The sequence below is a fragment of the bacterium genome, from assembly GCA_017744355.1.
GTDB lineage: Bacteria > Cyanobacteriota > Sericytochromatia > S15B-MN24 > UBA4093 > JAGIBK01.
Genome location: JAGIBK010000001.1, coordinates 1 through 109,409, shown reverse-complemented (window position 1 = coordinate 109,409; position 109,409 = coordinate 1). Strand labels below are relative to the sequence as shown.

Sequence of the window (109,409 nt, the reverse complement as noted above, 5' to 3'; positions counted from 1 at the left end):
AGGCGCGCCACCGACGACGCGAGCCGGGGCTGCAGGCCGAGGTAGATCCCGACGATCAGCACGCAGAGAACGCCCGACACGCCGAGCTTCTCGGCTACCAGAAACGCCGCGTAGGGCGTGAGGATGGAGGCCGTCGTTTCGATCGCGGGATTGTTCAGGTGGGTTCGCAGCCAAGCGGCTGTCCAGCCGAGTACCAAGCCCACGAGGATGCCGCCGGCTGCGACGAAGAGGAAGGCAACACCCGCCTGCCAAAGGGAGAAGGTTCCGGCGACGACCGCCGCGACTGACATGCGGTAGGAGATGATCGCCACCGGATCGTTCAGGAGGCTCTCGCCTTTCAGGATGCTCACCAACCGACGCGGTAGTCGCAGATCCTTCAAGATGTCGACGACCGCCACGGCGTCCGAAGGCGAGACAATCGCCCCGAGCACGAAGGCGAGGGGCCAGGAGAAACCCGGCAGGATGCGATGGGCGACGACCGCGACGCTCACCATCGTCGTCAGCACCAGCGCGCTCGCCAGCAGCGCAATCGGCCGCACATTCTCCCGCAGGTCGCGCCACGGGCTGAAAAACGCCGCATAGTAGATGATGGGCGGCACGAATAGGAAAAAGACGATGCCAGGATCGAGCTCCAGCGTGGGCAAGCCTGGCACGAGGGCGATGATGACGCCCGCCGCCACCAGGATAACCGACAGCGGCACACGCATCCTGGGAGCGAGCAAAGCGACCACTCCCAGGACGACGATGAGCCCAAGAAAGGTCTCGACGAGCGCCATGACGCCTCACCTACTCGGTCTGGTCGGGGCCATCCTAAAAGCCGCCCCCGTTGCCGTCAACGACTGGACGAAACCTGGCCATGGGGATTGGCTTGATGCCGCAGGAGAGGCGAGCGAGCATAGCTTGTAGGGCGTGCTACGATGCGGGCGCTCGCGCTTCTGTGTGGCCTGATTTTTGAGGAGCTTCGTCATGAGAAACCCTCGCATCGCCCTTGTGACGGTGTTGGCGACAACCATCGTGGTCTCGGCCTGCGGAAGGGCCGATGCGACAGAAGGTGCCAATCATTTCAAGATTGGTGCGGCCTCTCAAGAGCTCGACACGGCGACAATCGAGAGATTGAGCGGCGCCAAGGGGACGCTCAACAAACAAGAAAAGGCCTTCAAGGTGAGCGTCCCGCGCTCGGACCTGAAGGTCACCACCGCCGGGGTTCGCATGACGCCCCCCATGGGCCTCACCTCTTGGGCAGCTTTCCAGAAGGTAGGCGCGCCCACGATGGTGATGGGCGATATGGTCGTGACCGAGGACCAGGTCAACCCCGTGATGAGCGTGGCGCTCGAGAACGGCCTTGAAGTCACCGGCTTGCACAACCATTTCTTGTGGGACTCGCCCAGGGTGATGTTCATGCACATCGGGGGGATGGGGGACGAGGCGGCATTGGCCTCTGCCGTCGGCAAGGTTTTCGAAAAGATTCGTGCGACGAGCGGCGGCAAGGGTGTGATTCCCAGCGCCAATCTCGACCCGGCCAAGACCTCACTCGACCCGAAGAAGATCGACGCCGTCGTGGGCGAGAAGGGCGATCTCGCAAACGGCGTCTACAAGATCACCATTGGGCGCACGACCACCATGCATGGCCATCAGGTAGGCAACACGATGGGGGTCAACACCTGGGCCGCTTTTATCGGCAGCGATGAACAGGCCGTCGTAGATGGCGACTTCGTGATGTACGAGGATGAGCTTCAGGGGGTCCTCAAGGCGCTGCGAAGCGCGGGCATCAACATCGTCGCCATCCACAACCACATGACCGGCGAATCGCCCAGGATGATGTTCCTGCACTACTGGGGCGTCGGCTCGACCACGGATCTCGCGAGGGGCCTCAAGGCTGCCATCGCCCAGACGAAATCGAGGCCGTAAGCCAAGATGAGCTAGCAGCTGGGCGATCGCAACAGCCCCAAGGCCTCGCTGGCGAGCTGCCTCGTCAGTTCATCGGCGGGCAGCTCACGCGCCAGATGAAACGCCTGTCCTGCCCAGAGTGAACTGAACTCCGCTGACCCCGATGCCTCGGCACGGGCTCTCAGGGGGGCGAGTACACTGGCAGCGAGCGGAAACTCCGGGACAAGGTCAGAGAGGGGGCCGATCTCCCGGACCAAGCGATTGACGATCGAACGGGCAGGCCGCCCGGTAAAAACATTGGTGAGGGCCGTCTGATCCGCGCCGGCGGTCTGCAGCGCTTGGCGGTGAAGCGCCGTGATGGTCGCTTCAGGACAGCGCAGATAGGCCGTGCCAATCTGCACCGCTGCGGCGCCCAGGGCAAACGCCGCGGCAATCCCGCGCCCATCTGCAATGCCACCCGCTGCGATCACTGGAACCTTCACCGCATCGACCACCTGGGGCACGAGGGCCATCGTCCCAAGCTGGGTGGCGGGATCCCGGGAAAGAAACATGCCCCGGTGTCCGCCCGCTTCAATGCCCTGAGCAATGATGGCATCGCAGCCATGGCGCTCGAGCCAGACGGCCTCTTCCACGGTCGTCGCGCTCGAGAGGACCTTCGCTCCGCTCGCCTTGACGCGGGCCATAAGCTCGCTCGAAGGTAAGCCGAAATGGAAGCTGACGACCTCCGGCCGGCATGCCGCGACAAGCCCGGCCATCGTCGAATCGAACGGCGCTCGCTCGGCTTTCGGAGTCGGGGCGTCGGGATCGAGTCCCAGCTCCCGGTAGTAGTGTTCCAGGCGCCTTTTCCAGGCCTTCTCGCGCTCCGGATCCGGCTCGACTGGCCTGTGGCAGATGAAGTTGAGGTTGATCGGGTGGGGCGTGCGCTGCCGGAAGATGCCCACCTGTTGGCGAAGCTGCTCGGCGGTCAACATGGCGCAGGCGAGGGCCCCCAAGCCACCGGCCCTGGAGACTGCGATCGCCATCTCGGTAGAGGCCGCCCCGGCCATCGGAGCCAGAAGGATCGGCAACTCGATGCCGAGGAGGTCCAGGATACGACGATCAGGCCAAGTCATGACGCATATCCCCCCTTGCAACGCGCCAGCCGGTGGCAAGTCCTAAGGAGCATGCTAGCATCGAACGATATGATTAGCGGAATCAATCACATCACGCTTTCGGTCAGAGATATTGAACGGTCCTTCGACTTCTACGCAGAGGTGCTGGGCCTTAAACCCCTTGTCCGCTGGAACCAAGGGGCCTATTTCCTGGCAGGGGCGACCTGGCTCGCGCTGACGCTCGATGAAGACACCCGCGAGCAGCCACTGCCTGAGTACACGCATCTAGCCTTCACGGTCTCCGAGACGGACTTTCAGGCCATGTGCCAGCGGGTGCTCGCATCGGGAGCTGAAGTTTGGCAACCGAACAGTTCAGAAGGTGCCTCTCTCTACTTCACCGATCCCAACGGACACAAACTGGAGCTTCACGCCTCCGATCTGGAAACCAGGCTACGAACGGCCAAGGATCACCCGTGGGAAGGGGCCATATTCTTCGTCTGAGGCTCCCCACACAATGCCAAGCGATGAGGGCAGCGAGGGAATTATCGCAATGGCTCTTAAGGCTAAAGAACAGCCTATCGCTTATAGAGGCAGCTTCCCAAGAGCCTTATTAGCGCCTCAACCTTAAGCACCGTATTACGCAAGCTGCTAGCGATCATTTCTTTCCTGGCCTGCCTTTGCTATATTCGCCGCGGTTGCATTCCATCGCTCAGTCGTCCTCTGCATCCCGAGCAACCAGGAAAGAGGGGCAAGATGGTCAAGAAGGTATGGGCACGTGTGGCTGTTGGAGGCCTTGCGATCGGAGTTGTCGGTTGCTCCAGTGCGGCTCCTACGGCAACCCAAGCGCCCGCTGATCCGGTGACTCCCGCGCGCGCCATTCAAGCAACCGAGAACACGATGAATCCGGACCAGCTGCGCGCAACGCTCCCCGAGAGCATTCCCGCCTCGGAGGCCAGCAAGCGTCTGGTCACAATCGACCCTAGCAAGATCATCGGCCTGCCGGCGCAAGCGCAGAATAGCAATGAGCGTAGTATCCAGCAGCGTGGCTGGGGCGGTCGTGGCCTAGGTTTTCGTGGCGGCTTTGGCGGGCGTGGCCTGGGCTTCCGCGGCGGCTTGGGCGGCTTTGGCTTGGGCGGCCTCGGCTGGGGTGGCCTCGGCTGGGGCGGCCTTGGCTGGGGTGGCGGTTGGAGTGGCTTCGGTTGGAATAGAGGCTGGGGCGATTTAGGCTACTTCCCGTACGTCTCGATCTACTACCCTGTCGGAAACAACCTCTATCCCTACTATCAGCACGGCGGCAACTACCATCCCTATTACACTTCGGCAGGGGCCTTCTACAGCATGCCGGGGCTGCAAGTCACCCCGATGGGCCTCTACAATACTGCCTCCTATAACTGGTACTAGGGCGAATAGTGAGTGGCCAGCCTGACTTCGTCAGGCTGGCCACGATGCTTCTAGGAGATTCAGACGCGCTTCTCAGAGCGCCAGGTCGATCTGCTGGACGGTGCCAGCAGTGCCGTTCTCCCGAAGAAAGATCCCGGTGCTTCGGACCTGGCCCAGCAGATCGGTTGGGGACGTTTTGTAGTGGTAGGGGGTGGCGATGCTGCCCACGAAAATCGCACCGATGCCCTTTTGGCCCAGCGCGAAGAGCTGATCGCGCCCCTCTTCATCCTTGGTCCAGATGCGCAGGCGGTCGTAGACGGAGTCCGCCTCATCGATCCAGCCGTTGCCATCCTCGTCATAGGCGGCCAGCTCGGCGAACCCGTCACCGGATTTGGGGCCGAAAAGCTCGCGACCGTCGTTGATTTGCCCATCACCGTCGAGATCGAGGGCCAAGAAGCCGCTGCCTGCCGAGACGAACGACACCTGATCAGGCTCGCCGTCCGCATCGAGATCGAAGCGATACTTGGTCTGGGTCAGCTCTGCGGCAGGAGCATCGAAGTTGATCACCAGGGGATCCATGAGCTTGGCATCGCCGGCACGGAATCTGACGTTGGTGCTCTCCATGTAGAACCGGCTCATCTGGAGTTGCACGGAAAAATCGATGGATTTGCCGTCAGCCGTCTGGATCTTGCCAGCCGCCGAAAAGCGGGTGGTCTCGACCTCCGTGTAAGATTCGTGATAGTCGTAAGCGATCCCCCAGCCCACCCTCTCGGATCCACGAGACGGGCCCTGCTGAGCTATCTGGTTGGTGCGAGTGACGGGCTCGGAGCGATCGCCCGCGTCATTGGTCCCCTGCTCAGAGCTATCGCCGGCGTCATCCGCGACAAGCTCCGGTTCGAGCGAGTAAAAACGCATCTCCTGATCCGTCAACAACCCGAGCAGCTTCTTGAGCATGGAAAGCTTGAGCTTGTCTTGGATGCTGGGCTCGAACGAGACATCCTCGGGTTTCGTACGCTCGGTAACCACCTTGGCAGGGCTTGCGGCTGGCGGCTGTTCGGCTTGCGGCTTATCCTGCCAGACTCGAAGCGACTCTCGCTTCTCGGATTTTTCCATCTGAAAATGCTCGCCTTGCATGGCGACCGCCGAATGAGTAATACGCATTGGAACTCCTCCCTGAGTTTCAATCGTCTTCAACGTCATCCAATTGGATCCACTCTCATTATCGACCAAGCGTTCAAGAAACTTGATGGTTTCGCTGCCGGCGCTCTATCATCGCTGTCGCTCCTCGCCAAGAAGTCCCAAGCAGTCGAGATGGACAAGCGGCCCGTTCAGTCACATCATTGGGAATCACTCGCCGTCACGACAAGGTTTCAGCGCGACCATGCGGATGGCCGTCGTGGGACCGAGACCAGCGCTTGGAGGAAGGATGTCTCGCGCCATTTCACGCATCGCCATCACCATGGCCGCGCTCTTGCTCAGCGGGTGCGCCACCGTACAGGTGCAGCATGAGGTGCTTCAGGGCGAAGCGCCGCTGTATCAGCCGACCCGCCTCCCCCTCGGCGTGCTCTCGGTGCGACCGCTATCGCGCTGGCGCCCCGACCAGAAGGAAGTGCCGGCGCGCGAAAAAATCGCGCGCGCAGCCATCGAGGCGGTGTTCCGGAACCTGCCCTCCGGGAGCGTCGCCGAGATTCGCCCCTTCGAGCCCTTTTCCGCCCAGTCCGATCTCAAACTCGCCGAGGCGAGAACGGCCAATATCGACACAGTGGTGACCATCACCGTCGAAGAACTCGGACCTCAGCTCTATCTCTCGATTCCAGTGCTCTGGAGCACGTACAGCGACGTGAGGTTCCAGCTCCAAGCCGTTCGCACCCAGACCGGTGAGACGGTTCTGGACGTCAAGCACAAGCGATTGGTGGGCGGCCCCTTCGAGTTGCGCGGCGTCCAACCGTTGCAAGCGGAGATGGAGACCGCCTTGCGAGAAGTCCTCGGGCAGCATTGAGCGGCACAGGACTTCTCGACGCGCTCCCGACATGAACGGCCAGCCCGCAAAAGCGAGGCTGGCCGTTCGATTTACTCAACGCTTGAGCGCGCCCAGGTCATCGACCCTCAACCGATCAGCGGTCGATTCAACTCCGTGCGCCAGTCGGCCGGATTGGGGCTCGATTCCGGCCCCTTGACGTAGCATTCCCACAGATCGGAGGCGGGGGTGTGGCCCTGAGCTTCGATCCAATCCATGAACTCGCCCCAGGCATCGCCAAGGCCCTCGTAGTTCCCGTGGAAGACCGTCCGCGCCACCTTCGCAGCAGGCAACTGGCCCGCCTGCACACGACCCGCGGGGGCGACCGGCGCCGTGACGGGCACGCAGATCTCGAAATCGAAGATTTCAGGATCCATCCTCAGGTGATGCGTGAACCATGGGCCGGCCGGCGCGATGCCCTGAGCAGCAATAGCAGCCATGACCTCGCCGATGCCCGGGCCCATGACCTCCTGGATCTCTTCGCGCGGAACGGTGAGGTGGATGAAGGCGGTGAGCTGGGCCTCACTCTGCGTAATTTGCGGTGTTTCGATCATCGGGGAGCCTCCTCTACCTGCCGGCATTGCGCATGTCTTCCGCCAAGGCTGCCTTCATTTCCTCTTCCGTGCGGGTCTGAACTTCCTGGTTGAGCTCCCAGAGATGACCATACGGATCGAGGATCTGGCCGTAACGAGCCCCCCAGAACGTGTCGGCCACGGGCATGTGCTCGGCAGCTCCCGCCTTTACGGCGCGCTGATACACTGCATCGGCATCGTCGACATTGAGCGCGATGGCGACCGTGGTGCCCTTCGCTGTGCCAGGAGCGCACATCACGCCGCCTTCCTCGCGGTTGTCGGGGAACTCGTCGACCAAGAAGATCGGATGACCGTCGATGGTCATGACGGCATGAATGAGCCTCTGTCCATCGGGCGTCGGCATCGTGGAGACGATCTCGGCGCCGAACGCTTCCTTGTAGAACTCGAGCGCCTTGGCGGCACCCGCCACGATGAGGTGGGGAATGATGGACTTCACGGTCGGTTTCGACATGAATCGGGAACCTTTCTCTTGCAATGAACCACAGACGGCATTCAGGAGGCTTGGAACTTGGGCGAGCGCGGCGAGGGCGCCGCATCTCCCGCTAGGTCCTTTTACCTCTGCTCGCTTCGATTTATTTGAAGCAAGGCGCATTCAAATCATCTCGTCGTGAGCTTTCGAGCGCCGCTCAGCTTGAGCCGAGCCAGTCGGGTAGAATTATCACAGGATGCCTGGCTGACCACGTCATCGCTTGCTGGACCTTTCCGAAAGGATCCGCCGCCATGTCAAAGCCCGAGTACGTCTACTTTCGAGGCGACTACGTGCCCTTCGACGAGGCCAAGGTCAGCGTCATGACCCACGCCCTCAATTACGGCACGGGGTGCTTCGAGGGGATCCGCGGCTACTGGAACGAAGCGCACCAAGAGCTTTACGTCCTCAAAATGGCGGACCACTTCGAACGGATCCACCAGTCCGCCCGGATCCTCCGCATGCCGCTCCATCACACCGTCGAGGAGCTGTGCGCGATCGCCCTCGGCCTCATCCGCCGCAACGCCTTCAAGCAGGACATCTACTTGCGTCCGCTGGTGTACATGGCCGATGAGCTGATCGGGGCGCGCCTGCACAACCTGACGGCAGACTTCACCATGTTCGCCACCCCCATGAGCGGCGAGCCCGCCACCAGCGGCATCAAGGTGACCGTCTCGAGCTGGCGCCGCATCGACGACAACGCCATGCCCGCCCGCGCCAAGATCACCGGTACCTACGTCAACTCGTCGCTCGCCAAGACCGAGGCGTACCACAACGGCTTCGACGACGCGATCTTCCTGAACACGGACGGCCACGTCTCGGAGGCGAGCGGGATGAACCTGTTCCTCGTCCGCAAGGGCCAGCTGATCACCCCCGGCGTCCAACAGAACATCCTCGAGGGCGTGACGCGCCAGGCGGTCATGACCATCGCCAAGGAAACGCTCGGGATCGAGACGCTCGAACGTCCGGTGGACCGCACGGAGCTCTACGTCTGCGACGAGATGTTCCTGTGCGGCACCGGCGCCCAGATCTTGCCGGTCGCCTCGATCGACCACCGACCGGTGGGGGGAACGGGCGTCGTGGGGCCCATCACCCGAGCGATCATGGACCACTATGCGCAGGCCGTGCGCGGCGAGCACCCGCGCTTCGCCGACTGGGTCACCCCGGCCTACGCCTCCTCGCGCAATTAGTTCCCCCGCTCGGGAAACGACGCCAGGCGTCGGCGGGCACCTTCCACGCACGGAAATCCCGTCCAAGCATCGAAACTGGCCACTTAGCGATAACCTCTGATCGGCACAGGAAGCCAACTTCAGACCCTCATGGGCAGTTTGACCGAAAGCTCGTCCTCATGCTAGAGTTCCTTGCCTTACGCGTGACGGTGGAGGGGGCAAGGGGTCGCTGACCTCGGGCTCCTTTGCTTTCATCCCCGACGTAGAGGAGGCTCCGCATGGTGACGTCCTGCCGTGGCGTACGAGGTGCCACCTCCGCCGACGCAAACACCCCCGAGGCCATCCTTGCCGCCACGCGCGAGTTGCTCGAAACCCTCATCGAGGCCAACGGCATCGCTCCCACGGACGTCGGCAGCATCTTCCTTACGGCCACGCCCGATCTCAATGCCGACTTCCCGGCCCAAGCAGCCCGCCAGATGGGCTGGGCCGATGCCGCGCTCCTCTGCGCCCAGGAGATCGCGGTCCCCGAGGCGACGCCGCGGGTGATCCGCGTGCTGATCCACTGGAACACCCCCAAGAGCGCCGCCGAGATCCGGCACGTCTACCTCAAAGAAGCGCGTGCCCTGCGCCCAGACCGTGCCCTCGCCTGATCTTGCCGTAGGAGGGTCCCCATGATCGTCGTGATGCGCGCGGACAGCACCGCCGAGGATGTCCTTGGCGTCCTCGCCCTGCTCGAACGCCAAGGCCTCAGCACGCACGTCTCGACGGGCGAAGCGCACACCATCGTGGGCGTGCTCGGCTCCCCGATCAACCACGAGGAGCTCGGCCCGGCGCTCGAGGCGCTCTCCGGGGTCGATCGAACGGTCAAGGTCTCGAAATCCTACAAGCTGGCGAGCCGCCAGTTCCAGCCGACGGACACCGTGATCGACGTGCGCGGCGTACGGATCGGGGGGCCCGAGGTCGTGGTGATCGCAGGCCCTTGCTCGGCCGAAAGCGAGGATCAATGCCTGCGCATCGGCGAGGCCGTCGCACGCGCCGGTGCGCGCCTGTTCCGGGCCGGGGCGTACAAGCCGCGCACGAGCCCGTATGCTTTCCGAGGCCACGGCGAGGCGGGCCTCGAAATGCTCGCCAAGGTCCGTGAGACGACCGGGCTGCCCATCGTCACCGAGGTGCTGACGCCGGCCCACGTCGAGCTCGTCGGGCACTACACCGACGTCTTCCAAATTGGCGCCCGCAACATGCAGAATTACCTGCTGCTCGAAGAGGTGGGGCGCACGGACATCCCGGTGCTGCTCAAGCGAGGGCCCTCGGCCACGATCGAGGAGTGGCTGCTTGCGGCCGAATACGTGATGGCGCAGGGCAACCGCAAGGTGATCCTGTGCGAGCGCGGCATCCGGACGTACGAGACGGCCACGCGCAACACCTTCGACGTCAACGCCGTGGCGTACGCCAAGCGCGAGACGCACCTGCCGGTGATCGCCGATCCGAGCCACGGGACCGGCGTGCGCCCCCTGGTCTCGCCGGTGGGGCTCAGCGCGATCGCCGCCGGCGCCGACGGCCTGATCGTCGAGGTGCACCACGACCCTGACAAGAGCTGGTCAGACGCCGCGCAGGCGCTGGGGCACGAAGCCTTCGCGGAGCTGATGGCGACAGGGGAAGCCGTCGCCCGAGCCGTCGGCCGCAAGTGGGCGGGCCTGCCGGTCTGACGCATGCGCGTCGCGTTGCTCGGCCTCGGCTTGATCGGCGGCTCGCTGGGTCTGGCCCTGCGCGCCGAGCGGCCGGAGATCGAGGTCGTGGGCTGGGACCCGGACCCGGCGGCCCTTGCGCTTGCGCGCGAGCGGGGCGCGATCGCCCGCGAGGCAGCCGACCCCGCAGCAGCGGTCGCCGATGCCGACCGGGTGGTGCTGGCGGCTCCGGTGGGGGCCTTCCCTGCGCTGTTTGCTGCGATCGCGCCCTGCCTGCGGCCCGAGGCCGTGGTCACGGACGTCGCGAGCACCAAGGCGGCAGTGACCGCCTGGGCGTCAAATGCCGGCCTCAACTTCGTCGGCGGGCACCCGATGGCAGGGAGCGAGCAGGTGGGGGTGGCCCACGCGCGGGCGGACCTGTTTCGCGGCGCGGCCTGGTGCGTCACACCGCCCCCAAGCGCTGACCCTGCGGCGGTAGCTGCAGTCGAAGCGCTCGCGACTTCGGTGGGGGCCCGGCCTCTTCGTCTCGATCCGAGCACGCACGACGCGTTCGTGGCCGCCGTCAGCCACCTGCCCTTCGCGACGTCGGCCGCGCTGGTTTCGCTCACGACAGCCGATCCGCGCTGGGCACAGATGGCGCCGCTCGCCGCGACGGGCTATCGCGATGCAACCCGGCTGGCCTCGGGGAGCCCCGCAATGTACCGCGACATCTGCCTCACGAACCAGGAAGCGATCGCCCCCTTGCTGCGCCACCTCGCCGCCACGCTGACGACGCTCGCCGACCAGCTCGACGACCCGCAGGCCGTCGAGGCCTTCTTCACGCGCGCGCGCGATGCACGCGATACCTGGCTCGCAGCGCGAGATCACCTCCGGATGCCCCATCCCTCCCGATGAATCTTTCGCGTCGAAAGGGGAAGTGCCGCGATGGCGAGCGAGGCGAAAAAACTGACGCCCCCCAAGCTGATTCTCACGATGGTTTATCTGCTGATCTACCCGCTGGGCCTGTTATGGCTTGCAGGGGATTGGAAATGGGTCGAGGGCTGGCTCTTCAGCCTCTGGTTCGTCGCCTTGTGCGCGGGCACGATCATTTATCTCTACTTCAAAGACCCGGCGCTGCTCGCCGAGCGATACCGCAAGCCCGGGGCGAGCGGCGAAGCCAAATGGGACCAAGTATTCGTCTACGCGATCATGGGCCTGTCCTTTGCCTGGTTTGCGGTGATGCCGCTGGATGCGCAGCGTTTCCACTGGACGGCGGAGTTCCCGCTCTGGCTGAAAACCGTCGGTGCCGTCTTGCTACTGCTCTCGTCCTTCTTCCTCTTCCGCGCGTTTCGCGACAACACCTTCCTCTCGCCATTGGTCAGGATCCAGCGCGAGCGCGAGCAGCAGGTGGTCTCGACGGGGGTATACGGCTTCGTGCGGCATCCGATGTATCTGGGGGCAACGTGCATGTTCATCGGAGCCCCGCTATTCTTGAGCTCGCTCTGGGGGCTCGCCATCGGTCTGCTGATGACCCTGCTGCTGATGGTGCGGATCGTCGGCGAAGAAGCGCTCTTGCTCGACGAGCTCGCAGGTTACGACGCCTATCGGCAGAAGGTGAGGTATCGCCTCCTGCCGTATATCTGGTAACGCCTTTGTCGAGCGGGCCGCTCAGAAGGGTCCCTCCCCGAAGGAAATGCTGACGAACATCAGCACCCCGACGAGCGCCAAGAGGAGGGCAAGCGCGAGCGCCACCCCGGTTCGCCCCTCCGCCAGCCCGGCGCCAAGGCCGCGCATGGCCTGTAGATGCTGGAAGGCGGCGGCAAGCAAGCTCAAGGTCCCCAGCGCGATCAGAGTGAGGCCCAGATTGCGAGGAGCGTGCAGATGTCCCAGGCCCTCGGCCTCGCGCAGGTACTGGAAGAATTTGTAGATGCTGAAGCCGAACCCCATCATGGAGAGAGAGGTCCTCACCCAGGCCAGGTAGGTCCGCTCCGCCGCGAGCACGGTCCGCCGCAGGGCCAGCTGGTTCGCATCCGGCGGGGTTTCGTCCTGCTTCATCGCCATCCCCCTGCTGAATCCGTCGGGCTCGGCCCTCAGCGAGCACATCAACCATAGGCGTCCGCGCCCACTTCCACAACGCTGCGCCGAGCGTCACTGGCGACGCCGTTTCATTCCGGCAGGGCTTATGGTCTCCGAGATCGTGCAAGCAGAGAACGATGGGTTACCATGGCGAAGCGACACGAGAGGAGAAAGCTCGATGACCCTGCGAAATCTCGGACGAACGGCGCTGCGCGTCTCCCCGCTCTGCCTGGGCGGCAACGTCTTCGGCTGGACCGCCGACGAGACGGCCTCCTTTGCCGTGCTGGACGCGTACGTAGCAAGCGGCGGCAACTTCATCGACACGGCGGAGGTCTATTCTCGCTGGGTGCCGGGCCATCACGGCGGTGAGTCGGAAGCGATCCTCGGACGCTGGCTCAAATCCCGCAAGAACCGGGACCAGCTCGTCATCGCCACCAAGGTCGGCGCCCCCATGGGCGATGCGCCCGAGCAGAAGGGCCTCTCGCGCCGGCGGATCCTGGACGCCGTGGAAGGCTCCCTGCGCCGGCTGCAAACGGACGTCATCGACCTCTACCAGGCCCACTTCGACGATCCCGGGACGGCCCTCGACGAGACTCTCGCCACCTTCGACGAGCTGGTCAAGGCGGGCAAGGTGCGTCACATCGGGGCGTCGAACTACACCGCCCCTCGCCTCAATGAAGCGCTCGAAACGGCGCAGCGCCTCGGGCTTCGCCCTTTCGAGACCATGCAGCCCGAATACAACCTGCTCGACCGGGAGCAGTTCGAAGGGGCGCTCCAGGCGCTCTGCCTGGAGCACGGGCTGGGGGTCATCACGTACTATTCGCTCGCAAGCGGCTTCTTGAGCGGCAAGTATCGCAAGGACCAGCCGCTCCCAACCTCCAGCCGCGCGGCCTCGGTCCAGCGGGAGTACATGAACCCGCGCGGATTCCGGGTGATCGAGGCTCTCGACGCCGTGGCAGCCGCGCACCAGGCCACCGTCAGTCAGGTGGCGCTGGCCTGGGTCATGGCGCAGCCGGGGGTCACGTCGGCCATCGCGAGCGCGACCTCGGCCGCTCAGGCCCAGGACCTGCTCGGCGCCCTACGGATCCAGCTCGACGCAGAGGCGCAGCACCGCCTGAGCGAGGCCGGGAAGCTCGCCTGACGCCACGTCCGGCAGCCATTCCAGCAGCCCTGTGAGCACGTCCGGTGCCGTCGCAGTGACGCGGCCCGAGGCTCACATCCCCGGCTTCAGGTAGCTCCAGCCGGCTTCCTGCTTCAGCACGAGCTCCGCCGCCCCAGAGGGGACCACCCGCACGAAGGGCAGCAAGGCGTCTGGGGTGAGCCCTCTGCCTTGCAGCGTATTCTGGCAGGCGACGAAAACGACCTGGCCGCGAGCCAGGGCCTCCATCCGCGCACGATCCGGCGCCCCCTCTTGGAGCATCATCCCGAGACCGGGCCCGTAGGCGACGACTTCGACGAAGGTGTTCGCGGTTCCGAGCTGGCGCTGGAGGTTCTCGACGTTGTTGAGCACCCGTTGCCAGGTGGCGGAATCGCCCGATGAGACATCGATGACCACCCGATGGAGCTGGCTGGGTTTGGCCGAGGCAGCAGCCTGCCATCCGAAGACGAGGCCGAGCCCCACGAGGGGCAGGGCGAATAAGGCTTTTTTCACGGGTCGATCCTCATGCCGAGCTCTACGGTTGACGTCCGTAGAGTTTTCTTGCTAGGCTCTCTACGTACCCTGTCCGTAGGAGAATCTCAATGCCCCCCGCGCACGATTCCGTGATCTGGCCCCATCGCGAGGGCCTCGGCAAGGTCCTGGGCGACCTGGAGCTCTTCGTAATGGAGCTCGTCTGGAAGTGGCCGAGCGCCTACCCTGTGACGGTCAAGGAGGTGCACCAAGCGGCGCAAGAGAGCCGTCCCCTGGCTTACACCAGCGTCCTTTCCACCATGAGCAACCTCGTCAAGAAAGAGGCGCTGCGCGTGGAAAAGGAGCACTTCGCCCATCGCTACTGGCCGACCAGCAGCCGCGAGGAGTTCGAGCAAGAGATGCTCAGCCGCTTGATGGGCTCGCTGGTGAAGGACTTCACGGCTCCGGCCCTCCAGCACTTCGTGGGTTCGCTCGAAACCGTGGATCCCCGATTGCTCGATGCCCTCGACGCTGAGATCCAGCGCCGGCGGCGCCAGGAGGCGCCATGAAGCGCTGGCCCTCGATCGTCACGCTGGCCTGGCCAGCGCTGCTGGTGCTCGTCGGCGACCTCTACGCCGCGACCCACTACCGCGTCTCATGCTTGATTGCCCCCCAGTGGAGCGGCAAGAGCCTCGGGCTCGGCGTCCTGCTCGCGGCAAACTTGCTCTTGCTTGGGAGCCTGGTCTGGCAAGTCGTACGCTTGCGTGCGGTTTCCCGCCGCATCCATCGCCTGCCGCGCCTGGAGCCGAGCGCTTACCAGCGGCTGGCGCTCGATGGGCTCGATGGGGTCGAGGTTCGGGTGCTCGAACACGACGCCCCCGTGCTGTTCACCACCGATGGCTTGCGCCCGACTATCGTGGTCTCGCGCTGGATGCTGCAACGCCTGGATGAACAAGAGCTTCGAGCCGCCTTCGCGCACGAGCTGGCTCACCTTCAGCACCGGGACGGCCTCGTGATGCTGCTGGTGCACGGCCTCTGCCCAGGCGGCTTCGGGCTGGGCTTCTTTCAACAGCGCCTGGAGTGGCTCGCGCGAGAGTTCGAGCTGCGGGCTGATGCGATCGCCGCCCGGCGAATCGGCGATCCCCTCGCGGTCGCGAGCGCCCTCGTCAAGGTGGGCCGCCATGCGCACCCCCAGGCTGCGGCCATGGCGTTCGCCGCTCGCCCGTCGGCATTACAGACCCGCGTCGCGGCCCTGCTCGCGGACGCCCCTCGGCCACGGGATCCCCATTCTTGGGAGACTCCCTGGTTGATGCTGGTCGGGGCAAGCTCCCTTGCCGCATGGCTCGTCTTTGTCGCCCACCTCTGTGTGCGTGGGCTCGGCTAGCAGAAAGGACCTTTGGATGAAAGCTTCTATCCCGTGGATTCTCGCCGCGCTCGTGGTGGTCGGCGGCGGCGTCGCCTACTTCGCCACCAAGGGGGGGCCTGAGGCCATCACGACGAGCAGCACCGGCGCGCCGGGCTTCGAGCTGCCTGCCGCACCCGGTCCCGGTTCAGTCAAGTTGTCCGACTACCAGGGCAAGGTCGTGCTGGTGAACTTCTGGGCGACCTGGTGCCCGCCCTGCCGCGCGGAGATCCCCGATTTCATCCAGGTCCGCGACTCGCTCAACGCCAAAGGCTTCGAGATCATCGGCATCTCGCTGGACGAGGGCGGAGCCAAGGACGTGGTGCCGTTCGCCAAGGAATACGGCATCACCTACCCCCTGGCGCTGGGGAATCAGGACGTGGTGGACCGCTACGGCGGCATTCGCGGCATCCCGACCTCCTTTCTGATCGACCGCACGGGGAAGATCGTCCAGAAATGGCCCGGCATGATCGACCGGAGCACCCTCGAAAAGGCCGTCACCGCGGTGCTCTAGCCCACGGCTCAAGAAGGTACTCATCCAATGAATCAAATCCCTTTTTACACGGCCTTCGGGGCCGGGTTGATTTCGTTCGTCTCGCCCTGCGTCCTGCCCCTGGTGCCCGGTTATCTCTCTTTCCTCTCGGGGGTCTCGCTGGACCAGCTCCAGGAGACCGAGGCACAGGCAGGCATCCGTGGCAGGGTGCTGGCCAACTCCCTGGCCTTCGTCTTCGGCTTCAGCCTGGTCTTCGTGCTCCTGGGGGCCTCGGCCACCTTCGTCGGGAAGCTCCTGCTCGAGCAGCTCCCGCTGCTGAGCAAGCTGGCTGGCGCGCTGATCGTGCTCTTCGGCCTTCACACCATGGGGGTCCTGCGCTTTGGTTGGCTCTACCGGGAGAAGCGGGTCCAGATCCAGCGCAAGCCGGTTGGCCTGCTGGGATCCGCCCTGGTCGGCGTGGCCTTCGCCTTCGGATGGACGCCTTGCATCGGCCCCATCCTGGCAGGCATCTTGACGTACGCGAGCACCCAGGAAACCATGGGGCAAGGGATTGGCTTGTTGGCGCTGTACTCCCTGGGCCTAGGCGTTCCCTTCGTCCTGGCGGGGCTGGGTTTCGAGCGCTTCCTGGCGATCGCCGATCGCTTCAAGCGCAAGATGCGGGCAATCGAGCTGGCCAGCGGCCTGCTGCTCGTCGTCATCGGCCTGATGATCGCCACCAACGGCCTGACCTGGCTCTCGGGGAGGCTGGGCTTCCTCGGTCAGTTCGCACTCTAATCTGAAGTTTGGAGATTCACATGGCTTCGACCCCCACCGCATCCCCCAGCAAGTTCGTCTGGCGTGAGCTCCTCACCCTCGACCCGGAAAGCGCCAAGCGCTTCTACGGCGAGCTCTTCGGCTGGCAGTGGACCGCGATGCCGATGGGCGAAGGTCACGCCCCCTACAACCAGGCAGCGATCGGCGACAAGACCGTGGCGGGAATCCTGCAGCTCGACTGCGAGCTCGACGCGGCCTTCTGGGCCCCATACATCGCCGTGGCGGACGTCGACGGCGCGACCGAAACGGCCGCCTCTCTCGGCGCCTCGGTGGTGGTGCCCCCGACGGATCTGCCCGAGGTCGGTCGCTTCTCCTTCTTGCACGATCCCCAGGGCGCGGCCTTCTACCTGTTCTGTGCCGCGAACGGTGAAAGCACCGACGCCGAGCCCACCCCCGGCGAATTCTGCTGGGAGCACCTCAACACCTCGGATCCCGCGGGCGCGATCGCGTTCTACACCAAGCTCACCGGCTGGGGCACCCAGTCGTTCGGCCCCGTGACCTTCCTCACCCACGGCGCCGAGGCGAAGCCCCTCGGCGTGGTCTCGCAGGCTCCGGCTGGCATGCCGGCCCATTGGCTCTCCTACGTGCTGGTCGACGATCTCGCCGCCACCAACGCCAAGGCCAAGGCGCTGGGCGCCGAGGTCATCGAGGAGCGGATCGAGGTCCCCGGAAAGGGCGCGTTCGCCCTGCTCAAGGACCCGTCCGGCGCGCTGTTCATGCTCTCCGAGCCGGAGACGAAAAAGCAGTAGTCCCTCACGCCGAGCGCTAGAACACCCGCTAGCGGCTCGGCTTGCTCCATGCTATTGGCCTGCTCGTCCATTTCCGTCAGGACGAGCAGGGTACTCGATCTGGAGCGCCACGAAGGCAGCGGTGGCACGGCCATAAGAGGCCTCGATGCCGGCGAGCGCCCAATCCAGCGCCGACACCGCAGGCATCGCGTCGAACGAAGGCAGCATGCGGACAGACGGCTTCGAGGCATCCGAGACCTTGTCCGGCAGCAGGCTCAACCCTCGCCGCGTCCGGATGGCCCCCTGCATCTGGGCGATCGCCAGCGCCTTCGAGCGATAGGTGCGCGAATAAGCATCGGCGACCAAAGCGAGCGCGATTTCATCGGTTCCTGGGCCAACCTGGAGGCCTACCTCCTCGTGTGCCCAGAAGGCCAGCGTGTTGCTCGCTGCCGTGAAGAGGTGCCCTGCGCTCAGTCGAAAGTCGTCACTGCGGTGAGCCGGCGTCCAATCGACCTCGCCCAGCTCCTTGGCAAGCTTGGTCGCCCGCTCTCGGCCGGCGATGGCTTCGACCAACGCCAGCGACGCCGGAATCGAGGCGGTCACGCCCGTGGTCGTCACCACGGTGCCGTCCGCGACATAGCGCAGATTCTTCTGCCAGCGCGTCTCGGAGAACTTTCGTTCGAGATCAGCCCGTGAGAACCAGTGCCCCGTGGCGCGGCGCTCCTTCAGAAGCCGGGCATTCGCGACGACCCACACCCCATCGCAGACACCGATGACCGTCGCTCCCTTGGATGCTTGAGAGGCCACCCAGCCCACCAGGGCCGGATCGTCATTGCGGTGAACGGCCGGCACGATGACGTAATCAGCCCCCTTGGGATAGCGAGCGTCGAACGCAGCGATCGTGTCCTGAGGCTCAATCTTCAGCGCAGGAAGCAGCTGGATCGGCCCCTGCTGCGTGGCCAAGGCGACGACGTCCGCCACCCCCGACTGAGTGAGAACACCATAGGGAACCACGTAATCCGTCACTTCGGTCCCGCTGTTTTCGCCGATGACGGCGACCAGCGGCCGGGTGCGCCCGAACCTCGCCTGGTAAGGCGCGATCGCTTCCGGAGTCGGCGCGATCGCCGGCTTCGAAGCCTCACCCGAAGTCGCGGCAGGCGCCTGGTCGGCACGCGCCGCCAGCGGGGCGTGAATCAAGAGCAGGGCGCACAAGACGGCCAGGCGCTGGGGGAAGGTTCTCATGGGGGGTCTCCTTGCTCAGGAATGGGGGACAGCCCGGAAAAGCAGCGGAACTTTCAAGTACCCATACTCATGAGTATACATATGAAATACGTTTAGGTATACAATATCGAAGGATGTCGGGTCTCTTGGAGGCCCGGTTGCAGGATGGAGAGACATCACCTTGCACATGAAGGAGCGCATCTTGGCGGCTGCGCGTGAATTGGCAGCCACCAAGCCCCTGGATCAAATCAGCCTCGCAGAGGTGGCGCGACAACTCGGGATCAGTTGGCCGACGGTCCGCCGTCACGTGGGTGACGCAAAGCAGCTGAGAGCCCTCTTGGCGGATCAGCAACCGCCAGGGCTCTCGCACGTCGATACCCGAGGGCGGATCCTCCAGGCCGCCGCGACGATCTTTGCCCGCCATGGGTACTCGGAAGCCACGCTCGATCAAGTTGCCGCGGAGGCGGGGTTGACCAAGGGAAGCGTCTACTGGCACTTTGCCAGCAAGAGCGACTTGTTCCTCACCCTGCTCGATGTGCGGATCCAAGCACAGCTCGCTGGCTTCCCGGCGCTCATCCAGACGCTGTCCCAGACACCGGACTTTCAGAGCGGCCTCGCGTCAGTCCTGACCCTCCAGTTCCAATCGTTCCTGGCCGATCCCGATTGGCCTCGGCTTTTCCTGGAGTTCGCGAGCCGCAGCCGAGAGCGAGGGCTTCAGGAGCGCCTGGCCGGATACTATCTCGCCATCCGTGAAGCGCTGTCGACGGAGATCAAGCGGATGCAGGCCGAGGGCCTCATCGCCTCCGACATAGACCCCGTCGCGCTCGCCATCCTCTACACCGCCATGCTGGACGGTCTGATGGAAGCCTGGGTCATCGATCCGGTGCGGATCGATCCGCCCGCCCTGGCCTCAAGCCTGGCGCGGCTCCTCTGGCAAGGCGCACGGCCGAATCCCTCTCTTTGAAATCTGACGACCCTTGCTTAGAGGTAAACTGAAACGATGGACACGACGATCACCTTCAAAGCCCTCGCCGAAACTGATCTCCCGCTGCTGCACGCGTGGCTCTCTCGCCCACACGTGACCGAATGGTGGGAGCCCACGCCCACGCCCGAAGAGGTGCGCGAGGACTACTTGCCGCGCCTGGCGCCGCAGGCGACCCTGCCGCTCGACGCTCCGGCCGGCGTGGTGCAGTACCTGGCGTGCGAGGCGGGCGAACCCTTCGCCTTCGTGCAGGCCTACCGGGTCATGGCCCATCAGGACGAGGGTTGGTGGCTGGACGAGACCGATCCCTGCGCCCTGGGCACCGACCAGTTCATCGGCTTGCCCGATCGCCTGGGCCAGGGACTGGGCACGCGCATGCTGCGCGCTTTCATTGCCTTCCTCTTCGCGGATCCCCGGGTGACCGTCATCCAGACGGATCCCAGTCCCGACAACGCACGCGCGATCGCCTGTTATCGCAAGGTCGGCTTCCGTGAGGTCGGCCCCGTGGAAACCCTCGATGGCCCAGCCCTCTTGATGCGCATCACGCGCCAGGATGCCGCAGCCTGCTAGAGTAGGAAGAGCCCCTGTCTGCTTTTAAGGAAGGAACGACCCATGGCAGTGAGAGATAGCAACGGCAACGTGCTCAACGATGGCGACTCCGTGCACGTCATCAAGGACCTGAAGGTGAAGGGCACGTCCGTGACGCTCAAGCGTGGCACGCTCATCAAGAACATTCGCCTGACCGAGAATGAAGAAGAGATCGAGTGCAACGCGGAAAAGGTCAAGGGCCTCGTCCTGAAGACCTGCTTCCTGAAGAAGGCGTAACGGCCAATCATCCCCTTTCCGCTTCAAGCCCGCCGATCAACTCGGCGGGCTTGCGCCATGAAGGCTTGACAGGCAAGAAGGCCATGGCTTACTTTACCATGTAGTTAATTAACCAAGAGGTTTAACACGATGTCGGCTGATCGCCTGAGCACCACCTTCGCAGCCTTGGCCGATCCCACCCGGCGGGCCATCCTCACCCGGCTGGCTTCGGGCGAGGCCACGGTCACCGAGCTTGCCAAGCCCTTCGATTTGACCCTGCCCGCCGTCTCCAAGCACCTCAAGGTCCTGGAGCGGGCAGGGCTCATCTCGCGGGCCAAAGAGGCCCAATGGCGGCCATGCAAGCTCGAAGTGGGGCCCATCCGGGATGCCGCCGAGTGGATGGAGGCGTATCGCCAATTCTGGGACGAGAGCCTCGACCGCCTTGAGAGCTACCTTCGCGACCTGCAAGAACAGGAGAAGAGAAATGACCCAACCAAGCCATAGCGCCCTCACCCCCTCGCATCCGGCCGAAGCCGGAGCGGACACGCTCGTCATCACGCGCGTCTTCGACGCGCCTCGATCGCTCGTGTTCAAGGTGTGGACGGACCCGAAGCACCTCGCCCAATGGTGGGGCCCGAAGGGCTTCACCCTGCATGTCCAGGCGCTGGATCTTCGCCCGGACGGGGTCTTCCACTACAGCCAGCAATCGCCCGACGGGCAGGTCATGTGGGGCAAGTTCGTGTATCGCGAGATCGCTGCGCCGGAGCGGCTCGTCTTCGTCAGCTCCTTTTCCGATGAAGCGGGCAACACGGTTCGCCACCCCTGGAGCGCCGATTGGCCCCTGGAAATCCTGAACATCGTGACGCTGAGCGAGCACGAGGGCAAGACGACCTCACCATGCACGGCGGCCCGCTGAACGCGACCGAGACGGAGCGCAAGACCTTCGAGGCCGCGCAGCAGATGGTCCAGAAGGGCTTCGGCGGGACCATGGATCAGCTCGCCGCCTACCTGGCCAGCGCCCTGGAGGGAGAGCAAGCATGAGCGCTACGACCCACCTGAGCGAAGGAAACGTCGCCGATCGCGAGATCGTCCTCACGCGCCTGCTCGACGCGCCCCGGGAGCTGGTGTTCAAGGTGTGGACGGATCCGAAGCACATCGAGCAGTGGTGGGGGCCTCACGGCTTCACCGCCACCGTTCACGAAATGGCCGTGAAACCGGGCGGCACCTGGCGCTTCCTGATGCGCTCGGCCGAGCACGGCGACTTCCCGAACAAGGTCGTCTACCGCGAAGTCGTGGCGCCTGAGCGCTTGGTCTTCGACCACGGCGCGGACGGTGACGACGAGGCCGGAACCTTTCTCGTGACGGTGACCTTCGAGGAGGAGGACGGCAAGACGCGCCTCACCCAGCGGATGGTCTTCAAGACGGCCGCCGAGCGGGATGAGACCGTGGCGTTCGGCGCAATCGAGCTGGGCTACCAGACCCTCGATCGCCTCGGCGCGCACCTGGCGACGCTCTAAGCACCTAGCCTGCATGACCGCCCGTCCCGGAAAAGGGGGCGGGCGTGCTCACGGCCTCGCAGTCCTCGCTTGCGGCGATCAAGCTCGTCAAGCAAGGACTGCCGCCCTCGCAACGAGGGGAGCGCCTGGTATCGCCCAACGATAAGCGACCCTAACTTTCAGAAGGATCGTGAATTCGGCAGTTCCGAGCGGTGCGCACCATCTTTATCGTGATGAGCGGCGAGGGCGACCGGGGGCACCAGGGCATCCCGGCTTGTCACGGACCTCGCGCATCAGGAGGTTGGATGCGAATGAAGCGCTTGAGCAGCCTGCTCGTGCTTGGGGCGATCGGGATGTCGGTGGGATGCGCCGAGCAACCTACGGCGGTCGACAACACCAAGCGTCACGAAGGATCGCGGGCGATCGCCCAGCAAGCCATGGCCGAGCAAGTGGATCCCGACCAGATGGTGGGCGCCCTCGAAGAGCCGGCCGAAGAAGACGAGGAAATCACCGCGACGGCGAGCGCTCCTGTCATGATGGCCACGGACCGCCAGATCATGCAGCGGCGGCGGTTCCGGGGCGTCGGTCGCTGGCGGAACGGCGGGTGGTGGCAGAGTCGCTGGTACGGCCGGCGCTTCTGGCAGAACACCTGGTGGGATCCCTACTTCACCGGCACGCGCGTCGTCTACGTGCGCGTCCCCACCGTCGTCGTCATCTAACGCCAAGTCACAGGGCAACGGCCTGAGAGCGACCCGGCTGGTAACGGCCGGGTCGCTCTCGCCGTTGCGCGCCTTGTTTTTAGCATAAAATTAATGCGGAGTTTATCGATTTTCGGTCGAAAGACGGGACAACCATCCTGAAAGGCCCCCTCATCGCTGACTCGCCCAGGAGACGTTCCCCATGCCCAGCTCGATCAACAGCAACCAGGCAAGCACCCGACGCCCTGGCGCCAGCGCGACCCACACGGTCAAGGCCGGTGAGACCCTCTCGACCGTCGCCGCCAAGGTCCTGGGCAGCGCCAAGCGCTGGCCGGAGCTCTACGAGCTCAATAAGGGCATCATCGGGGCCGACCCCAATCGCCTCAGAGCGGGGATGGTGCTGAAGCTGCCGCAGGGCACCGCTCCGGCCCCCTCGGAGGCGCCGAAGGAGCCCCAGAAGCCTTCCGGCAAGACCCTGCCGAGCGATCGCTTCGAGCCCACCCCCCAAAAGCCCCACACCCCGCGCGGCGAAAAGACGCTGATCGAGGCGTACGGCGCCTTCGTCGAGCGTCAAACCGCCGCGCTCATGGCCAAGGGCATCGAGATCGACTGCGCCGACCTCGCAGCCAAGCTGCTGACGGATTTTTGCAAGGAGAACGGGATCCCCAACCCGTTCGGTAGCAAGGCCAACTGGCGCGTCTACCGCCCCGAGGCGCCCGGGGGCCTGCCGAACGTGCACGGGCCCAACTACTTCCTCCCGGAGATCAACGCCGACAATCTCGCCAAGGGCTACGCCAAGCCCGTGAGCGATGCGAACGGCAACGGGGTGGCCGGCTTCAATCGTGCCACCGGCGAAGTGGACGTGGGCGATCTGCGCGCCGGGGACATCCTCTTCTACGACTGGGACCGCAACGGCATCGTCAACCACACCGTCAACGTGCTCGGGGTGGAGCAGGACGGCACCGTCCATCTCGCCTTCGGCACCTACAACAACCTGGGCAACTCTGGCCCCGTCACCTGGGAGAACCTGGACCTGCAAGCCATCCAGCGGCTGGAGCTGAAGCCCGGCACCGACGACTACAAGCAATGGCTCGGGGAGGGCAGCTCGATCCATAGCGTCCGGCGCTTCAAGGTACTGACCGAACCCAACGCCTAAAATCGAAAACACAAGAGTGATCCGGGCTCGATTTTTCGAGCCCGGATCACGCTGTTTGAGCCTTGTCCCCGCCTCGGGGCCCTGCCATGGTCTTCCTGTTCATCCCATCCGGTCATTCGCCCGAAGGCCCCTTCCTCGGGCCGGTGAACAGGAGAGACTCCCATGGCCACAAGCATCCTTCGCGGGATCGTGGGCGCAACGACCTTGGCGCTCATCGCCTCGTGCGCCTTGCCCCCTCAGGCCACGAACCCGCAGCCCCAAGGGGCGCCGCGCGCGGCCTCGACCCTCACCACCTACCGAACCCAGCAGTATAGCGCGCTCTTCTCGCAGGGCTCGCAGTGGGTTTACCACGACAACAGCTGGCGCTACATCTACCCTGGCCAGTACGGTTTCAGCGGTTGGGTCTATACCCGCCTGCCATGGTGGGGATGGGTCTGGGTCTGGTTCCCGTTCAGCTACACCGGCTGGATCTACGTCTGGAGCTTTGGGTGGGCCTACATCGGCAATCTCGGCTGGGGCGGAGGCGGACCCTGGGGCGGCCCATGGGGCGGTCCTTGGGGCGGCGGTCCCGGTGGTGGCTGGGGAGGTGGTCCCGGCGGCGGCTGGGGTGGCGGCCCCGGCGGAGGCTGGGGAGGCGGCGGCCCGATCATTGCCCAGCCCGGCGGCACGGTCAACGTCCCGACGGCTTACTCCGCCCGTGGCGGTGGGGCCGCCGCCACGGCGGCGGGAGCGACCCAGACCCTGCAGGCGCCTCAAAGTACGCCGGGCACTCCGCCCTTCGGCGGGGCGCGCCCGAGCGGCGGCCCCAGCGGGAATCAGGGGCCAAGTGGCGGGCCGAGTGGTGGGCCGCCTGGTGGCCCGACGGGCGGGCCGCCAGGCTTTACCCCCGGTGGCGGTCCAATGGGAGCAGGTCCAGGGAGCGGGCCGCCCGGCCCCCCGCCGGGCTCACCCCCTGGCGGCCCTCCGCGCTGACGTGTCCTGAGGCATCTCGAGGCTCGCGCCTCAGAGGTGCCTCAGAAAGGCTTGCGGATTCTGGAGGAAGTCGCGGGTCAGCCGGACGTGCTCCAGCTCGTCATAGGGGACTTCACGAATCGGCGCCTGATCACAGCTCAGGATGCTCGCCCCGGGAAAGGCCAGGATGATCGGGGAATGGGTCGCGATGATGAACTGGGCCTGCTGATCCACCATGTCCTTGAGCAGCGCCAGAAAGGTCAGCTGCCGCAAGGGGGAGAGGGGCGCCTCGGGTTCGTCCAGCAGGTAGAGCCCACCCGGGACGAAACGCGATTGGAAGAGCTTGAGGAAGCCTTCGCCATGCGAGTTGGCGTGAAGGTCCCCGTAGCTCTTCTCGAGGGCCGCCTTCTGCCCGCGCAGCGAACTGGTGGCAAGGAGTCGCCCGTACCCGCTGTAGCGCGACTCGGCATCTTCGGCGTCGTCCGCGAGGTCCTGTCTCAGGTGGTTGATGCGCTGCGCGAAGTTGAAGAAGTCCTCAGCGCGCATGTAGAAGCCCCGGCGGGTACGGCGGGCCCAGGCGAAGCGGAGGTGCTCCGCCAGGCGGCGCGCCGATCCCAGGGTGGGATCGCGGCTGACGTCGACGCCGCCCACCGTGATGGATCCGACCCCGGCTGCGATCGCTTCCATGAGGGTCGATTTGCCGCTGCCGTTCTCGCCCACGAGGAAGGTGACGGAGCTTCGGAACTCCAGGCCTTCGAGGGCACGAACGAGGGGAACGTCGAACGGATAGCCTTCGGGAAAGGCGGCCTCGGTTCGAGGGGCGATGCTGCGCAGGTAGAGCATGCCCCGAGTATACAACCGGGAGTAGCCCTCGGCCATCTCGCCGGATCCGGCGAGATGGCCGAGGGGCGCCTCATCGCTTGGCGTAGGTCCTAGCCGCCTCGAACTCAAGGGCCACGAAGGGCTCATCTCCGAGGACCCAGGAATCGTGCGGCTCGGTTAATTTCATGACGTCGCCGGGGCCGACCTCCAGGCTCCGACCGTCCTTCGTCTGGAGGTGCAAACGCCCGGACAAGATGTAGTTGAAGTGCGCCTCCTCGCAGTACTCGGTCTTCGCCACGGGCTTGAGCGATGTTGACCAGCGCCAGCCAGGTTGAAGCGTAATCTTCCCGACGGTAGAGCCCGCGAACTCGAAGACCTCTATCTGCCCCTTCTCGAAAGTCCGCGTCTCGTCCGGCTTCAGGAACGAGCGTTTCTCGAAAATCGGCGTCTTGAGTGCCATACCTGCCTCCTTCCAGCCTCTGGGCCCGTCCATGCTGGCTCCGAGGCCGCACCGGGACAAGCCAGGACCGTTCCCTTTCGGCGATGGGGGTGGCGTCGTTGACAAATAGTACTACGTAGAATTATATTGAAATAGTTCGAACTAGAACGACAAGGAGGCTCCAATGGCCAGGCTCCCCGCCCTCTTCGTCTCTCACGGTGCTCCGACCCTTGCGATCGAGCCGATGCCGGCGCGCGCCTTCCTCTCGGGCCTGGGCGAACGGCTCGGCAAGCCGAAGGCGATCCTCGCCGTCTCGGCCCACTGGGAGACGATCGTCCCCACCCTGAGCCTCGCCGTGAAACCCCAGACGATTTACGACTTCGGCCGCTATCCCGAAGAGCTCTTCCGGATGACGTACCCCGCCCCCGGAGCCCCCGCGCTCGCCGAGCGGATCGCCGAGGCGATCGGGGCCGCGGGCCTTCCGAGCGCCCTGCACCCGAGCCGTGGCCTCGATCACGGGGCCTGGATCCCCCTGAAGCTGATGTATCCGGAGGCCGACATCCCGGTCGTGCAGCTCTCGATCCAGCCGCGCCGCAGCCCCCTCGATCACTGGCGCCTGGGCGAAGCGCTCAGGCCCCTGCGCGACGAAGGCATCCTCGTGATCGGCAGCGGGTCCGCGAGCCACAACCTTGGTGAGCTGCGCCAGCACCGCCACGATCCTACCCCGCCGGAGTGGGTCAGCACTTTCGATCGCTGGCTCGCCGAGGCGGTGCGTCAGGGCCAAAAAGACGAACTGCTCGATTACCTGCAAAAGGCTCCCCATGCCCTGCGGAACCACCCCACCCCGGACCACATCCTGCCCCTGTTCGTGGCAGCAGGCGCCGGCGCCCCGCAGAGCGCTGGCGAAGTGATCCACGAGAGCTACGGCTGGGGGATCATCAGCATGGCGGCCTATTCCTTCGCGTGATCGGGTCTCTTCAGATCGAGAAGGCGCGACTCAACCAGGCGATCGCAGCCTCCATCACCGGGGGCGGGATCTCGTGGCCGCCGTCGTGCGCGACCACCTCGGGCTGGATGCCTCGGGCCTGAAGCTGCTGGGCGCTCTGAGCGAGCCAGGCGAAGGGGAAGAGGGCGTCTCGCTGCCCCAGCGTCAGGAAGACCTTGAGGTCGGCACCTTCCGACGATCCTGACGGCAGCGCGTCCAGCACGAGCTGGGGGATGTAGCCGCTGAACGCCATGACGCCCGCCACCTTTTCCGGGTGCCGCAGGGCGTACGAGAGGGACATGATGGCACCTTGGCTGAATCCCGAGAGGACCAGCGGGCGCTCGGCCATGCCGGGAAGCTGGCGCAGCTCGTCGAGCCAAGCATCCAGGATCTCGAGGGCCTGCGCAAAAGAGGCTTCTTCGGGGACGCCGAAGCGGATCAAGCGATACCAGGCATAACCCGGCGGATGGGAAAGGGGGCTGCGGGGGAAAGCGAGCGCGACGCGATCCGCCAGCGGCTGGTAAGCGTTCGGCAAGTCGTCCTCGTTCGAGCCGATCCCGTGCAGCGCGACGACCAGCGGCGCCTTGGGGTCCTGGGCCTCGAAGACATGGGTGGGAAGGCCGTGTACCGTACGTTTCATGACTCTCCTCGATTCGTTGCGCTAGTCGCCTTTTACGGGGGTCGGGGGTGAGAGCGGCTCTCCGGCGACTCCCCAGTTTTCGGGCGGGAGCTCGTGCAAGAGCACCCGGACGCGCCCGGGTTCGACTCCCAGGGTCTCCACCGCGGCCTGCGTGAGGCGACGCATGAGGGCCGCCTTCGCCTCGGCCGAACGGCCTTCGAGCATTTCCACGCGAATGATGGGCATCAGGCCTCCTGGGGTGCGAAGGTGAGCGAGACGTTCCCGAGCGAGCCGAAGCGAGCCTCGAAGGCGTCGCCGGCCGAAACGGCGAGCGGAGCGACCAGCGCGCCACTCAGCACCACCGCCCCGGCGGGCAGGATGCGGCCCTGCGCATGGAGTGCACGGGCCAGCCAAGCGACAGCCTGCGCGGGGCTCCCCATCACGTCCTTGCCCGTCCCCTGCGAGACTCGCCGGCCGTTTTGGTAGAAGGCGACTTCGAGTGCTGCGAGGTCCAGGTCCTGAAAGCTTGCGATCGCAGGCCCCAAGACGAAGGCCGCTCCCGAGGCGTTGTCCGCGATGACGTCCGGCAACTGGAAGCGAAAGGCCTCGTACCGGCTGTCAATCACGTCGAGCGCCGGATGCAGGCTGGCCGTCGCCGCGCGCACGTCCTGCTCCGTCACGGCCGGGCCCGAGAGGTCACGCCCCATCACGAAGGCGACCTCGGGCTCCACCCGGGGATGAATGAAGCGGTCGAGAGGCAGGCTGCCTCCATCCACCCCCTGCATGCCTTCGAGCAGCGTGCCGTAGATAGGCTCGTAAACGCCCATCGCTGCTTGCTTGGCCAGGCTGGTGAAGCCGAGCTTGTAGCCCACGAGCCGCGCGCCCTCAGCCTGGCTGCGCTCCACCAGCGCCTGCTGGATCCCGTAGGCTTCGCGCGGCGTGAGGGCAGGCAGACGCTCGGTGAGCGGCAAGATGAGCTGCCTTTTCGCCTCGGCCTCGTGAAGGAGCCGCGCGAGGGCCTCCGCATCGGTGAAGGGTGGGTCAACGGATGATGCGGCAGGCATCGGAACGGCCCCTTTCGCCAGGTGAGTCAACGACTTTTCGTTCTACATCGAACAATATCCAGACTAGTTCGAACTAGAACCAGTGTCAACTCCGCCGCAAACGCTCGGCTACCGAGCCCGCTGCACGGGGGGCGGCGCCCAGCTCCCCTCCAGGATCGGCGCTTCGGGCCAGTAGAGGCGCTGCATCAGGATGAAGGGACCTATGGGTGCGGGCAGCCAGTTCGACTCCTTTTCCTGTCCGGGCGAGTCGTGCTGGATGTAGAGATCCAGCGAACCATCCGGGTTGTACTTGAGGGGGTCGCGCGGGCTGAGGGTGTAGCGGTGCAAGGGGTTGTCGACGAAGAAGAACTGGTCGTTGTACAGCGTCAGAGACCAGAAAGCCTTGACTGGGGGCATCTGGCCCTTTGCAAAGTGCATGACGTAACGATTGGCCCCGTTCAGGGGGTTGCCGCTCGCATCCCTCGCGGTGAGCGGATACACGGCATCCTGAGGCAGGTTCGCGCCGAGCCCCGCATAGGCCGTGGCCGCCCGAAGGAGGTAGTCGGTGCCGTAGGTGCCCAGGTTCAGGAACACGGTCCAGCCGTTCGTCCGTTTGCCGAGCTTTGGCCCCTCGGCCGCGATGCGCCCGGGGCCGTCCGCAACGGCCCGCACGAGGCCCCGAGCCATTGCCGGGTCGAGCTTGCCCAAGTCGAAGGCCTGGCCCGGCACGATGCCCAGCCGGGCGAGCATTCGCACCATCGGAGCATCCGCAGGGGCCGGGGGATTCTCCTTCATCAGGATCGCCAGACGCTTGAAGTAGGCCCCCGCATCCATCGCGTTGACCTGCTCTCTGACCGGGGTCTTCATATCGACGTTCGGATCCACCGTCACGGCCGAAGGCGGGGTATAGGGCTTGCCGTAGGCGCTGAGCGGCATCAGCTTGTACTGATCCTGGATGGCGTGCACGGCCTGATAGTCGGCGGGGGTGCCGGTACAGTAGGTGCGCCCCAGGATCCAGACCATCGTCGTCGGCGCCTGGATCTTGGTGATGCCCTTCGGCAGGGCCCCCTTCCAGCCGGGCCCAACGATGGCGAAATCCTGCGCCTTGGTCCCCGTCGTACGGCTGCCCGGCGAGGCGAACACGTCCGTCCAGCCGGAGAGCATCGGCATCAGGTAGTAGCGCCCCGCCTCATCGGGCACGTGCAGGACGTAGGGCTCCTTGGCAAGATCGAGCCAAGCGGTCGAGTAGAGCGTGTCAGCGTTGGGCGCCGTGACATCCCGGAAGGTGGCATCCGGGTAGGAGCGCAGGTTGACGAACTGCCCCATGGGCGCGCGCCGCGCTTCGGGGCGCGGCACGTTGGTCATCACCCGCCGGGTGGTGTCCATGGTGACCAGGGGGTAGCCGTACACGTAGGCCTCGCTCCCCAGGTCGTAAGCCTCTTGCTCGCTCAGCGCCGGAGTTTGCTGGGCGTTTCCCGGCAGCGCTCCGAGCGTGATGGCGAGCAATGGTAGCCAACCCAGCCGCTGCAATCGCTTAATCGCCACTTCTTTCGCCTCTTCTTGCTCGCATGCTACGAGCGGGGGGACGATGGTGACTCTAACCATCCGTCAACGCTCGGAGCGCGTCGCGGTTGCCAAGAAGCGTTGTAAGCGCACAAGCCCCGAGGTAAGCTGAAGGGAGCGAGCTTGGAAGGAAAAAGGCCCCATGAACCCTGAGCACCCTGTCAACGCAGTGGTCAGCCGTCGTATCGACGCATCGCCGGATCGCGTCTTCGATGCCTGGCTCTCGCCCGAGATGATTGGCCGCTGGATGTTCGGCCCCGCGCTGCGCGACGAGGAAGTCGTGCGCATCTCGCTCGATGCGCGCGTGGGCGGCGCCTTCTCCTTCGTCGTGCGACGCCAAGGCGCGGAGATCGACCACGTCGGCGAGTACCTGGAGATGAGCCGGCCGCAGCGGCTGGTGTTCACCTGGGGGGTAATGCCTTCAGCGGACCGCTCTCGGGTAACCGTCGAACTCGTGCCGCAAGAGGCCGGGACCACCCTGACGTTGACCCACGAACTGCACCCGGATTGGGCCGAGTACGCAGCGCGCACCGAGGCCTCCTGGGCCTTGATGATCGACGCGCTCGCCGCGGCCCTCGGTAAAGCCGCCCATCGCTGAATTCGAGCCACCGTAAGCCTCTGCCCTGATCGGTTTCGTTCAGGGCGACTGCCCAGGAGAGCATCATGATCGCCTATTTCGTGAACGGCCCCAAGGTCGACACCATCGTCATCCCCGAGGTAAACCTCGCCGTAGAGGTCAACCGGCAAACCCTGATGGCCTTCCTCGGGGACTCGCCCGACTTCGCCAGCTGGTCGGGCCAGGCGCTCGGCGATCGCAAGCCTACGGACTTCGGCCGCATCCTTGCGCAGCGAGAGGGCGAAAACTCGCCCACGATCCTGGATCAAAACGCCTGGAACCAGCGCGTGTTCCAGCACTTGCGCCGCTAAGACAGCTTGCCCCGTGACCTGCGAACATGCAGCGCCTCGATGAAGGGCAATCCCCCCGACCTCACGGAGGTGGCCTTACCCGATAGCTCGGGCGGCAACTGCGGGTAATCGGGATTGACGCGCAGCAAGTGAGCGTCAGGGTGCTGCTGCGCGATTTGCTCCATGGGCCAGCGAATCACGCTGGGGGTATTGAAGCCGGCGCCGATCTCGACGAGGAGCAGCGGCGCCCCCCAGGCGTCATCCAGCCAATCATTGAACTGCTCGCCCAAGGCCTCGTAGGGCTCCTCCACGAACCACGGGCCGCCCCGCACGTTCATGAACACGGGGCCGCCGCAATGGGGGCAGCGCGGGATAACGTCAGGATCCGTCACCTGCTGGGTCGCAGGGTCGATGACGGGCAGGATGCGATCGATGACCGGCTCGATGGGCCAAACCTCGGTCGTGCAGGGCGCGAGGCACTGGAGATAGTCGTAACGGCCCTGACGGGTGAAGATGCGACCCTCCGAAAAGCCCCCCTTGGCGAACTGCGCGTCCACGTTGCTCGTGATGACGAAGTAATCCTTGTCCTTCACCAGCTCGAACAGCTTGGTGTACACCGGCTGGGCAGGCGTCTCGTAGCGCACGGCGTTCACGTGATCCGCAAGGTATCCCCACTGCAGCTCCTCGCTCCAGTCCAGGTCCCCCATGAACTCGTACTGGCACGTGAAGCCGTACTGCAACATGGCAGGGAAGCGCCGCGCGAAGTAGGCCGTATCCAGGTAGTTGATGCCTGCATCCACCGAAAGGCCCGCGCCGGCGCCGATCAACACCCGCTCGGCCCGCGCAAGGCGCGCCAGGGTCTCCTCGATCAGCCGATCATCCGGCAAAGTCACGGGAATGGGCATGGGACGTTCTCCGTATAGAGGGCTCAGACCGCCAAGAGGCTCTCGTAGAGCTCCTGATCGGCCGCCGAAAAGACGTTGAAAATCACCCGGTCGATCACGCCGGGATGGTCCTGGAGCCACCGAGCGACGGTCTGCAGGGCCACTTCGGCCGCCGGGCGCGCCGGAAAGCCGAAGACGCCCGTCGAGATGCTGCAAAACGCCAGGGTCCGGATGGAACCGAGCGCTGCCGCCAGATCGAGGCAGGAACGGTAGCTGGCCGCGAGCGCCTCGCGATCGCGCGCCGAAGGCACCGGCCCTGGGCCGCGGTAGAGGGGGCCCACCGTGTGCAGGACGAAGCGCGAAGGCAAGTGGTAACCACGGGTGACCTTGGCGGTGCCCGTCGGCTCGGGGCCTCCTTGCAAGGTCATGAGGCGATCGCAGTCCTCTCTCAGGCGGGGCCCCGCCGCCGCATGGATCGCGTTGTCGATGCAGGCGTGAAAGGGCTGAAAGCAGCCCATCATGGCATCGTTCGCCGCGTTGACGATCGCATCGACTTCAAGGGTCGTGATGTCTCCTCGCCACAAAGCACACCGCGCAGCCGCCGAGAAGGAGGTCCCGACGAAGCGCTCCGCGAGATTCGGAAGGGTCGCCCCTTGGGTGATGGCCTTCTGGCTCAGTTCGTATTGCAGGAGGCGGTCCAACTGGTCGTGGAATGCCGCGGGCATGGCAGGCCTTGCGGGCAAGACCGTCAGCATCCCCTGCAAGCGCTGCCGCACGGAGAGTTGATCGGCCTGCGCGAGCCGACGGACCAGTGGATCCTCAGGCATCGCCCTGATCAGTTCCGAGAGCAAGGTCTTGATCAGCTCCGGCGCCTCTTGGGCCGAGGCAGGCGCCGGGGCTTGGTAGGGCGCATCCAGCGCCAAGAGCGTACGGTAATCGTCGAGCGAAAGGGTCATGAAGCGATCGCTCCAGTGCAGCGGAAAGGGGGGCTTTTATGTAACCATTACAGCAACACACTAACCCAAAAGTCAAGCCCGGCATCCCAGGCATGAGGGGCGCTCGATTCTTGACGCGATCGCTGCGGCTGAGATAATGCAACGCGGCTGGATAGCGCTCTCTGACTGCGTTTTACGCGCCCCGGCCACGACCATGAGGAGCTTAGAATGAATCCCCCCGGCATCCCGGATGAGCAAGCAGCTATCACGCTGAGCGAGCGGCACTACCGACATATCATGCAAAAGTCGGCCGACATCCTGCACATCCACGACCGGGCCGGCCGGATCATCGAGACCAACGAGCAGACCTGCATTTCGCTGGGCTACTCCCGCGACGAGATGCTGTCGCTGAACGTCTCGGACTTCGAAGAGAGCCTGACCCAGGAGAAGTTGGAGCAAATCTGGCAGCAGATTCGCTACGGCTCGACCTGCACCCTGGAAGGGCTGCATCGCCGCAAGGACGGCAGCTGCTACCCGGTGGAGGTGCGGCTGGGGGTCTTCGAGGCGGAAGAGCGAGAACTCATCATCGCAAGCGCCCGTGATTTGACCATGTGCAAGGAGGCGGCGGCCGAGATCGTGCGCCGCAACCTGGAGCTGGTGAAAGCCCGAGAGCTCGCCCGCCTCAAGGATCACTTCCTCTCCACGCTCTCCCACGAGATGAAGACGCCCCTCTCCTTGATCCTCGGCTACACGGAGCTCTTGCAGGACATGTATCCGGACCAGGAGCTGCTCAATGGGATCGAGGACGGCAGCAGGCGGCTCTCCGAGCACATCAACCACATGCTCGACTACAGCGCGCTACTCAGCGACAGCCTTCCCTTGCATCCGACGGAGGTCGCGCTCGACGAGGTCATCGATCAGGCGATCGCGCTCTCGCGCGAAACGTTCCAAAGCAACGTGCTCAATGTGGTGACCGAGAGCGTCCCCGACTTGCCGCTCGTTCAAGGGGATTTCCGGCGGCTTCTCCAGATGGTGCTCGAATTGCTGGAGAACGCGCGAAAATTCTCACCGCCCGGCGGGAAAATCACCGTGCGCACCCGGGCTTGCAAGTCGCACGTGCGCCTGGAAGTCGAGGACTGCGGCGAGGGGATCCCTCCCGCCTTCCAGGCACACGTCTGGGAGGCCTTCCGGCAGTTCAAGCAGGGGGATTCCCAGCGCGCCGGCGGCCTCGGACTCGGGCTTACGCTCGTCAAGAAGCTCGCGGAACTGCACGGAGGGCGGGTCGAAATGGCGAGCATGCCTGGGCGCGGAAGCCTCTTCGCCATCTTCCTGCCGACTTGCCAGTAGCGATCACCGCGCTTGAATTTAGCCCTCCTCTTCGAGGTGGAACGGAGCGTCCACGACGTTGACCCGGGGCATGAAAAAGAGCGCGAGCTTGAACTTCAAGGCATCCAGGTTGAAGAGCACGTACTGCCACCAGCGCTGCGGTACCAGCTCCGTCAGGACAACGAGGATGGGGCCCGCGGGTGCTTGGGGCCGGCAAGCCCGCAGATAGGCGATGATCGGCGAGACGAGCATGCGATACGGCGACTCCACGATCACGAACGGGAGAGCGGGGAAGTGGCGCTGCCACTCGCTCTGCACGCGATCGCCCTCCTCCGGTCGATCAGTGACGTGGACCAATGTCACCCGCTCGGAGAGAGCTAACGCCAGCCGCACCGTGTTCACGCCGGCCTTGTTGAGGCCCGAAACGGGCACGACGACCCAGCCAGGCTTGAGCGGGCCGAACGCGCGCGCGTCGGGATCGAGCGCCAGCACTCGCTCAATGCACTGGTAGTAAGTGCGAACCCAGGAAAACGCGGCAACCATCAAGGGGATCAAGAGGACGATAATCCAGGCGCCGTGCACGAACTTCGTCACGACGACCACCAGCGAGACGATCCCCGTGGCCAGCGCCCCGACCCCGTTGATCACCAGCCCTCGGGGCCAACCTGGCTCTCGCCGGCTCCACCAGCGCCAGGCCATGCTGGCCTGCGACAAGGTGAAGGCCACGAAGACTCCGACCGCGTAGAGCGGGATCAAGGCGTGCGTATCGGCCCTGAAGAGCGCGACAAGCAAGCCAGACAAAAGGCCGAGCACGATGATGCCCGTCGAATAGGCCAGGCGATCGCCGAAATAGGTGAACTGCTTCGGCAAAAAGCCGTCCTGCGCCATGAAGTTCGCGAGTCGCGGAAAGTCCGCGTAGCTGGTGTTGGCAGCCAAAAGCAGGATGAGGGCCGTCGAGGCCTGGACCGCGTAGTACAGCACGCCGTGACCCGCGATCGCGCGCGTGAGCTGGGATACCACGGTCTCTTCGGGCGCGGGGTGGATCGCGTAGTGCTGCGCCAGGAAGGTGATACCGAGGAAGAAGAGGGCCAGCAAGGCGGCCATCCAGGACAGGGTCGTGGCCGCGTTCCGAGACTGAGGCTCTCGAAAGATGGGAATGCCGTTCGAGATGGCCTCGGTCCCCGTCATGGCCGTGCAGCCCGAAGCGAAAGCCCTCAACACGAGAAAGACCCCGATCGCCTCGCTCGCCGAGCGCGTAGCTTCGGTCGTCGCCTCGACGGGCGGCGCGCCCAGAGCGATCTTCCAGGCCCCGAGGCCGAGCAACACGAACATGCTGCCAATGAAGAAGTAGGTCGGCAACACGAAGATCGTCGCCGACTCGCGCGTGCCCCTCAGGTTTGCGAGCGTCAGGAGCACCACGACCCCCACGGCCAAAGGCGCCTTGTAAGGATGGAGCGCCGGAAACGCCGAGGTCACCGCCGCAACCCCGGAAGAGACGCTGACCGCCACCGTCAGCACGTAATCGACCATGAGCGAGGACCCCGCGACCAGGGCGGGCCTGAGACCCAGGTTGTCCTTGGTCACGGTGTAGGTCCCCCCGCCCTGGGGATAGTGAAAAATCGTCTGACGATAGGAGAAGGCCACGGCCGCGAGCAAAAGGGCGATCGCCCCGGCGATGGGGAGGCTGAGCCCCAGGCTCGCCGTCCCCGCCACGACGAGCACCAAGAGGATCTCTTCCGTCGCATAAGCCACCGACGAGAGGGCATCCGACGAGAGCACCGCCAGCGCCTTCCACTTGGGGATCCGCTCGTGGGGCAACTGAAGGGTGGCCAGAGGTCGCCCGATCAGGAAGTGCTTGAAGCGAAGCAACGTTCGCCCGAAGAAGGGCGCGCCTTCGGACGCACCTTGCGAGAGGGTGAAATGCGCCGGGCCCTTCTCGGCGGGCTCGGCTGAACAGCCCGATGGTAAAGGGGCACCTCGGTCAGAACGATCGGCCGGGCCCGGGGTGGCTTCAGGCGGCAAGTCTTGAGCCATGGCCGAGATCCTCTCTCATGTGAGGGAGGTATAGAAACTCGCCCCCAATCCCGCAACAGGCACGCATGGGATCTGTCCAGTGACTTAACAAAATATCGTATAATTTTACGAAGATAAATTTTGTCGAATTTTGTAGGAGGAAGCACGATGAGCCTCACCCACAGCGCGACGAGCACGAGCCTTCACGAGATCGCAGACAGCATCTATCGCATCAGCACGCCGATCCCCCCGAGCGTCATCCCCGGCGGCTTCACGTTCAACCAGTATCTACTTGTCGATGACGAGCCCCTCTTGTTCCATACCGGCCCGCGCAAGCTGTTCCAAACGACGCGCGAGGCCATCGAGAAGGTCCTGCCGATCTCCAAGCTCCGCCACATCGCCTTCTCCCACGTCGAAGCGGATGAGTGCGGCGCCCTGAACGACCTGCTCGCCGTCGCGCCTCAGGCCAGCCCGCTCTGCGGCTTCATCGCAGGGGTCACGTCCATCAACGACCTGGCGGATCGCCCCGCGCGCTTGCTCCGCGATGGCGAGGTGTTCTCCACCGGCAAGCACATGTTCCAGTGGTTCGACACCCCGCACCTGCCCCATGGCTGGGACTGCGGCTTCCTGATGGAGACGACCACGCGCACCCTCCTCTGCGGTGATCTCTTCACCCAGGGGGGCGCCGACCTCCCGGCGCTGACCGAATCGGACATCCTCGGCCCGAGTGAAGGCTATCGCGCCGCGATGGACTACTTCGCCCACACGCGCGACGCGCGCACCATGCTCGAGCGGCTCGCCGCCGCCATTCCCACGACACTCGCATGCATGCACGGCAGCGCTTGGCGTGGCAATGGCGCGGGCCTCTTGCTCGCGCTCGCCGACGCGCTGGAGAAGTGATTGCCGGACGTTCAATCGCGCCGGCCGCCTGGCTCAACCCTGGGCGGCCGGCGCGGCGGCGTTCGCTTCGGCGAGCAGCGCGTCCAGGCGGTGCTCGCTCAGCCTTCCTTCCGAGGTCTCCACGAACTTGTGGATCAGGGTGTCGGCGATCATGCGCTCGAACATGGTGAGGGCCTCGGGATCGGTCTTGCCCTCCATGCCAAAGACGGGTGCCACCGCCTCGAGAATCGTGCGATAGAGGACCTTGCCGTGCGGATGCGCCCCCACCTGCTTCAGTAACGAATTTCGGGTGAGCGGGGCGAAGGCCCTGCGCGTGGCTTCGACGGTGACGGTCCGAGCGTCGCGCACATCCTGCGACGAGGCCCCGACGAGCACGTCGTAGTCGCCGCTCGCAACGAGCCAGTCCTCGATCGACGGCTCGAAATAGGCGAAGTCCCGAAAGGTGAGCGCGAAGGTGACGGTCTTCGTCTCGCCGGCTTCGAGCGCGACCTTGGCAAAGTGCCGCAGCTCCTTGTCGGGAAAGACTGCCGCCCCCGTCCGGTTGCGCACGTAGAGCTGCACGACCTCCTGGCCGGCACGCGCGCCGACGTTGGCGACGGGCACGCTCACCTGCAAGGTGTCGGTATCCTTGATCGCCTCGGCGCTCAGGGTCGGCGCGCCGTAAGCGAAGCGGGTGTAGCTCAGGCCGTGGCCGAAGGGGAAGAGGGGCGCGACACAGCGGGTGTCGTAGTGGCGGTAGCCGATGAGCAGGCCCTCGCCATAGCGCGCGACCCCGTCCCGGGCGGGGAAGTAAGGATAGGCCGGGGTATCCTCGATCCGACGGGGGAAGGTCTCCGAGAGCTTGCCCGATGGATTGATCCGCCCGGTCAGGATGTCTGCGATCGCCTCGCCGCTCGCTTGACCGCCGAGCCAAGCCTCGAGGATCGCGCCCACCTTCTCGGCCCACGGCATGGCGACCGCCGAGCCGTTCATGAGCACCACCACGGTCCGGGGCTGCGCCTGGGCCACCGCCGCGATCACCCGATCGTGCCCCGCCGGCAAGAAGAGGTGCGTGCGATCGAAGCCTTCCGACTCGCAAACCTCGGGCACCCCCGCAAAGACGATGGCCACGTCCGCGCCCGCCGCGACGGCCACCGCCTCGGACACCAGCGCATCGGTGGTCTCCCCGTCGCTCAGGTAGCCCTCGGCGTAGGCGAGGCGATCGCCCAGGGCCAACGCGAGGGGCTCGAAGGCGTTCGAGAGGCGGGTCGGGTTGACCTGGGAGCTGCCCGAGCCCTGGTAGCGCGGGTGCTTGGCAAAGCCACCGATCACGGCGACCTTCGAGGCCGAGGCGGCCGCCAAAGGCAAGAGGCCCTGGTCGTTCTTGAGCAGGACCATGCTGGCAGCCGCCAGCTCGTGGGCCAGGGCGTGATGGGCGTCGGCGTCGAAGCTCGCCTCGGGCCGATGCGTGGCGTGAACGGCCAGGATGGCCCTGAGCAGCTCGCCGACCATCGCATCGAGGGTGCTTTCTTCCAGGCTCCCGTCACGCACGGCGGCAATCAGGCGCTCCATGTGGTCGTTATCGGTACCGGGCATCTCCAGGTGCATGCCCGCACGCAAGGCAGCCACGGGATCGTCCACCGCTCCCCAGTCCGAGACGACGACGCCCCCGTAGCCCCATTGATCCTTCAGGATGCGCCGCAAGAGCAGCGCGCTCTCGGTCGCGTAGGTGCCGTAGAGCTTGTTGTAGGCCGCCATCAGGGACCAGGGGCGGGCCTCCTTGACGGCCGTCTCGAAGGCCGCGAGGTAGACCTCGTGCAGGGTGCGCGGGTCCGGGTCGGAGCTGGACGTGAAGCGCTCGGTCTCCTGGTTGTTGGCAGCGAAGTGCTTGAGGCAGGCGCCGACGCCCTCGGCCTGCATGCCCGTGATCTGGGCCGCGGCCATCTTGCCTGAAAGGCGCGGGTCCTCGGAGAAGTACTCGAAGTTCCGGCCGCCGAGCGGCGATCGCTTCATGTTGACGCCCGGGCCGAGCACCACGTGGACGCCGCTCGCCTGGGCCTCGCACGCGATCGCCCGACCGCAGCGTTCGAGCAACTCGACGTCCCACGACGAGGCCAAGGCCGAGGCCGTGGGAAAGCAGGTCGCAGGCTGCGCCTGGCCCATCATGCCGCCTCCCGCCTTGCGCAGGCCGTGGGGCCCGTCGGAGAGCCAGATCGAGGGCAGCTGAAGCCGCGCGATGGCACGGGTCGTCCAGAAGTCCTGCCCCGAGCAGAAAGCAGCCTTCTCTTCGAGGGTCATCTGCGCGACGAGGTCGCGTGCCTGCTGATCGAACGACACCGGTGCCTCCTCTCGGCGAGCCCTTGCGAAGGAGCATCATAACGAGTGAGCGAGTCCGTGTCCAAGGCCTGGGAGCGGCACGCGCCAAGTCGCCGAGATGGGGGGCTAGCCCTCTTGTCGTGGGCGACCGCGCTGACCATGATGGTCCCTTCGGGCCGCTATTGGGAGACGGCCCGCTCGGAGCCAACCATGAAACGAATCCTCGCCGCCGGTGCGTTCCTGCTCGCCCTCGATCTCGCCGCCAGCGCCTACCTCTACGATCTCGGCGTCGCGCGCACCTCCAAGGAGTTCCTCAAGCAGGATCCTCGGCTGGCGCAGACGAAGAACGCCCTGGCCTTCAAAGAGGGCCACGCCTGGCTCGACAAGCAGCCGCTCGAAACCATCGAACAGACCTCCTTCGACGGGCTCAAGCTGCGCGCCTACTACCTCGCGGCCGCCACCCCCTCGAACAAGACCGCGATCCTCACCCACGGCTACTCCTCGCAGGGGCGGCGCATGGGGGCCTTCGCCCGCTACTATCACGACAAGCTCGGCTACAACGTGCTCATGCCCGACGCCCGCGGGCACGGATCGAGCGAAGGCCAGTACATCGGCTACGGCTGGCACGATCGGCTCGACCTCTTGCGCTGGATCGACGTGGCCGCCCAGAAGACGGGCAGCGGTGCGACCCTCGTCCTGCACGGGGTCTCCATGGGCGGCGCCACCGTCACCATGGCAAGCGGCGAGAAGCTTCCCGCCGCGGTGAAGGCGATCGTCTCGGACTGCGCCTTCACCTCCGCCGAAGAGGTTCTCACCTACCACCTGGACCGCATGTATCACCTGCCGCCCTTCCCTCTGATGCCGAGCGTCAGCCTCATGACCAAGATCCGGGCGGGCTACAGCTTCGACGAGGCCTCGGCGATCGCACAGGTGCGCAAGGCCGAACGCCCCATGCTCTTCATCCACGGGGCCTCCGACTCCTTCGTGCCCGTCGAGATGGTGCACCGGCTGTACGCGGCCTGCCCGACCGAGAAGGACCTCCTCCTCGTGCCGAACGCCGAGCACGGGACCTCCATCGCGATCGACCCGGTCGCCTACGAGCGAAAGGTCAGCGCCTTCCTCGCCAAGTACGCGCGCTAAAGCCGCAACGCCCAGGTCGGGCAGGCTTTGAAGCCTGCCCGACCTGGGGGACGCCTAAGGGCCTTGCCTGAGCGGGGCCTCGCGCTTAGCCGAACTGGAAGCCCGAGATCGCCTTGCCGAAGATCCGATCGTTGTAGGTGCGATGGCCGCGATCCTCCTCGGCGGCGCCGGCGGCCACCATCAGCGGGATGAGGTGCTCCGAGCGCGGGTGGGAGAAGCGTCCCCCCGGCGCCTGATGCCAGCGGACCAGCTTCTCGTCGCGCGAGGCCCGGTCGGGATCGGTGAGCGCGTCGTTGAGCCATTCGTCGAAAGCCTCGGAGAGACGGTTGGCCTCTGCCTGCTCCCCGAAGAAGGCCCGCAGGTTGTGGTAGCTCATGCCGCTGCCGACGATGAGCACGCCCTCGTCCCGCAAGGGCGCGAGCGCCCGCCCGATGGCGAGGTGATCGGCCGCATCGAGGTTCGCTTGCAGCGAGAGCTGCACCACCGGGATATCCGCCTCGGGGTAGATCAGCAGGAAGGGAACGAACACCCCGTGATCCAGACCGCGCGAGGCATCCTCGCCCGATTCGATCCCGCTTGCGGCGAGCAGCTCGCGCACGCGCGACGCCACCTCGGGCGAGCCCGGGGCCGGGTACTTGAGGCGGTAGGTATGCTCCGGGAAGCCGTAGTAGTCATAGAGCAGCTCCGGCTTGGGGGCCACGTTGACCGTCGGGCGATCGACCTCCCAGTGGCCCGAGATGACGAGCACCGCCTTGGGACGAACGCCGATCTGCGCGGCGATGCCGCGCAGGTAGGCGGCCATCGATTCCCACAGATCAGCCGGCGCGCCGGGCATGGGATCCATGAAGAAGCAGGGGCCGCCGCCGTGCGGGATGTACAGGGTCGGCATGCGGGTCGTGGCGCTAGACATGGTTCGTCTCCTCCGCGTAGGCGGCTGTGAGCTTGTCGAGCAGCTGGGCCAGCTGCGTTTGCTCGTTGGGGGTGAGGCGGTTCAGGACCCCCTGGGCGTGGTCGATGAAGGGCAAGAAGGTCGCTTCGTACTGGGCCTGGCCCTCGGGCGTCAAACGCACGAGGGTCTGGCGGCTGTCCTTCTCGCCCTTGCAGCGAGAAACGAGGCCCTTGGCCTCCATCCGGTTCAAGACGGGGGTGAGGGTCCCGGCCGTCACCATCGAGCGCTGGCTCAGCTCCTTGAAGGTCATCCCCTCGGTGTCCCCCAGGGTGGCCAGCACGTCGAACTGCGAGGGCGTCAGGCCTCGCTGCTCCATGAAGCGCGTCATCACGCGGCTCGATTGCTGGACGCAGGCGAACAGCGCGCGGTGCACCGGCAGCAGCGAGATGTCCTGGTCGACGGGGTAGCGCGGGTCTTTCATTCGAAATAATCCTAAGTAGTCCTATTCCAAAACCCATAATAGTTCTACGTAGTTCAAAAGTCAACCCGCCCTCCGCCCTGCGGCCTTCTTGAAGGGCTGGGACATATTTGCGATACTAGATAGTTCGCATCAGAACCCTTTTCTCCCGAGGAGACCCCGTGCTACCACTCGAGCAGCCCTTCTCCAGCCAAGACGAAGAGAACGCGCAGCTCCGTGCCCAGTTGGCAACCCTCCAGGAGCAAGCCGCCTGGATGGAGGCGCGCTATCGCACCCTGATGGGGGCGACCTCGCAGATTACCTGGCTTGCGGCCCTGGATGGCCGCCTCATCGAGTCTCCCGGCTGGTGCAGGTTCACAGGCCTCTCCCCCGAGGCGATCCAAGGCCGGGGGTGGCTCCAGGCGATCCATCCGGACGACTTCGCCCCGGCCGCCGACGCCTGGGCGCGAGCGGTCGCCGACGAGGATCACTACGTGGCGGAGTACCGGGTGCGGCGGCACGACGGGGTCTATCGCTGGTTCGCCGCCCGAGGCCGCCTCGTCCGGGACGCACAGGGCGTGGCGCGGGAGTGGATCGGCGCGAGCCGCGACATCGAAGATGAGAAGCGCAGCTCCGAGGCCTTGCGGTACCGGACCCTGCGGATCGAGGCCGAGGTGGTCCAGCGCACCAGGGCCCTGCGCAAGAGCGAAGAGATGCTCGCCGAGGCCCAGCGCATCGCGCACATCGGCAGCTGGGAGCTCGACGTGACGACGCGCGAGCTCACATGGTCGGAAGAGCAGTGCCGCCTCTTCGGGATCGACCCGCTCACCCGCCAGATCCCCCGCGCCCAGGCGATCGCGCGGATCGACCCCCACGACCTGCCGCGCCACGAGGAGGTCATGCAGGGGGCGATCGCGCGGGCCGAAGCCTTCTCGATGGAGTACCGGGTCATCCACCCGGACGGCAAGGCGCTCGACCTTCACTCGATCGGGCGGCCCATCCTCGACGACGAGGGGCGGGTCGTCAAGATGATCGGCACCAGCCAGGACGTCACCGAGCGCGCGCGGCTCACCGCCCAGCTCCGCGCGCAGTACGAGCAGCTCATGGCCCTCGACCAGCTCAAGAACAACTTCGTCAACTCGGTCACCCACGAGCTCCGGACGCCCTTGACCTCCATCGTGGGCTACGCCGAATTCCTCGAAGACGAGCTCGGCGGTCCCGTGACCCCCGAGCAACACGAGTTCATCCACCAGATCCAGCGCGGCGCCACGCGCCTCGAGTACCTGCTCAACGACCTGCTCGACTTCGCCCGCATGGAGGCGGGCACCTTCACCCTCAAGATCGAGCCCGCCGAGCTGAGGGACCGGGTGCGCGAGGTGGTCGAGAGCCTGCGTCCCCAGGCCGACGAGAGCCGCACCTCGCTGGTGGCCAGCATGTCCGATTGTCCGCTGGAGCTCGAGATGGATACCCAGCGCATCGGCCAGGTGCTGACCAACCTCATCTCCAACGCCATCAAGTTCACCCCCGCGGGGGGCACGATCCGGGTCATGGCCTGCCGCCTCGACACGACCGTTCGCTGCGAGATCCAGGACGCCGGCCCCGGCATCCAGGCCGAAGACAAGCCCAGGCTGTTCCAACGGTTCTCCCAGCTGGAGGCCGGGGTGCGCATGGGCAAGGGGGCCGGCCTCGGCCTCTCGATCAGCAAGGCCCTCGTCGAGGCCCACGGCGGCACCATCGGGGTCGAGAGCACCCCGGGGGTGGGCAGCACCTTCTGGTTCGAGCTGCCCATCAAGCAGCCCTAAACGGGCAAGAAGCTCAGCTCATGGGAGGCCGCGTCAGGTTCGGCGAAGCGCAGGAGCGCCTCGCCCTCGGCCGCCAGCGCGTCGCGATCGGCCGGGGCGATCGCCTCGAACGGCGAAAGCGCGAGCGTCGCGCGCTTGGCCTTGCGCTCGATGCTCCAGGTCCCCGCGATGCGTCCGTCGACCGTGAAGCTCGCGAGCACCTTGAGGTTCTTGGTCACGAGGCGGGCGCGATGAGCGTCGTCAACCAGGCGCGTGCGGTCGGCGTGCGCGAGCACCAGGTTGTCGTACTCGGGCAAGAAGCGCATGGGCGCGCTCACCTCCTCACCGGGGCGCGGGGCGTCGGGCAGATCGAACAGCTCGCGCCCCTTGGGGTCCTTGAAGGTGACGAGCTCGTCGCGCAGGGCCTCGAAGACGGGCTTGAGGCCCTTGAGGCCGGACCAGGTCTGCGCGTCGGCCACCGTGGCGGGGCCGAAGGCCGCGAGGTAACGCCGCACCAGCTCGTGCGGAGTGTCGACAGGCGCTAGCTCTGCCCCGAGCCAGGTCTCGGCCAGGGTGAAGGCCGCATCCGCCGGATAAGCCCAGGCCGAATCGTCGGGCACCATGACGAGCGGCAGGTGCATCCGGGCGGCGAAGCCCATGACCCGCTCGTCGCCTTCCGGAAAGCGCGCCATGAGCTGGCCCCTCAACTCGGTGAAGGTGCGAGGGCCCTCGGCAAACAGCTCGCGGGCCGCACCGGCCACCCCTTCGAGGTCCAGGCCTTCGGCGCGGCCGCGCAGGGTCGTCGCGATCGCCCCCGAGAGCATCTCGCTCAGCGCGGGGCGCAGGCGGCGGTAGTCCTCGGCGGTCATGTAGTGGATCGTGCCGCGCATCATGGTCGCCCGGACCACCTCCCGGCGATGGACGAGAGAAGCGAGATCCTCGCGCTTGAAGCCCTCGAGCCGCGTCCAGAGGCCGATGAAGGGCGGCTTCGGCACCTGGCCCTGCATGCCGGCGAGGGATGCGATCGCCTGGTGCGGCGAGGCGCCGGCGCGCGCGAGCAAGAGCTGACGGGCGAGCGTTGCGCGATTGAGGGCCTGAAGGGAGAGAGACTGGGCGGCGGTGCGAGGCATCGAGGCTTCCTGAACAAGGGCGAGCACGCGGCGCACGGCACGCACGCGAGGCCCTCCTCAGCTTACCCAAAAAAGGCCGTTGTTGCGTACGAGCCCCCTTCGTCGTAATCGCCGATGACGCAGGCGCCCCGCGCGGCGAAGATGCTCCCGCAAGGGCGAGGAGGGGAAGCAGCGCGTGAGCAAGATTGCCATCCTGGACGACTACGAAGCGTACTCCCAGATGATCGCCGCGCCGCTCAACCAGGCGGGGCACGAAACCCTGATCGCGCTGGTCCCGATCGACTTCGAGCGCGTGCTCGACTTCGGCCCGGACGTCATCGTGGTGGCCCTCTACCGCAAAGAGGAGGCCTTCGAGCGCCCCATCCGGGATCCGGCAGCGGACCTCATCGGCTACGAGGCACTCTGCGAAATGGAGCGATACCCGGCGATCAACCTCCTGCCGATCGTCTTGCTCGGGCACGGGGTCAGCTCCCGCGACGTGCCGACCCACGTCCGCTACGACTGCTTCTTGAGCTTCCCGCACGACATCAACAACTTCCCCTCGGAGATCGAAACGGTGGCCGCCAAGGTCAAAAGCCGGCGCAAGATCTCAGGGTACGTCTGCCCCATCTGCGGCAATCGCTTGACCTTCAGCGAGGAGCCGGTGCGGGATCTCTTCTGTCCCAAGGATGGCACGGCCGTCGCCATCATCAACCCCGAGACGGCTCTGGTGACGGGCCCCGATGGCGCCTCGCGGCACGTCGCGCTCGAGACGCTGATGCCGCCGCCCAAGGACGAGCGCTAGCCTTGGTAGACGGGTAGCTTGGCGGGGTCCTGATCCGCAAGGCGCGGGTGCACCTTGTCCTTGTCAGAGAGCAGCACGTCGGTGAGGGGCCACTCGATGCCCAGCGCCGGATCGTTCCAGGCGATACCCTGCTCGGAAGCCGGGTGATAGTAGTCCGTGACCTGGTAGAGGAAATCGCACTCCTCGGAGAGGACCACGAAGCCGTGGGCGAAGCCCGCCGGCACGAACATCTGACGGTGCGTCACGTCGTCGAGCACCGCCCCGTAGGACTTGCCGAAGGTCGGCGAACCGCGCCGGATGTCCACCGCCACGTCGTAGACCGCCCCGCGCGCCACGCTCACGAGCTTGCCCTGGGGCTGCACCAGCTGGTAGTGAAGGCCGCGCAGCACGCCGCGGCGCGAACGCGAGTGGTTGGCCTGCACGAAGCGCTCGGGGATGCCCGCCTCGCGGTAGCGGCTCTCGGCGTAGGTCTCAAGGAAGAAGCCGCGCGCATCCCCGAAGGCCTTGGGCTCGACCACGATGAGTCCGGGAATCCCTGTATCGATCACGTGCATGGTGTCTCTCTCGTCTACGGCTGTTCTAAGGACAAAAGGCTGCCTCCATTGTAGCGCAGGGGCAAGGCCCTCCGCCCCTCGTTTCACTCCTTGAGGCCGGTGGTCGCCACCCCCTTGATGAAGTGGCGCTGGAAGAGGGCGAAGACCACCAGCACGGGCAGGGTGTTGAACATGGACCCTGCCATGATGAGCGTCCAGCGCGTGACGTAGAGGCCCTTGAAGAAGTTGAGCCCGACCGGCAGGGTGAAGAGCTCGGGCGAGTTCAGCACGATCAGAGGCCAGGCAAAGGCGTTCCAGCTCGCCATGAAGCTCGTGATGGTCACGGTGGCGGCCACCGGGCCGGTCAAGGGCACGATCAGGCGCCAGAACATCCCGTAGCGCGAGAGGCCGTCCAGGGTGGCGGCTTCCTCGATCTCGATCGGCAGGGCCCTGAGGAACTGCGCGACCAGGAAGGTGCCGGTCGAAAGCGTCGCCACCAGCCCCGGCACGAGGCCCCAGTAGGTGTTGACCCAGCCGAGGCGCGACAGGGTCGTGTAGTTAGGGATCCAGAGGACCTGGTTCGGGATCATCATCGAGGCGAGCAGGATCAGGAAAAGGGTCTTGCGGCCGGGAAAGGCGATGCGCGCGAGCGAGAAGCCCCCCATCAGGCTCAAGAGCAGCAAGAGAGCGACCGTGACGACCGCGACGGCGAGGCTGTTGAGCACCCAGCGCAGAAAGAGCGGAGTGGTTCTCAGGACCTCGTGGTAGTTCTCGAAGGTGAGTGCTGCCGGCCACGCCCCGAAGGAGAAGGCCTCGCTCGGAGCCTTGAAGGAGGTGAAGAGGGCGAAGGCGAAGGGGAAGACGGAGGCCAGCGCGCAGGCGACGAGCACCAGGTAGAAGAAGAGGGTCTTGGCGCGCGCCATGGTCAGTCCCCCAAGAGCCGGCGCTGCAGCATGGTGCAGCCGAAGATCAGGGTCGCGAGCACGAAGGCGATCGCGCAGGCGTAGCCCATGTTGAAGTTCATGAACGCCTCCTGGTAGAGCAGATAGGCAATCGTGAGGGTCGACTTGAGCGGCCCGCCGCTCGTCATGATGAAGACCTGGTCGAAGACCTGAAAGCAGCCGATGAGGCCCACCGTCGCCACGTAGAAGGTCGTGGGTTTCAAGAGCGGCAGGGTGACGTGGCGGAACTGGGCCCAGGTGCCCGCCCCGTCGAGGCGCGCGGCCTCGTAGAGGGCCTCAGGGATGTCCTGCAAGCCCGCAAGGAACACGACCATGAAGAAGCCCGCCGTGGACCAGACGTTCTGCGCCATGATCGCCCCGAGGGCGGTGTGGACGTCGCCCAGCCAATCCACTGGCACCGAGAGGCCGAGCCAGGCCAGGAGGCGATCCAGGTGCAGGATGGCGAGCAGCTGGTTGAGGACGCCGTTCTTGAAGAAGATGAACAGGAAGATCAACGAGATCGCCACCGAGCTCGTCACCGACGGCAGGAAGAGCGTCACCCGAAACAGGTCCTTGCCCCGGATCCGGCGGTCCATGAGCACGGCGAGAAAGAGCGCGAGTGCCGTCTGGCACGAGACGACCACCAGGGTGTAGAGGGTGGTGTTGCGCAGGGCGATCCGGAAGTCCGGCTCGTTCAAGAGAAAGCGGTAGTTCTCGATCCCCACCCAGCGCGGCGCCGAGAACAGGTCGTAGGAGTGGAACGAGAGCCAGAGGGCATAGCCGATCGGCCAGCCTACGAAAACCGCCAGCAACACCAGGTAGGGCAGCAAGAAGACGTAGCCCGCGATCGCCTCGCCCCACTGCCTTCCGCCCATCCGCTCCTCCCTGTCCTAGAGCCGGTTTATCCGGTCGATGGCCGCGGCGGCCTCCGCGAGCGCCTGCTGAGGCGACTTCACCCCCAGGAGCACCTCCTGCACCGCGAGGCCGAGGCGATCGTTGACGCGGTTGCCCTGCGGCCCGAAGGCGTAGGGCTCGGCGTAGGCCGCCGCGTCGAGGATCGGGCGGTACTGGGGATGCTTTGAAACGAAGCGCGCGCTGACCGCCTTGCGGCTGGGCAGGGCGAAAGTGATCCGCTCCTGGGCGGATGCGCTCGTCAGGTACTCGATGAGCTTCCAGGAGGCCTCAGGGTGGCGGGCGCTCTGGGGGATGACGTAGGCGACGGTGAAGAGGAAGTTGCTGCGGCCGGCAGGGCCCCGGGGCAACTGGCTGATGCCGTAGCCGAGCCGGGGGAAGGACTCCGCGAGGTAGGGGGTCAGCCAGCTGCCCTCGAAGACCATGGCCGCCTGCTCGCGCCCGAAGGCGTCCCCGGCCCAGCTGCTGCCGACCTCGGACGGGAAGATGGCCGCACCCGAGCCCCTCAGGCTGGCGTAGTACTCCATGGCCTTCACGCCCGCAGGGCTTGCGATCGCGCACGACCCGTCGGGCGCATAGAGGCGCGCACCGAACATGGCGGCGACGGGCAAGAAGCGATCCGCCGTCTCGGGCGTCAGGGCAAAGCCGTGGCGGGGCGCTGGGCCCGTGTTGCGCGTCAGGCGCTCGGCCACGTCTCGAAAGCGAAACAGATCCCACTGGTCGCTCGGGTAGCTCAGCCCCGCCCGGTCGAAGCTTTCGCGGTTGTAGTAGAGCCCGAAGGTGTTGAAGTCCTTGGGGATGCCGTAGACCTTGCCCTTGTCGCTGAAGGCGCCGATCAAAGAAGGGATGAAGTCGCTGGCCTTGGTCGAGGAAGTGGCGAGAAAATCGTCGAGCGGGAGTAAGATCGAGCGCTTGGCGATAAAGGGCTGGAAGTACAGGATGTCCAGGTAGAAGACGTCCGGGGCCGTCCTGCTCGCGAGCATGGTGAGCAGCTTGGGGTAGTACTGGCCCGGCACCGGCTCGTAGCGCGCGGAAATCTGGGCCTGGGAGGCGTTGAAGTCGTCGACCAGCTCGCGCATCAGGTCGGTCTCGGCAGGGTTGCCCGCATAACCTGACAGTCGCAAGGCAATCTTGCCGTCCCGGCGGGCCTCTCGGCACCCCGAAGCGAGCGCCAAGCCGATAACGGCGGCCAAGACGCCGCACGCGCGCACCCAACCAACCATGGCTCCTCGCCTCGCTGCCCTCGATGACCCGCGCATGGTGCGCCGAGGCCAGGGGCGAGCGAAAGCGTCCCCGCGACGATTTTTCTTGGAACTCTTGCGCCGCTGCCCGGGCTCAGGCCTCGCGGGTGAGGATCCAGCGCCTGGCCGTCAGGCAGCAGGCGAGCCAGAAGAAGCCCACCAGGGCTCCGGCCACGATGTCCGAGGGCCAGTGGACGGCGAGGTACAGCCGGCTGAGGCTGATGAGTCCCGCGAGCAGCAGGCAGCAGAGGGCCACCAGCCAGCGCCACGGCTCGCGGGGACCCTGCGCGACCGTCCAGTAGGCCAAAAATCCGAAGAAGCACACGGACATGAGGGCATGGCCGCTGGGGAAGGAATAGCTCGCCTTGTGGACGGGCGAGGCGTACAGGTCCGGCCGCGTCTGGCGGAAGGCCTGCTTGAGGACGTAGGTGAGCCCCCCGCCCCCCGCCAGGACCGCCGCCAGCGTCAGCGCATCGGCGTGGCGTTTGCGGGCGAAGAGAAAGAGACCGAAGACCACGCCGAACAGGACGATGGCCCCCACCGAGCCGACCAGGGTCGTGGCGACGACGAGCGGGGTCCATTCCGGGTCCACGTGCGTCTGGACCCAGGCGAGCACCGCCCGGTCAAAGCGTGCCGTGTCGGTCTCGAGGACCTCGTCGGCGAGTTTCGCGAAGGCGAGCAGGGCAAGCACCGCCGCCCCGAAGGCGAGCGTGTAGAACCACCCGAGGCGACGAATGATCTCCTCTAACCAGCGCGGCATGCGGATCCTCCTCACCGTATGATGCAAGCAATAGGGCGAGAGTTCAAGGCCGTGGCCAAGCAGGACGCCGTGTTCTTCTCGCGATTCTGGGGAAAAATTCTACTGCCCCCTCGTCAGAAAGGCCTGGATGCAAGCCCCTCGTCCCCACCCTCCGGCAATCGAAGCCATCGAGACGGCCATCCCTGGATGGCAGCTCGCCGCGATCCTTGCGTCGTCGCCCGACCTGTTCTTCCTGTTCGGGCCGGATGGCCGCTACCAGTACGCCAACCCCGCGGCTCTCCATGCGCTGGGGCTCGCGCTCTCGCAGGTGCAGGGAAAATCCTGGCAGGAGCTAGGCCTCCCGCCCGAGGTCCTCATTCCCTTCGCACGCAAGGTCCAGGAAGTCGTCGAAACCGGCAAGCCCACCCAGGGCGAGAGCCACTTCCCGACCCGGCAAGGCCTGCGCTTCTACGATTACCACCTGGCTCCGATCCTCGGCTCCGACGGCCAGGTCGAGGGGGTGGCGAACACGATCCGGGACGTCAGCGACCTGGTCATCGCCAACCGCAGGCTCCGCGAGCAGCAGGAACGCTTCAAGGGCGCCTTTCAGTTCTCGGCCCTCGGCATGGCGCTGGTGGGGCTCGACGGCAAGCTCCTGAAGGTCAACCCGGCCCTCTGCCGGATCGTGGGCTACTCCGAAGCGGAGCTTGCGACCATGAGCGTCCAGGACATCACGCACCCGGACGACGTGGAAAGCGATTTTGCCCTCTACGACCAGCTCCAGCGCGGCGAGATCGAGACCTACCAGCTCGAGAAGCGCTACATCCACCGCTCGGGAAACCTGCTGTGGCTCAAGCTCACCGTCTCGCTGGTCCGCGACGAGCAGTGCGCCCCCCTCTATGCCGTGGGGCAGGTCGAGGAGATCACCCGGCAGAAGGAGGCCGAAGCCAAGCTGGAAGAGGCTAACCGACGCCTGCGCCAGGCGGATCGCCTCAAGGACGAGTTCATCAGCGTCGTGGCGCACGAGCTCAAGAACCCGCTGAGCATCCTCAAGGGCTACAGCGTCCTGCTCGAGAACCAGGCGCTGGGTCCTCTTACCCCCGAGCAGCAGCGGGCCATGCAGCAGATCCGCACCGGGACCGAGCTGCTCATCCACCACGTGAACGACCTGCTCGACATGGGCATGATCCAGGCGGGCCACTTCACGCTGAACGTCCAGCAGGTGGCCTTCGATCGCCTGGTGGAGCGCACCCTCGGCCTGCTCGCCCTGAGCGCCGAGCAAAAGACCCTTAGCCTCACCGTCTCGCTCCCGGCGGCTCTGCCCATTCTCGATTGCGACGAGAAACGGATCGGCCAGGTCCTCCACAACCTGCTCTCCAACGCCATCAAGTTCACCCCTGCCGGCGGCCGGATCGCCGTGCGCGCCGAGGCGACAGCCGAGGCTCTGCGCTGCGAGGTGAGCGACACCGGGCCGGGCATCTCGGCCGAGGACGTGCCACGCCTCTTCAAGCGCTTCAGCCAGCTCTCCGGGGTGCCCGGCCTGAGCGGCAGCGGGCTGGGGCTCTCCATCAGCAAGGCCCTGATCGAAGCCCACGGGGGCGCCATGGGGGTCGAGAGCGAAGGACCGGGCAAGGGCAGCACCTTCTGGTTCAGCCTGCCCCTGACGGGTGCGGAACCTTCGCTTGGGGTATGATGACCCTGCATCCCCCGCCTCACGACAAGGATTCCGCCATGATCGTCACCACCACCCCCAGCATCGACGGCCAGCGCATCACCAAGTACCAGGGCCTGGTCAGCGGCGAGGCCATCCTGGGGGCCAACATCTTCAAGGACTTCTTCGCCAGCATCCGCGACATCGTCGGCGGCCGCTCGGCCTCCTACGAGAAGGAGCTGCGCCGGGCCAAGGACATCGCGGTCAAGGAGATGATCGAAGAGGCCCGCAAGCTCGGCGCCAACGCCGTGGTCGGGGTCGATCTCGACTACGAGACGATCGGCGCCGACGGCAGCATGATCATGGTCAGCGCGAGCGGCACCGCCGTCTACGTCGAGTAGTCCGACCCCGCACGCAGGGCGGCCACGGCCTCGACGCGACCGGCGCGCTCCAGCAGCGCGATCGCCTCGTCCCAATGTCTGGCCGCCACGTGCGCATCGAGCGCCGCCCAGTCGATCCGCCGCGCGCGCTCGGCCTGCGCGGCGAAGACCTCCCCGAAGATACGCCAGGCCACCGGCACGAGCTCGCGCCAATCGGCCTCCCACACCCAGGCGAAGTCCTCGGTCATGAGCGCTCGCCAGAACGCGAGCAACTCGTCGGCCGGCTTGGCCTCGGCTGACGCCTCGCGGCTGCAAGCGATCGCAAAGCGCTCGGCTGCGCGCAGGAGCGCCTTCTTGTCGTTCTTGCGCCGGGCCGCGTACATCGCAAGCAGCGGCGCCTCGGCCGTCCGGAAGTGCCCGAGAGCCGCCTCCCAGTCGTGGGCCTCGGCCATGAGCCGGCCGGCAGGCAGCCAGTCTTGCCCCTCGCAGTAAGCCGCGTAGGCGCGATCGCGCTTGCCCGCGCGCTCCCAGTGAACGCCTGCCTGCGCCCAGGCCCCGCAGGCCTCGAAGCGCTGGGCCGCCGTCTCGTTCTGCCCGAGCCGCCCCATGCAACGCGCCACGCCCGCCGCATCCCCCGCCTTTTCATAAGCCTCGGCGGCCTCTTCGTAGACTTCGAGGCGCTCCAGGCACCGGGCCGTCCCGGCCGCATCGCCCAGGGCCCGCAAGCGAGGCAGCGCCTCGCGCCAGGCCCCGAGTTCCAGCAGTCCCTGAGCGGCCCGACGCTTGTCGCCTGCCATGTCCCAGTAGGTGACGGCGTCGCGCCAGAGGCCCCCGCGCTCTGCGCAGGCGGCGGCTTGCTTGAAGCGCTCGGCGTGCTCGTAGCACACGGCCGCATCCGCCCAGCGCGAAAGGAGTTCGTAGCAGGTTGCCGCCTCGCTCCAGGCGCCGATCCGCTCGTAGAGGGCAGCGGCCTGAGCGTGATGGCCCCGCTCTGCGAGCTCCTCGGCCCGCTGCGCGATGAAGGTCGCATCCTCGTCGGCCGCTTCGAGAATGTCCTTCAGCCGCAAGAGGGCCGCCTCCCCCTCGACCAGGGGGCAATCCGCGAGCGGCTCCCAGCCACGGGGCCAAAAGGCGTCCACGATGAAGAGCTGCTCGATGGCCCGGGTGACGGCCACGTTGAAGCGGTTGATCGCATAGCGCAGGCGCGAATCGGCCGGATCCCGGCGCTCCCAGACGGCCCAGTCCGCATCGAGCAGGTTCCAGAGCACCACGTATTCGCGCTCAAGGCCCTTGGCCTCGTGAACGGTGAAAAGGGGGGCCTCGCCGAAGCGATCCCTCAGCTCCTCCTTGGCGGCCTCGCCCGAGACGACGACCATCAGGCGGGCACTGAGGCGCTCAGGAGGCGGCAAGCTTCCGATCTCGCTCGGCCTCAGGCGACAGATAGCGGGCCCCGACTTGAGGGCCGCGACCGGCGCCCCGTCGGGATCCCCGAGGACCTCGCCACGCCAGGCGGCGATCTTGTTGGCGAGGGCCACCACGGGCTCAGGCGAGCGATAGTTGGTGGGCAGTTGCAGGACCGCCTCGCGCCCGAGGCCGATGCGCCAGTGGCGATAGAGCCGCTCGCGGAAGCGCAGCCAGTCGAAGCGGCCCGGGTGGATGGCCTGGTGGGTATCGCCCGCCAAGAAGAAGCCGTCAGGGCGCGCGCAGAGGCGCATGAGGATCCCGAGGTGGAAGGCCGTCAGGTCCTGAGCCTCGTCGATGACAAGCTCGTCGAAAGTACCGAGCGAATTCTCGCCCGCAAGCACCGCGCGGTAAGCCGCCTGGGCGAGATCCAGGTCGTCCCAGCCGTCGAGAGCACGGTAGGCCTCGAAGACGCGGTAGAAGGCGTCCGGGTCATCCGACGTGCGCAAGGGGCTTTCCAGGTAGGCCTCGCGCGTCAGGTAGGCGCGCTCGGGGGCCGCAAGCAGTTGCTCGTCCCCCTTGATGACGGCCTGGATCTCTTCCCAGTACCGTTCGGGATCGCGGCCGATGAAGCGGTTGAGGCGGCCGAAGAGATGGTGCTTGAAGGCCGAAAGGGTCAGCCGCTGCTCGGGGGCAAAAGCGCCGTCGTCCGGCAAGAGGGCGCGGCAGACCTCGTCGAGGGTCATGAAGCGCGGGGGGTTGTCGCGCCGAGGCGAAAGGCAGTGGTAAAGGCGCTCGGCGTGGCGCTTGAGCTGGGGGGTGTAGGTGACGTAGAGCTGACGGCCCTGCCCCTCGCCCATCATGAGGCGGTAGAGGGCCACGGTCGTCTTGCCGCTGCCCGCGCCGCCCTTGAGCAGGACCGGCCCCGGCCGCATGGCGATGGCGCGCTGGGCCTCGTCCAGATCGAGCAGGAGACCTGCCTCGGGGTCGCGCCGGCGGCGCTCGTCCCAGGCGGGATCCCAGACCCGACGAACGGGCCAAGGCCTGTCGGAGACGAGGGGGGCATCGAACTCGATGGCGATGGGCGAAGGCGCCACGTGCAGGGCCTCGGCGATCTCGACCACCGGCGCCACCCGGTGCCAGACCTCGCCCGCGTCGTGCGAGCCGATGTCCCCGAAGTGAAGGGCGAGCCCCTGGGGCCCCTCGGTGAAGAAGAAGGGGATGCGCAGGGCCTCGGTGAGGCGCATCTTGTACAGGCCGTCGCCCAGCCGTCGGATCTGCTTGCCCGGCGCGCACCGCCCGCCCTGGTGGAACTGCCAGGCGATGCGGGTCAGGGCCCCGAAGCGGCTCGCGAGGTCCTTGAGCTCGTGCTTCAAGAGCCCCGCGGTGCGCTCGGAAACCGTGACCTTATGGAAGGCTGGTGTCATGCCGGAGGCCGGCCTCCACCCACTCGTTCCAGAGGACCATCCAGACCGCGAGGATCGCAGGCCCGATGAAGAGACCGACCAGCCCGAAGAGGGCGAGGCCTCCCAGGATGAAGAAGAAGGTCTGGAGGTACGGCAGGCGCGAGGTCCCGCTGATGACGAGCGGGCGCACGAGGTTGTCCACGGTGCTGACCACCAAGACACCCCACGCGACCAGGATCAGGGCCTTGATCGTCGAGCCCGCGAAGAAGAGGCCGAGGGCCGCCGTGCCCCAGATGAGGACCGCCCCGAAGGGGATGAGGGCCAAGAGGCTCGTGGCGACCCCCAGGAGGATGGGGGCGCGCAAACCGACCAGGGCGTAGCCCAGGCCCGCGGCGATGCCCTGGGCGACGGCGGCGAGGATGACCCCCGCGAACACGGCGCGCATAGCCTCCTTGGTGGGGTCGAGCAGCCGGCCGGCACGCTCGCCCAGGAGGTGAGAAAGGACGGCCTTGCCCTGCACGAAGTAGCGCTCACCGTTGCGATACAGGAAGAAGAGGGTGAAGAGGGCAAGACCCGCCTGGCCCAGGTTGGCCCCCACCAAGGCGAGGGCCTGGGTGCCCGGGCGCAAAAGCGGCAGGAGCATCTCCTTGCCGAGGCCCGAGCCGTGGTGCAGGGCCTCGGCCGCATCCAGCCAGGCTTGCTCGGCCGCCGGCACCCGCGAGAGCCAATCCGGCGGAGGCGGCGGGGCGGCGAGCAGGTTCTTGACCATCTCGTAGGCGGGTCCCAGCTCGGCGATCAAGGAGCTTGTGATGAGGGCCAGGGGCACCACCACGACGGCGACAATCCCCAGGCTCATGATGACGGCCGAGAGGGTGTCGCGGCCCTTGAGGGCAGCGTGCAGACGCTTGTAGAGGGGCCAAGAGACCGCCGCCAGGATGAACGACCAGGCGATCGCCTCCCAGAACGGGCGCAAGAGGTTGAAGGTGGTGAAGAGAAGCAGGGCGTAGATGAAGATCCAGCCGAGCGCGCGTGAAGGGAAGGCGTTCATGGTTCGTCCTATGCAGCCGTGACGCTCCATTGTAGCGTGCGGCCTGAAATTGCGGGGCTCAGAGCGAGCGAATCACCCGGCACGGGTTGCCCGCGGCGAAGACGTTCGCCGGGATGTCACGCGTCACCACGCTGCCCGCCCCGATGGTGGTGTTGTCGCCGATTTTGACCCCGGGGCAGATGACGCTGCGGCCCCCGACCCAGACGTTGTCCCCGATCGTGACCGGACGCGCGAGCTCGGGCCCCTCGATCCGTTGCGCGGCCTCCAGCGGGTGGGTCGCGGCGTAGACGTGGACGCCGGGGCCGAACATGACGTTGCGGCCGATGCGCACCTCGGCGCAGTCCAGGATGACGCAGTCGAAGTTCATGTAGAGGCCGTCGCCCGCGTGGATGTTGAAGCCGTAGTCGCACCGGAAGGGCGGCTCGATTTCGAGGCGCGCGCCGACCGAGCCGAAGAATTCCTTCAAGAGGTTGAAGCGGAAGGGGGCCTGGTCCTCGGTCGAGGCGTTGTAGCGGCGCAGCTGGGCGCGCGCATGCTTGCGTGCCTCGACCAGCTCGGGATCAGACGCCAGGTAGAGATCCCCTGCGACCATCTTCTCGCGCTCGCTTCGTTCAGCCATGGCGCTCCCTCCTCGATCGCCCGGCCCACGATCCGCCAGGCCCCTCCATGATAGCGCAGGCATCATCGCCTGCCCATTGAGTGCGGCCCCGAGCGCGCCATACTGGGGGCGTCGCTCGCGCAAAGGAGGCCGCCATGCAAAAGGCTCCCCAGACGAAAGCTCCGACGCTCAGGCACACCTGGCTCTCGCGCTACATCGAAGAGGGAAAGCGCTACCAGGGCCCCGCCTGGCTCCGCTACGGCGTGCTCGGCGCTTGGCTTGTCATGACCCTGCTCAACGTGTTCAGCTTCGCCCTGCTGCCCATGACCGTCCAGCAGGTCAGCCAGCTGAGAACACCCCTCTACCTGGATCCCGCGCCGTACGCCTTCTCGATCTGGGGGCTGCTCTTCGCGGCCCTCGGCGCCTACGCCGTCTACCAGTGGCTGCCCTTCCACCCACGCGGCGCGCTGCTCGCCGAGACCCGCGTCCCCATGCTCGTCTCGTTCGTCTGCGGGATCCTGTGGCCCGTGGCGGTCGGCTTCGTCCAGATGCCGCTCGCCCTCTTGCTCATCGTCGGCATGCTCGCAAGCGCCGCCGTCGCCTACCAGCGCTTCAAGCCCGAGGCCGCGCACGGCATGCCCCAGCGGCTCTGCGTCAGCTGGCCCCTGGGCCTCTACCTCGGCTGGCTCTCGCTTGCGACCGTGGTGAGCCTCGCGGGGGTATTGACCGACGACCTGGGTCTGCGCAGCGTCCTGCTCTCGTCGGTTGCTTGGTCTGCGATCGCCATCCTCGGCCTCGGCGGGCTCGGCGCCGTCCTGGGCTACCGTAAGCGAGACTGGGCCTTCAACGCAGCGCTCGGCTGGGGCCTAATCGCCATCGCCGGCGAGCAGCGCACGCCCCCCATCGGCTGGGCAGTCGTCTTCGCCATCGCCCTGATGGCCTTCGGGCTGATCGCCGGCAGCCGGAGGCGCACGCCGCCTCGTTCCATGCGGGATCGCCTGGCATAAAGCCCCGTCCAAGCTGATGCACTAATTTTTGCATTGCCCCAAATTTTAGTATGATCCTGTTCCATGGACATGCCCACCCTTCACCCCGGCGGGACGATCCTGCTGAGCGCTGGGCCGCGAGCCGGCAAATCGGCGCTCTTGGGCCGCTGGCAGCAAGAAAGCACCCAGCCGACGCTTCTCCTGACCCTGAGCGTCGAGGATCGCGTGCCCGAATTCCTGCGGCACCGACTGCTGCTGGCGTGGCCGGAAGTCCGTGAGCCCTACGAAGCGCTGACCCGCTCGGGCCTCTCTCCCTCGTGGGGGGCACGCCTTGCGATCGCCCTGGCCGAGGCGACACCCACCACCTGCCTGCTCGTCGACGACCTGCACCTGCTCGAAGACTCCGAGGCCCTGCCCGAGCTTCTCGCGCTGCTGCGGCACTTCCCGCGCACCGGGGCCCTCGCCGTGGCCTCGCGCCACCGGCTGCCTTCGCTCCAACGACCGGGCTGCCACAGCCTGGAGGCCGACGCGCCGCACTGGCATGAGGCCCCCCACCCCGACGACCTGATCACCCTGCCGGATCCCCTGCGGGCCGAGGCCCTCGCCCTCACCCTCACCGAGACGGCCCCTCCGTCGCCCGAGGGGCTCGAGCTCGTGCGTCGGAACCTGGCGCACCTGACGCCGGACGATACCGTCCAGCTGCGCCGGCCCTGGCTTTCGCCGGCCCACGTCCTCATCCAGCAAAGCCAGCCAGACGGGCTCTGGCCGCAAGTGGAGCGACGGCTCAGCGCGCACGCCACGCGCCTGTTGCGCACCGCCCGTAAGCCCTCCCTCGCCGACCTCTTGCAGCGGATCCCGACGGCGGTCCGCGCTGCGCAACCCTACCTGCTCCAGCTGGAGGGGGACACCCACTGCGCGACAGGGCAGTACCTGCAGGCGCTCGGCTGTTATCGTCAGGCACTCGCCCTGCGCGAGGCCGCCAAGGGCCCGACGGCGGATCTGCTGATCCGGTTGGCGAAGGTGGCCACCGCCACCGAAGATCTGGACGCGCTCCAGGTGTTGCTCGCACGCCTTGAGGCCCTGCCGGCGCTTGAACCCACGCAGCACGCTCAGACCCTTCACCTGAAGGGGCTTTCGCACTGGTTCGAGGGCCGACAGGATCAGGCCGAAGAGCGCTGGCGTGAAATCCTGGGCGTGCCGGCCGCCGGCGAGCGTGCCGTCTACTACGAGCAGTTCCGGGCGCTGCGCAATCTTCAAAGCCTGAGCGTCAACCAGTACCGGCAAGCCGATGCCCTGCGCTACGCCGACCAGATGCTCAGGCTCGCCACCACCCACGGCTTCCAGGTGGACCTCTTGCGGGCGCACCAGGCCAAGTTCGACGCGCTCGCCCTCGACGAGAATGCCCCCCCGCGCTTCGAGCAGCTCGTCTCGCTGCCCCTCGACGCATTCATCGGTCTATCGACCGAGAACTTCCTGTGCTATCTCTTGGGCCTCTCCGGCAACGCTTACCAGCACCAGGACCACGCACTCGCCGCACGCCTCTGCCGGTACCACCTGGGCCATGCCCAGGCACACGACAACCTGGAGCACATGCACGCGGCCTACCTCGGCCTCATGAACGCGCTCAGCCGTATCGGCCGCTTCGAGGAGGCCGCCGCGACCCGCGACGAGCTGTTGCGCCTTCAGCCGGTGGCCAAGTACGCGGGCAGCCTCGCGCGCCAGTGGGCCCTCGCCCTTCATCGGCAAGGCAGGGACGCCGAGGCCGTCGAACACCTCCAGCGCCACCTCAATACCCCGCTCTCGGAGCACGACACGACCTTCGGCCGCCTCGTCCTCCTCGGGATCGAAGCCAAAGCGGGTGACGCCAACGCCCCGGCGGCGATCGACGCGCTGCTCGCCACCCCCCACGGCCAGCGCCTTCGCAAGAGCGAGTCCCTGGTCCTGGAAGAACTCGGCCTCGCCGAGCCCCGCCCCGTCCTCAGGATCCGGGGCTTCGGGGATCTGGGCGCCTATCGGGGGGCGGCACAAGCTGCTCGCTGGCCCCGCAAGAAGGCCCTCGCCTTGCTCGCGCACCTGGTCCTACATCCGGAAGGCTGCTCGTCGGAGTCGCTGGCCGAGTGGCTGTTCAACGACCCGGAGGCGCTCGAGCCCCTGCACACGACGGTCTACGGCATGCGCCAAAGCCTCAAGGCCATCGGGCTGGGCGACATCCTCGAATCCACCCGGGGCCTCTACCGCCTCAAGCAGGACCAGGTGGCCTTTTGCGACCTGTACGCCTTCGAGGCCCTGTACGAGAACGCCCGCGCCCTCGAGGCGCTGGGCCAGAAGGGCATGGCGGTCGTCTTCGACGAGCTGGCCCTCCAGGTCGGTAACGCCCCGCTCTTCGACAACCTGCCGGACGACTTCGAAGCGGCACGCGAGCGCCACCAGGAGCGCCTGCGCGTATCCCGCAGCGCCGCTCAGGCGCACGCCTCTTTCCGCTGACCCCGTAGACCCAAGGCCTGTCCAGCCGGCTGCCGCTGCGCTATGATGGGCCACGTCCTCGAAAACGAACCACAAGGAAGGCGCCCCGTCCGCATGAACCTCGCCACGCATCCGGCCGCCGTCGGCGCCTCGCCCGTCGCCGAGGGCCTCAGGATCCAGGACCTGCGCAAGGTCTACCCCGCGCGCCTCGGCCGCGCAGCGCACACCGCCGTCCAGGGCGTCAGCTTCCACGTCGATCCGGGCGAGATCCTCGGCTTGCTTGGTCCCAACGGGGCCGGCAAGACCACGACCCTCAAGATGATCGCGGGCCTCTTGCAACCGACCTCGGGTTCGATCAGCCTGGCTGGCATCGACGTGGTGCGCGATCGCAGCCGGGCCGTCCAGCGCCTGGGCGCGGTGCTCGAAGGCAACCGCAACCTCCACTGGAAGCTGACCATCCGGGAGAACCTCGATTACTTCGGCGCCCTCAAGGGAGTCTCCCGCCTCAAAGAGCGCGCGAACGACCTGATTATGCGCCTCGACCTGCAGGAACACCTGCAAAAGCGGGTGGGTGAACTGTCGCGGGGCCTCCAGCAGCGGGTGGCCATCGCGATCGCGCTCATTAACCAGCCGCGGGTGCTCCTCCTGGACGAGCCGACCCTGGGGCTGGACGTGCTCGCGGCCTCGACCTTCAAGGAGACGGTCCGCGCGATCGCCGACGAGGGCTGCGGCATCATCCTGACCACCCACCAGATGGAGGTGGCCCAGGCCCTCTCCGACCGCATCGCCATCATCGCGGGCGGCAAGCTCGCCACCTTGCAATCGCTCGACCAGCTCATGAGCGCCCATCGGACCCCGGGGTACGACGTGCGGGTGCGCGGCGAACTGTCCGCCGCCCTGAAAGCGGCCGTCGGAGCGGCAGGCGGCCAGGACCTCAGCGCCGAGGCGGGAATCTCTCGCTTCACCTTGCCCGAGGGGGATGCCAGCTTGCTGTACCGCGCGCTCGACCCGCTGCGCGAGGCGGGCGTCGAGCTGATCGGCATCCAGCAACACGAAACCAATCTCGAGGATATCTACCGCCGCGTCATCGAAGGGATCGCATGAGCTACTTGAACCTCTTCTGGGCCGAACTCAAGCGCGAGTTCATCCTGCTCACCCGCTACCCGTTCGAGCTCGTCAGCCGACTGGTGTGGAACCTGGGCTTCGCCTTCATGATCTACTTCGGCTTCGGCGCCATGGGCGGGGTGGGCACCTCGTCGCTGCCCGGCTTCGAGGCGGGGCAGATGGAGCGGCTCCTTGGCCTGCTCATCACCTACATCGCCATCAACGGGATCGGCAACGCCACCGAGCTCTTGGCCGACGAGGTCCAGACCGGCACCCTCGAGCAAGCGGCGCTCAGCCCGCCTCCGCTGGTCGTCATCGTCCTGTTGCGCGACCTGGCCTCGTACGTGGAGATGCTCGCGCGCTTCGCCCTGGTGCTTGCGATCGCAACCCTGGTCACCGGCGTGCGCTTCCACCTGAACGTGCCGGGCTTCGCCATCCTGCTCACCCTCATGTACCTGGGCACCGAGGGCATCGGCCTGATGCTCGGCGGGGCCGCCCTGCTCTACAAGAAGGTCGCGACCCTCTCCCAGTTCGCCGTCATGCTGGTCTTCGGCCTCGCGATCCTGCCCCTCAACGCGCTGCCCGGCTGGATGGCGGGCTTCGTGAACAACTTCCCCTTCACCAAGGCCCTTTTGGTCCTCAAGGATCTCGCCGTCACCGGCGTCCCGCTCTCGAAGCTCTTCGCGAGCGGCGCCATCACGAGCCTTGCGATCAACACGGCCATCTTCCTGGGGCTCGGCATCGCCGCCTTCGCCCTGGCCGAGCGCAAGGCCCGGCAGTGGGGGACGCTCAACCAGTACTGATGCTCGCCCCGCCCTAAAGGCGAGGGACGGCAGCACCTTTCAAGCAAGGGGCCTCTTGGGGCCCCTTACTTGCGCCCGCTTGATAACGATGATATAACGGTGTTATAAATCGACCGAAAGCGCCGGCGAGGGGGGAAGGATGAGCAAGGATCACGACGCACTACGCAGCCGCATGCTGGACGGCGCCCGCGCCATCTTCCAGGCCGAGGGGCTAGAAGCCCTCTCGGTGCGCCGCGTAGCCGACGGGGCGGGCACCTCGACCCAGATGGTCTACACGATCTTCGGGGGCAAAGAGGGGCTGCTCGGGGTCCTGTACGAGGAGGCCGCCGAAATGCTGGCTGGCTTCCTCGATGCCGTGCCCTCGGGCGAGCACTACCTCTACCGTCTCGCCTGGGCCTACCGGGCCTGCGCCATCTCGCACCCGGCCCACTACGCCCTGGTGTTCGGCGCCCGCTTTGCCGCCTTTATCCCGGCGACCGCCCTGCGTGGCCGGCAGACCCGCGCCTATCGCCTGCTGCGCGACGGGGTCCAGCGGGCCATGGACGCAAACGAGCTCATGGCGGGCGACGCTGACCGGGTCGCAGACGCCATGTGGACGACCGTTCACGGCGCCGTCAGCCTCGAACTCGCCGGCTACCACGAAAGCCCGGAGCAAGCGGCGGCGTGTTTCCAGCTCGCGGTCTTCGCCATCGGCTCGGCCTTCCGCACCCTCTCGCACTGTCCGCTGCCCCTGCCCCCCTCGGCGCTCCCGGCGCCGACCCGCTAGCAAGGAGAAAGCCCCATGCCCCACCATCAGTCGACCGCTCCTGCGCCGGGCTCGGCAAATCCCCAGGACAGCGGCCCCATCGCCTCGCTCGAAACCGTGACCCTCGGCGATCAGCCCCAGTGGATCCTCATCCGAGGCCAGCGGCGGACCAACCCGGTCCTGCTCTTCATCCACGGCGGGCCGGGTGCGACCGAGATGACCGCCATCCGAGAATATCTCGGCCGCCTTGAAGAGGACTTCGTGGTGGTGAGCTGGGACCAGCGCGGCCAGGGCAAGTCCTTCGCCCCAGGCCTGGCGCCTGAAACCATGACCCACGCCCAGATCCTCTCGGACGCGCACGAGCTGATCCTCCAGCTCAATCAGCGCTTCGGCAGTCGGCAGGTGGTGATCGTCGCCCACTCGTGGGGCACCATCACCGGCACCATGCTCGCCCAGCGCTACCCCGAGCTGGTCGCCGCCTACGTGGGCGTCAGCCAGTGGACGGACGGGATCGAGCGCGAGCGCGCCTCCTACGCGCTCATCCTCGATTGGGCGAAGAAGGCGGGCAAGCGCCGCGCAGTGCGCGAGCTCGAAGCCCTGGGCGCACCGCCCTACGCGAGCCTCCAAGAAGTGGGCAAGCAGAAATCCTGGCTCGTCAAATCGGGCGGCATGCTCTTCGGGCAGCGCGGCATGAGCCTGTTCTTCGGGCCGCTGCTGCGCTCGAAGGAGTACGGCCTGTTCGACAAGCTGAACTTCATGCGCGGCTTCATGGTCGCCATGGAGCGCCTCTGGCCCGAAGCGATGGAGATCGACCTGACCCAGCGGGTCCCGCACCTCGCGGTCCCGGTCTACTTCGTCTCCGGGCGGCACGACTTCAACATGCCCCTACCGCTCGTCGAGGCTTACTTCCAGCAGTTGCAGGCTCCCTACAAGGAGCACGTCGTTTTCGAGCAGTCGGCTCATGCGGCGTGCTTCGAGGAACCCGAGCGCTTCGTTTCGCTGATGCAGCGCATCAAGCAAGCGTGCTGCGCCGCCGCGCGGTAGGCGGGCTCAGCGCGCGGTCTTGCGCCCTCCGCGGATGACGAGCATCACCGAGACGACGATGAGGCCGGCGCCTGCGAGCAGCCAGGCATCGACCGGCTCGGCGGCGAGCAAGGCCCCGAGCATCACGGCCACCACCGGGTTCACGTAAGCGTAGGTCGAGTAGAGACTCGGCTCGGCGTTTCGGACGAGCCAGGCGTATGCCGAGAAGCCGATGCAGGACCCGAAGGTGACGAGATAAGCCAGCGCCAGCCACGCGGAAGTCGGGACGCTCGCCCATGCGAAGCGCGAAGGCTCGCCGAAAGCCAGTGAGAGCACCAGGAAGCCCGCCGACCCGGCGAGCATGGAGATCCCCGAGTGGTAGACCCCGGAGGCGGGCAGGGGCACCCGCCGCGCCAGCACCGAGCCGATGGCCCAGAGCAAAGAGGCGAGGACGACCGCGCCCTGCGCGAGCAGCGACTGGCTCGCGCCGGTGGCGAGCTTGGGCCACATCAGGGTGACGACGCCCCCGAAACCCAAGAGGACCCCGGCCAACCCGAGCGGAGCGGGACGCGCCCCGCCCTTGAGGCTGGCCTCCAGGCCGAGGATCCACAGGGGGACCGTCGCCACCATGAGGGCGGCCATCCCCGACGAGACGTACTGCTCGGCCCAGACGACGAACCCGTTGCCTCCGACCAAGAGGAAGATCCCGATGATCGAGGACCAGACGATCTCGCGGCCGCTCGGGCGCGCGTGGCGGGCGGCGAAGCCGAAGGCGACCATCAGGAGGCCCGCCAAGAAGAAGCGCAGCCCCGCCATCACGAAGGGGGGCAGGCCCTCGACGGCGAAGCGAATGGCCAGGTAGGTCGAGCCCCAGACGACGTAGACGACGCCGAGCGCCAGGATCACCTGAGACGAGATCGAACGAGAGGCACTGGCCGGGGGATGAGAGGTCACGCGGGCTCCTGGAGGTCTGAAAGAGGGGCAGTCTCTCAATCTTACTCCTTTCGTTGGCCTTTCGCTCCGCGCAAAGCGGCCTGGCATCGGTAGTAGCGCCCTTCGGGAGCGCTTATACTCCGCAGCACATTCTCGCGCCCCATGGGGCCGGAAAGAGCGGGTGCCGATGGAAAGGCTGTCCGGAAACCTGCGCGGGCTGAAGCCCAGCGAGCTGCGCGTCCTCGAACGATTGACGTGGCGGCGGGTACCGCCGCGGCAGCTCGTGGGCTACGAGCTGGTGGACCGGGCCGCGGAGCTTGCGCGGCACCTGAACCGGGACCTGGCGTTTCAGATCTCGCGCAAGGGCCACGTCGAACGCGTGGTGGTGGGCGACGGGCGGCTGGATTTGCCGAGCGAGATGGAGCGGCTGGGTGCCGCCAGGCTCTCGGGCGATCGCCTCGTCATCGTGCGCAACAAGGGCGGTGGCATCGGCAGCGCCGAACTGGTCTTGCTGCAACGCCATCGGCTCGACCTGATCGCCGTCGTCGAGCCCGAGCCCACGGACCTGACGCGATCGCTGGTCTGGATGGCCACCCTGTCGCCGCTCGCCGATAGCGAGGGGCACCTCTGGCGGCTCGACGAGCCCCACGGGCTGCGCGAGGTCCTCGAAAGCCTCGACGTGGTCTTCCTGGTGGACGAGATCGAGCGCGAGTTCGCGCGCTACAACCGCGCCATCGCCGTCGAGACCGGCAAGGAGAAAGCCCTCCTGGCCGGCGTCCAGACCGGCGACCAGACCCACGACGCGGCCGAGGCGAGCATGGACGAGCTGGACCAGCTGGCCCAGACCGCCGGGGCCGAGGTGCTGGGGCGGGTGCTCCAGAAGCGCGATCGCCCCGACCCGGCGACGCTCGTCGGCAGCGGCAAGGCCGAAGCTCTCGCCCTCATGTGCCAGGAGCAAGGCGCGACCATGCTCCTTTTGAACGAAGAGCTCTCACCGGGCCAGCAAGCCAACCTCGAGAAAATCGTCGGGGTCAAGGTGGTCGACCGCACGGCGCTCATCCTTGACATCTTCGCCCAGCGGGCCCACACCCGAGAAGGCAAGCTACAGGTGGAGCTCGCGCAGCTCAACTATCGCTTGCCCCGGCTGGCGGGCAGGGGTGAGGCCCTCTCGCGCCTGGGCGGCGGCATCGGCACCCGGGGCCCGGGCGAGACCAAGCTCGAAAGCGATCGCCGCCGGATCCGCGCGCGGATCACCCAGCTCGAGCGAGAGGTCAAGGCGCTGCAGCGGCACCGGGCTCGCCTGCGCCATGGCCGGGTCCCCTTGCCTCAGTTCGCCCTGGTCGGCTACACCAACGCGGGCAAGTCGACCCTCCTGAACACCCTGACCCGGGCCTCGGTGCTTGCCGAGGACCGGCTCTTCGCGACCCTGGACCCGACCACGCGGCGCCTGGTGCTACCCAACCGCGAGGTGGCCCTGGTCTCGGACACGGTCGGCTTCATCCAGCACCTTCCCCACATGCTGGTGGCCGCCTTCCGCGCCACCCTCGAAGAGGTGGTCGAGGCCGACGCCCTGATCCACGTGGTGGACGGCAGCCACCCCGAGGTCGAGGGCCAGGTCCGGACGGTGCTCGAGGTCCTCGACGAGCTGGGGGTCAGCGGCAAGCCGATCCTCACGGTCATCAACAAGCGCGACCTGATCGACGCCCCGCGGCTCATCCGTGCGCTCACCGGCGAGGTGAGCCGCCCCCTCTTGGTCTCCGCCCTGCACGGCACGGGCATCTCGACGCTCCTGGACGAGATCGCGCGCGTCGCGCGCCAACTGCATCCGCACCCCATCCGCCACTGAAAAGGAGGGCCACCATGACTCCCGTCTGCAAGACTCACGAGCGCCACGAGCACCAGCACGGCCAAGACTGCGGCCATCTTCGGGTCCAGTGGGCCGACGAGACAGGCTACCTCCACGACGGCCACCTGCATCGCCAGCACGGCGAGCACTGGGACGAAAGCAGCATCCCCGTCTCCGATCACAACCCCGACACCTGCCAGCAGGTCGCCTGCGCCATGCACGCCGAAGACCAGCCCATGGTCCCGCACGGCGACCACATGGACCGAGTGGTCAACGGACGCCTGCACCACGAGCACGCAGGCCACTGCGACGACCACGGGCCCGTCCAAATCCTGGGGTAAGCTCCCGTGGCCGCCCGTCGGGATCGCGCCGGGCCCCGCCTGAGGGAATGGGGGGCCCACTGGCTGGGGGCTGACAGCTCCGCCGTGGCCGGTAGCAGGCCGCCTTGGCGCGCCTACGGCTGGGCCCTGGTTGCCGTGGCCCTCTGCACCCTCCTGAACCGGCTGCTGTTCGGCAACGTGCCCGAGGCTACCCTCATCATGCTCTACCTGCTCGGGCTCTTGCCGGTCGCCCTGCGCGGCAATCTCGGGGCCGCAAGCTTCGCGGCGGTGCTCGCGGTCCTTGCCTTCAACTTCTTCTTCACCGCGCCCTACTTGACCCTCAGGGTCTACGACCTCAGCTACCTCTTCACCTTCGCCACCATGGGCGTCATCGGCGTGGTGATCAGCAGCCTCACCTCCCGCCTCAGCGGCAAGATCGCCGCGCTCAAGCGCGCCGAAAGCGAGCTGGCTCATCGGGCCGACGAGCTCTTGCACGCCAATCGCGCCCTGCGCGACGCGGACCGCCACAAGGACGAATTCTTGGCGGCGCTCAGCCACGAGTTACGCACGCCCCTCAGCTCGGTGATCGGCTTCGGCACCATGCTCGCCGAAGGCGACGCCGGCCCCATCAACCAGGACCAGCAACTCTACCTGGATCAGGTGCTCGCAGGCGCGCAGCAGATGAACGCCAAGGTCCGGGACCTGCTCGAACTGGGCCGGATCCAGGCAGGCAAGTTTCAGCTCGCATGCTCGGCCACCGAGTACCCGCCGGTCATCCTGGAGGCCCTGCGCGACCTCGAGGAGAAAGCCGCCGAGAAGGGAGTCGCCCTCGAGGTGGGCGTGGACGTGCCCGGCGAGCTCGTACTCGACGGCGAGCGCGTGATCGAAGTCGTCCACAACCTGGTCGACAACGCCGTCAAGTTCACTCCGCGCGGCGGCAAAGTCACGCTGCGCGCCTGGATCGAGGGGGATTCGGTCATCACCGAGGTCCGCGACACGGGCATCGGCATCCCGGAAGAGGTGCTCGCGCGCCTCTTCGTCCGCTTTCAGCAGGCGGATATGGGCACGACGCGCGAGGTGGGCGGCCTCGGGATAGGGCTCGCCATCTGCAAGGCGATCGTCGAGGCCCACGGGGGCCGCCTCAACGTGGCAAGCGAGCTCGGGAAAGGTAGCCGCTTCTGGTTCAGCTTACCGCTGCAGCGGGTCCCCGCCGAACCGGTGCGGTACGATCACCTCACGCGGTGAAGGGAGCGCCTACTTGCTCTTCTGGACCAGCTCCAGGTCGTAGCCGTCGAGATCGCGCAGGAAGGCCACGCGAGAGCCCGAGGGAATGGCATAGGGTCCCGACTGGAGCGAAGCGCCCGCCGCCTGTAGCGCCTGGACCGCCGCCTCGATGTCCTCGACCTTGAAAGCCAGGTGCATCATCCGCGCGGGCACCGCGAAGGCCTCGTCGCCCGGGTACTGGCACAGCTGCAGCTCCGCGGCCTCTCCGGGCAGGGAGATGAAGGCGATCTCGCTGCCTTCCGGCCCCGGCCGCCGGCTGCGCAGCTGGTAACCGAAAGAGCTTTCGTAGAACCGCAAAGCCGAATCAAGGTCGCGGACGCGGAGTTTGGTGTGAAGATAGTGCATGCTCAAGGTCAAAAGCCTCCTTCTGTCCATCTTAGCGCATCACGCGTAGTTTATTCGGACGTCCGGCGCAGGCGGATCCGGGACAATGATCCCGTCCGTTCCGAAGGAGGTCGTCATGAAAATTCTCGTTGCTACCGATGACTCGCGCCACTCCCAGCTCGCCCTGGAGCGCGCCGCGCAGTTCGCCAGCGCCAACGCCGCCGAAGTCACCGTCCTGACCGTCTCGACCCTCGTCAACTTCGCCACCTTCGGCGGTCTGGGCTACGCGCCCGAGGCGATCTACGAACTGCCCAGCAAAGAAGATGCCGAGGCCCTGCTCGCCAAGGCGGCCGCCTTCTTGAAGGAGAAGGGGATCGACGCCCGCACGGTCCACCGGATCGGGGCGCCGGCCGATATGATCCTCGCTGAAGCCGAGAAGCTTCATGCCGACCTGATCATCGTCGGCTCTCACGGCCGGACGGGCCTCCAGCGCTTCCTGCTCGGCAGCGTTTCCAGCGCGGTGGTCACCCACTCCACCTGCTCGGTGCTGGTCACCAAGGGAGCCCTGAGCGGCGCAACGATCGAGCCTTCCGCGCTCACCGCCGCCGACCCGGCCTAGCCCCTCTCTGTCCTCTGACGCCCCGTGGCCCGACTTGGGCTGCGGGGCGTTTCGCGCTGCTATCGACGGGGCTTGGCGGCGAGGCGCTCGCGCTCGCCCGCGGTCTCGGCCTCGCGGGTGGAGATGACGAAGAGCGACGAGCGGATCCCCTGGTACACCGCCACTGCGATCGCCGCCCCGACGAGCGGCGCCACGATGAACAGCCACAACTGGCTCAGGGCCCAGCCTCCGACGAAGAGCGCGGGCCCGATGCTGCGCGCCGGGTTGACCGAGGTGTTGGTCACCGGGATCCCGATCAGGTGGATGAGCGTGAGCACGAGCCCGATGGGGATGCCCGCGAAGCCCGGCGGCGTCTTGACGTCCGTGGCCCCGAGCACCGTCACGACCAGGAAGAAGGTCAGGACGACCTCGGCGCAAAACGCCGAGAGCAAGTCGTACCCACCGGGGGAGTGCGCCCCGTAGCCGTTCGCCGCGAGGCCCGACACCGCGGCGCTGTAGCCGCCCGGCACGCCCCGCGCGATGAGGTAGACGAGGCCCGCGCCGAGGATCGCCCCGACGATCTGGGCACCCGCGTAGGCGAGGGCGTCCCTTCCCCCGATCTTGCGGCTCAGGTACATGCCGAAGGTCACGGCCGGATTGACGTGACACCCCGAAATGGGGCCCACCACGTACACCATCGCAAGCAGCGACAGGCCGAAGGCCAATGCTACGCCGAGAAACCCAACCTTGCTGCCGGCCAGGACGGCCGTCCCAACGCCTCCGAAGACCAGGACGAACGTCCCGAGCAACTCCGCCCAGTATTTTCGCATGCCCCCTCCTTTGACGCCGTCTCGTCAGCGGCTTTCGGGGGAAATATAGGGCTCAGCCTCGCCTGGAACAAGGCTTAAGCGGAATTTTTCGGCTAGGGTGCGCTGAAGTAGGCGTCGAAGAAGCGGTTGAGAGCGTGGAGATCCGCCTTCGAGGAGAGCTCGAAGGTGCCGTGCATGGCGAGCAAGGGCGCTCCCACGTCCACCACGTCCATGTTCAGCTCCTGGAGCTGGGCGCCGATGGTGGCCCCGCCCCCGCCGTCGACCTTGTAGGCGTAGGTCTGCCAGGAAATGCGCTGGTCGGCGAGCATCCGGCGCAGACGGCCACGGAAGGCCGGGGTCGCGTCGAAGCCGGGCTTCATAGTCTTGACGGTGAAGCCCTGGCCCAGGCGCGCGGTGTTGTGAGGGTCCTCGGTCCCGGGGAAGTTGGGGTTGATGGCCTGCGACACGTCCGCCGAGATGGCCTCGGAGTTCTCGAGCAGGGTCGAGATGTACTCGCTGGACGCCTCGCGCCCAAGCTCTCGGTTCGCGAAGCGTTCGAGCGCCGAGACGAAGAAGCGACTGCGCACGCCGGTGGTGTTGATGTTGCCGACCTCCTCGTGGTCCACCAGGTAGACGATCGAGGTGTACTCGGGCGTGCCCTTCAGCTGCTGGAGGGCGTTGATCCCGACGAACGAGCACAGCCCGTCGTCCTGACCGTAAGAGCCGATCAGCATGCGGTCGAGGCCCACCTCGCGCGGTTCCTGGGCAGGTACCAGGGCGAGCTCCGAGGAGATGAAGTCCTCCTCGTCCAGGCCGTAGCGCTTGTTCAGCTCGCCCATGACGGCCTTCTTGAGATCGCCGCTGCCGTCCGGCACCGAAGCCGCGATGGTGCTCAGCTCCTCGCCCTTGAAGACGTCCTCGACGCTGCGGCCGCGGAACTCCTTGTCCACGTGCGGGGCCAGATCCGGCAGGATGAAGACCGGATCGTTGGGCTGCATCCCGATGGAGACGTCCACCAGCTTACCGTCCTTGCGCGCCACCTGACCGACGAGCGCCAGCGGCAGGTTGGACCACTGGTAGCGCTTGATGCCGCCGTAGGGCTGGGTCTTGAGCATGCCGAAGCCCTCGACCGTCTTGAGGGGCTTGAGGCGCAGATCCAGGCGCGGCGAGTCCAGGTGGGCGCCGATCAAGCGCACCCCCGCCTTGAGGGGCTTCTTGCCGACCACCACGGCCATCAGGGCGCGATCGCGGTTGACCAGGTAGTACTTGGCCCCGGGCTGCCAGGCGGAAGACGGCCCGAAGGGCTTGAAGCCGGTCTTGGCGAGCTCGGTCGTCAGGTACTGGGTCCGGTGGAGCGGGATCTTGGCCGCCTTCAAGAAGCGCATGTAGGCCTGAGCCAGCTCATCGGCCGCGCGGCGCTCCGCGTCGCTCATCTTGAGCCAGGAGGCTGCGGGCGGCGTGGCGGCCTGCTGCGCGAGGGCCGGCGAGGCCGAAACACCGAGCATGGCGGCAAGCAGAGCGGGAAGGAGGCGGGAAGTGGTCATGGATGCACAGCCTTTGGTGAAGGAAGCCGGAGACAAGAATGGTTATACCGTGAAGCGAGGAAGTTGGCTCGTCCTCGCACCTCGACAGGGGAGCACGCGAGCCGCTAGGATGAGGGACGCAAAGCCGCCCCTCACGAGAACAGGACCCCAAATGGCCCTCGACCTGAAGACGCAAGTCCCTCGCAGCCCCTTCGACACCCTCGAGGGCTACGCCTGGCTTCCCCGCCTGATCGACAAGGCCCGCGCCTTCTATGCCGGCACCCACGGCGACTACACGCCCTACCCCTGCCCCGGCGACAAGAAGTTCCTCGCGTACTTCGGCCTCGACGCCCAGGCGCTCGGCGACCTCATCAAGAGCGGCATGAGCGACGCGGAAATCGCCGACTACGTGAAGCAGACCACCAAGCGCACCGCCGCCGAGGCCAAGGCCTATCGCGATGAGCTCTTCCTCCCGGCGAGCAACCTCTTCATGCGGTTCGTGCTCGGGCTGCTCATCCGGCAGATCGTCACCAAGGCCAAGAAAGAGCGCCCCAGCCTCAACACCAGCGAGATCGACTCCATGGCCAAGGCCCTCTGCATCGAGGAAGGCCACCCCATCCCACTGGCCTAGCGCGATTCCCCGAGCGTCTTCAGCAGGCGCTTGGGGGCCGCCTGCCGGTAGCTGATGCCGATCAGGCGCGGAATCTCGTCCCAGTCCGCCTGGCTACCAGGCTTCATGGTGACCCAGCCGTGGCGGCCGATGTAGTGGGTCAAGGTGAAGCGCGGATCCTCCAGGTACAGCGGCTGGTCCAGGATCGGCACCTTGAGGCTGAAGTCGTCCTCGCCCATGATGACGAACGGCTTCTTGCCCACCCTAAAGGCCGGGTGATCGTGCATGACGTACGCTTCGGCCTCGGGTAGCGCCAGGCAGATGGTGCGAATCGCCGCCAGGAAGTCCTGCGGCACGCTCATTCCCTTCATTCGTCCCGTCCTTTCACGACGAAACAGAGGCAGCGTGAGGCGCCTCCTCGGCCTTGATGACGCCGAGCCGGCGCAGCGCGGGCGATCGCCACGCGACCATGCCCACGACCAACAGCGTCCCGATCCCTCCGAAGAGAACCGAACGCACCGGCCCCCACCATGCGGCCGTCACCCCCGACTCGAAGCCGCCCAGCTCGTTGGAGGTGCCGATGAAGATGCGATGGACCGCCTCGACCCGGCCCCGCATCTCGTCGGGGGTCAGGATGGTGGCGAGGTTGACCCGGATGACCACGCTCAGCGTGTCGCAGACCCCGGTCAAAAAGAGCATGGTCCAGGCGAGCAGCGGGTCCCGCGCCAGGGCGAAGCCCACCGTGGCGAGACCGAAGCCCGCCACCCCCCAGAGCAGGACCGGCCCGTTGCGCCGGATGGGCGGCAGCGCCGAGAGGACGATGCTCGTAAGGGCCGCCCCGAGCGAGGGGGCCGCGATCAGCCAGCCCAAGCCCTGAGGGCCGACCGCGAGCACGTCCTTGGCGAAGACCGGCAACAGCACCACGGCCCCGCCCAGCAGCACCGCGAACATGTCGAGGGTGATGGCCCCGAGCATCAGCTCGGTCCGCATGACGAACTTCAAGCCCACCAGGGCATCGGTCCAGGTCGGTGCCTGCTTGTTCGACTGGAGCGGCGGGGCCTTGAGGCCCGCGAGCATCAGGAGGAAGAAGATACAAGCAACCGCGTCGAAGAGGTAGATGGTGTCGGCCCGCCGCGTCGCCCCGATGAAGAGGCCCGCGAGCGCCGGGCCGATCAAGTAGGTGAGCTGCCAGGCGGTCGTGTTCCAGGTGACGGCCCGCGCGAGCAGCTCCTTGGGCACGAGCCTGGGCAAGATGGCGGCGCGGGCGGGGCCCGAGAAGGCCTGGGCCACCCCGCTCAAGAAGAGGCACGCGTAGAAGACGGGAAGCGGTGCGCCGAGGTGCGTCGCCGCCACCAGGCCCAGCACGCCCACGACGTGGAGGGCGATCGCCCCCATCAGGACGCGGCTGCGGTCGTAGCGATCGACCACCTGCCCGGCGGGCAAGGCGAGCAGCACGACCGGGATGAACTGCACGAGGCCGACCAGACCGAGCAAGAAGGCGCTATGGGTCCGCTCGTAGAGATCCCAGCCGATGGCGGTGCCGAACATGGCCTGGGCGAAAGAGGCAGCGATCGACCCCAGCTGGAAACGCCAGAACTTGGGGGTGCGCAGCAGGGCCAGAACGTCGTTGGATAAGGGCATTCCCTCATTCTAAGGGACAGAGGGCGGATCGTGCGTCGATCTCGGTCACTTTCGCCGAAGCCCGGGGTCCCGAAGCAGGGCTAGGATCCCCCTCGGTTTGAAAGGAGGGTGAGCGTGGCGCAGATCAAATCCCCCCTCAAGGAGCAGGCCATCCAGGGGGTGGCCGTCGAGCTCCAGAGCTCGCTGGTCGAGATGATCGACCTGTCGCTCTTGGGCAAGCAAGCCCACTGGAACGTGTTCGGCCCCAACTTCCTCTCGCTGCACCAGCAGCTCGACACCCTGGTCGATGCGTTCCGGCTGCTCTCGGACGAGATGGCCGAGCGCTGCGTGACCCTCGGCGTGAGCCCCGACGGGCTCGCCAAGACGGTCGCGAGCCACAGCCGGCTGGATCCCCTGCCGCCGGGCCGGATCCCCGACGCGCAAGCGATCGAGCTGATGTGCGATCGCATGGGCACCGTCATCCAGCGGCAGCGCGAACGCCTCGAAAAAATCGAAGCGCAGGACCCGGTCACCCACGACCTGTTCATCAAGAGCCTCGAGACCCTCGAGAAACACCACTGGATGCTGCGATCCCAGAAGGCCTGACACCCAAGAGCAAGGGCCCGCGCTTGTTTGACAAGCGCGGGCCCTTCACTTATGGTTAATGCAGCTATGTTGCACCACGTCCCCCTCCTCCAACGCCTCTTCAGGCGCCACCTCCGGCTAGGCCTTCTCTTGGCCATGGCCTGGCTCCTGGGGCTTTCCGGGGGGTTCCACTCGCACGTAGCGCAGGCCCCGGGCCATCCGACCCTCAGCGCCGCGCAGGCCCCGGTCACGATCGCCGAGACCGCCCCCTGCGCCGAGGAGCACTGCGTCCTCTGCGACTGGAAGGCGCACACCCCGTACGTGCCCACCGTCGAGCCCCAGCCAGCGACGGCTCATCTCGTCTCGGCCGATCGCTCGCTCCTGCCTGCTCGCGCGCCGCCGGCCGTCCTCGTTGCGCGCTTCCACAGCCGTGCTCCGCCGCACGTCCTCTTCGCCTTCAACGCTTGATGGTCGAAGGTCGAGTCGCCATGCGCGCTCGATCCCGAAAAGAGGACACCCATGCACTTCGAGTCACGCCCGCTGACGGCGCTCGGCTTGGCCTTCGGGCTTTGGGCCGCCGCCGCGCCCGCCCTGGCCCAGGCCCCGGCCGAGGCCCCCGTCGATGACCAAGACGTCGCCGACATCCTGGACGCCCTGACCCACGACGCTCCCGCCCCGCAGGCCGCCCCGATCCGCCCCCAGGGCGCCCAGAGCATGAACCCCGATCTCAGCTTCATCCTGGACGGATCGCTCGCGGGCTTCAGCCGCACGCCCGACCAGCGCGGCGGGCACGACCCTTCCAAGAACGGCTTCAACCTCCAGCAGCTGGAGCTGAGTGTTCGCTCGGTCGTCGACCCCTTCTGGCGCTTCGACGGCAACCTGGTCTTCAGCCAGTACGGCGTCGAAGTCGAGGAGGCCTACGCCACCACGACCGCGCTGCCCCACGACCTGCAGCTGCGCGCGGGCCAGTTCCTCACCCGCTTCGGCCGCCTCAACCCCACCCACCCCCACGCCTGGGAATTCGTCGACCAGCCCCTGGTGCTCGGCAAGTTCTTCGGAGGCGAAGGCAACCGCGGCCTCGGCACCGAGCTCTCGTGGCTCTCGCCCCTGCCCTGGTACCTGGAGGTCGTGGGCTCGGCCACCGAGGCGGGCGGCGCCTCCACCGCGCGCTCCTTCTTCGGCGGCCAGGACCTGGGGGTGCAGGGACCGCTCGATCTCCAGTACACCGGCGCCATCAAGCAATTCTTCCCCCTGAGCGACGCCTGGTCCCTCTCGTGGGGCCTGTCGGGAGCCACCGGCCCCAACAGCAGCGGCCGTTCCAACCGTAGCGACATCTACGGCACCGACCTGTACCTCAAGTACCGGCCCGCCACGAGCGGGGATCCCACCGTCATCGGGCTGACCTGCGAGGCCCTCGCCCGTCGCCGCCAGGTACCCGGCGCGGTGCTCGGCGACATGGGTGGCTACGCCTCGGCCTTCTGGAAGTTCGACCCCAGCTGGGCGGTCGCCGCCCGCTACGAATCGGTCACGGGCACGGCGAACGACCCCTTGGATCCCGAGTGGACCGGGGGCCGCCAGCGCGCGAGCGCCAACCTGACCTACTGGCCGAGCGAGTTCACGCGGATCCGGCTGCAGGGCAGCGCGGATGTGCGCCGCTGGGTGAGTGAGCCGACCTATGCCGCCATGCTCGCCTTCGAGACCGTCATCGGGGCGCACGGCGCCCACGCCTTCTAACCAAAGGAGCCGCTTCATGCGTAACTGGATCACAGGCCTCCTCTTCGGCGGCCTCGTCGCCCTCACCCCCCTTGCGGCCGAGGCCAAGGTCAAGGTGGTCACGAGCCTGCCCACGCTGGCTGCGATCGCACGCGAGGTCGGCGGCGACGACGTCGAGGTGACCTCGCTCGCCAACCCCAACCAGGACGCCCACTTCGTGGACGCGCGCCCCAACCTGGCCCTGGCCCTCAACAAGGCCGACCTGCTCGTGGTCGTCGGCCTCGAGCTCGAAACCGGCTGGCTGCCCACGCTGCTCACCGGCTCGCGCAACGGCCGGATCCAGCCCGGCGGCAACGGCTACCTCGACGCCTCCACCCTCGTCCCCCTCAAGCAGATCCCCCAGCAGAAGATCGACCGCGGGATGGGCGACATCCACCCGGGCGGCAACCCTCACTACCTGACGGACCCGCGCAACGGCGGCCGCGTGGCCGTGGGGATCGCCAACAAGCTCGCGAGCCTCGATCCGGCGAACGCGGCGGCCTTCAAGCGCCGCGCCAACGCCCTCAAGGCGGGCGCGGACGCCCTCGCCGGCAGCCAGAGCAAGCGCTTTGCAGATCTCCAGGTCATCGAGCGGCACGTGGTCACCTACCACAACTCGTGGATCTACTTCCTCGACTGGCTGAACCTGATCGCCATCGGCACCATCGAGCCCAAGCCCGGCATCTCGCCCGATCCCGGCCATGTGGCATGGCTCCTCGGCCACATGCGCAAGGTCCACGCGGACGTGATCATGCAAGAGGCCTACTACCCGACCCGCATCGGCAGCCTGCTCGCGAGCAAGGCCCCGGCCACGCTCGTCGTGCTGCCCGGCGGCGCCGACTTCGCAAAGGGTCAGACCTACCTCGACTACGTCAAGGAGCTCGCGGACAAGACCTACGCCGCCATCGTCAAGGACACCGGCCGATGAAGCGCGCGCTCCTCGCCTTCGTCGCCCTGGGCGCGGCGGGCTGCGCCTGGCAGGACGGCGCGGGCTTCGGCACCTTGCATCCGGTCGCCCTCTCGGCCGCCTTCAGCCCGAGCGCCGGCCGGCTGGATGCCCAGGGCTGGCTCAAGACCGACAACAACATGCGCGTGAAGCTGGAGGCCCTCACCCTCCAGGTGCGCGCCCTCTCGTTTTCGACCACCACGGCGGCGAGCGCGGGCACCGGGGGCACCTTCGATCCCGCCAACCCGCCGAGCGGCTACAGCCTCTGCCACAACGGCCATTGCCACCGCAGCGACGGGGCCCTGGTCGATTACGCGGAGATCCAGGCGGAGATGAACGGCGGCAAGGCCGGCGAGACGACCGTGCTGAGCCTCCCCGGCGCGGGCGCGACCGGCCTGCTTGCAGGCACCGTCGCGCTGCCGCTGGGGGCCGCCACTCCGAGCGCCATGCTCGCGAAGGGCACCTGGACCAAGGCGATCCTCGACATCGCGCAACTGGAAGCCACCGGCAGCGTGCAGGATCCCACCCCCGAAGCCAGGCTCGGCGGCCAGCCCCGAACCTTCGCCTTCAAGCTCGTTCCCTCGCCTCTGAGCAAGCGCCTCACGGTCGAGATCGACCGTTCGCAGCCCGACGCGGTGAAGATCCAAGGTGCGCTCGCCCTCAGCGAGAAGCTCCTGGACCAGCTCGACTGGAAGCGCCTGGCCGCACTTCCCGGCTCCATTGACTTATCGGCGGATGCCACCGCGAGCGCCCAGCTCGCCGAGAACTTCGCCCAGAGCACCTTTACCCTCGATGTGACGCGCTAAGCGCCCAATAAGGAGACCACCAATGTTCAAGCTCAACTCCCGCTTTGCCCCCATGGCGGCTGCCTCGTTGGCCCTTGCGCTCAGCCTCTACACCGCAGGCTGCACCCTCGACGGCGGCGTCACCCCGAGCGCGACGCCCACCCCGACCCCCAGCCACGACACGCACCAAGAGGCGAACGCCGAGGCAATCGAGCACATGGCCGAAGGCCCTGCCAAGACGCTCACGGCCATCGCGCTCGACGCGGCCGACAGCGAGGCGCCCAAGGTGGGCAGCGACCACCACCGCTACGACGTCACGCTCGTTTCGAGCGGCAGCGAGATGGTCGGCAAGGTCAAGTTCGACAGCGCCGAGGCGGGCGATTACACCTTCTTCCTCAACGCCGACGTGCCGCTCGCCCTCAAGGACGCGGCAGGCGAGACGGTCGAAATCGAGGAAACGGGCGGTGCCATCGCCAACAGCCTGATCAAGCAGCACTACGTGGCGGAGCTCGGCGTGGGCAGCTACTACCTGCACTTCGGCCCCACCCAGGAAGCCTCTTTGAGCCTCGTCATCGAGGGCGGCGCGCACGACCATGCCCACTAGCGAAGTGAGGCCCGTCGTCGAGGCGAACGGGCTTTTGGTCGGATACCAGGGGAAGGCGGTGCTGCCGCCCCTCTCCTTCGCCATCCAGCCCGGGGAGCTCTGGGTGCTCGCCGGGCGCAACGGCTCGGGCAAGTCGACCCTGCTCAAGACCATCCTGGGCCTGCTTGCGCCAGTGGGCGGCGCGCTCGGGCGTGCCCCCGGAGCGAGCATCGCCTATCTGCCCCAGCGCCAGGCCCTGGACCCCATCGTGCCCATGCGCGCGCGCGACATCGTCGCCGAGGGGGTCGAGGCGGGCTGGAGCTTCCTCAAGCCGTGGCTCGGCAAAGAGGAGAAGGATCGGATCCGCGAGGCCTTGGCCTTCACGGGCACCGAGGCGCTCGCCGAGCGCAACTTCACCGAGCTCTCCGAAGGCCAGAAGCAGCGGGTGCTGCTCGCCCGCGCGCTCGCTGCCCGCCCGCAGCTCATGCTGCTCGACGAGCCCACCTCGGCCATGGACCTGACCGCCGAGCAAGAGGCGATCGACTTGCTCGATCGGCTGCGCAAGCAGCTGAACACGGCGGTCCTCTTGGTCAGCCACCACCTGCCCGCGGCGGTCAAGGCCGCCGACCAGGTCCTCTTCGTGGACGCCGAGCACCAGAAGGCCCTGGTGGGGCCCGTTTCCGCGGTCGCCGCCGACTCCACCTTCCGCCGCCAGTTCGCCGGCCTGACGGGCGAGCTGACGCCCTTGAACCCGCAACCCCACGAGGAGCGTTCCGCCAATGCCTGACGTCATGCAGCCCCTTCTGGACTTCCTGAACGGCTGGGAGCTGTTCCGCGACCCCATCCTCTGCGGCATGGGGGCCGGGGCCGTCCTCGGGATGCTCGGGGTGTTCATCGTCCTGCGCCGGATGGTCTTCATCTCGGCCGCCCTCTCCCAGGCGGCGGGCCTCGGAGTGGCGCTCGCCTTCTTCGCCCAGATCCACCTGGGAATCGCCGCGAGCCTCGCGGACCCGCGCCTCGGGGCACTGGTGCTGACGCTCTTGGCCGCGGGCCTCTTGCGGAAGGAGCCGAAAGGCCGCCTCAGCCGCGAGGGCCTGCTCGGGATGGCCTACCTGGTGGGTGCCGCGGGCACGCTCATGGTGGGCACCCGGATCACCCAGGAGGCCCACGACATCCAGGCCATCCTCTTCGGGACCGGCGTGCTGGTACGGCCCTCCGATACCGCCTGGGTCCTGGTCACGGCCCTGGTCCTCATCGCCTTGATGGTCTGGTGGCGGCGCGGGCTCGTCTTCTCGAGCTTCGACCCGGACGGGGCCAAGGTGCGGGGGCTGCCCGTGAGCTTCCTGGCTGGCTTCATCCTGGTGGCGATCGCCTTCACCGTCTCGATCGCCACCCGCGCGCTCGGGGCGCTGCCGGTCTTCGCCTTCAGCGTGCTGCCCGCCATGGCGGCAATCGCCCTGGCGCGCAACCCGACCGCCGCCATGCTCCTCGCGGCCCTCTTCGGGGCCCTCGGCGGCGTCGGCGGCTACATGCTGGCCTTCTTCGGGGACTTCCCGGTCGGCGCGAGCCAGAGCGTGTTCTGCGCGCTGCTCGCGGTGCTCGCCCTCTCAGCCCGGGCCCTCGTGCCATCCCCCAAACACGCCTGACGTCGCATCTTCCCCCAGGGCCCTGCGTGAATCACGCAGGGCCCTTTCACATTCGCAATCCCATAAATGCAATATCTTTGCATTGACAAGAACACCCTAGATGTATTAAAAGCAATATTATTGCATTAACAACCAAGGAGATGCGCATGTTCGAACGGATGATTCGAGAAGCCTTCCACAGCGGCTGCGAGGCCAAGGTCTACATTCGCGGGGTGCCCGACACCTACTTCCACGGCCGCGTTCAGGACGTGGAGGACGGGTACTTCTCGCTCTTCCACTCGGGCGCAAGTCGCGGAATGCTCTGGGCGTTCCGCTTCGAGGACGTGGCAGCCTGCGCCCTCGAAACGCGGCTGCCCGCCGCGGTTCCCCTGCCCGACCCGCTCGCCGACTCCGTCTCCGCCCCCGACCCGTCCTGACCCCCACGATTAGGAGCCCGATCCATGGACTTTCAAGACCAGCAACTCGCCTGCGACGCCTGCGGCGGCACCTTCACCTGGAGCTGCGGTGAGCAAGAATTCTTTGCCCTCAAGGGCCTTACACAAGCGCCCAAACGATGCCTCGGCGCCCGGCGCGCCCGCAAGAACGGCGACCATGCGCGCTATGAGGCCTGCCCTTTTGCTGACGGCGCGCGTCCGATCCCTCAGAATCGTCCCCGCGAGCATTCGCGTGCAGCCGGTGCGTTCCGTTCGTCCCCTCGCCTGACGCCGGGCGTCCTGAACGGCACGGTCCTCAAGGTCCTGCAGGACAAGGGCTTCGGCTTCTTGCGTGGCGACGACGACCAGGACTACTACTTCAACGAGAGCAGCCTCCTGACCCTGACGATGCACCAGCTCAGCGCAGGTTCGCGAGTCAGCTTCGAGGCCGCCCACTCGGCGCGCGGCCTGCGCGCTCAGAACGTCTGTCACGCCTGAGCACCTCTGGAGGTATCATCATGGCCGCGAGCGGCACTCGGATCATCATCAAGCTGAAGAGCACGGAGAGTCACGTCACCTATGTCACGACCAAGAACAAGCGCAACGACCCGGACCGTCTGGTCCTCAGGAAGTACGACCCGGTCGTCAAGCGCCACCTGGAGTTCAAGGAAAGCAAGTAAAGGCCGGCTCCGCGTCCCATGTTTCGAAAGGAAGACCCCATGACCAACAAGCTCTTCATCGCCGGCCTGGCCTTCGCCGCCACCGACGAGGACCTCCGCGCCCACTTCGCCCGGGTAGGCGACGTGGTCTCGGCGCGCATCGCGCGCGATCGCGAGACCCAGCGCTCACGTGGCTTCGGCTTCGTCGAGATGGCCACCCCCGAGCTCGCCCAGAAGGCGATCGAGACCCTTGACGGGACCTTGCTCTCCGGCCGCGCCATCACCGTCAAGGTCTCGGAGCCGCAGGAGCGCCGCCCGGCAGGCGGTCCTAGCCGCTACTGAGCCGGCCACAGGCAGGCCCCGCCCCTCGCGCGAGGGGCGGGGCCGCTTTCATGCGAAAACCCCGTCGCCGTGGCGACGGGGTTCGAAAGGTTTACGCGAGCGCCTTGGGGGGCTTGGGGGGATGGGGGCACTCGGGGTCGTTGCAAGCGATGGTAGCCTTGGGGGGCTTGGGGGGGTGCGGGCACTCCGGATCGTTGCAATCGACGGTGATCTTGGGGGGCTTCGGGGGATGCGGGCACTCGGGGTCGTTGCAGGCGAGCGCGCTGCCGGCGCCCATGGTGAAGGCCGCCGCGATCAGGGCAAGGGCCATCTTCTTCATCATCGTGAGAAACCTCTCTTGCTACTACGGTTCTACGTTTGAAAGCCGAGGCGTCTATGGACGCGCCCCTCTTGTTCAAGAGTATTGCAATAAGCAGGCAAAAGTCAAGTATCTCTTAAGATTTTCTTAAGCTAACCTTGAACTTTTCCACCGCCCGGTTCTGACGCCCGAGGGCGGCTCCTCACCGCTCAATGGATCCCGGCAGCGTGACGTCTCGTCAGGGGCGCAGGGCGATCGCAAAATACTGGTTGATTTCTTAATAAAGTTATGTAAAGATTACTCCAGCTTAATTGCTTCGTACCGCGCCGTGTGTCCCACCCAAAGGAGAAACACCATGAAAGTCAACCAGCTGATGAGCAAGAACCTCGTCAAGGTCACCTCGATCACCATGGTTCCCGAGGTGGCCCAGAAGATGCGTCAAGAGAACATCGGGCTGATCCCTGTCGAGGATAACGGCCAGCTCGTCGGGGTCGTGACCGACCGCGACATCGCCATCAACGCCGTCGCCAAGGGCGAGATCAACCAGCCCGTCAAGGCCATCATGACCAAGGCCCTCGTGACGATCGGCCCGAACAGCAACGTCGAAGAGGCGATCCAGACCATGCTCCAGCACAACGTGCGCCGTCTGCCCGTCATCGACAACGGCCGCCTGATGGGGATGGTCTCGCTCGAGGACCTCACCGAGGCCGGCAGCGACCAGGACCTGATCAAGGCCCTTCGCACCTTCCACAAGAAGACCAAGCACGCGTAAAGCGAGGCTCTGGCCTTGGGCCCCCGGCGCGCAGGCGCCGGGGGCCTCTTTGCTTATTCGCCGGTGATCGCGAGCAGGTCCTCGGGACAGACGTGCCGGTCCTCGACCCGGTAGTCCTTCGCGATCGCCCGGACGGCCTTCACCTTTTCGAGCAGGGCGTCCCGTTCATTCTTGAGCTCGGCGTAGTTCTTCTCGGGCTGGTTGCGGTGCTGCACCGCGTCCCGCACCAGGGCCTCGACGCCCGCTTCGTCAGCTAAGAAGTGGTCCACATCGACCACCAGCAAATCCTTCATCTTGTCGAGGTTCAGCGGGTGATGATCGGTGATACCGTTCTTCTCGCCGAGCCCCAGCACGACGCAACCTTGCGCCTTTCCCACGACCGTGCTCACGCCCCACCTCCTTGGCTGCCAGCTTCCTTCCCGGGGCCGCGCCGAGCTTCGGCCTACAGGCAGGCGCTCTCGGGCCCCAGGCCCGCTGCGGCCATAATAGGCGCGGGAGGCTTTGGCGCCAATGGGCAAGCCCGGCTCAACGCGTAGGCCCGAGGCAGCGCGCCAGAGCCTCGGCCAGCACGGGGGCGCTGGACACCACTTCGAACCCCGGCCAGGGGGTCGGCGTAAAGGGAATCGAATCGCTCACGACGAAGCGCCGGATACCGAGCGAACGGAGCAAGCCCTCGGCCTCTCCTGCCATGACGGGGTGGACCGCCGCCACGTCGATGGCGCTCGCGCCGTGCTGCCGAAGCTGGGCCGTGACCTGCTGGATAGTGCCGCCGGTCGTCACCATGTCGTCGACAACGAGCGCCTCCTTGCCCTCGATGTCTCCAAAGAGCTGGAGCACCCTCGGAGAGTCGGGCGCCAGGCGCTGCTTGAGGGCGACCCCGAGCGGAACGCCGAGCAGGCTAGCGACATGGCTTGCGCGCTTGATCCCGCCCGCATCAGGCGAGACGACGACCGTGCGGCGCGCGCTGGCTCCCGCGAAGCGGGATGCGAGCAGGCCAAGGGCACTGGCCTCGACCACCGGCACGGTGAAGAAGCCTGCGATCGCGGGGCTGTGCAGATCCAGGGTGACCAGGTCGGTAATGCCGCTTCCCTGCAAGAGATCGGCGACCACCCGGCACGGGATGGGCGCGCCCGGGTGGGCGAGGCGCTCGCCGCGTGCGTAGCCGAAATAGGGCACCACGGCGACGATCCGGACTGCTCCGGCGCGCCGGGCCGCATCCGCCATGAAGGCCAGCGTCAGGACGCGCGAGTCCACCGGCGGTGAGGTCGCTCCCACCAGCACGACGGGCAAACCCGCCAGCTCCTCGCCGAGCCGCACCATCCGCTCCCCGTCCGTGAAGCCCCCGAGCTCGGCCCTGCCCCGTTCAAAGCCCGTGGCCGGGGCCAGCGCCTCGACCAAGGCCTCCTGGCCCTCCAGCCCGAAGATCCACCCGCGGGGCATCATGGAGCCCCTCTCCCTTCAGAGGCCATCGAGAGCTCCAGGCCTTCCGGCGTCTCGCGCAGGGCCGTCTCGAAGGGGCGGCACCGGCTTTCCATCCGTGTACGGATGGCCTCGAACTCCGTGCCCTCAGCAAGGTCCACCCGGGCGAACCTCAAGCGAACGGGCAACATCCTGAGGCGATGGAGCGACGTCCCCCTCAGCTCGAGCAGGAACAAGAAGGACCAATCATTACGCAGGCTCGGATCAACCACGTAATCGTCCAGGAAGTCCCCCGCGTCGTACAGGATGAGGCCGTCCCCGTGGCGCTCCACCGCCTGGAAGAGGTGGGCGGAGTGCCCGTGAAGCACGTCGACGCCACAGGCGAGGGCCGCGTGCGCGAAAGCGCGAAAGTGCGCGGGGGGCTCGGTCACCATGTTCGGCCCCCAGTGAAGGGAGAGGACGACGAGGTCCGCGCCCTGGGCTCTGGCCGCCCGGACCACCCCCTCGATCCGCGCGAGGGTGGCTGAATCCGTGCCGATCGGCAGGTACTGGGTGCCGGGATGCTCGGGCCCGGCCGCAAAGGCGGGCTCATTGTCCGTCATCCCGATGACCGCGACCGAAAGGCCTTTCGCCTCGAAGAGGGCGGGGGTACGGGCCTCCTGCTCGTTCCGGCCGGCTCCCGCATGCGCGATACCCTCCGCGTCCAAGGAGCGGAGGGTATCGAGCAGACCTCTTTCCTCGAAATCGAGGGAATGGTTGTTCGCGAGGTTGACGCAGCGGATGTTGGCGGCCTTCAGGACCTGGGCGGCCCAGGGCTCGGCCCGGAAGTGGAAGACCTTGGGGGTACGGGCCCACGGCGCGGCGTGATCCGTCAGGGCGCACTCCAGGTTCGCGATCGCCGCGTCGGCCCGTTGCAAGCAAGGCAGCACCGTCCCCCACGGGGCCTCCGGGGGAAGCCCGCGGAGCGCCTCGTTGACGCCCCGCCCCAGCATGACGTCGCCCATGAAGGCGAGCGTGACCGTGCCAGCATCCATGACCGCCTCGCTCCCGCGTGCGCTTCGCGAGGTGGATCTTAGCCCCCCGAGGGGCGGGGCTCAAGAGACCGGCGCGGCGGCCTCCTCTTGCAGCACCTCTTCATCGGCGAGCTTCCAGAAGGGGAAGGGATCGGGCAATTGCTTCCAGGCCTCGGGCCCAAGCGCCATCTCCTCGTCGGTCAGCAGGCAAGCGTCGAGTTCCGCGGTCCAGGCGGCCTGATCCAGCTCCAGGCCAATGAAGACGAGCTCCTGGCGGCGATCGCCGAAGGGCTCCTGCCAATTGGCCTGGATCTGCGCGCGCAGCTCCGGATCCGCCGGCCAGTCCCCCTCGTCGAGGCTCTCGGCCCACCAGACGCCCATGGGCTCGAAGCCGCAGGCGGCACCCGCCTGGGACCACATCCCCACGAACGGCATCCGGCTCGCCAGCCAGAAGAAGCCCTTGGAGCGCAAGACCCCCTTCCACTCCTCCTGAAGCAGGTCGTTGAAGCGCTGGGGATGGAAAGGGCGCCAGGCCCGGTAGACGAAGGTCGAGATGCCGTACTCCTGCGATTCGGGCACCTCCTCGCCGCGCAGGGTCGCAAGCCAGCCGGGCGCACGCGAGGCCTTCTCGAAGTCGAACTTGCCCGTGTCCAGCACCGCCGCGAGGGGCACTTGGCCGCGCGCGACCCGGTGGATCTCGGCCGAGGGATTCAGGGCGCGGAGGATCCCTTCCAGGCGCTCGACCTCCGAAAGCGAGACCAGGTCCGTCTTGTTGATCAGGATGACGTCGGCGAACTCGACCTGATCGATCAAGAGGTCCACCACCGTACGCTCGTCGGTCTCGTCGAGGGCAGCACCTCGGTCCGCCAGGTAATCGCTCTCCTCGTAATCCCTGAGGAAGTTGAGGGCGTCCACCACCGTCACCATGGTGTCGAGGCGAGCGATCGACGAGAGGCTCTGGCCCTCGTCGTCGGTGAAGGTGAAGGTCTCGGCGACCGGGACGGGCTCCGAGATGCCGGTGGACTCGATGAGCAGGTAATCGAATCGTCCCTCATCCGCCAATCGCTTGACCTCGACGAGCAGGTCCTCGCGCAAGGTGCAGCAGATGCAGCCGTTGGACATCTCGACGAGCTTCTCCTCGGTGCGGTTGAGGCTCGCCTCGCCTCCGCGCACCAGGGCCGCGTCGATGTTCACCTCGCTCATGTCGTTGATGATCACGGCGACCTTGTAGCCCTGACGGTTGTGGAGGACGTGGTTGAGGACGGTCGTCTTGCCGGCGCCGAGGAAGCCCGAGAGGACCGTGACGGGAAGTCGCTTGGTCATCCTGCTTCCTCCTAGCGACGCAAGAGGGCTGGGTCGGCCCCGTAGCGGCGGATGGTCTCGCGCAGGCCGTACTTGCCGATGGTCTTCAGGACCTCGGTCGAAACGCGCAGGCGCACGTAGCGCTTCTCGTCGTCTAGAAAGAAGCGCTTCCACTGGAGGTTGGGGTTCTGGACGCGCTTGGTCTTGTGGTGGGAGTGGCTGACGGCATTGGCCGTTCGGGGCTTCTTGCCCGAGATCATGCACTGCTGGGCCATGGGGGGCTCCTTTCACGAGGGATAATTAAAGCAATAATATTGCAATTTCATGGCAAGCATAGCCGCAAAAAGGCCGCCCGTCAAAGGGGCGGCCTGGAAAGGACGGGAAGCTGGTGTCAGGAGCCGGTCTGGGCCTTGAGCGGGTAGCGCCGAAAGGCCAGGAGGGCGAGAGCCGCGATGAAGAGGGCCTCGAGCAAGAAGCCGCCGAGGGCCTGGGCGACAGGGGTGACCCGCTCGGCGAAGCGGGGCTCCTCGAAGCGCAGGCGCGGTAGCTCGGCGTAGGCGGGAGGACCATCCTGGCCGTCGATGATCCGCTGCTCGGCCTGCAACTTGAGATCCCACAGGTAGCGATTGAACGCCGCCAGCACCGTCCGGTGGCGTTCGGGGTCGGTGCCTGCGAGCACCGAGGCGAGCTCCTGATAGGCATAGGACGGCGAGAGGCGCGCCCCGAGGGCGAAGGTTCCGTTCCAGCGCGAAAGGGTGCCCTCGTAGTCCGCCACGATGGCGTCGAGCTGCTTGCGGTGGAAGGCGTAATACGAGAGCTTGAGCTCGGCGGTCGCCTTCGCGTCCGGCCGCTGGCCCCCGTGGGCGTCCTTCCACTTGCCGAACTCGGCCCGGTAGTAGTCCTTGGAGGCGTCGAGGGCCTTGGAAAGCTTCTGCTCCAGGGCGACCGGCGCGGGCAGCGGGTGCATGCGGTTGGCCGTTGCCAGGGCGACCTTGGGCAGGGCGATCGCAAGCAGCAGCCAGACGCCCGCGAGCACCACGAAGCTCGTGGCCGAGCGGCGTACCGAGGCCGAGACCGCCACCGCGAGCAGGCTCCAGAGGGCAAGGTAGAGCAGCGAAGCGAAGAAGAAGGCCCCCACCCGCGCGAGGTTCTCGGGCGTGGATGCGATCGCCCCCAGCGCAAGCAGTGCCCCGAGGCCCATGAGCAGTGGCAGCCCCAGCACCAGGCCGAGGGCCCCGAGGGTGCCGAGGGCTTTGCCGAAGATGAAGGTCCCGCGCCCGATGGGGTTCGCGAAGTGGAGGGCGAGGGTGCCCCGCTCGCGCTCGCCCGACACCGCATCGAAGCCGAGGGCGAGGGCTGCGAGGGCTCCAACGAGCGCGACCAGACCCGCAAGGTCCAGGCCACCGAGCAAGGTCCCGAGCGGCGAGAGGTCCGCCTTTCGGCCGTCCAGCTCGCGCAGGTGGAAGCCCGTCGGGATCGCCCAGGATCCCGCGAGGTCGTCGATCCCGCCCGAGAGGGCCCGCGCGGGGGCGGGCGGCTTCTGGAGCAAGAGCGGATTCTCGACGGCCATGTAGACCGGGCGCCAATCCCCTTCCGGGTAGAGGCCCACCCAGCGCTCGTAGGCGTCTCGGGCGACGGAGGCCGAGGCCTGGTGGCTCTCGACGGCCGAGCTGGCAGCGAGGGTGCCCGACCAGACGGCGAGGAGCACGAGCAGGGCCCAGAAGATCGCAAGGAACGTCCCGCGCGGGGCGAGGGCGGCCTCTTGGAACTGGCGGCGCGCGATCACGCGCATCACGGCAAAAGCGGTCATCGGCTCATCTCAGATCGTAGCGGCGCATGCGCCAGGCGGCGAAAACGAGGGCGGCGGCGAAGAAGCCCAGGAGCAAGGCAACCCGCGAGGCCTCCTTGCCGAAAAGCGCCGCCGGGGCGAGCTCCTCGAAGTTGAAGGCCCCGATGGAGGCGTAGTCGGTGAAGGTCTCGATGCCCTGGTCCTCCATGGCGTCGAGGCGGCGGATGAAGTCCGCCCGGTAGGTGTTGGCCTGGGAGATGAAGGCCGCATGCCGCTGCCAGTCGGTCCCGGCGAAGGCCGAGGCAAGCTCGAAGTACAGGGCGGTGGGGGTCAGGACCGAGAGCCTGCCGAGGCGCGCGAGTTGCCCTTCACGCCAGGCGGTGAGGGGAGCTTCGGCGCGCGAGCGGGCCTGGGCGGCCTGGGCGTCGATGTGGTCGCGGATGGCGGGCGTCCCCTCGGTCTGGACGAAGGCGCTGGCCGAAGCAAGCTCGCCGCGCGCGGCGGCGGCCTCGACGAGCTTGCCCTGCTCCTGGCGCAGGCTCACCTCGGCGACCCGGACCTCGAGGCGCGCGGGTGCGGTCAAAGGCGGCGGCGAAGTGAGCTCGGCGATCGCCGAGAGGGTGCGCGGCGCCACCGGCACCAGCACCACCCAGAGGGCGATCGCCCCGAGCACCGCGGGGGCCAGGCGGCTCGAAAGCACCGAACACACGACGCCGAGCCACACCCAGAGCGCCAGATAAACCGCCGAGCAGAAGGCGAAGGCCAACAGGCGCCACCCCCAGCCCCCGCCCAGCGGAACCCCGCCGGTGACGAACCAGGCGATAGGCGCCGAAAGGCCCACCGCGAGCAAGAAGGCCGTGGTGTGGGCCGTGCCCTTGGCCAAGAGCCACCGACCCCGGCCCAAAGGGTTCGAGAAGAGCAGGCGCAGAGTTCCGCGCTCCTTCTCGCCCGCCACCAAATCCGCCCCGAAGAGGGCCGCAAGCAGGCTCAGGACCACCCCGACCACGAAGGCCGCGTCGAGCCCGCCCACCGCCTGAGCGATGGGCGCATCCCCCGCGCGCGAACCGACCACCGGCAATACCCGGTGGGCGTCGGTAAAGACGTGGCCGCCGAGGGCCGCCTCGGCCCCTTCGGCCAGAGCACCGAGAGGGGCTGCGGGCTTGGTGATGAGCACGGGGAAATGCGCGGCCGCGTGGGGATTCTGCTCGCCCTGTTCGAGCCAGGCGCGGCGGTTCTCGGCCTGGGCTTCGGCCTGGCTCTTCGCCTGCTCGCGGACGCGATCGCCACCCTGCGCGAAGGCCAGGGCGAAGAAGCAGAAGGCGAGGACGAAGAGCAGCGCCGTGCGCGGGTGCCGCAGCTGTTCACGCAGCTCGTGGCGCAAGACGGCCGCCGCCGCGGCCCAGTCGCTCATCGGGCGCATGCGGCCTCCTCGCGCTGGGACATGGTTTCGAGGTACAGCCGCTCGAGATCCACCTTGCCGATCTCCTCGGCATCCAGCTCACGGACCAGCTTGCCGCGCCGCATGATCCCGATGGCATCCGCCAGGCTGCGGGCGCGGAACAGGTCATGGGTGCTCATGAGCACCGAGCGGCCCTCGGCTTTAAGCGCACGGATCGACTCGGCGAGCTCGGCCGATGCCGAAGGGTCGAGCCCCGAGAAGGGCTCGTCGAGGAAGAGCACTCGCGCATCCTTGGCGAAGGCGATCGCAAGGCCGCACTTCTGACGCATGCCCTTGGAGAAGAAGCGCACGTGACGCTCGAAGGCATCCTCCTGCAGGCCCGCCTTGGCGAGCGCCGCGTGGGCCTCGGTCTTGGTGAGCTTGCGCCCGGCCAGCTCCGAGAAGTACTGGAGGTTCTCGCGCGCCGAGGCGTAGCCGTAGAGCATGACGTTCTCGGCGACGTAGGCGAGGTAGCGCTTGGCCTCGGTAGGACGCGCGGCCACGTCCACCCCGCAGACCCGCGCCTCGCCGCCGTCCGGCTGGATGAAGCCCAGGAACATGTTGATGGTCGTGCTCTTGCCAGCACCATTGCCGCCGAACAGGGCGTAGACCTGCCCGGGCTGGACCGTCAGGTTCAGACGATCGAGGGCCGTGTGGGCGCCGTACCGCTTCGTCAGATCGATGGCTTGGATCATGGGGGCTGCATCCTCTCGCGCGTCGCCTTGTCTTGCAAGACTCTTGCAATTTCAGAAGCAACCGTACGAGATTCCACGATCGGCGTCAAGGCGCCTTGCAGCGCGGCTCTGCTATACTCGGAGGCGAGGAAGAAACCATGCCCACCTACGCCGAAAGCGCCCTGCAGATCCTGAAGGCTCGCGGCTACCGCATCACCAAGCCACGCCGTCGCGTCGTCGAGCTCCTGGAGCAGAACGACACCTCGCTCTCCCCCTACGAGATCAAGGATCTCCTGGACGCAGCAGGCGAGCACGTCGACACCGTCAGCATCTACCGCATCCTGGAGTGCCTCGAAGAGAACCACCTGGTCCACCGGGTGCTCACCACGGGCAAGGTCCGCCGCTGCGACCTCGAAGCCGACGAGCACTGCCACCTGGACCAGCCCGACCACTGCCACCACAACCTGGTCTGCCGCGCCTGCGGCGCCATCGAAGAGCTCCACTGCCCCGGCCTCTCGACCCTCGAAGCCGAGCTCTCGAAGCGTGCGGGCTTCCGGATCGAGGCGCACCACCTGGAGTTCACGGGCCTGTGCGGCCGGTGCGCCACCTCGGGCGCCAAGTTAGCCAAAGCTTAATCGACTTACCAATCACCCTTAAGAAACTCTCCCGGCGCAGGGCCGGATAGACCTCTTGTCCGGTATTTACGAGGAGGTCAACCAATGAGCAGCGTCAATTCCATCATGGTCAACATCCGCTCGCTGCTGACCGCCTCGTCGGCCCTCAAGGCGGGGGGCGCCGCCCAAGAGCCCGTCCAGACCTCGCTCAACCTCGCGGCCATGAACCCCGCGAACCCGGCCACCGCCGCCCAGGTGATGGGCTGCAACTGCTCGGTCAACCCCAGCGGCCTGAGCCCGGCCGAGATCGCCGCCGCTCAGGCTAAGAACGCCGGCAAATGAGCACCCCCTGCTTCGAGGTCGTGATCGACCACAACGCCCCCGATCACGGCGCGCAGATGGCGCGGGCCACGCGCGACCTCTTCGCGTGGGCCAAGCAGCAAGGCTGCCTCCAGGTGACCCGCGAGGAGCGAGAGCTTCGCCCCGGGGTTCGCCAGCTTCGCTTCTGCCTGGACCCCAAGGGCCGGGCGCGCCCCGCGTCGGGCGACACGCTGGTGCTGAGCCGCAAGCCCCAAGCGTGACGGGGCTTTCCGTTTCTTCTGACATTTCTATCGAGACTCTCCCGTGCTAGCCTGAGCTTCGTCTTCCTCCGCTAGGGGAGAGTGCTCGACATGGCCCTGCTACCACGGCTCTCCTTCAACCCGTACGACTGGCCGCTACAGCGCACGCTGGTGGTCCTCTTCCTCCTGATCGCGACCCTCTCGCTGTTGCCGCTCTCCCTGCTCCACGCCTCCAACACGCGGCAGGAGCTCGAGCGCCAGACCCGCGAGCGCATGCTGATCGCCGCCCGGGACACCAGCACCGAGCTCGAAGCCTACCTCGATCGCTTGCTCGCGCACGCGTGCTTTCTCGCCACCGAGCAGCCCCGGATGCGCGCGCTGCTGCTTGGCAAGGACGAGCACTCCCCGACCGAGAGCCCCATGGTCGAGCGGATCCGCAAGCGCTACGGCTACCACGGCATCGCCGCCCTGCGGCCGGACGGCACCCCCCTCTGGCAAGTCGGCACGGACCTGCGGCCCTGGCGCGACGCCTTGGCCCCGGCCCTGCGCAAGGCCAGCGCCGGCCAGGCAACGCTCTCCGACATGCTCAAGGACGCGCAGGGGCGGCCGGTCGCGCTGGCCGCCGTGGCCCCGGTGCGGCGCACGCCCAATACGCCGCCGAGCGCCCTCTTGGTGCTGCTCGACTCGCCCGACGCCCTGCGCCGGATCGTGGCGCACGACCGCGCGAGCATCGGCGCCCACAGCTTCGGCGCCCTGCTCGACCATGACCTGACGCGCCTGATCCACGGCGCCGATCCGCGCCTCGAAGGCCTCAAGCCCCACGCCCTGCCCGAGAATTTCGAGCGCATGCGCGAGCGGCCCCTGACCCCCCACTTCTACCGGGCCCAGCTCGCGCACGACCACGCACCGGGCTTCGGCATGGTCGTCTTCCTGCGCACCATGCCCTGGAGCTACTCGCTCCTGGTCCCCGAGTCGTACTACATGGCCCCCATCTGGCGCGCGCTGCACCAGGACGCCCTCCTCTTCCTAGGGCTGCTGCTCTCCTTGGGGGTGCTCGCCACCCTCATCGGGCGCTGGTACCTGCGGCCCGTCGCCGGCCTCCAGGCGACCGCACTCGCGTGGCAGCACGGTCAGCTGGACGCCCGCGCCTTGCCGAGCGGCCGCAACGAGATCGGCCTGCTCGGCCAGACCTTCAACCAGATGGCCGACCAGCTCCAGGGCTACACGCGCAACCTCGAGGAGATGGTCGAGGCCCGTACCCGAGAGCTGGTGCAGCTCAACGAGGTGCTGCGCGATCGCGAGCGCCGGCTCATCCAGGCCCAGGGCATCGCACAACTCGGCAGCTGGGAGTGGGAGATCGAAACAGGGCGCGTCGCCTGGAGCGAGGGATACTACCTCATCACGGGCAAGGACCCCGCAAGCTGGGCCCCCTCGTTCGAGCACTTCCTGCAGACCGTCCATCCGGACGACCGCGACCGGGTCGATGGGGCGATGCAGGCGGCCCTGAAGGGGGAGGCGAGCTACGACCTGGAGTTCCGGCTCGCCGAGTCGCCCGACGGCATCCGGACCATGCACGCGCAAGGCGAGGTCCTCCGGGATCTCGAAGGGCACCCCCTTCGCATGTACGGCTTCATCCAGGACATCACCGAGCGCAAGCGCCTCGAAGACGAGCTGCGGCGACGCTACGAGGGCCTCAAGGAGCTCGATCGCCTCAAGAACAACTTCATCAACGCCCTCACCCACGAGCTGCGCACCCCGCTCACCGCGGTGCTCGGGTACGCCGAACTGCTCGAGGACGAGGCGGGGGGGCCCCTGAGCCGCGAGCAGCGCGACTTCATCCACGAGATCCAGCGGGGCGGCAAACGCCTGGAGTCCCTGCTCAACGACCTCTTGGACTTCGTGCGGATCGAAGCCGGGAGCTTTCACCTCAGCCTGGCCGAGGCCGACTTCACGGCCCAGGCCCGCGCGGCCATCGACGAGCTTACGCCGCTCGCCGCCGAGACCGGCGTCACCCTCAAGGGGCCCTTGCCCGACACCCCCGTGACCCTGTGCATGGACGCGCGCCGGATCAAGCAGGTGCTCTCCAAGCTGCTCTCCAACGCCATCAAGTTCTCCCCGGCCCAGGGGGTCGTGGAGGTGCGGGTCCAGCGCGAGGGGGCCTGGCTACGCTGCGAGATCCAGGACCAGGGCGAGGGGATCGCCCCGGAGGATCAGGCCGACATCTTCCAGCGCTTCGTGCAGCTCGAAGGGGGCGTGCGCAAGGGCAAAGGCGCAGGGCTCGGCCTGAGCATCAGCAAGGCCCTGGTCGAGGCGCACGGCGGCGCCATCGGGGTCATGAGCGCATGCGGCGCGGGCAGCACCTTCTGGTTCACCCTGCCCCTCGTCCCGGAAGGCTGAAGCCTCAGCCCTGGACCTTGCGGACGGGAACTGAAAGGCGCAGCTCGGTGCCGCCCCGGAAGACGAAGGTCATGGGCACCGTCTCGCCGTCGCGCAGGGGACGCTTCGGGTCGTAGATCATGAGGTGGGCGCCGCCCGGCACCAGCTTCGCCGTGCCCTTGGCAGGAATCTCGAGGAAGGGGATGGCCTGCATCCGCATCACGCCGCCGCGCATGGCCATGGTGTGGATCTCGACCCGATCGGCCACCTCGGTCTTCACCGCCACCAGCGCGTCGGGCTCAGCGCCCGCGTTGCGGAAGGTGGCGTAGCCCGCCAGGACCCGCGCGGTGGGGGGTGCCTCGCGGACCCAGGGGGCCTCGACCTTGAGGGGGCCGGCGGCCAGAGCGGCGGGGGCCCAGAGGGAAACCAAGAGCGTCGCGAGGGCGAGACGTTTCATGACAGGCTCCTAGGAAGCGAGTTGCAGGGTCTTGCGGAAGGCCCCCGGCGGCAGCGGGGTGAGGAAGCGGCTCTGGAGGCGGCCGTCAGGGTCGAGCACGAAGAAATCGAGCGAGTGGTTGATCTCGTAGCCCTGGCCGGACTTGCCGGGGGTCTTCTCGTACTGGACGCCGAAGGGCTTGATCACCGCTTCCAGCTGAGCGCGCTCGGGCCTGAGGCCCACGAAGGTGGGATTGAAGTAGGGCACGTAGCCGGCAAGCAGCTTGGTGGTATCCCGCTCGGGATCCAGGGTGACGAGCGCCACCTGGACCTTCTCGGCGTCCTTGCCGAGATCCTTCATCTCCTTGGCGATCTCGGTGAGGCCGGTGGGGCAGGCATCCGGGCAGCCCGTGTAGCCGAAATAGACGATCAGCCACTTGCCGCGGTAACTGGACCAGCTCGCGGGCTTGCCGTGGTGGTCGGTCATGGGCACGTCCGCGAGCGGCGCCGGGCCCTGCGGCAGCAGCATGCTGAAAACGGCCGCCAGCGCGATCGCACCGGCGAAAAGCCCCCCAACAAGCCAAGTCCACGACAGCTTGAGCCCTGCCATTCCCGTGTCTCCTTCGTTTACGGGCGGCTGCCTGCCGCCAACCAACAGTCTATCGGGCTTCCAGCCGCCCGTCGAGTAAGATGGTGCGGCCTGCTGAAACTTCATCAAATCCTTGGTCATCGTTGGCTTTCGCTTCGATGAAAGCAGAGGCAAAGTGAAGGGGTCGGGGGTGGTGTGTCACCCCTGGTTCCTTGCTCGGCCCCGGTGAACCCGAGAGCCCCCGAGAGAAGAGGAGGACCTCGTGAAACGCATCGCTCTGATCGTCACCCCGTTGATGGCGCTTGGCCTCATGGGCGCTGGCGCGGCTTACGCCACTCCGGATCACAATGGCCCCATGACCCTCGCCGCCCAAAACGCCAAGCACAAGAGCTCCACCACGACCACGACCACGACCACCAAGAAGACCCACAAGAAGGCGGCCCCCAAGGGCGGCGGCGGCGGCACCATGAAGCACGAGAAACAAAAAGCCCAGAAACACAAGACGACGCCGCCCGCCAAGAAACCCATGTAGCGCTTCCAGGGCATCACGTGAAGTGAGGCGGAGTGCGCTCCGCCTCACTTCACGCTATGAGCCAAGCAGCCAGGAGACCCAGGACCAGGACCGGCGGGGTCAGGCGCAGGGCGTAGCGCATGTACTCACCCCAACCGACATGGAAGCCCTTGGCCCCCAAGAGCCCCATCCAAAGCAGGGTGGCGAGCGAGCCGTATGGGGTCAGCTTGGGCGCCACGTTCGCGCCCACCACGCTCGACGCGATGGCCGCAGGAGTGGCGACCTCGGGCACCTGGCCGAAGCTCAGAAGGCCGAGCAGCAAGGCCGGTAGGTTATTGAGCCCCGCCGCGAGGGCCCCGATGGTCCCGCCCACGGCGAGCGGGCGCAAGCCGGGTGCAGCCGCAAGCCACGCTTCGGCGAGCAGGTGCTGTCCGCCCGTTCGGGCGACGGCCTCGACCATGACGAAGAGGCTCAGGGCGAAGACCGGGACGTGCCACGGGGTCAAGCGCGGCAGGTCGACGACCGCAAGCTCCCCCGAGGCGAAACCCACCGCGAGCAAGCCCAGGGCCACCGCCCCCACCACCGCGCAGACCGGCCAGTGGAAGACGTGGGCGAGGCAAAAGCCGAGGCCGAGCGCGGCAAGGGCCGTCCAGCCGGCCGCGAAGACCAGCCCCTTGGGGCGCGGGGCCACAGCCGCCGAGAGGGGCAGGCGCTCGGGCACATGCGCGCGGAAGGCCAGCCAGCCGAAGCCCAGCGCGGCGAGGCCCAGCACCAGGCTCGGGACGGCCATCAGGCGGGCGTATTCCCCGAAGCCGAGGCGGAAGTAGTCCGCCGCCATGATGTTGGTGAGGTTGCTCGTGACCAGGGGCGTGCTCGCAACGTCGATGAGGAAGCCCACGGGGAAGAGGAAGGCGTAGACCTGGGCGCGCGTCGCGCCGCTCTTGAGCAACAACTCGGCGTAGATGGGCACCAGGATCAGCATGGCCCCGTCGTTGGCAAGCACCGCGGTGGTCGCCCAAGCGAGCAGCATCAGGCCCCACCACGCCCGCGTGCCGCTGCCGCCGCTCGCGAGCGCGATGCGCCCGGCGCACCAGCGGAAGAAGCCCCCGCGATCGAGCACCAGCGAGATCATCATGAGCCCGAGCAGGGTGAGGGTCGCATCCCAGACCAGGCCCCACACCGTCGCGATCGCCGAGGGCGGGGTCAGCCCCGTCACCAGCAGCACGGCAGCCCCCGCCACGGGGGGCGCCACCACGGGCAAGCGAAACGGCCGCCAGACGATGAGCAGGATGCAGAGCGCAAGCAGCGCCGAAGACAGGTAGAAAGCCGGGTTCATACGGGTTAAGATTCTCTCGTTCTACTGGAAAGGAGCAACCATCGTGTCCGACGTCGTCATCTACCACAACCCTCGCTGCAGCAAGAGCCGCCAGGCCCTCGCCCTCGTCGAAGAAGCGGGCGTCACCCCTTCGGTCGTCAAGTACCTCGACACCCCGCCGAGCGCCGAGGAACTGGACGCCATCCTGAAGAAGCTCGGGATGGAGCCCCAGCAGCTGATGCGCACCGGCGAGGACCGGTACAAGGAGCTGGGCCTCGGGGCCAAGACCCTCTCGCGCGAAGAGGCGATCGCGGTGATGGTCGCGAACCCGGTCCTCATCGAGCGCCCCATCGTCATCAAGGGCGACAAGGCCGTCGTGGCGCGCCCGCCCGAGCGCGCTCAGGAACTGCTCGGCTAGCGCGCCGCTCCCTGCACCGCCCGGGTCTCAGTCACCACTTGCCTGAAGGCTTCGAAGCCCGGCTTGAGACGGCCCTGGGCGGTCATGAGGCCGAAGGTCCCCTCGGTCGGATAGAAGGGGATCTTCGGCGGGTCCATCAGCTCGTAGAAGACCCCGAAGAGGAAGCGATCCTTGAGCGGGGAGGCTGCGATGGTGTTCAGCATGGCCCGGGTCGACTCGGCGGTCCAGCGCGCCTGGCGCTGTTCGCCGAAGGCCGTGAGGCAGCCTGTCTCGCAGATGGCCCCTTCCTTGCCGTAGCGCTTCATGACGCCCTCGATGTGGGCGAGGCCCGGCCAGGCGCTCCAGTCGTGCAGGTGCGAGTAATTGCCCGGGTAGAAGTCGTAGCCCACCACGTCGATGGAGGGCGAGGCCTCCTGCATGACCCGCTCCAGCTCGTCGTGCCAGGGGATCGAGAAGGTATCGCAGACGTTGATCACCGTCTTGACCTTCCAGCCGGGGCGCGCGGCCTTGAAGCGATCGATGACGACGCGGGCCTCGTTGAAGACCCGAGAGTCCAGCTCGCGGGGGATCGGATCCAGGATGGTGTTGAACTCGTTGCCGAGCTGGTAGTAGCTCACCCCCGGCCCCAGGGCGTCGACGGCGGCCTCGACGTAGGCGCGGTAGCGCGCGAAGAAGGCGTCGGGGTCCCGCTTGAGCAGTTCGATCGCCCAGCCGGGGTAGTTGCCCAGGTTCACCTTGACCGCCATGCCGCGCGAGAGACTGCCCTCCACCTGAGCGCGTATGGTTTCGAGCACCTTGGGGTCGAAGGGCGCATCCGCCGTGGGCTGCAGCTTGAACCATGGGGCATCGAAGCGCAGCAGGCCCACCCCCAGCTGCTGGGCGGCGTCCATCTGGGCGGCAGGCGCGATCGCGCCCTCCGTCTCGTCCGAAGGGTGCCAGCTGATCCCCCAGGCGAAAGCCTTCGGGATGTCGGCAGAGAGGGCAGGGGGCGGCGGCCAGAAGGGGTGATAGGCGAGCGTCGCGAGCACCGCCACGGGCGTCAGGCCAAGGATCGCCCGCCGGGGCCATTTCGAACCGAGCACAACCTTCCCTTTCCAAGACAACAGCGATAATTGCTAGGCAATCATACGCCAAAAGGCCCGAGAGTTCGAACTCTCGGGCCTTTTGGATTCGGAAGGGGGCTAGAGCGTCTAACGAAACTGTTCCTTCAAGCCGCCCACGGCGGCCACAGGTCGTAACATGCCTGGTTTTGTTAGATGCTCTTTAGTCGGCGTAGGACTGGCGCAGCTCCTTGAGGTCCTGGAGCTCCTCGCGGGTGGCCTTGAGCTCGCCCTTGAGGCTGCGGATGCCCGCCTCGAGCTCGGCGATCTTGTCGGCGATCTCCTTGGCGTCCTGCTGGCGAGACGCGATGGCGTCGGCCAGGATCTCGTCGCGCAGGCCTTCCAGGTCGTTGATCTTGCGCTCCAGGGTCGCGATGTTCTTCTGGGTCTTGTTGATCTGGGCGTCGGTCTGGGAGATCTGGCCCTTGGTGTCCGAGATCTGGCCCTCGACCTTGTCCTGCTTGCGCAGGAGGCGCTCGATCTGCTGCTGGGTGAGGTTCAGCTCGCCGATCTTGGCGTCGCCCTTGGTCTCGAGGCGGGTGCGCTTGACCTGCAGGAAGTGGTTCTCGAGGCCGTTGAGGGCCTGCTGGGTGTTGGTGTCGACCAGAGCGTACTCGGTCTTGTGCAGCAGCTCCTCGGCGCGCTGGGTCTTGTTGGAGGCCGCCTCGCGCTTGGCGGCGGAGAGCTCGCCGTCACCGCGGGCCGTCTCGGGCAGGGTCTTGAGGTACTGCTCGTAGTTCTTGGCGCCGTTGGCCTCGTCGTAGAAGGTCCGGTGCTGCTTGGAGAGCTGGGCCTCCTTGGCGAGCAGGGCGTCCTGCTCGGTCTTGAGATTGCCGATGCGGCCGTCCACCATCTCGAGCTGGTCGCAGATGGCGTTGATCTCGGCCTGGAGCTGGGCCTTCTCTTGCTTGGCGCCCTTGATCTCGCCCTTGAGCTCGGTGGCCTGCTGCACCTTCTCGGCGAGCACTTCCTTGAGTTCGGCGCGCTCGCGGTGAGCTTCCTTCAGCTCTTCCTGGTTGCGGCCGAGGGCCTTGTTGAGGGTGCCGATCTCCTTGTCGATGCGCAGCACCTGGTTCTTGACCGAGGAGCCGGACGCCGACGGGGCGTCGGTCGAAGGCCGCGAGCCAGTGGACGGCAGCTTGAAGTCGTAGCGATCGCCGCGGACCGGGCGCGCCGTCTCGGGCTCCGGGGCGGCTTCAGGCTTGGGGCGCTGCTGCACGCCGCCCTGCAAGGAGGCCCAGTTGATGCTGTAGAGCTTGCCCTGCGATCCGTTCGCCTTATCCATCGGAATCCCCTCCTGAACGCGCCGCCGGGTGGCGGCTGTCTTTCCGTCATGTCTATCGGACGTCCTAGCGTAAATCTTGCGCGCTGGTCGGCGCAAGATCCGTACTTGGCACGGACCCAGGCCGGTAGGCGCTTGATCTGCGGCCATGGTAGACTGGCCTAATCACCTGGCCCCTTCGCGCCCGGCCTCCGGTGCGCCCCAGCATAAGGATTGACGAAGGAACCCACCATGGAAAACAACTCGACCGAGCATCGCCTCATCCGCGCCGCGCGCCGCCTTCCCAACGATCGGCCCCCGGTCTGGATCATGCGTCAGGCGGGCCGTTACATGGCCGAGTTCCGCGCCATCCGCGCCAAGGTGGACTTCCTCACCCTCTGCCGCACCCCGGATCTGGCCGCCGAGGTCACCATGCAGCCCATCGACAAGGTCGGGGTGGACGCGGCGATCATCTTCTCGGACATCCTCATCCCCCTGACCCCCATGGGGATGGACGTCTACTTCGACGACAAGGGCCCCCACCTGGGCAACCCCATCCGCACCCTGGCTGACATCGACCGCCTGCGCATCCCCGTCGCGGCCGAGGAGACTCCCTACACCGGCGAGGCCCTCAAGCTCACCAAGCAGGCCCTCGGCGGCCGCCTGCCGCTCATCGGCTTCGCCGGTGCGCCCTGGACCCTCGCGGCCTACATGGTCGAGGGCGGCGGCTCCAAGAACTACAGCCACATCAAGGCCCTGATGTACCGCGAGCCCGCGGCCTTCCACCGCCTGATGGACAAGCTCGCCGACACCCTGATCGACTACCTGCGCTACCAGATCGCCTCGGGCGCCGACATCGTCCAGATCTTCGAGAGCTGGGGCGGCTACCTCTCGCCCGAGGACTACCGCACCTTCGCCCTGCCCGCCACCAAGAAGATCATCGAAGGCGTCCAGGACATGGGCAAGCCCATCATCCTGTACATGAACGGCGCGGGCCACGTCCTCGAAGACCTGGCCAACTCGGGCGCCGACTGCGTCGGCATCGACTGGCGCGTGGACATCGCCGACGCCTTCAAGCGCATCGGCGATCGCGTCGCCATCCAGGGCAACATGGACCCCTGCCGCCTCTACGGCAGCCCCGAGACCATTCGCGCCGAGGTGCGCCGTATCGCGGCGGCGGTGGGCGATCGCCCGGGCCACATCTTCAACCTGGGCCACGGCATCCTGCCGGACGTGCCGGTCGAGCACGCGCAGGCCTTCGTCCAGGCCGTCAAGGAGCTCGCCGCCTCTCCCGTCGCGTAACCGGAGCCACCCATGAGCACGACCACCACCACGACCCAAGCGGTCAAGGCCTACCTCCAGGGCCTGCAGGCCGACATCATCGAGCACATTGAGGGCATCGACGGCGGCCGCTTCCTGCGTGACGCATGGGAGCGCCCCGAGGGCGGCGGCGGGCTCACCTGCCTGATCGAGGGCGGTGACGTCATCGAGCGGGGCGGGGTCGCCTTCTCCCACGTCTTCGGGACGAAGATGCCCCCCTCGGCCACGGCCCACCGGCCGGAGCTCGTCGGAGGGTCGTGGGAGGCCATGGGCGTCTCCTTGGTGCTTCACCCGCGCAACCCCTACGCGCCGACGGTCCACATGAATGTGCGCATGTTCTCGGCCACCAAGCCGGGCATGGATCCCGTCTGGTGGTTCGGCGGCGGCATGGACATGACCCCTTACTACGGCTTCGAGGAGGACGCGGTCCACTTCCACCAGCAGTGCCGCGACGCGCTTGCACCCTTCGGCGAGGACTACCACCCGCGCTTCAAGAAGTGGTGCGACGACTACTTCTACCTCAAGCACCGCAAGGAGCCGCGCGGGATCGGCGGGATCTTCTTCGACGATTTCGCCGACCAGGACTTCGACTTCAGCTTCGCTTTGATGCAGAGCGTGGGCGACCACTTCCTGGGGGCCTACGCGCCCATCCTGGACCGCCGCAAGGACACGCCGTACGGCGAGCGCGAGCGCGACTTCCAGGCCTATCGTCGTGGCCGGTACGTCGAGTTCAACCTGGTCTGGGACCGGGGTACCCTGTTCGGGCTCCAGTCGGGTGGGCGCACCGAGTCGATCCTCATGTCCATGCCCCCCATGGCGGCGTGGCGCTACGACTGGCACCCCGAGGCGGGCAGCCCCGAGGCCAAGCTCTACACCGACTTCCTCATCAGCAAGGATTGGATCTAATCGATGCCCGTTTCGCTCTACCTCTGGGTCAAGGCCATCCACGTCATCGCGGTCATCGCCTGGATGGCGGCCATGCTCTACCTGCCCCGGCTCTACGTCTACCACGCCATGGAGACCGACCAGACGGTCATGGACCGCTTCCAGGTCATGGAGCGCCGCCTGCTGCGCGCCATCATGAACCCGGCGATGATCGTGAGCCTGCTCGCGGGTCTCGCCATGATCGGCATGAACCCCGCCCTGCTCAAGATGCCCTGGTTCCACGTCAAGCTGACCATGCTCGTCGGCATGTTCGCCTGCCACGGCATCTACTCGGCGGCGCGCAAGAAGCTCATCGCCAACCCGCACTACAAGTCGGACAAGTACTTCCGGATCCTCAACGAGGTCCCCACCCTCCTGATGATCATCATCGTCATCATGGTCATCGTCCGCCCTTTTTAAGCTGATGTAACCGCCCCCTGAATCCCCCTGCCCCCTGGCGGGGCGGGGGCGGGGGTGGGGGGTCTAATTCGCTCCGAGTCCCCCAAAGACTTGACCCAAACTTAATCCGAGAATGAGAATGTCGCCCGCTCGCGCGGGCGACAACTTCATGGTCACCTTTCTCGTTGCCACGGAGAACCGCAATGGACGTCGGAAGCATCGGCACCGCCCCTACCCCCACGCCCCGCAAGACCCCTCAGCCGACCCCCGTCCAGGCAGGCACCACCACCGCCACCATGCCCTCGGACAGCCTCTCGCTCAAGAGCAAGGCCCCCGTCCTGGCGCTCCCCGCCCTGACGGCCGGCCAGCAATTCAAGATGCAAGGCGAAGCCAAGGGCACCGAGTTCGGCGGCACCGCCACGGTCAAAACGCGCAACGACAGCCTGCTCGAAATGTCGCTCAACGCCCAGGTCCTCTTCTTCAGCAAGAAGATCGACCTGCGGATCGAATCGCGCCCCGACGGCAGCATCAAGGCGGCGGCAACCCAGCCCGGCGAAGACAAGCCCCTCTTCGACGGCACCTTCAAGCTCGTCTCCCAGAAGGACGGCAAAGCCATCCTCAAGGACGCCGACGGCAAGAACGCCACCATCACCCAGCACGCGAACGGCGCGCTCTCCATCCAGCTCGACACCATCAAGCTCGACCTGAAAGCCTGACAGGCGGCGCCTGTTTCGTTCACGGTTCACCGGGCATAATAAACCGGCTCATCCCGACGGGGTGGGCCGGTTTCGCGTTCGCTTGGAGAGGTCGATGAAGAAGTTACTCGCTGCCCTGGCCTTCACCGTTGGGCTTGGCGCCCTCACTGCCCCGGCCTTCGCCGCCACCAGCTTCGAGCCAGGCATCGAATGGAAGACCCTCGAAAGCGATCACTTCCGGGTCAACTACCCGCCCGGCCTCGAGCAGCTCGGCCGTCGCGCCCTGGCTTACGCCGAGGACGCCCACAAGAAGCTCGCCCCCTACATGGGCGTCAAACCCTACGAAAAGACCGAGATCGTCTGCTTCGACACCTACGACGACACCAACGCCAACGCGAGCAACTATCCCCACAACCGGATCATGCTCAACCTGCACCCGCCCTCGCCCGACTCGGGCTTCGCCATGGGCCGGTACGACGACTGGATGCGCTACGTCATCCTCCACGAGTACACCCACATCCTGCACATCAACGCGACGCCCTGGGAGCTGGCGCAACTCAACGCCATCCTCGGCCAGCTCTTCTTCAGCAACGTGCAGCTCCAGGGCATCCCCCGCTCGCTGACCGCCTACATCCCGCAGCTCATGATGGAGAGCCCCCGGTTCATCACCGAGGGCTGGGCCGTCACCACCGAGTCCAAATTCACCCCCGGCGGCCGCGCCAAGGAGGGCGACCTGGACATGCGCCTGCGCATGGCGGCCCTTGCCGGCAAGCTGTACGGCATCGACCAGGTCAACGGCTCCTACGAGCTGGAGTGGCCCGCAGGCGGCAACGAGTACGACTACGGCACCTCCTTCTTCCAGTACCTGGTCGAGACCTACGGCGACGACAAGCCTGCCGCGATCCTGCGCGCGCTGGGCCGCGCCCCGTGGCTCGGCATCGACTTCGCCGTCGGCCAGGTCATCCCCGGCAAGAACGGCAGCACCATCTGGAACGAGACCATGGCCTGGCTCAAGCAGCGGAGCGATCGCCAGCTCGCCCAGATCAAGGAGCACCCGCTCACCGAGGCCCGCGCCCTGACCGCCTCGGGCCGCCACCACCACCATCCCCGCTGGCTGCCGGATGGCTCGATCACCATCACCGAATCGTACAAGGGCAAGGGCTCGGCCCTGGTCAAGGTCGCCACCGGTGAGAAGCCCGCCATCACCCGCCTCTTCGGCAAGGCCGCCATCGGCGACGCGGTACCGACCACGGACGGGCGCTACATCTACTACGCCGCCCAGGGGGACGATCGCTTCGCGAGCTACTCGGACCTCTACCGCTTCGACACCACCACCCGCCAGGTCAAGCAGCTCACCACCAACCGTCGCGCCGCAGAGCCCGCCATCTCGCCGGACGGCAGCCGGATCGTCGCGGTCACGACCGCCGAAGGCAGCAACTACCTGGTGCTCTTCGACGGCGAGGGCAAAGAACTCAAGCGCCTCACCAATCCGACCGCCGAGGCCACCTACGCGAACCCCAACTGGTCGCCCGACGGCAAGCGCCTGGTCGTCTCTCGCTGGAAGGGCGGCCGCTACAACCTCGTCGAGCTGAACCCCGAGACCCTCGCCCAGAAGGAACTGACCTCGGGGGATGCCCTCGACTTCTACCCGGCCTACACCCCCGACGGCAAGTACGTGACCTTCACCTCGGACCGCAGCGGCGTCTTCAACCTCTACGCCCTACGCCTCTCGGACGGTACGCTCAAGCGCCTCACCAACGTCATCGGCGGCGCCTTCGACGGCCGGGTCTCGCCGGACGGCAAGCAGCTCGCCTTCATCGACTACGACGCTGCGGGCTACGACCTCAAGGTCATGCCCTTCGCCCCCGACAAGGGCATCCCGATGGCCATGAACGAGGCCTACACCAGCGACTTCAAGGGCCGCTTCGTCTCGCGCGTGACCCCGGCCCCCACGCAGGTCGAAATGGACTTCGCCCTCTCGGCCACCCCCCGGCCCTACAGCCCGTGGCCGACGCTCGCCCCGAACAACTACCTGCCCTTCGCCGCCATCAACCAGTTCGGCGCGCAGGCGGGCTTCGCCACTCACGGCCGTGACGTGCTCTACCAGCACTTCTACTACCTGTACGGCGGCGGCTACGTCACGGGGATCCCGGCGCTCGCCGGTCACCCGTACCTGGGCTTCACCTACCAGAACGACCAGTGGATGCCCTCGCTCTCCATCGAGTACAGCAAGGGTCCCTCGCCCAGCCTGTACGGGGTCCTGAACAACGCCCCCGTCTACCTCTGGCAGGACCAGCAAACGTTGAACCTCCAGGCGCGCATGCCGGGCATCCCCACGCCGCTCATCGGGTCGAACTGGGTGACGGGCGACAGCGTCGTGATGGGGCTGCGCACCGTTCACAACCAGAACTACATGCTCAGTGACGCCAACCTGAAACAATTCAGCGAGATCCCGGCAGGCACCGCCGTTCCCGCCTCGCCCATCGTGCAAAACGGTGGCCTCTCGAACAGCGTCTACGCCATGTACCAGAAGGCGAACAACTTCCGCCGGACCTACGGCGTGAGCCCCGAGGGCGGCTCCATCTCGACACTCGGTGCCGAGGTCGGCGTCCCGGTGCTCGGCGGCTCGACCAACTACCAGCGGGTGTGGGGGGACTACCGCCAGTACGTCTCGCTGCCCTGGACCCACCACGTGCTCGCCGTGCGTGGCCTGACGGGCCTGAACTTCGGGCAGAACGGCGGCCAGTTCACGGTCGGCGGCTGGGATGCGAGCAACCGCATCCTCAACCAGATGGACCTGACGGCAGCGACCGACGTCTTCACCAGCCGCGTGGGGCTCAGGGGCTACGACGCGGTGCTCGCCAACACCGGCAACCAGATCGCCGTGCTCAGCGCCGAGTACCGCTTCCCGATCGCCGAGGTCAACCGCGGGCTGTGGACCCTGCCCTTCTACCTGGACCGGGTCTACGGCGCGGTGGGCTACGAGGCCGCGAACGTCTGGGCCTCGCCCTTCATGTCGGACGGCGCCTTCCGCTTCGATCGCACCCTGCACGGCGCCTCGCTCGAACTGCGCAGCCAGCTGAGCCTGTGGCGGTACATCAAGACCGACATGCGCCTCGGCGTGGCCCAGGGCCTCAGCACGCCCGCAGGCGGCTTCGTGAACCCCTCGACCCAGTTCATCTTCGGGTTCGGGAACGCGTTCTAGATCGTTCGGCGCAAGGATCCGCGTGCTCCCCACGCCGGCGAGCCATTCGTGCAGCACACGTCTTAGGGGCTAAAAGGCACGGCCAGCGCTTTACGTCGTGTCCTTCTGGAGGCAGAATCGTCTCGCCAACGAGACCTGTTCGGAAGGAGGCATCCCATGGCAGAACGTCGCGGACACGGACACCCCGAAGGCGAAGGTGAAATGACCGTCCGAGAAGCCGGACAGAAGGGCGGCGAGACCGTCAAGGAGAAATACGGTCCCGAGTTCTACTCGGAAATCGGACAAAAGGGCGGCGAGGCCGTCAAGGAGAAATATGGCCCCGAGCACTACTCGGAAATCGGCCACAAGGGCGGCCAGAGGGTCAAGGATCTGATCGAGAAGGGCGAAGAAGCAGAGGGACGGGGGAAATAAGCGCTTCCCTCGCTGTTTGGGCCCCTTATCCCTTGGTTGGGCAAGGTCTGCCCAAAACAGACAAGAGAAGGCCTCTGAATCTCCGCCGATCGGAAACCCTTCGGCTTGCGTGCGTCTGCGGACCCGAGGCCACCATAACGACCGCATCTGGCGCCCACAGAAGCAGGCAAACCCTCCGTTCCTGGCGAGACCGTGTTGACCTTCCCTCAAAACGTAGCGAGGCTCCGCCTGAAATTCAGGCGGAGCCTCGCTGCGCGCAATGAGATAGCCGGATGCCAAAGAGCGCCTCTGCCTTTACTTCAAGCGCGGCGCTACTAGAATAACCGTGCGCCATTGGCGCTACCGGAAAGGAGCAGGAAATGGCTGAGCGTGACACCGAGAAACGTTCGAGCGAAAACCAAGAGTTCAAGGGCGAGATGACGGTTAGGGAAGCTGGGCAAAAGGGCGGTGAGCGGGTCAAGGAGCTCGTCGAAGAAGGCAAGGAGCAAGAGCAAGGCAAAGGTCGCCAGCAGTGATGGCAACGTGACCGTTTCGCAAAGAGCATCCCTGTTCGATATCAGGGATGCTCTCTTTTTGAGCAGAAAAGCATGACAGGTGTGCAAATTAGCGTGTATTTCGGACAATTAAGGCTTGAACGACGCTTTACCTCCCGAAGCCCGGGAGGCAGGATGGTCTTGCCAACGAAACCCAAGCGAAAGGAGGGAAACCATGGCAGAGCGGCGTGATCGTGAACATCGTGAGCCCGAAAAGGGCAAAATGACGGTCAGCGAGGCTGGTCATAAGGGTGGTGAGACCGTCAAGGAGAAGTACGGTCCTGATTTCTACTCCGAAATTGGGCACAAAGGTGGCCAGAAGGGCGGCGAGGCCGTCAAGGAGAAGTATGGCCCCGAGTTCTACTCGGAAATCGGCCACAAGGGCGGTCAGAAGGTCAAGGAATTGATCGAGAAGGGTGAACAGGCAGAGGAGAAGGGCAAGTAGCGATCGCTGCCTGAAGCATCGACTTGACTATCCAAGCGGCCTGCACAATGTGCGGGCCGCTTTCATGCGACCACATCACGCATGCTCGCTTGTAAAAAAGCACTTTAGTGCATTACATACGGTCGCTAGAGGTTGTCGGGAACGGGCTTCAGCACGGCGTCTTCCTAGATCGGGCATCGACGCCATGCTCTCGGGCTACGCTCGCCCAGATAACGAAAAGGCGGAGGGCTCCCCTCGCACTTTTCGGCCACTACAAGGAACCTCTTTTAGATCTTTAAGAAAATATGGGACAAGCTCAATGAGCTTGCTTTTCTGCAATGGAAAATCGTCCTTGTTGACTTGATGTCAAATATGCTCGGATTTTCCACTTTTGCTTGCACCGATTTATTGCATTAGGGTCAAGCTGCTATCACCCATCTCCTGAAACCCTACGACTAGCGGCCAATCCCGACAGGGATTATAATAATATTTTCATCACTCAAAGTCACAAACCAAATCCCAGCATTCTATATCAAGAGACAAATACTTCAACAAGGACTACCTAGTGACAACCGAAGAAGGCCGACTCCTGGAAATATCTCAGATCCCTGCCGATCTCTGGGATGCTACTCAGAATGCAATACGACTGCCTGACGTATTGTCAGCCGCATATAAATCGTTAATCAATCAACATGGACTTATTGACTTATCCAGCAGACAAAGAGGCTCTGAAGCTCCTGTCGGCGGCCTTAGTAAATCAGAAACCGATCGACATTTTGCTCAAGCTTTCGATGGATCGGCTGCGCGAGCGCAACTTGCGTTGCTAGATCCAAAACGCGAAGTAACACCGACTTCTGAAGTTTTCTTGCTAAGCCTAACAGGAAACTCGTTAACACTAACAGACGTACCCTGTGGGGCTGGTGCCGCAGCATACGCGCTTCTTACTACCATTGCACAACTTCGGAAAGCATCCATTTTACCTAGGGAGCCACTAGATGTAAAGTTAATCGGTGGGGAGCTCTCCTCCTACGCAAGAACTTATGCGAGTGAAATGCTCGAGCTTATTAGAGATGAGCTCCTGGATCAAGCAATCACCGTTCAAGAGTTTTTTTTGGAATGGGATGCGACTGATCAAATTAGCACAGCAGACTTAATAAAAGAGACAACTCACCACAGATCAGACAGAAATCTTTTAATAGTAGCAAACTTCAATGGCTTCTTGATCGAACAAAGAAAATATAAACACGCAAAGCCACAGCTCGATAATTTATTTCTATTTTCTTCTGGACCAAACAGCTCTGCATTATGGATTGAGCCCGCAAAAAATACCGCTATAAAGAAGGGCGGCATATTACCCAATATTGCTGAAAATATAAACAACACCTGGAAAAAATTCGCAAAATTCTTCCCGGGCTACAAAGGTGAAGCTCCTACAACAATAGCTCGATTTATTGACCCAATTTTCGAAGAAAAAACCCACAGACTTACACTAGCAGTTCTCCCATTGAGTCTTGAACGATGAACAACACCTACGAAGCAAGCCATATCTCAGTAAAAGCCATAAACCAGTATAGAGGTCGAGACATATTTCCATATATCTCGCTACGGTATTATCTTTACAATAGTGCTACCCGAAGTTCTCGATGGGCACAAGATGCTGCCGTAAAAATGGTAATAAGTCGTAGTAGTACTCCATATTTTCGCTCAAAGCACTACAAGGAACTTGATACTTCTAGCGAAATTGTCTACCGAGACATATACCTTCCTGGAGCAAATGAAGCATTAGCTGAAGCAAGTCTATTAGATGAATGCTCAAAACATCCAGGTATATTTTCTAACCACCCATCAGTATTTAGTTACGAGTTAACAAAATCAACAGATTTATCTGGTATTTATTTGCCATTCATGTCAGGCGTAATAAAAAGACATAGTACTATTTCGTCAATTTGTTCCAATAATACAGAATTCCGAGTACATACTGTCGATATAAAGCGATTTTATCCGAGTATCAGCCATGAATTGGCAGTCTCTGCCTGGGATCACCACGCCAGACTTGCTGGATTTGATGTATTTCGCGATCTGGGAAATAAAATCATCACAGACTACCGAAACTCCTCACATTCTGGAGACAATGGAATACTAACTGGCCCAATGTTTAGCCATCTCATCGCAAATCTTGTTCTGCGAGAGTTTGATGAGTACTGCTCAACGAAACTTCCTGCTCATTATATTCGCTATGTAGACGATATCTCGCTTATAGGAACTCAACAACAAATTGACCACTCAATAAATATAATAAAATCCAAACTTGAATCTCTTGGTTTCCACCTTCACGACAAGAACAAAGCAAATAAAAATATCCTCGTTTCCGCCGAAGAGTGGTTAAGCTGTGCGAATATAAATAATAGTAATCATATTAGCACCCAATGGATGAAATTAATTTTCGGAATTAAGC

The 109,409-nt window shown here is 66.2% G+C and carries 122 protein-coding genes and 1 pseudogene (1 of these 123 running past the window's edge); 74 read left to right on the top strand and 49 right to left on the bottom strand.

The genetic code is table 11. From position 1 onward, the window contains the following. Positions 1-776: the 5' end (the start) of a Na+/H+ antiporter gene (locus J7643_00615; protein MBO9539077.1), read on the bottom strand. Its footprint begins 802 nt before the window's first position; only the first 776 of its 1,578 coding nucleotides appear in the window; its start codon is at positions 774-776; the stop codon falls past the left edge of the window. A 190-nt stretch (positions 777-966) separates the two neighbouring features. Here J7643_00615 and J7643_00610 point away from each other — a divergent pair, with 190 nt between their 5' ends. Beyond that, on the top strand, positions 967-1,908 hold the full coding sequence (locus tag J7643_00610; protein ID MBO9539076.1) for a DUF1259 domain-containing protein: 942 nt from the start codon (positions 967-969) through the stop codon (positions 1,906-1,908). Positions 1,909-1,919: 11 nt separating this feature from the next. On the opposite strand, the gene J7643_00605 is transcribed toward J7643_00610, so the two are convergent. After that, positions 1,920-2,999 carry a nitronate monooxygenase gene (locus tag J7643_00605; protein ID MBO9539075.1) on the bottom strand — a complete coding sequence of 360 codons (1,080 nt, stop codon included), beginning with the start codon at positions 2,997-2,999 and terminating at the stop codon, positions 1,920-1,922. A gap of 69 nt (positions 3,000-3,068) precedes the next feature. On the opposite strand from J7643_00605, the gene J7643_00600 reads away from it, so the two are divergent. Next, positions 3,069-3,479 (top strand): fosfomycin resistance glutathione transferase, encoded by a 411-nt coding sequence (locus J7643_00600; protein MBO9539074.1) that lies wholly within the window; start codon positions 3,069-3,071, stop codon positions 3,477-3,479. 252 nt (positions 3,480-3,731) lie between these two features. Then, entirely contained in the window at positions 3,732-4,379 is a 648-nt protein-coding gene (locus J7643_00595) for a hypothetical protein (protein ID MBO9539073.1), read from the top strand. Between the two features lie 72 nt (positions 4,380-4,451). Here the strand turns inward: J7643_00595 and J7643_00590 are convergent, their stop codons facing one another. Further along, complete coding sequence (locus tag J7643_00590) at positions 4,452-5,519, bottom strand: hypothetical protein (GenBank protein MBO9539072.1); 1,068 nt, start codon at positions 5,517-5,519, stop codon at positions 4,452-4,454. A 265-nt stretch (positions 5,520-5,784) separates the two neighbouring features. On the opposite strand from J7643_00590, the gene J7643_00585 reads away from it, so the two are divergent. After that, a complete protein-coding gene (locus J7643_00585) occupies positions 5,785-6,357 on the top strand; it encodes a hypothetical protein (GenBank protein ID MBO9539071.1) in 573 nt (190 codons plus the stop codon). 107 nt (positions 6,358-6,464) lie between these two features. Here the strand turns inward: J7643_00585 and J7643_00580 are convergent, their stop codons facing one another. Both J7643_00580 and J7643_00575 read right to left on the bottom strand, forming a co-directional pair. Then, positions 6,465-6,929 carry a GyrI-like domain-containing protein gene (locus J7643_00580; GenBank protein ID MBO9539070.1) on the bottom strand — a complete coding sequence of 155 codons (465 nt, stop codon included), beginning with the start codon at positions 6,927-6,929 and terminating at the stop codon, positions 6,465-6,467. 13 nt (positions 6,930-6,942) lie between these two features. After that, positions 6,943-7,419, bottom strand: coding sequence for a VOC family protein (locus J7643_00575; GenBank protein MBO9539069.1), 477 nt, complete (start codon positions 7,417-7,419; stop codon positions 6,943-6,945). A gap of 269 nt (positions 7,420-7,688) precedes the next feature. Here J7643_00575 and J7643_00570 point away from each other — a divergent pair, with 269 nt between their 5' ends. From J7643_00570 to J7643_00550, 5 genes are all read left to right on the top strand, one after another. Further along, positions 7,689-8,624 carry a branched-chain amino acid transaminase gene (locus J7643_00570; protein MBO9539068.1) on the top strand — a complete coding sequence of 312 codons (936 nt, stop codon included), beginning with the start codon at positions 7,689-7,691 and terminating at the stop codon, positions 8,622-8,624. 257 nt (positions 8,625-8,881) lie between these two features. Continuing rightward, positions 8,882-9,253 (top strand): chorismate mutase, encoded by a 372-nt coding sequence (aroH, locus tag J7643_00565; protein MBO9539067.1) that lies wholly within the window; start codon positions 8,882-8,884, stop codon positions 9,251-9,253. A gap of 21 nt (positions 9,254-9,274) precedes the next feature. Continuing rightward, positions 9,275-10,309, top strand: coding sequence for a 3-deoxy-7-phosphoheptulonate synthase (gene aroF, locus J7643_00560; GenBank protein ID MBO9539066.1), 1,035 nt, complete (start codon positions 9,275-9,277; stop codon positions 10,307-10,309). Positions 10,310-10,312: 3 nt separating this feature from the next. After that, the gene (locus J7643_00555) at positions 10,313-11,182 is read left to right on the top strand and encodes a prephenate dehydrogenase/arogenate dehydrogenase family protein (protein ID MBO9539065.1); all 870 of its coding nucleotides are present in this window, start codon (positions 10,313-10,315) and stop codon (positions 11,180-11,182) included. A gap of 30 nt (positions 11,183-11,212) precedes the next feature. Continuing rightward, a complete protein-coding gene (locus tag J7643_00550) occupies positions 11,213-11,914 on the top strand; it encodes an isoprenylcysteine carboxylmethyltransferase family protein (GenBank protein ID MBO9539064.1) in 702 nt (233 codons plus the stop codon). A 21-nt stretch (positions 11,915-11,935) separates the two neighbouring features. Here the strand turns inward: J7643_00550 and J7643_00545 are convergent, their stop codons facing one another. After that, positions 11,936-12,322, bottom strand: a complete 387-nt coding sequence (locus tag J7643_00545) for a DUF202 domain-containing protein (protein ID MBO9539063.1) — start codon at positions 12,320-12,322, stop codon at positions 11,936-11,938. Positions 12,323-12,521: 199 nt separating this feature from the next. On the opposite strand from J7643_00545, the gene J7643_00540 reads away from it, so the two are divergent. Next, a complete protein-coding gene (locus tag J7643_00540) occupies positions 12,522-13,484 on the top strand; it encodes an aldo/keto reductase (GenBank protein ID MBO9539062.1) in 963 nt (320 codons plus the stop codon). 72 nt (positions 13,485-13,556) lie between these two features. Here the strand turns inward: J7643_00540 and J7643_00535 are convergent, their stop codons facing one another. Beyond that, positions 13,557-13,994, bottom strand: coding sequence for a DsrE family protein (locus J7643_00535; GenBank protein MBO9539061.1), 438 nt, complete (start codon positions 13,992-13,994; stop codon positions 13,557-13,559). A gap of 89 nt (positions 13,995-14,083) precedes the next feature. On the opposite strand from J7643_00535, the gene J7643_00530 reads away from it, so the two are divergent. From J7643_00530 to J7643_00510, 5 genes are read left to right on the top strand one after another with little or no spacing between them, the layout of a single operon-like run. After that, a complete protein-coding gene (locus J7643_00530) occupies positions 14,084-14,521 on the top strand; it encodes a BlaI/MecI/CopY family transcriptional regulator (protein MBO9539060.1) in 438 nt (145 codons plus the stop codon). After that, on the top strand, positions 14,518-15,336 hold the full coding sequence (locus J7643_00525) for a M56 family metallopeptidase (protein ID MBO9539059.1): 819 nt from the start codon (positions 14,518-14,520) through the stop codon (positions 15,334-15,336). Before J7643_00530 ends, J7643_00525 begins: the two co-directional genes overlap by 4 nt. A 16-nt stretch (positions 15,337-15,352) precedes the next feature. Beyond that, complete coding sequence (locus J7643_00520) at positions 15,353-15,868, top strand: TlpA family protein disulfide reductase (GenBank protein ID MBO9539058.1); 516 nt, start codon at positions 15,353-15,355, stop codon at positions 15,866-15,868. Between the two features lie 27 nt (positions 15,869-15,895). Then, entirely contained in the window at positions 15,896-16,621 is a 726-nt protein-coding gene (locus J7643_00515) for a cytochrome c biogenesis protein CcdA (GenBank protein MBO9539057.1), read from the top strand. A 20-nt stretch (positions 16,622-16,641) separates the two neighbouring features. Then, positions 16,642-17,409 carry a VOC family protein gene (locus tag J7643_00510; protein ID MBO9539056.1) on the top strand — a complete coding sequence of 256 codons (768 nt, stop codon included), beginning with the start codon at positions 16,642-16,644 and terminating at the stop codon, positions 17,407-17,409. A 51-nt stretch (positions 17,410-17,460) separates the two neighbouring features. On the opposite strand, the gene J7643_00505 is transcribed toward J7643_00510, so the two are convergent. Beyond that, positions 17,461-18,630 (bottom strand): DJ-1/PfpI family protein, encoded by a 1,170-nt coding sequence (locus tag J7643_00505; GenBank protein MBO9539055.1) that lies wholly within the window; start codon positions 18,628-18,630, stop codon positions 17,461-17,463. A gap of 160 nt (positions 18,631-18,790) precedes the next feature. On the opposite strand from J7643_00505, the gene J7643_00500 reads away from it, so the two are divergent. The 9 genes and pseudogenes from J7643_00500 (at position 18,791) to J7643_00460 (ending at position 24,717) form a co-directional block, all read left to right on the top strand. Continuing rightward, the gene (locus J7643_00500) at positions 18,791-19,573 is read left to right on the top strand and encodes a TetR family transcriptional regulator (protein ID MBO9539054.1); all 783 of its coding nucleotides are present in this window, start codon (positions 18,791-18,793) and stop codon (positions 19,571-19,573) included. 36 nt (positions 19,574-19,609) lie between these two features. Beyond that, positions 19,610-20,161, top strand: a complete 552-nt coding sequence (locus J7643_00495) for a GNAT family N-acetyltransferase (protein ID MBO9539053.1) — start codon at positions 19,610-19,612, stop codon at positions 20,159-20,161. 42 nt (positions 20,162-20,203) lie between these two features. Next, complete coding sequence (locus tag J7643_00490) at positions 20,204-20,416, top strand: alkylphosphonate utilization protein (GenBank protein ID MBO9539052.1); 213 nt, start codon at positions 20,204-20,206, stop codon at positions 20,414-20,416. A gap of 129 nt (positions 20,417-20,545) precedes the next feature. After that, positions 20,546-20,899 (top strand): winged helix-turn-helix transcriptional regulator, encoded by a 354-nt coding sequence (locus J7643_00485; protein MBO9539051.1) that lies wholly within the window; start codon positions 20,546-20,548, stop codon positions 20,897-20,899. Then, positions 20,880-21,436, top strand: a pseudogene (locus J7643_00480) (SRPBCC domain-containing protein). Before J7643_00485 ends, J7643_00480 begins: the two are co-directional and overlap by 20 nt. Further along, entirely contained in the window at positions 21,433-21,912 is a 480-nt protein-coding gene (locus J7643_00475; GenBank protein ID MBO9539050.1) for an SRPBCC family protein, read from the top strand. The pseudogene J7643_00480 and the gene J7643_00475 overlap by 4 nt, the downstream one beginning before the upstream one ends. A gap of 284 nt (positions 21,913-22,196) precedes the next feature. Continuing rightward, positions 22,197-22,610: a hypothetical protein gene (locus tag J7643_00470; protein ID MBO9539049.1), complete on the top strand. Its 414-nt coding sequence runs from the start codon at positions 22,197-22,199 to the stop codon at positions 22,608-22,610. A 181-nt stretch (positions 22,611-22,791) separates the two neighbouring features. Further along, complete coding sequence (locus J7643_00465; GenBank protein MBO9539048.1) at positions 22,792-23,745, top strand: LysM peptidoglycan-binding domain-containing protein; 954 nt, start codon at positions 22,792-22,794, stop codon at positions 23,743-23,745. Positions 23,746-23,907: 162 nt separating this feature from the next. Next, a complete protein-coding gene (locus J7643_00460) occupies positions 23,908-24,717 on the top strand; it encodes a hypothetical protein (protein MBO9539047.1) in 810 nt (269 codons plus the stop codon). Positions 24,718-24,747: 30 nt separating this feature from the next. On the opposite strand, the gene J7643_00455 is transcribed toward J7643_00460, so the two are convergent. Both J7643_00455 and J7643_00450 read right to left on the bottom strand, forming a co-directional pair. Further along, a complete protein-coding gene (locus J7643_00455) occupies positions 24,748-25,539 on the bottom strand; it encodes an AAA family ATPase (protein MBO9539046.1) in 792 nt (263 codons plus the stop codon). Positions 25,540-25,609: 70 nt separating this feature from the next. Then, on the bottom strand, positions 25,610-25,978 hold the full coding sequence (locus J7643_00450; protein ID MBO9539045.1) for a cupin domain-containing protein: 369 nt from the start codon (positions 25,976-25,978) through the stop codon (positions 25,610-25,612). A gap of 163 nt (positions 25,979-26,141) precedes the next feature. On the opposite strand from J7643_00450, the gene J7643_00445 reads away from it, so the two are divergent. After that, positions 26,142-26,924 (top strand): dioxygenase, encoded by a 783-nt coding sequence (locus J7643_00445; GenBank protein ID MBO9539044.1) that lies wholly within the window; start codon positions 26,142-26,144, stop codon positions 26,922-26,924. Between the two features lie 10 nt (positions 26,925-26,934). On the opposite strand, the gene J7643_00440 is transcribed toward J7643_00445, so the two are convergent. The 4 genes from J7643_00440 to J7643_00425 form a co-directional block, all read right to left on the bottom strand. Continuing rightward, on the bottom strand, positions 26,935-27,582 hold the full coding sequence (locus J7643_00440) for a dienelactone hydrolase family protein (protein MBO9539043.1): 648 nt from the start codon (positions 27,580-27,582) through the stop codon (positions 26,935-26,937). 21 nt (positions 27,583-27,603) lie between these two features. Beyond that, positions 27,604-27,807, bottom strand: a complete 204-nt coding sequence (locus J7643_00435) for a 2-hydroxymuconate tautomerase family protein (protein ID MBO9539042.1) — start codon at positions 27,805-27,807, stop codon at positions 27,604-27,606. Further along, positions 27,807-28,625 carry a fumarylacetoacetate hydrolase family protein gene (locus J7643_00430; GenBank protein MBO9539041.1) on the bottom strand — a complete coding sequence of 273 codons (819 nt, stop codon included), beginning with the start codon at positions 28,623-28,625 and terminating at the stop codon, positions 27,807-27,809. The genes J7643_00435 and J7643_00430 overlap by 1 nt, the downstream gene beginning before the upstream one ends. Before the next feature lie 108 nt (positions 28,626-28,733). Then, positions 28,734-30,209, bottom strand: a complete 1,476-nt coding sequence (locus J7643_00425) for a DUF1254 domain-containing protein (protein MBO9539040.1) — start codon at positions 30,207-30,209, stop codon at positions 28,734-28,736. A 100-nt stretch (positions 30,210-30,309) separates the two neighbouring features. Here J7643_00425 and J7643_00420 point away from each other — a divergent pair, with 100 nt between their 5' ends. Both J7643_00420 and J7643_00415 read left to right on the top strand, forming a co-directional pair. After that, positions 30,310-30,765, top strand: a complete 456-nt coding sequence (locus J7643_00420; protein MBO9539039.1) for an SRPBCC domain-containing protein — start codon at positions 30,310-30,312, stop codon at positions 30,763-30,765. Positions 30,766-30,830: 65 nt separating this feature from the next. Next, a complete protein-coding gene (locus J7643_00415) occupies positions 30,831-31,094 on the top strand; it encodes a hypothetical protein (GenBank protein ID MBO9539038.1) in 264 nt (87 codons plus the stop codon). On the opposite strand, the gene J7643_00410 is transcribed toward J7643_00415, so the two are convergent. Next, entirely contained in the window at positions 31,091-31,978 is an 888-nt protein-coding gene (locus J7643_00410; protein MBO9539037.1) for an NAD-dependent protein deacetylase of SIR2 family, read from the bottom strand. The genes J7643_00415 and J7643_00410 overlap by 4 nt on opposite strands. Positions 31,979-32,001: 23 nt before the next feature. Next, a complete protein-coding gene (locus J7643_00405) occupies positions 32,002-32,913 on the bottom strand; it encodes a protein-ADP-ribose hydrolase (GenBank protein ID MBO9539036.1) in 912 nt (303 codons plus the stop codon). Between the two features lie 207 nt (positions 32,914-33,120). Here J7643_00405 and J7643_00400 point away from each other — a divergent pair, with 207 nt between their 5' ends. After that, positions 33,121-34,239: a PAS domain-containing sensor histidine kinase gene (locus tag J7643_00400; GenBank protein ID MBO9539035.1), complete on the top strand. Its 1,119-nt coding sequence runs from the start codon at positions 33,121-33,123 to the stop codon at positions 34,237-34,239. 18 nt (positions 34,240-34,257) lie between these two features. Here J7643_00400 and J7643_00395 read toward each other — a convergent pair whose 3' ends face one another. After that, positions 34,258-36,252 carry an APC family permease gene (locus tag J7643_00395; protein ID MBO9539034.1) on the bottom strand — a complete coding sequence of 665 codons (1,995 nt, stop codon included), beginning with the start codon at positions 36,250-36,252 and terminating at the stop codon, positions 34,258-34,260. Between the two features lie 147 nt (positions 36,253-36,399). On the opposite strand from J7643_00395, the gene J7643_00390 reads away from it, so the two are divergent. Further along, entirely contained in the window at positions 36,400-37,131 is a 732-nt protein-coding gene (locus J7643_00390) for an MBL fold metallo-hydrolase (GenBank protein ID MBO9539033.1), read from the top strand. Positions 37,132-37,164: 33 nt separating this feature from the next. Here J7643_00390 and J7643_00385 read toward each other — a convergent pair whose 3' ends face one another. Continuing rightward, positions 37,165-39,408 (bottom strand): glycoside hydrolase family 3 C-terminal domain-containing protein, encoded by a 2,244-nt coding sequence (locus J7643_00385; protein MBO9539032.1) that lies wholly within the window; start codon positions 39,406-39,408, stop codon positions 37,165-37,167. A gap of 228 nt (positions 39,409-39,636) precedes the next feature. Between J7643_00385 and J7643_00380 the strand changes: the two genes are divergently transcribed. After that, positions 39,637-40,566 carry an alpha/beta hydrolase gene (locus tag J7643_00380; protein MBO9539031.1) on the top strand — a complete coding sequence of 310 codons (930 nt, stop codon included), beginning with the start codon at positions 39,637-39,639 and terminating at the stop codon, positions 40,564-40,566. An 85-nt stretch (positions 40,567-40,651) separates the two neighbouring features. Here the strand turns inward: J7643_00380 and J7643_00375 are convergent, their stop codons facing one another. Beyond that, positions 40,652-41,476 (bottom strand): dioxygenase, encoded by an 825-nt coding sequence (locus J7643_00375; GenBank protein ID MBO9539030.1) that lies wholly within the window; start codon positions 41,474-41,476, stop codon positions 40,652-40,654. Further along, positions 41,469-41,936, bottom strand: a complete 468-nt coding sequence (locus J7643_00370) for a MarR family transcriptional regulator (GenBank protein MBO9539029.1) — start codon at positions 41,934-41,936, stop codon at positions 41,469-41,471. The genes J7643_00375 and J7643_00370 overlap by 8 nt, the downstream gene beginning before the upstream one ends. A gap of 158 nt (positions 41,937-42,094) precedes the next feature. Between J7643_00370 and J7643_00365 the strand changes: the two genes are divergently transcribed. Beyond that, a complete protein-coding gene (locus tag J7643_00365) occupies positions 42,095-43,714 on the top strand; it encodes a PAS domain-containing protein (protein MBO9539028.1) in 1,620 nt (539 codons plus the stop codon). Here J7643_00365 and J7643_00360 read toward each other — a convergent pair. Continuing rightward, on the bottom strand, positions 43,711-44,823 hold the full coding sequence (locus tag J7643_00360) for an AlkZ family DNA glycosylase (GenBank protein ID MBO9539027.1): 1,113 nt from the start codon (positions 44,821-44,823) through the stop codon (positions 43,711-43,713). The genes J7643_00365 and J7643_00360 overlap by 4 nt on opposite strands. A gap of 175 nt (positions 44,824-44,998) precedes the next feature. On the opposite strand from J7643_00360, the gene J7643_00355 reads away from it, so the two are divergent. After that, the gene (locus tag J7643_00355; GenBank protein ID MBO9539026.1) at positions 44,999-45,607 is read left to right on the top strand and encodes a hypothetical protein; all 609 of its coding nucleotides are present in this window, start codon (positions 44,999-45,001) and stop codon (positions 45,605-45,607) included. On the opposite strand, the gene rfbC is transcribed toward J7643_00355, so the two are convergent. The 5 genes from rfbC to J7643_00330 all read right to left on the bottom strand — a co-directional run bounded on the left by rfbC (position 45,604) and on the right by J7643_00330 (position 49,994). After that, complete coding sequence (gene rfbC, locus J7643_00350) at positions 45,604-46,161, bottom strand: dTDP-4-dehydrorhamnose 3,5-epimerase (protein ID MBO9539025.1); 558 nt, start codon at positions 46,159-46,161, stop codon at positions 45,604-45,606. The genes J7643_00355 and rfbC overlap by 4 nt on opposite strands. Positions 46,162-46,244: 83 nt before the next feature. Next, a complete protein-coding gene (locus tag J7643_00345) occupies positions 46,245-47,063 on the bottom strand; it encodes a carbohydrate ABC transporter permease (protein ID MBO9539024.1) in 819 nt (272 codons plus the stop codon). Positions 47,064-47,065: 2 nt separating this feature from the next. Further along, positions 47,066-47,956: a sugar ABC transporter permease gene (locus J7643_00340; protein MBO9539023.1), complete on the bottom strand. Its 891-nt coding sequence runs from the start codon at positions 47,954-47,956 to the stop codon at positions 47,066-47,068. Positions 47,957-47,971: 15 nt separating this feature from the next. Then, entirely contained in the window at positions 47,972-49,216 is a 1,245-nt protein-coding gene (locus J7643_00335) for an ABC transporter substrate-binding protein (protein ID MBO9539022.1), read from the bottom strand. 112 nt (positions 49,217-49,328) lie between these two features. After that, positions 49,329-49,994 (bottom strand): phosphatase PAP2 family protein, encoded by a 666-nt coding sequence (locus J7643_00330; GenBank protein MBO9539021.1) that lies wholly within the window; start codon positions 49,992-49,994, stop codon positions 49,329-49,331. A gap of 127 nt (positions 49,995-50,121) precedes the next feature. Here J7643_00330 and J7643_00325 point away from each other — a divergent pair, with 127 nt between their 5' ends. Both J7643_00325 and J7643_00320 read left to right on the top strand, forming a co-directional pair. Then, a complete protein-coding gene (locus tag J7643_00325) occupies positions 50,122-51,666 on the top strand; it encodes a PAS domain S-box protein (GenBank protein MBO9539020.1) in 1,545 nt (514 codons plus the stop codon). 38 nt (positions 51,667-51,704) lie between these two features. Continuing rightward, positions 51,705-52,025, top strand: coding sequence for a heavy metal-binding domain-containing protein (locus J7643_00320; protein ID MBO9539019.1), 321 nt, complete (start codon positions 51,705-51,707; stop codon positions 52,023-52,025). Here the strand turns inward: J7643_00320 and J7643_00315 are convergent. The 3 genes from J7643_00315 to J7643_00305 are packed head-to-tail and all read right to left on the bottom strand — an operon-like array spanning position 52,013 to position 56,478. Then, on the bottom strand, positions 52,013-54,832 hold the full coding sequence (locus J7643_00315; protein MBO9539018.1) for an AAA family ATPase: 2,820 nt from the start codon (positions 54,830-54,832) through the stop codon (positions 52,013-52,015). The two genes, J7643_00320 and J7643_00315, sit on opposite strands and share 13 nt — an antisense overlap. Then, positions 54,813-55,859: an AI-2E family transporter gene (locus tag J7643_00310; GenBank protein ID MBO9539017.1), complete on the bottom strand. Its 1,047-nt coding sequence runs from the start codon at positions 55,857-55,859 to the stop codon at positions 54,813-54,815. The genes J7643_00315 and J7643_00310 overlap by 20 nt, the downstream gene beginning before the upstream one ends. Before the next feature lie 58 nt (positions 55,860-55,917). Next, on the bottom strand, positions 55,918-56,478 hold the full coding sequence (locus J7643_00305; protein ID MBO9539016.1) for a sugar O-acetyltransferase: 561 nt from the start codon (positions 56,476-56,478) through the stop codon (positions 55,918-55,920). Between the two features lie 134 nt (positions 56,479-56,612). Between J7643_00305 and J7643_00300 the strand changes: the two genes are divergently transcribed. The 6 genes from J7643_00300 (at position 56,613) to J7643_00275 (ending at position 63,602) form a co-directional block, all read left to right on the top strand. Further along, entirely contained in the window at positions 56,613-57,464 is an 852-nt protein-coding gene (locus J7643_00300) for a tryptophan-rich sensory protein (GenBank protein MBO9539015.1), read from the top strand. A 63-nt stretch (positions 57,465-57,527) separates the two neighbouring features. Next, positions 57,528-59,927 (top strand): hypothetical protein, encoded by a 2,400-nt coding sequence (locus J7643_00295; protein MBO9539014.1) that lies wholly within the window; start codon positions 57,528-57,530, stop codon positions 59,925-59,927. Positions 59,928-60,020: 93 nt separating this feature from the next. Beyond that, complete coding sequence (locus J7643_00290) at positions 60,021-61,010, top strand: ABC transporter ATP-binding protein (GenBank protein MBO9539013.1); 990 nt, start codon at positions 60,021-60,023, stop codon at positions 61,008-61,010. Next, the gene (locus J7643_00285) at positions 61,007-61,813 is read left to right on the top strand and encodes an ABC transporter permease (protein ID MBO9539012.1); all 807 of its coding nucleotides are present in this window, start codon (positions 61,007-61,009) and stop codon (positions 61,811-61,813) included. The genes J7643_00290 and J7643_00285 overlap by 4 nt, the downstream gene beginning before the upstream one ends. A 139-nt stretch (positions 61,814-61,952) precedes the next feature. Next, entirely contained in the window at positions 61,953-62,579 is a 627-nt protein-coding gene (locus J7643_00280; GenBank protein ID MBO9539011.1) for a TetR/AcrR family transcriptional regulator, read from the top strand. 15 nt (positions 62,580-62,594) lie between these two features. After that, positions 62,595-63,602 (top strand): alpha/beta hydrolase, encoded by a 1,008-nt coding sequence (locus J7643_00275; GenBank protein MBO9539010.1) that lies wholly within the window; start codon positions 62,595-62,597, stop codon positions 63,600-63,602. A 6-nt stretch (positions 63,603-63,608) separates the two neighbouring features. On the opposite strand, the gene J7643_00270 is transcribed toward J7643_00275, so the two are convergent. Further along, positions 63,609-64,535, bottom strand: a complete 927-nt coding sequence (locus J7643_00270; GenBank protein MBO9539009.1) for an EamA family transporter — start codon at positions 64,533-64,535, stop codon at positions 63,609-63,611. A 166-nt stretch (positions 64,536-64,701) separates the two neighbouring features. On the opposite strand from J7643_00270, the gene hflX reads away from it, so the two are divergent. From hflX to J7643_00255, 3 genes are read left to right on the top strand one after another with little or no spacing between them, the layout of a single operon-like run. Next, positions 64,702-66,360, top strand: coding sequence for a GTPase HflX (gene hflX, locus J7643_00265; GenBank protein MBO9539008.1), 1,659 nt, complete (start codon positions 64,702-64,704; stop codon positions 66,358-66,360). A 14-nt stretch (positions 66,361-66,374) separates the two neighbouring features. Next, the gene (locus tag J7643_00260; GenBank protein MBO9539007.1) at positions 66,375-66,701 is read left to right on the top strand and encodes a hypothetical protein; all 327 of its coding nucleotides are present in this window, start codon (positions 66,375-66,377) and stop codon (positions 66,699-66,701) included. A 6-nt stretch (positions 66,702-66,707) separates the two neighbouring features. Continuing rightward, positions 66,708-67,925, top strand: a complete 1,218-nt coding sequence (locus J7643_00255; GenBank protein ID MBO9539006.1) for a DUF4118 domain-containing protein — start codon at positions 66,708-66,710, stop codon at positions 67,923-67,925. A gap of 9 nt (positions 67,926-67,934) precedes the next feature. Here J7643_00255 and J7643_00250 read toward each other — a convergent pair whose 3' ends face one another. After that, positions 67,935-68,315, bottom strand: a complete 381-nt coding sequence (locus J7643_00250) for a VOC family protein (protein MBO9539005.1) — start codon at positions 68,313-68,315, stop codon at positions 67,935-67,937. A gap of 109 nt (positions 68,316-68,424) precedes the next feature. On the opposite strand from J7643_00250, the gene J7643_00245 reads away from it, so the two are divergent. Then, positions 68,425-68,907, top strand: a complete 483-nt coding sequence (locus J7643_00245) for a universal stress protein (protein MBO9539004.1) — start codon at positions 68,425-68,427, stop codon at positions 68,905-68,907. Between the two features lie 59 nt (positions 68,908-68,966). Here the strand turns inward: J7643_00245 and aqpZ are convergent, their stop codons facing one another. Together aqpZ and J7643_00235 are read right to left on the bottom strand one after the other, a co-directional pair. Then, positions 68,967-69,716 (bottom strand): aquaporin Z, encoded by a 750-nt coding sequence (gene aqpZ, locus J7643_00240; GenBank protein ID MBO9539003.1) that lies wholly within the window; start codon positions 69,714-69,716, stop codon positions 68,967-68,969. Positions 69,717-69,808: 92 nt separating this feature from the next. Next, entirely contained in the window at positions 69,809-71,239 is a 1,431-nt protein-coding gene (locus J7643_00235) for an aminopeptidase 1 (protein ID MBO9539002.1), read from the bottom strand. 151 nt (positions 71,240-71,390) lie between these two features. Between J7643_00235 and J7643_00230 the strand changes: the two genes are divergently transcribed. Then, positions 71,391-71,849 carry a DUF5069 domain-containing protein gene (locus J7643_00230; GenBank protein MBO9539001.1) on the top strand — a complete coding sequence of 153 codons (459 nt, stop codon included), beginning with the start codon at positions 71,391-71,393 and terminating at the stop codon, positions 71,847-71,849. Here J7643_00230 and J7643_00225 read toward each other — a convergent pair. Both J7643_00225 and J7643_00220 read right to left on the bottom strand, forming a co-directional pair. Then, positions 71,846-72,199, bottom strand: coding sequence for an MmcQ/YjbR family DNA-binding protein (locus J7643_00225; protein ID MBO9539000.1), 354 nt, complete (start codon positions 72,197-72,199; stop codon positions 71,846-71,848). The two genes, J7643_00230 and J7643_00225, sit on opposite strands and share 4 nt — an antisense overlap. 13 nt (positions 72,200-72,212) lie before the next feature. Then, positions 72,213-73,469 (bottom strand): MFS transporter, encoded by a 1,257-nt coding sequence (locus J7643_00220; protein MBO9538999.1) that lies wholly within the window; start codon positions 73,467-73,469, stop codon positions 72,213-72,215. Positions 73,470-73,583: 114 nt separating this feature from the next. Here J7643_00220 and J7643_00215 point away from each other — a divergent pair, with 114 nt between their 5' ends. The 12 genes from J7643_00215 (at position 73,584) to J7643_00160 (ending at position 81,159) form a co-directional block, all read left to right on the top strand. After that, positions 73,584-74,054, top strand: coding sequence for a DNA starvation/stationary phase protection protein (locus J7643_00215; protein ID MBO9538998.1), 471 nt, complete (start codon positions 73,584-73,586; stop codon positions 74,052-74,054). Positions 74,055-74,120: 66 nt separating this feature from the next. Further along, positions 74,121-74,501, top strand: coding sequence for a hypothetical protein (locus tag J7643_00210; GenBank protein ID MBO9538997.1), 381 nt, complete (start codon positions 74,121-74,123; stop codon positions 74,499-74,501). Between the two features lie 51 nt (positions 74,502-74,552). Continuing rightward, positions 74,553-75,767, top strand: a complete 1,215-nt coding sequence (locus tag J7643_00205; protein MBO9538996.1) for a zinc-regulated TonB-dependent outer membrane receptor — start codon at positions 74,553-74,555, stop codon at positions 75,765-75,767. Positions 75,768-75,783: 16 nt separating this feature from the next. After that, positions 75,784-76,713 (top strand): zinc ABC transporter substrate-binding protein, encoded by a 930-nt coding sequence (locus J7643_00200; protein ID MBO9538995.1) that lies wholly within the window; start codon positions 75,784-75,786, stop codon positions 76,711-76,713. After that, positions 76,710-77,537, top strand: coding sequence for a hypothetical protein (locus J7643_00195; protein ID MBO9538994.1), 828 nt, complete (start codon positions 76,710-76,712; stop codon positions 77,535-77,537). Before J7643_00200 ends, J7643_00195 begins: the two co-directional genes overlap by 4 nt. 22 nt (positions 77,538-77,559) lie before the next feature. After that, positions 77,560-78,120, top strand: a complete 561-nt coding sequence (locus J7643_00190) for a hypothetical protein (GenBank protein ID MBO9538993.1) — start codon at positions 77,560-77,562, stop codon at positions 78,118-78,120. Next, positions 78,110-78,886, top strand: a complete 777-nt coding sequence (locus J7643_00185) for a metal ABC transporter ATP-binding protein (protein MBO9538992.1) — start codon at positions 78,110-78,112, stop codon at positions 78,884-78,886. The genes J7643_00190 and J7643_00185 overlap by 11 nt, the downstream gene beginning before the upstream one ends. After that, a complete protein-coding gene (locus J7643_00180) occupies positions 78,879-79,745 on the top strand; it encodes a metal ABC transporter permease (GenBank protein ID MBO9538991.1) in 867 nt (288 codons plus the stop codon). Before J7643_00185 ends, J7643_00180 begins: the two co-directional genes overlap by 8 nt. 146 nt (positions 79,746-79,891) lie before the next feature. Beyond that, a complete protein-coding gene (locus J7643_00175) occupies positions 79,892-80,161 on the top strand; it encodes a hypothetical protein (GenBank protein ID MBO9538990.1) in 270 nt (89 codons plus the stop codon). 24 nt (positions 80,162-80,185) lie between these two features. After that, positions 80,186-80,656 carry a zinc-ribbon domain containing protein gene (locus J7643_00170; GenBank protein MBO9538989.1) on the top strand — a complete coding sequence of 157 codons (471 nt, stop codon included), beginning with the start codon at positions 80,186-80,188 and terminating at the stop codon, positions 80,654-80,656. Positions 80,657-80,676: 20 nt separating this feature from the next. Further along, on the top strand, positions 80,677-80,838 hold the full coding sequence (gene rpmG / locus J7643_00165; GenBank protein MBO9538988.1) for a 50S ribosomal protein L33: 162 nt from the start codon (positions 80,677-80,679) through the stop codon (positions 80,836-80,838). A gap of 39 nt (positions 80,839-80,877) precedes the next feature. Continuing rightward, positions 80,878-81,159: an RNA-binding protein gene (locus J7643_00160; GenBank protein MBO9538987.1), complete on the top strand. Its 282-nt coding sequence runs from the start codon at positions 80,878-80,880 to the stop codon at positions 81,157-81,159. Between the two features lie 91 nt (positions 81,160-81,250). Here J7643_00160 and J7643_00155 read toward each other — a convergent pair whose 3' ends face one another. Continuing rightward, the gene (locus J7643_00155; protein ID MBO9538986.1) at positions 81,251-81,481 is read right to left on the bottom strand and encodes a hypothetical protein; all 231 of its coding nucleotides are present in this window, start codon (positions 81,479-81,481) and stop codon (positions 81,251-81,253) included. 331 nt (positions 81,482-81,812) lie between these two features. On the opposite strand from J7643_00155, the gene J7643_00150 reads away from it, so the two are divergent. Beyond that, positions 81,813-82,229 (top strand): CBS domain-containing protein, encoded by a 417-nt coding sequence (locus tag J7643_00150; GenBank protein MBO9538985.1) that lies wholly within the window; start codon positions 81,813-81,815, stop codon positions 82,227-82,229. 53 nt (positions 82,230-82,282) lie between these two features. On the opposite strand, the gene J7643_00145 is transcribed toward J7643_00150, so the two are convergent. The 8 genes from J7643_00145 to J7643_00110 form a co-directional block, all read right to left on the bottom strand. After that, positions 82,283-82,618: a hypothetical protein gene (locus tag J7643_00145; protein MBO9538984.1), complete on the bottom strand. Its 336-nt coding sequence runs from the start codon at positions 82,616-82,618 to the stop codon at positions 82,283-82,285. Positions 82,619-82,754: 136 nt separating this feature from the next. Then, positions 82,755-83,672 (bottom strand): ribose-phosphate pyrophosphokinase, encoded by a 918-nt coding sequence (locus J7643_00140; GenBank protein MBO9538983.1) that lies wholly within the window; start codon positions 83,670-83,672, stop codon positions 82,755-82,757. Further along, positions 83,669-84,682 carry a CapA family protein gene (locus J7643_00135; protein ID MBO9538982.1) on the bottom strand — a complete coding sequence of 338 codons (1,014 nt, stop codon included), beginning with the start codon at positions 84,680-84,682 and terminating at the stop codon, positions 83,669-83,671. The genes J7643_00140 and J7643_00135 overlap by 4 nt, the downstream gene beginning before the upstream one ends. Positions 84,683-84,742: 60 nt before the next feature. After that, the gene (gene zigA, locus J7643_00130; protein MBO9538981.1) at positions 84,743-85,984 is read right to left on the bottom strand and encodes a zinc metallochaperone GTPase ZigA; all 1,242 of its coding nucleotides are present in this window, start codon (positions 85,982-85,984) and stop codon (positions 84,743-84,745) included. A gap of 11 nt (positions 85,985-85,995) precedes the next feature. Continuing rightward, positions 85,996-86,238 (bottom strand): 50S ribosomal protein L28, encoded by a 243-nt coding sequence (gene rpmB, locus J7643_00125; GenBank protein ID MBO9538980.1) that lies wholly within the window; start codon positions 86,236-86,238, stop codon positions 85,996-85,998. Between the two features lie 116 nt (positions 86,239-86,354). Then, positions 86,355-87,773, bottom strand: a complete 1,419-nt coding sequence (locus J7643_00120) for an ABC transporter permease subunit (GenBank protein MBO9538979.1) — start codon at positions 87,771-87,773, stop codon at positions 86,355-86,357. 4 nt (positions 87,774-87,777) lie between these two features. Beyond that, on the bottom strand, positions 87,778-89,172 hold the full coding sequence (locus J7643_00115; GenBank protein ID MBO9538978.1) for an ABC transporter permease subunit: 1,395 nt from the start codon (positions 89,170-89,172) through the stop codon (positions 87,778-87,780). Next, the gene (locus J7643_00110) at positions 89,160-89,885 is read right to left on the bottom strand and encodes an ATP-binding cassette domain-containing protein (GenBank protein MBO9538977.1); all 726 of its coding nucleotides are present in this window, start codon (positions 89,883-89,885) and stop codon (positions 89,160-89,162) included. Before J7643_00110 ends, J7643_00115 begins: the two co-directional genes overlap by 13 nt. 137 nt (positions 89,886-90,022) lie before the next feature. Between J7643_00110 and J7643_00105 the strand changes: the two genes are divergently transcribed. The 4 genes from J7643_00105 to J7643_00090 all read left to right on the top strand — a co-directional run bounded on the left by J7643_00105 (position 90,023) and on the right by J7643_00090 (position 93,435). Next, complete coding sequence (locus J7643_00105) at positions 90,023-90,499, top strand: transcriptional repressor (GenBank protein ID MBO9538976.1); 477 nt, start codon at positions 90,023-90,025, stop codon at positions 90,497-90,499. An 84-nt stretch (positions 90,500-90,583) separates the two neighbouring features. Next, positions 90,584-90,820: a hypothetical protein gene (locus J7643_00100; GenBank protein MBO9538975.1), complete on the top strand. Its 237-nt coding sequence runs from the start codon at positions 90,584-90,586 to the stop codon at positions 90,818-90,820. After that, complete coding sequence (locus tag J7643_00095) at positions 90,817-91,059, top strand: hypothetical protein (GenBank protein ID MBO9538974.1); 243 nt, start codon at positions 90,817-90,819, stop codon at positions 91,057-91,059. The genes J7643_00100 and J7643_00095 overlap by 4 nt, the downstream gene beginning before the upstream one ends. Before the next feature lie 90 nt (positions 91,060-91,149). Next, complete coding sequence (locus J7643_00090; GenBank protein MBO9538973.1) at positions 91,150-93,435, top strand: PAS domain-containing protein; 2,286 nt, start codon at positions 91,150-91,152, stop codon at positions 93,433-93,435. Between the two features lie 4 nt (positions 93,436-93,439). Here the strand turns inward: J7643_00090 and J7643_00085 are convergent, their stop codons facing one another. Then, positions 93,440-93,871, bottom strand: a complete 432-nt coding sequence (locus J7643_00085) for a copper chaperone PCu(A)C (protein ID MBO9538972.1) — start codon at positions 93,869-93,871, stop codon at positions 93,440-93,442. Between the two features lie 9 nt (positions 93,872-93,880). After that, entirely contained in the window at positions 93,881-94,459 is a 579-nt protein-coding gene (locus J7643_00080) for an SCO family protein (protein ID MBO9538971.1), read from the bottom strand. A gap of 241 nt (positions 94,460-94,700) precedes the next feature. Here J7643_00080 and J7643_00075 point away from each other — a divergent pair, with 241 nt between their 5' ends. Then, on the top strand, positions 94,701-94,970 hold the full coding sequence (locus J7643_00075; GenBank protein MBO9538970.1) for a hypothetical protein: 270 nt from the start codon (positions 94,701-94,703) through the stop codon (positions 94,968-94,970). A gap of 49 nt (positions 94,971-95,019) precedes the next feature. Here the strand turns inward: J7643_00075 and J7643_00070 are convergent, their stop codons facing one another. Beyond that, complete coding sequence (locus J7643_00070; protein ID MBO9538969.1) at positions 95,020-96,285, bottom strand: arsenical efflux pump membrane protein ArsB; 1,266 nt, start codon at positions 96,283-96,285, stop codon at positions 95,020-95,022. A gap of 43 nt (positions 96,286-96,328) precedes the next feature. Here J7643_00070 and arsC point away from each other — a divergent pair, with 43 nt between their 5' ends. After that, positions 96,329-96,682, top strand: coding sequence for an arsenate reductase (glutaredoxin) (gene arsC / locus J7643_00065; protein MBO9538968.1), 354 nt, complete (start codon positions 96,329-96,331; stop codon positions 96,680-96,682). On the opposite strand, the gene J7643_00060 is transcribed toward arsC, so the two are convergent. Continuing rightward, the gene (locus tag J7643_00060) at positions 96,679-97,764 is read right to left on the bottom strand and encodes a hypothetical protein (protein MBO9538967.1); all 1,086 of its coding nucleotides are present in this window, start codon (positions 97,762-97,764) and stop codon (positions 96,679-96,681) included. The genes arsC and J7643_00060 overlap by 4 nt on opposite strands. Positions 97,765-97,945: 181 nt before the next feature. Beyond that, positions 97,946-99,067 carry a hypothetical protein gene (locus J7643_00055; protein ID MBO9538966.1) on the bottom strand — a complete coding sequence of 374 codons (1,122 nt, stop codon included), beginning with the start codon at positions 99,065-99,067 and terminating at the stop codon, positions 97,946-97,948. Between the two features lie 228 nt (positions 99,068-99,295). Between J7643_00055 and hemE the strand changes: the two genes are divergently transcribed. The 10 genes from hemE to J7643_00005 all read left to right on the top strand — a co-directional run. Continuing rightward, positions 99,296-100,345 carry a uroporphyrinogen decarboxylase gene (gene hemE / locus J7643_00050; protein MBO9538965.1) on the top strand — a complete coding sequence of 350 codons (1,050 nt, stop codon included), beginning with the start codon at positions 99,296-99,298 and terminating at the stop codon, positions 100,343-100,345. A gap of 12 nt (positions 100,346-100,357) precedes the next feature. Then, entirely contained in the window at positions 100,358-101,269 is a 912-nt protein-coding gene (gene hemF / locus J7643_00045; GenBank protein ID MBO9538964.1) for an oxygen-dependent coproporphyrinogen oxidase, read from the top strand. 3 nt (positions 101,270-101,272) lie between these two features. After that, on the top strand, positions 101,273-101,707 hold the full coding sequence (hemJ, locus tag J7643_00040) for a protoporphyrinogen oxidase HemJ (protein ID MBO9538963.1): 435 nt from the start codon (positions 101,273-101,275) through the stop codon (positions 101,705-101,707). Positions 101,708-101,889: 182 nt separating this feature from the next. Beyond that, positions 101,890-102,402 (top strand): hypothetical protein, encoded by a 513-nt coding sequence (locus tag J7643_00035; protein MBO9538962.1) that lies wholly within the window; start codon positions 101,890-101,892, stop codon positions 102,400-102,402. Positions 102,403-102,496: 94 nt separating this feature from the next. Continuing rightward, positions 102,497-105,586 carry a PD40 domain-containing protein gene (locus J7643_00030; protein MBO9538961.1) on the top strand — a complete coding sequence of 1,030 codons (3,090 nt, stop codon included), beginning with the start codon at positions 102,497-102,499 and terminating at the stop codon, positions 105,584-105,586. Positions 105,587-105,742: 156 nt separating this feature from the next. Further along, a complete protein-coding gene (locus J7643_00025) occupies positions 105,743-105,997 on the top strand; it encodes a hypothetical protein (GenBank protein MBO9538960.1) in 255 nt (84 codons plus the stop codon). A gap of 359 nt (positions 105,998-106,356) precedes the next feature. Then, positions 106,357-106,512 carry a small, acid-soluble spore protein, alpha/beta type gene (locus J7643_00020; GenBank protein ID MBO9538959.1) on the top strand — a complete coding sequence of 52 codons (156 nt, stop codon included), beginning with the start codon at positions 106,357-106,359 and terminating at the stop codon, positions 106,510-106,512. Positions 106,513-106,705: 193 nt separating this feature from the next. Beyond that, positions 106,706-106,975, top strand: coding sequence for a hypothetical protein (locus tag J7643_00015; GenBank protein ID MBO9538958.1), 270 nt, complete (start codon positions 106,706-106,708; stop codon positions 106,973-106,975). Between the two features lie 544 nt (positions 106,976-107,519). Beyond that, a complete protein-coding gene (locus J7643_00010) occupies positions 107,520-108,476 on the top strand; it encodes a hypothetical protein (protein MBO9538957.1) in 957 nt (318 codons plus the stop codon). After that, positions 108,473-109,409, top strand: a 937-nt coding sequence (locus J7643_00005; GenBank protein ID MBO9538956.1) for an RNA-directed DNA polymerase, incomplete at its 3' end; no start/stop codon positions are given. The genes J7643_00010 and J7643_00005, both read left to right, overlap by 4 nt.

Bases quoted from the DNA above. Each gene is read 5' to 3' on its own strand.
- J7643_00610 (MBO9539076.1), top strand. From the start codon at position 967: ATGAGAAACCCTCGCATCGCCCTTGTGACGGTGTTGGCGACAACCATC.
- J7643_00605 (MBO9539075.1), bottom strand. From the start codon at position 2,999: ATGACTTGGCCTGATCGTCGTATCCTGGACCTCCTCGGCATCGAGTTG.
- J7643_00600 (MBO9539074.1), top strand. From the start codon at position 3,069: ATGATTAGCGGAATCAATCACATCACGCTTTCGGTCAGAGATATTGAA.
- J7643_00595 (MBO9539073.1), top strand. From the start codon at position 3,732: ATGGTCAAGAAGGTATGGGCACGTGTGGCTGTTGGAGGCCTTGCGATC.
- J7643_00590 (MBO9539072.1), bottom strand. From the start codon at position 5,519: ATGCGTATTACTCATTCGGCGGTCGCCATGCAAGGCGAGCATTTTCAG.
- J7643_00585 (MBO9539071.1), top strand. From the start codon at position 5,785: ATGTCTCGCGCCATTTCACGCATCGCCATCACCATGGCCGCGCTCTTG.
- J7643_00580 (MBO9539070.1), bottom strand. From the start codon at position 6,929: ATGATCGAAACACCGCAAATTACGCAGAGTGAGGCCCAGCTCACCGCC.
- J7643_00575 (MBO9539069.1), bottom strand. From the start codon at position 7,419: ATGTCGAAACCGACCGTGAAGTCCATCATTCCCCACCTCATCGTGGCG.
- J7643_00570 (MBO9539068.1), top strand. From the start codon at position 7,689: ATGTCAAAGCCCGAGTACGTCTACTTTCGAGGCGACTACGTGCCCTTC.
- aroH (MBO9539067.1), top strand. From the start codon at position 8,882: ATGGTGACGTCCTGCCGTGGCGTACGAGGTGCCACCTCCGCCGACGCA.
- aroF (MBO9539066.1), top strand. From the start codon at position 9,275: ATGATCGTCGTGATGCGCGCGGACAGCACCGCCGAGGATGTCCTTGGC.
- J7643_00555 (MBO9539065.1), top strand. From the start codon at position 10,313: ATGCGCGTCGCGTTGCTCGGCCTCGGCTTGATCGGCGGCTCGCTGGGT.
- J7643_00550 (MBO9539064.1), top strand. From the start codon at position 11,213: ATGGCGAGCGAGGCGAAAAAACTGACGCCCCCCAAGCTGATTCTCACG.
- J7643_00545 (MBO9539063.1), bottom strand. From the start codon at position 12,322: ATGAAGCAGGACGAAACCCCGCCGGATGCGAACCAGCTGGCCCTGCGG.
- J7643_00540 (MBO9539062.1), top strand. From the start codon at position 12,522: ATGACCCTGCGAAATCTCGGACGAACGGCGCTGCGCGTCTCCCCGCTC.
- J7643_00530 (MBO9539060.1), top strand. From the start codon at position 14,084: ATGCCCCCCGCGCACGATTCCGTGATCTGGCCCCATCGCGAGGGCCTC.
- J7643_00525 (MBO9539059.1), top strand. From the start codon at position 14,518: ATGAAGCGCTGGCCCTCGATCGTCACGCTGGCCTGGCCAGCGCTGCTG.
- J7643_00520 (MBO9539058.1), top strand. From the start codon at position 15,353: ATGAAAGCTTCTATCCCGTGGATTCTCGCCGCGCTCGTGGTGGTCGGC.
- J7643_00515 (MBO9539057.1), top strand. From the start codon at position 15,896: ATGAATCAAATCCCTTTTTACACGGCCTTCGGGGCCGGGTTGATTTCG.
- J7643_00510 (MBO9539056.1), top strand. From the start codon at position 16,642: ATGGCTTCGACCCCCACCGCATCCCCCAGCAAGTTCGTCTGGCGTGAG.
- J7643_00505 (MBO9539055.1), bottom strand. From the start codon at position 18,630: ATGAGAACCTTCCCCCAGCGCCTGGCCGTCTTGTGCGCCCTGCTCTTG.
- J7643_00495 (MBO9539053.1), top strand. From the start codon at position 19,610: ATGGACACGACGATCACCTTCAAAGCCCTCGCCGAAACTGATCTCCCG.
- J7643_00490 (MBO9539052.1), top strand. From the start codon at position 20,204: ATGGCAGTGAGAGATAGCAACGGCAACGTGCTCAACGATGGCGACTCC.
- J7643_00485 (MBO9539051.1), top strand. From the start codon at position 20,546: ATGTCGGCTGATCGCCTGAGCACCACCTTCGCAGCCTTGGCCGATCCC.
- J7643_00475 (MBO9539050.1), top strand. From the start codon at position 21,433: ATGAGCGCTACGACCCACCTGAGCGAAGGAAACGTCGCCGATCGCGAG.
- J7643_00470 (MBO9539049.1), top strand. From the start codon at position 22,197: ATGCGAATGAAGCGCTTGAGCAGCCTGCTCGTGCTTGGGGCGATCGGG.
- J7643_00465 (MBO9539048.1), top strand. From the start codon at position 22,792: ATGCCCAGCTCGATCAACAGCAACCAGGCAAGCACCCGACGCCCTGGC.
- J7643_00460 (MBO9539047.1), top strand. From the start codon at position 23,908: ATGGCCACAAGCATCCTTCGCGGGATCGTGGGCGCAACGACCTTGGCG.
- J7643_00455 (MBO9539046.1), bottom strand. From the start codon at position 25,539: ATGCTCTACCTGCGCAGCATCGCCCCTCGAACCGAGGCCGCCTTTCCC.
- J7643_00450 (MBO9539045.1), bottom strand. From the start codon at position 25,978: ATGGCACTCAAGACGCCGATTTTCGAGAAACGCTCGTTCCTGAAGCCG.
- J7643_00445 (MBO9539044.1), top strand. From the start codon at position 26,142: ATGGCCAGGCTCCCCGCCCTCTTCGTCTCTCACGGTGCTCCGACCCTT.
- J7643_00440 (MBO9539043.1), bottom strand. From the start codon at position 27,582: ATGAAACGTACGGTACACGGCCTTCCCACCCATGTCTTCGAGGCCCAG.
- J7643_00435 (MBO9539042.1), bottom strand. From the start codon at position 27,807: ATGCCCATCATTCGCGTGGAAATGCTCGAAGGCCGTTCGGCCGAGGCG.
- J7643_00430 (MBO9539041.1), bottom strand. From the start codon at position 28,625: ATGCCTGCCGCATCATCCGTTGACCCACCCTTCACCGATGCGGAGGCC.
- J7643_00425 (MBO9539040.1), bottom strand. From the start codon at position 30,209: ATGGTTAGAGTCACCATCGTCCCCCCGCTCGTAGCATGCGAGCAAGAA.
- J7643_00420 (MBO9539039.1), top strand. From the start codon at position 30,310: ATGAACCCTGAGCACCCTGTCAACGCAGTGGTCAGCCGTCGTATCGAC.
- J7643_00415 (MBO9539038.1), top strand. From the start codon at position 30,831: ATGATCGCCTATTTCGTGAACGGCCCCAAGGTCGACACCATCGTCATC.
- J7643_00410 (MBO9539037.1), bottom strand. From the start codon at position 31,978: ATGCCCATTCCCGTGACTTTGCCGGATGATCGGCTGATCGAGGAGACC.
- J7643_00405 (MBO9539036.1), bottom strand. From the start codon at position 32,913: ATGACCCTTTCGCTCGACGATTACCGTACGCTCTTGGCGCTGGATGCG.
- J7643_00400 (MBO9539035.1), top strand. From the start codon at position 33,121: ATGAATCCCCCCGGCATCCCGGATGAGCAAGCAGCTATCACGCTGAGC.
- J7643_00395 (MBO9539034.1), bottom strand. From the start codon at position 36,252: ATGGCTCAAGACTTGCCGCCTGAAGCCACCCCGGGCCCGGCCGATCGT.
- J7643_00390 (MBO9539033.1), top strand. From the start codon at position 36,400: ATGAGCCTCACCCACAGCGCGACGAGCACGAGCCTTCACGAGATCGCA.
- J7643_00385 (MBO9539032.1), bottom strand. From the start codon at position 39,408: ATGACCCTCGAAGAGAAGGCTGCTTTCTGCTCGGGGCAGGACTTCTGG.
- J7643_00380 (MBO9539031.1), top strand. From the start codon at position 39,637: ATGAAACGAATCCTCGCCGCCGGTGCGTTCCTGCTCGCCCTCGATCTC.
- J7643_00375 (MBO9539030.1), bottom strand. From the start codon at position 41,476: ATGTCTAGCGCCACGACCCGCATGCCGACCCTGTACATCCCGCACGGC.
- J7643_00370 (MBO9539029.1), bottom strand. From the start codon at position 41,936: ATGAAAGACCCGCGCTACCCCGTCGACCAGGACATCTCGCTGCTGCCG.
- J7643_00360 (MBO9539027.1), bottom strand. From the start codon at position 44,823: ATGCCTCGCACCGCCGCCCAGTCTCTCTCCCTTCAGGCCCTCAATCGC.
- rfbC (MBO9539025.1), bottom strand. From the start codon at position 46,161: ATGCACGTGATCGATACAGGGATTCCCGGACTCATCGTGGTCGAGCCC.
- J7643_00345 (MBO9539024.1), bottom strand. From the start codon at position 47,063: ATGGCGCGCGCCAAGACCCTCTTCTTCTACCTGGTGCTCGTCGCCTGC.
- J7643_00340 (MBO9539023.1), bottom strand. From the start codon at position 47,956: ATGGGCGGAAGGCAGTGGGGCGAGGCGATCGCGGGCTACGTCTTCTTG.
- J7643_00335 (MBO9539022.1), bottom strand. From the start codon at position 49,216: ATGGTTGGTTGGGTGCGCGCGTGCGGCGTCTTGGCCGCCGTTATCGGC.
- J7643_00330 (MBO9539021.1), bottom strand. From the start codon at position 49,994: ATGCCGCGCTGGTTAGAGGAGATCATTCGTCGCCTCGGGTGGTTCTAC.
- J7643_00325 (MBO9539020.1), top strand. From the start codon at position 50,122: ATGCAAGCCCCTCGTCCCCACCCTCCGGCAATCGAAGCCATCGAGACG.
- J7643_00320 (MBO9539019.1), top strand. From the start codon at position 51,705: ATGATCGTCACCACCACCCCCAGCATCGACGGCCAGCGCATCACCAAG.
- J7643_00315 (MBO9539018.1), bottom strand. From the start codon at position 54,832: ATGACACCAGCCTTCCATAAGGTCACGGTTTCCGAGCGCACCGCGGGG.
- J7643_00310 (MBO9539017.1), bottom strand. From the start codon at position 55,859: ATGAACGCCTTCCCTTCACGCGCGCTCGGCTGGATCTTCATCTACGCC.
- J7643_00305 (MBO9539016.1), bottom strand. From the start codon at position 56,478: ATGGCTGAACGAAGCGAGCGCGAGAAGATGGTCGCAGGGGATCTCTAC.
- J7643_00300 (MBO9539015.1), top strand. From the start codon at position 56,613: ATGCAAAAGGCTCCCCAGACGAAAGCTCCGACGCTCAGGCACACCTGG.
- J7643_00295 (MBO9539014.1), top strand. From the start codon at position 57,528: ATGGACATGCCCACCCTTCACCCCGGCGGGACGATCCTGCTGAGCGCT.
- J7643_00290 (MBO9539013.1), top strand. From the start codon at position 60,021: ATGAACCTCGCCACGCATCCGGCCGCCGTCGGCGCCTCGCCCGTCGCC.
- J7643_00285 (MBO9539012.1), top strand. From the start codon at position 61,007: ATGAGCTACTTGAACCTCTTCTGGGCCGAACTCAAGCGCGAGTTCATC.
- J7643_00280 (MBO9539011.1), top strand. From the start codon at position 61,953: ATGAGCAAGGATCACGACGCACTACGCAGCCGCATGCTGGACGGCGCC.
- J7643_00275 (MBO9539010.1), top strand. From the start codon at position 62,595: ATGCCCCACCATCAGTCGACCGCTCCTGCGCCGGGCTCGGCAAATCCC.
- hflX (MBO9539008.1), top strand. From the start codon at position 64,702: ATGGAAAGGCTGTCCGGAAACCTGCGCGGGCTGAAGCCCAGCGAGCTG.
- J7643_00260 (MBO9539007.1), top strand. From the start codon at position 66,375: ATGACTCCCGTCTGCAAGACTCACGAGCGCCACGAGCACCAGCACGGC.
- J7643_00245 (MBO9539004.1), top strand. From the start codon at position 68,425: ATGAAAATTCTCGTTGCTACCGATGACTCGCGCCACTCCCAGCTCGCC.
- aqpZ (MBO9539003.1), bottom strand. From the start codon at position 69,716: ATGCGAAAATACTGGGCGGAGTTGCTCGGGACGTTCGTCCTGGTCTTC.
- J7643_00235 (MBO9539002.1), bottom strand. From the start codon at position 71,239: ATGACCACTTCCCGCCTCCTTCCCGCTCTGCTTGCCGCCATGCTCGGT.
- J7643_00230 (MBO9539001.1), top strand. From the start codon at position 71,391: ATGGCCCTCGACCTGAAGACGCAAGTCCCTCGCAGCCCCTTCGACACC.
- J7643_00225 (MBO9539000.1), bottom strand. From the start codon at position 72,199: ATGAAGGGAATGAGCGTGCCGCAGGACTTCCTGGCGGCGATTCGCACC.
- J7643_00220 (MBO9538999.1), bottom strand. From the start codon at position 73,469: ATGCCCTTATCCAACGACGTTCTGGCCCTGCTGCGCACCCCCAAGTTC.
- J7643_00210 (MBO9538997.1), top strand. From the start codon at position 74,121: ATGTTGCACCACGTCCCCCTCCTCCAACGCCTCTTCAGGCGCCACCTC.
- J7643_00205 (MBO9538996.1), top strand. From the start codon at position 74,553: ATGCACTTCGAGTCACGCCCGCTGACGGCGCTCGGCTTGGCCTTCGGG.
- J7643_00200 (MBO9538995.1), top strand. From the start codon at position 75,784: ATGCGTAACTGGATCACAGGCCTCCTCTTCGGCGGCCTCGTCGCCCTC.
- J7643_00195 (MBO9538994.1), top strand. From the start codon at position 76,710: ATGAAGCGCGCGCTCCTCGCCTTCGTCGCCCTGGGCGCGGCGGGCTGC.
- J7643_00190 (MBO9538993.1), top strand. From the start codon at position 77,560: ATGTTCAAGCTCAACTCCCGCTTTGCCCCCATGGCGGCTGCCTCGTTG.
- J7643_00185 (MBO9538992.1), top strand. From the start codon at position 78,110: ATGCCCACTAGCGAAGTGAGGCCCGTCGTCGAGGCGAACGGGCTTTTG.
- J7643_00180 (MBO9538991.1), top strand. From the start codon at position 78,879: ATGCCTGACGTCATGCAGCCCCTTCTGGACTTCCTGAACGGCTGGGAG.
- J7643_00175 (MBO9538990.1), top strand. From the start codon at position 79,892: ATGTTCGAACGGATGATTCGAGAAGCCTTCCACAGCGGCTGCGAGGCC.
- J7643_00170 (MBO9538989.1), top strand. From the start codon at position 80,186: ATGGACTTTCAAGACCAGCAACTCGCCTGCGACGCCTGCGGCGGCACC.
- rpmG (MBO9538988.1), top strand. From the start codon at position 80,677: ATGGCCGCGAGCGGCACTCGGATCATCATCAAGCTGAAGAGCACGGAG.
- J7643_00160 (MBO9538987.1), top strand. From the start codon at position 80,878: ATGACCAACAAGCTCTTCATCGCCGGCCTGGCCTTCGCCGCCACCGAC.
- J7643_00155 (MBO9538986.1), bottom strand. From the start codon at position 81,481: ATGATGAAGAAGATGGCCCTTGCCCTGATCGCGGCGGCCTTCACCATG.
- J7643_00150 (MBO9538985.1), top strand. From the start codon at position 81,813: ATGAAAGTCAACCAGCTGATGAGCAAGAACCTCGTCAAGGTCACCTCG.
- J7643_00140 (MBO9538983.1), bottom strand. From the start codon at position 83,672: ATGATGCCCCGCGGGTGGATCTTCGGGCTGGAGGGCCAGGAGGCCTTG.
- J7643_00135 (MBO9538982.1), bottom strand. From the start codon at position 84,682: ATGGATGCTGGCACGGTCACGCTCGCCTTCATGGGCGACGTCATGCTG.
- zigA (MBO9538981.1), bottom strand. From the start codon at position 85,984: ATGACCAAGCGACTTCCCGTCACGGTCCTCTCGGGCTTCCTCGGCGCC.
- rpmB (MBO9538980.1), bottom strand. From the start codon at position 86,238: ATGGCCCAGCAGTGCATGATCTCGGGCAAGAAGCCCCGAACGGCCAAT.
- J7643_00120 (MBO9538979.1), bottom strand. From the start codon at position 87,773: ATGACCGCTTTTGCCGTGATGCGCGTGATCGCGCGCCGCCAGTTCCAA.
- J7643_00115 (MBO9538978.1), bottom strand. From the start codon at position 89,172: ATGCGCCCGATGAGCGACTGGGCCGCGGCGGCGGCCGTCTTGCGCCAC.
- J7643_00110 (MBO9538977.1), bottom strand. From the start codon at position 89,885: ATGATCCAAGCCATCGATCTGACGAAGCGGTACGGCGCCCACACGGCC.
- J7643_00105 (MBO9538976.1), top strand. From the start codon at position 90,023: ATGCCCACCTACGCCGAAAGCGCCCTGCAGATCCTGAAGGCTCGCGGC.
- J7643_00100 (MBO9538975.1), top strand. From the start codon at position 90,584: ATGAGCAGCGTCAATTCCATCATGGTCAACATCCGCTCGCTGCTGACC.
- J7643_00095 (MBO9538974.1), top strand. From the start codon at position 90,817: ATGAGCACCCCCTGCTTCGAGGTCGTGATCGACCACAACGCCCCCGAT.
- J7643_00090 (MBO9538973.1), top strand. From the start codon at position 91,150: ATGGCCCTGCTACCACGGCTCTCCTTCAACCCGTACGACTGGCCGCTA.
- J7643_00085 (MBO9538972.1), bottom strand. From the start codon at position 93,871: ATGAAACGTCTCGCCCTCGCGACGCTCTTGGTTTCCCTCTGGGCCCCC.
- J7643_00080 (MBO9538971.1), bottom strand. From the start codon at position 94,459: ATGGCAGGGCTCAAGCTGTCGTGGACTTGGCTTGTTGGGGGGCTTTTC.
- J7643_00070 (MBO9538969.1), bottom strand. From the start codon at position 96,285: ATGAACCCGGCTTTCTACCTGTCTTCGGCGCTGCTTGCGCTCTGCATC.
- J7643_00055 (MBO9538966.1), bottom strand. From the start codon at position 99,067: ATGGATAAGGCGAACGGATCGCAGGGCAAGCTCTACAGCATCAACTGG.
- hemE (MBO9538965.1), top strand. From the start codon at position 99,296: ATGGAAAACAACTCGACCGAGCATCGCCTCATCCGCGCCGCGCGCCGC.
- hemF (MBO9538964.1), top strand. From the start codon at position 100,358: ATGAGCACGACCACCACCACGACCCAAGCGGTCAAGGCCTACCTCCAG.
- hemJ (MBO9538963.1), top strand. From the start codon at position 101,273: ATGCCCGTTTCGCTCTACCTCTGGGTCAAGGCCATCCACGTCATCGCG.
- J7643_00035 (MBO9538962.1), top strand. From the start codon at position 101,890: ATGGACGTCGGAAGCATCGGCACCGCCCCTACCCCCACGCCCCGCAAG.
- J7643_00030 (MBO9538961.1), top strand. From the start codon at position 102,497: ATGAAGAAGTTACTCGCTGCCCTGGCCTTCACCGTTGGGCTTGGCGCC.
- J7643_00025 (MBO9538960.1), top strand. From the start codon at position 105,743: ATGGCAGAACGTCGCGGACACGGACACCCCGAAGGCGAAGGTGAAATG.
- J7643_00020 (MBO9538959.1), top strand. From the start codon at position 106,357: ATGGCTGAGCGTGACACCGAGAAACGTTCGAGCGAAAACCAAGAGTTC.
- J7643_00015 (MBO9538958.1), top strand. From the start codon at position 106,706: ATGGCAGAGCGGCGTGATCGTGAACATCGTGAGCCCGAAAAGGGCAAA.